We start from the raw sequence: 115,343 nt of genomic DNA, 5'->3' as shown, positions 1-115,343 counted from the left end.
TCGTGAGATCGCCCGCGTCGCGGCGCCGTGGCGGATTGCCTCAGACGCGCTGAAAAGCAGAGAGCGGGCGAGGTAGCCTGCCCCAATCGCCGCCACGACCTCGACGATGCGCCCCGGCGCGGAGGTGGCGCAGCGGTTGCTATCTCCAGAGGGCAGTGGCGCGCCGCAGAAAGGCTCTGCGGGCGTTCACCCTGAGGAGGGTACGATGAGCAACGAGAGCGATCGGAACGAAGGGGCCGCCGAGGAGATGGGCGGCAAGCTCAAGAAGGGCCTCGGCAAGCTGCTCGGCGACGAGCAGATGGAGGCGGAGGGCCGCGCGAAGGAGCTCAAAGGAAGGGTCCAGCAAGAGGACGCCAAGGCGGATGAGCGCGCGCGGGGCGCGCTCGAGGAGGCCGCCGGCGCCATCAAGAACCGGGTCGGGAAGCTCGTCGACAACGAGCAGATGGCGGCCGAAGGAAAGGCCAAGGAGCTCCGGGGAGAGAACCGGCAGAAGGCCAATCAGTAGGGTGCGCGCCCCGCTCGCCCGCGCGAGGAGGCGCGAAAGCGCCCGCTCGACGGGAGCCCGGCCCTCCCCGGCCGGGCTCCTGCGCGGCCTCGCGCCGTCACACCTCGTTCGCCGAGACGCCGTGCCGCTGGAGGAGCTCGCGCAGGTGGCTCCGGTCCATCCGCGCCGCGCGCGCGGCGCGCGAGAGGTTGCCGCCGTTCGCGCGCACCAGGGCCGCGAGGTACGTCCGCTCCCAGCGCGCCACGGCGCGCTCCTTCGCCTCGCGGAACGACAGGCTGAGATCGTCGTCCCGGAGCGCCTCCACCGCCGGGGCGCCGCCTTCCTTCTCCCCCGCCATCACCGCCTCACGGAACAGCGCCGGATCGATCATCAGCACCGCGCGCTCCACCGCGCCGCGCAGCTCGCGGACGTTGCCCGGCCAGTCCTGGCGCATGAACGCCTCCAGCAGCTCGCCCGGCGGGCTCTGGTCCGGCCCCTGCGCGAGCTGCCGGTAGAAGTGCGCCGTGAGCAGCGCGATGTCGTCCGGGCGCTCGCGCAGCGCCGGGACGCGGAGGCGGACGATGTTCAGCCGGTAATAGAGATCCGACCGGAAATTCCCGCGGTTCACCTCCTGGCGGAGGTCGCGGTTGGTCGTCGCGATGACCCGGATGTCGAGCTTGATCGGCTCGATCGTGCCGATGCGCCGGATCTGCCGCTCCTCGAGCACGCGCAGGAGCTTCGGCTGCATGTCGAGCGGGAGCTCGCCCATCTCGTCGAGCAGCACGGTGCCGCCCCGCGCCGCCTCGAAGGCGCCGGCGCGCGCCGCCTGCGCGCCCGTGAACGCGCCCTTCGCGTGGCCGAAGAGCTCCGCCTCGATCAGGGTCGGCGGGATGGATCCGCAGTCGATCACGACGAACGGCCCGCCCGCGCGCGGGCTGTTCTCGTGGATCGCCTCGGCGAGCAGGCCCTTGCCCGTGCCCGTCTCGCCCTCGATGAGCACCGTCGAGTCCGACGCGGCGATCCGCGGCAGCGCCGCGAAGATGCGGCGCATCCCGGTGCTCTGCCCGAGCACCCGGCCGTACCGGTCCTCGTCGCCGAGCGGCTCGCGGATCTCCTCGGCGAGCGGCTCGAAGCGGAGCGTCGACTGCCCGAGGCCGAGCGTGGCGCCCGGCTGGAGGTAGGCCGCCTCGACGCGGAAGCCGGAGAGCGTCGTGCCGTTCTTGCTGCCGAGATCGCGGAGCAAGAAGCCCCGCGGGGTGACGGTGATCACGCAATGGTGCCGCGAGACGGCCCGGTCGCTCAGGATGAGCTGATTGCCGGGCGCCGTGCCGATCACGAACTCCGTGGCGTCCGACACCTGGGACGACCCGGCGTCGGGGCCGTTCGTCACCTGCACGCGGAAGCGGCTGAACGCGATCTCTTTGGAGCGGACCTTGAGGAGCGCCGTCTCGGCGCTCGGGTGAACCTTCGGCTCGGAGCCCATCGCGCCAGCCTACCACGACGGTGCCGCGCATGGCCGGGGCTGGCCGGCTCTCTCCCCTATCTCCCCTATCGCCCCTCCATGCTCCCTCCGTCTTGCCCCCATTGCGCGGCGCCCTACACAGGTGCGGCGTGAGCCCGGCCAGCCCAGGCGCGCCGCGCGGCGCGGGCGCGGACGTCCTCGTCGTCGGCGCCGGCTTCGGCGGCCTCGGGGCGGCGCTCTCGCTCGCCGAGCGGGGGGCGAAGGTGGTCCTGTGCGAGGCGCTCCGGTACCCCGGCGGCTGCGCCAGCACCTTCGAGCGCGGCGGCTACCGCTTCGAGGCGGGGGCGACGCTGTTCTCCGGGCTCGCCCCGGAGCAGCTGTTCGGCCGGTGGATCGCGCGCCACGGCCTCGACGTCGCGGTCGACTGGATCGACCCGCTCGTCGAGCTGCGGACGCCCACGCTCCGCCTCCCGATCGGCCGCGACCGCGAGGCGCTCGTCGCCGCCCTCGCGGGCCTGCCGGGCGCCCCGGCGGCCGGCGTCCGCGCCTTCTTCGCCTACCAGGCGCGCATCGCCGACACGCTCTGGGCGCTGTTCGACGACCCCGCCCTGCTGCCGCCGCTCGGCGCGGGCGCGCTCGTGCGCCACGCGGCCAGCACCCCGCGCTACGCCGCGCTGCTGCCGGTGCTCGGCCGGCCGCTCGAGGGCGTGCTCGCGCGGTTCGGCGTCGCGGGCTTCGCCCCGCTCCGGCACTACCTCGACGGGCTCTGCCAGATCACGGTGCAGTGCGGGGTCGCCGAGGCCGAGGCGCCGTTCGCGATGGCGGCGATGGACTACTACTTTCGCGGCACGGGCCATGTCCGCGGCGGCATCGGCGCGCTCGCGTGGGCGCTCGTCCGGGCGGTCGAGCGGCTCGGCGGCGAGGTGCGCATGGCGACCCGGGTGCGCTCGCTCGAGCCGGGCCCCGAGGGGTTCCGCGCCGGGACGCGCTCGGGCGAGATCCGCGCGCGCCACGTCATCGCGAACCTGCTCCCGCAGGACCTCCGCGCGCTGCTCGGCGCCGCCCCGGGCGCGCTGCCGCGGCTCGATCGGCTGGCGCGCGACGTCGACGAGGGCGGCTGGGGCGCGGCGATGCTCTACCTCGTGGCGCGCGCGCCCGAGGGCGCCTCGCCCGCGGCGCACCACCTCGAGCTGGTGCAGGACCCGGGCGCGCCGTTCATCGAGGGCAACCACCTGTTCGTGTCCGCGAGCGGCGCCGCCGAGGAGGGCCGCGCGCCGCCGGGGCACCGCACGATCACGGTGTCGACGCACGTCCCGCTCGCGAAGCTCCGCGCGCTCCCGCCCGGGCGGCAGGGCGAGTACATCGGCGCGATCCAGGCGCGGATGCGCGAGGGGCTCGCGGCGCTCGCGCCCGAGTGGAGCGCGAACGTCGTGCACGCGCTGACGGCGTCGCCGCGGACGTTCGCGCGCTTCGCCGGGCGCGCGGGCGGCGCCGTCGGCGGCGTGCCGCGGCGCGCGGGGCTCGGGCACTACCTGTCGGTCTGGCCGCGCCCGGTGCAGGACGGGCTCTGGATGGTGGGCGACTCGGTGTTTCCCGGGCAGAGCACCCTGGCGGCGGCGATCGGCGGCGCGCGCACCGCGGAGAGCGTCGCGCGCCGCCTCGGGCGCGCGTGCGGGGGCTGAGCGGCGCCGGGCACACGAGGGCTCCGGCGCGCGCGCGGGGGACCGCGCCCTGGCTCGCTCAGCGCGAGGCCGCCAGGAGCTCCGCGTCGCGCGCCTCGGCGCCGGGTCCGAGCGGCTGGCCGTACGAGAACTCGACGTAGTTGCCGTCCGGGTCCTTGAGCGCGCAGAAATACGCCACCGGATACGGCAGCTCCTTGGGCGGCCAGACGAGGTGCTCCCGGCCGCGGCGCGCGATCTCGTCCACGGCGTCGCGGCTCTCGAGCGCAAACCCGAAATGGCTCATGTCCTCCGGCGCCTGCGGCGCGCGCCGGCCGCCCTCGATCATCACCAGGACGAACGCCCGCTCCTTCCCCGCCTCGGCGAGCCAGGCGACGCGCGTGCCGGCGTCGTTGCGCTCGTGAACCACCTTGAGCCCGCAGAACTCGCGATAAAAGGCGATCGTCGCGTCGAGATCGCTCACGTGGAGCGCGACGTGGGTCATCAGCGGTTTCATGGTAAACTCTCCTGCTTTTCTCTCCCGACAGACTACCAGGCGAGCGGACACGGCAGCAGCGGAGGCCGCTCCCCCGATCGCTCGATGAGGGGTCCCCGCCCTAGGCGGGCTCGAACGCCTTGCTCGCCGCGTACCCGCGCGCGGCGGACCGGATCTTCTCGATCTGCGCCGGGTCGAAGGAGACGGGCGCCCCGGTGCGCGTGTAGCTCATCACGTTGTCGTCGACGCCGCTGTGCCCGAGCCCGAAGAAGTGCCCGAGCTCGTGGGCGAGGACGGTGGGCCGCGCGTTCGCCGCGACGATGACGCAGCGGCGCTCCGGCGTCGCCCGGTTCCGCCAGTGCACGCCCATCCGGAAGCGCCGCGGATCGTCGACGTCGCGCAGCGACGCGACCACCATTACGTTGATCCGGCGCGCCTCGATGGCCGCGGCGAGCGCGTCCCGGTCGGCGCGCGTCTCGAGCCGCGAAAAGCGCGGGGCGAGCGCGCGCGAGCCCACCTTGCGCAGCGCCACGCCGGCGGGCTCGAACAGCCGGATCGCCTCGGCGATCTGCGCGTCGATCCAGGCGTCGTCGCGCACCGGCTGCCCCGCCGCCTCCTCCGCCACGGCGATCGACAGGGGAAATGCCGGGAGCGGCGCGGGCGCGCGCCCCGCGGCGCGGGCCAGGCCCGGGGCGAGCGCGCCGGCGAAGGATAGACCGGCTGCGGCGAGCGCGACGCGGCGGGAGATCATGGATAATACCCTATCTCATCGACCGCCCGACGATCGCGAAAACGCTTGTGAGCCACCGCGCTGCGCCGGCACGCGAGGCGATGGTGCGCGGCCCGCCGCGGCCGCTTGCTCCCCTTGTCGCTGCGGCGCGCGGCGGGTAAGAGGTTTCCCCATGATGCGAGGCGCGCTCAGCGATATCACGAGGGCCGTCGGCCACACGCCGATCGTCAAGCTGAACCGGGTGACCGAGGGGCTCCAGAGCGACATCTACGTCAAGTGCGAGTACCTGAACCCGGGCGGCAGCCACAAGGATCGGGTCGCGCTGAACATGATCCGCGACGCCGAGGCGAGCGGGCTCAAGCCGGGCGGGACGATCGTCGAGGCGACCAGCGGCAACACGGGCGCCGCCCTCGCCATGGTCGCCGCCATCCGCGGATACAAGTGCGTCTTCGTCATGCCAGACAAGATGTCGCAGGAGAAGATCGCGACCCTGCGCGCGTACGGCGCCCGCGTCGTGGTCTGTCCCACCGCCGTCGAGCCCGACGATCCGCGCAGCTATTACCAGGTCGCGAAGCGCATCGCCGACGAGACGCCGAACTGCTTTTACGCGAACCAGTACCACAACCCGTCGAACCCCGAGGCCCACGTCGGCTCCACCGGCCCCGAGATCTGGGAGCAGTGCGGGGACGAGCTCGACGTCTTCGTCGCCGGCATGGGGACGGGCGGCACCATCAGCGGCGTCGGCAAGGTCCTCAAGCAGCGGAGGCCGGACATCAAGATGGTCGGCGTCGATCCGGTCGGCTCGCTCTATTACGACTACGTGAAGACCCAGCGGATCACGAAGCCTTTCGCCTACAAGGTCGAGGGGATCGGCGAGGATTTCTTCCCGAGCACGATGAACCTCGAGATCATCGACGAGATCGTCCGGGTCGACGACAAGGAATGCTTCCTCATGACCCGGGATCTCGTGCGGCTCGAGGGCCTCTTCGTGGGCGGCTCCGCGGGCGCGGCGGTCGCCGGCGCGATCAAGTATGCGCGGCAGAGCGGGAAGAAGGAGAACATCCTCGTCCTCTTGCCCGACGGCGCGTCCAAGTACATCTCGAAGATCTTCAACGACGACTGGATGCGCGAGAACGGCTTCCTCGAGGAGGACAAGGGCCTCGGGACGGTGCGCGATCTGCTCGCCGTCAAGCCGAGCGGCGCGGTGGTCACCGCCGACGCGAACGCGCGGGTCCGCGAGGTCATCGACATGATGAAATCGCACGGGATAAGCCAGCTCCCGGTCACCGAGCGCGGCAAGCTGCGCGGGATGGTCCACGAGATCGACCTCTTGCGGCACCTCGTGGAGGGGAGCGGCACGCTCGACTCGAGCATCGGCGGGCTCGTCGAGAGCGACTATGCGACCGTGACGCCGGCGACGAAGGTCGAGCTCCTGAAGGGCGTCCTGAGCGACGCGAAGATCGCGCTCGTCGTCGGCGAGGAGACGGTGCTCGGCGTCGTGTCCAAGATCGACCTCATCGATTATCTTGCCCGCAAGGCGACGCCGGCGCTCGGCTGAGCGGCTTTACAGGACAGGAAAGGGACACCGCGGTGACACACGACCTCGAGACGGTGCGGCGCGCGCTGCACGACCATATCGTGAACGAGATCCTGCTGCGCAAGGCGCCGCTCGCCCTGGACGAGGATCTCTTCGAGGGCGGGTCGGGGTTCGACTCGATGTCGCTGACGCGGGTGCTCGTGTTCATCGAGCAGCGCTTCGGCGTGAAGATCCCGGACGAGGAGGTGGACCTCGACGCGGTGTCGACCGTGGACCGCATGGCGCGCTTCGTCGCCGGCCGCATCGCGGCCGCGCGGGGCTAGCGGGGCCGCGGTGGCCGCCCCCTACCGGCTGCGCGCCGAGGACCTTTTGGCGCGCGGCGGCGCCGTGGCGCTCGCGTCGCGCGGCGCCGCGGTGAGCTACGCCGAGCTCGCGGCGCGCGCGGCGGCCGTCGGCGCGGCGCTCGCCGGGGCGGGCGTGCGCCCGGGCGACCGGGTGGCGCTGCTCTCCTCGGGCCGCGCGCACGACGAGCCGGTGGCGCTCGTCGGGGTGCTCACGGCCGGCGCCGTGGCGGTCCCGCTCGACGCGACCGCGCCGCCCGCGCGGCTCGCGCGGATCGCGCGGGCCCGGGGGTGTCGGGCGCTCGTGCTCGACGCCGCGGCCGAGGGCCTCGCGGACGGGATCGACGCGGCGCTCGACGGCGGCCTCGCGCGGGTGGAGCTCGACGCCGAGGGCCGGGTGCTGCGCGGGGCGGCGCCCGCCCGTGCGGGCGGCGAAGGCGGCGCCGAGGCGCAGGAGCTCGCGTGCATCCTGCACACCTCCGGCAGCACGGGCGAGCCGAAGCCGGTGCCGATCACGTGGGCCGGGCTCGACGCGTTCACCGCCTTCTGCATCGATCTCGTCGGCCTCGCGCCGGCGGATCGGGTGCTCCGGGTGGCCGAGCTGGTCTTCGATCTCGCGTGGTTCGACCACCTCGCGACCTTCCGCGCCGGCGCGACGCTCGCGACCATGGCGCGGCGCGATCTCGCCTCGGGCCGCGCGCTGCGCGACGCGGTCGCCGCGCTCGCGCCGACGGTCATCTACGGCGTGCCGTCGATGTTCATGAAGCTCGTCGCGGCGCTCCCCGCGGCGGGCCCCGGCGCGCCGGCCGGGGCGCTCTCGCCGCCGGTGCGCGCCATCCTCTTCGCCGGCGAGGTGTTCCCGCCGCGCGAGCTCGCGGCGCTCGCGGCGCGCGCCCCCGGCGCGGCGCTCTACAACCTGTACGGCCCGACCGAGACGAACGTCTGCACGTTCCACCGCGTCGATCGCGCGGCGCTGGACGGGGTGAGCGAGGTCCCGATCGGCGTCGCGTGCCCCTACGCGGCCTGCGCCTTGCTGGCGCTGGACGCCGACGAGGAGGGCGGCCGCGCCATCGAGGGCCCCGGCACGGGCGAGCTCGTGGTCTCGGGGCCGACGACCGTGGGCGGCGGCCCGTACCGGACGCGCGACCGGGTGGAGCGCAAGGCCGACGGGCTCTTCTACTTCCGCGGCCGCATCGACCGGATGGTGAAGATCCGGGGCTACCGGGTCGAGCCGGGCGAGGTCGAGGCGGCGCTCGCGGCGCACCCCGCCGTGCGCCAGGCCGCCGTGATCGCCGTCGAGGACGCGCGGTTCGGCAAGACGCTCCGCGGCTTCGTCGCCCTCGCGAGCGACGCGGACGAGCGCGCGCTCCGGATGCACCTCGCGGAGCGGCTGCCTCCGTACATGGTCCCGGAGACGATCGTCACGATGGACGAGCTGCCGCGGACCCCGACGGGGAAGATCGATTATCGCGCGCTGCCCGGTTGAGCGCGCGCGGCGTTCCGTGGACAGGCACGCTCGCGCGGCCCCCATGGCGCGCCGCGCACACGGCCCTGAGCGTCGCGAGCCGCCCGGCCTCGCGCCGCTTCAGGCGTTCGACCGCGCCGGGCGCTCGTACGAGCCCGGCTCTTTCCGGAACGCGATCGCCATCCGGTTCCAGGCGTTGATCGTCGCCACGAGCCAGGTCAGATCCGTGAGCTCCCGCTCCGAGAAGTGCTGACGCGCCGCATTGTACGCGTGATCGGGCACGTGCTCCTGGGCCACGAGGGTCACCGCCTCCGTCCAGGCCAGCGCCGCCCGCTCGCGCTCGCTGTAGTAGGGGGCCTCATGCCACGCGCTGAGCCCGTAGAGCCGCTGCTCGCCCTCCCCGGCCGCACGCGCGTCCTTCCAGTGCATGTCGATGCAGAACGCGCAGCCGTTGATCTGCGAGGCGCGGAGGAGCACGAGGTGCTTGAGCGGCTCCTCCAGCGCGCTGCGCTTCACACAGGCGCTCAGCGCCAGCATCGCTCTGTAGGCCTCGGGGTTGACGCTCGCGTAATCGATGCGTGATTGCATGCTCGTCCTCGTGGGCATCCCTTCTGCGCCGGCCACGCCGCGCGCGACAGCCCACCTTCTAGTCGGCGCGCGGCGCCGCGACGAGGGCCACTTCGCCACGATCGATGGGATCCACCGCGCGCGGCGCGCTCGTGCGCGCGCCGGGGCTCACGCAAAGACGCAGATGCATCATCTTTGTTGTTTTGCGCCTTTGCGCCTTTGCACCTTTGCGTTGAGCTCTCCCTCCGGCTCCCTGGGCGGGTGGAGCTAGCGCAAAGCCACCCGGAGCCGGCGCGCGCCCTCATCGATCTCGTCCTCCCCCGCCGCGGCATACCCGAGCACCAGCGCCCCCGGCCCAGCCGAACGCACGCGGAGCTCGGACAGCGCGACGCACCGCACGCCGTTCGCGGCCGCCCGCTCGGCCGCCGCGCCGTCCGCGCGCCCTGCCGGCAGCCAGCCGAGCAGGTGCATGCCGGCGGGCGCCGCGCGCACCTCGAGCAGCCCCCGGAGCTCCCGCGCCGCCGCCGCCACCAGCGCGGCCTGGCGCCGCTCGTACAGCACGCGCATGCGGCGCACGTGGCGCGCGAAATGGCCCTCGGCCATGAAGTCCGAAAGGACCGCCTGCTCCAGCGAGGGCGACGACACGTCGGCCAGCGCCTTGGCCGCGACGAACGCGTCGACGAGCCCCTCCGGCACCACCAGGTATCCGAGCCGCAGCGACGGCGACAGCACCTTGCTGAACGTGCCCGCGTAGATCACCCGCGCGCCCCGCGATTGGCCCTGAAGGGCGGCGAGCGGCCGGCCCGCGTAGCGGAACTCGCTGTCGTAATCGTCCTCGAAGACCCAGCCGCCCGACGACCTCGCCCAGTCGAGCAGCGCGAGCCGGCGCCCGAGGCTCATCGTCACGCCCAGCGGGAACTGGTGCGACGGCGTCACCACGGCGAGCCGCGCCGGCGGCCCCCGCAGGGCGGCCGCCACGTCGAGCCCCTCGTCGTCCACCGGCACCGGGACCGGCGCCGCCCCGGCCGCCACGAGGGCGCTGCGCGCCGCGGTGTAGCCCGGATCCTCGACCCAGACCGGATCGCCCGGATCGAGCAGCACCTCGGCCGCGAGCGAGATCGCCTGCTGGGCGCCGCCGACAACGATGACCTGCTCCGGCGTGCACCGCACGCCCCGCGCGGTGACGAGGTAGTCGGCGATCGCCCGGCGCAGCGGCGCGTACCCCTGCGGCTCGCAGCGCGGCACGAGCGCCCGCCACGAGCGATCCCAGCGCCGGCTCATCAGCCGGCCCCAGACGGCGGCGGGGAAGGCGTCGAACGCGGGCACGCCCACCTGGAACGCCCAGCCGGCAGGCCCGAGCGGCGGGGCCGCGCGCCGGAACGGCGACGCGGCGCCCGCCACGAGGGCACCGCGCCTCGACAGGGCCCCGGCGCCCGGCGAGGGCGAAGGCCGCGGCTCGGACCTCGGCCGGGCGAGCAGCAGGCGCTCCGGCAAGGCGTCGGCGACGTACGTCCCGGAGCCGATCCGGCCGCGCAGGTACCCCTCCGAGAGGAGCTGCGCGTACGCGCCGAGCACCGTGTTGCGCGACAGGCCGAGGTGGGCCGCGAGCGCCCGCGTCGACGGCAGCTTGCTCCCGGATCGCAGCCGCCCGGCGAGGATCGCGCCGCGCACCGCTTCGTAGACCTGCCGGTGGAGCGGCGCGCTCGACGCCGGGTCGAGCGCCACGGCCGTCACGGCGCCGGCGGGCGGAGAGGCCCGCCGCGGCCGCTTCGTCGAGGTCGTCCGCGGCGTCGTCGAGGTCGTCCGCGTCAACGAGGCGAGCTCCGGCGCCGCCGAAGAAACCGATGGGAAGAACGGGAGGGAGCGCCCGCCGGGCGGCCCGCGCCGCGCGCCGCTCCCCCCGGGGCGCCCGTCAGCGCGTCCCCACCTTCGCGCCCGCGCTGGCGCGCGCCGACGCCGACGCTTTGAAGCTCGGCTTGGGGATCGAGATGCTGGGCGCCTTGATCTGCACGTTCACGCTCGGCGGCGTCACGCGGACGCTCGGCGCCTTGACGTTCACGTTCGCCTTCGCGTGGGCCTTCGCGCCGGCCCCGGTGTGCACGTGGACCTTCGGGTCGAGATCGGCCTTCGCCTTCAGGTCGGCGTGCGCATGCGCGTGCGCGTGCCAGTCGGTCTTCATGCGCACCTTCACGCGCGGGGCGTGCGCGTGGACGGCGAACGCCGCCCCGGCCCGGTAGCCGCAGAGGGCCACCGCCGAGCGGCCCGCGTTCCGCACGGCGACCGTCACCTTCAGCGGATCGGCCGCGAGCGCGAGCTTGCCGGTCAGGTACGCCCCCGCGGCGACCCCCGCGGTCGCGGCCACCGGGGCGAGGACGACCACCTGCGGCGCCTCGGCCACCACGCCGAGCGTGACCTTGCGCTCGCCGATGTCGATGGGCTTCAGATCGGCGTCGAGCACGTAGACGCGGACCTCGCCGGTCACCTCGTCGACCAGGAGCTCGAGGCGGTCGTCGCCGACGATCTCGATGCGCCCGCCGTGCGGGCCGAGCTTGCCCTCCGGCAGCCCGAGGTCCGCCGACCCCTTGGCGTTGGCGTAGAGCTCGGCGGTGCCGCCGGCGGGGACGTGCAGGGTGCCGTTCCACGGCTTGCCCGCGACGTTGAGCGTGTAGCCGATCTCCGTGAGATCCGCCTCGAGCTTGGGGCCGGCGGCGACCAGGAGCCCGGTCTTCGCGTCGAGCGTCAGGGGCAAGGTCTTCTCCCCGGACGCGTCCTTCCACAGCAGCGTGCCGCTCACGTCCTCGCGGATCGGCTTGCCGTCCGGACCGCTGACCACGGCCTTGACGTTCCCGTCCGCGGCGACGTTGAAGGCGGCCTTGCCGCTCTCGTGCTCCTCGACGTAGGCGCCTTCGCCGATCGCCGACTCGGCGGTGGCGGTCACCTCGACCGTCGCGTTCGCCTCGGCCGGCTGCTCTTCCTTGCCGCACCCGGGCGCGGCAAGGGCGATCAGCAGCAGGGCGAACACTCCGGAAAGCTTGGTGATCTTCATGAAATCCTCCTCGGTGCGAGCGAGCCCCCGGCGGTGAGCCGCGGCCTCGCTCGGGCCGGCGCGCCGGAGCCGAAAGCTCCCCGGACGCGCCGACGTCGGGACGCATCATACGACGAGATGCCCCGGAAGGCGCGGACGAGCGCGAATATCGGTGGGAATCAAAAGATCCACGAGAACGGAGGTGGGACAACGGGGCTCACGGCCGCTGAGCGGCCGTGTCGGGCCTACCCGCAATTCGTTCAGGCAGCGATCCGCGCGTCGACCGATTCCCGATCACGCGCGCTGCGGCGCCGCGATCAGGGGCCCTCGGAGCCCTGGCCGTCGGTCGCCTGCGTCGCGATGAGCTGCGGGCACTTGCGCTTCACCGCGTCACAATCCGCGGGAACGGTGTCCAGCGCGCTCAAGGAAGAGTCGCACGTGAGCGCCCGGACCTGCTGCGTCTGGGCGACCAAGCAGACCTCGTACTCGGCCACGGTGGCGGTGCAGCCCGCGCGCTGATCGGTCGGAGGCATGCAGTCCGGGTGGGGGCCCTCCCCCTCGGCCGGCTCCTCCGCGGAGACGCACTCGTCCCTCAGCGTGCCGCACGGCTTCCCGAGGGCGGAGGCCGCGAGGAGCCCCATATATTCACAGGCATCTTCCTTGGTGAGCTTCACCCTCGCCTCGAGCGAATCGCAGGTGGACTGGACGTCATCGGCCGTCAGGTCCTTGAGCTGCTTGCTGCTCATGGCGGTGTCCGTCGGGGCCGAATCTGCACCTTCGCCGCCGCACGCGGCGAGGGAGAGGACGGTCAGAAATGCCCCGAGATGAGTCGATCGCTTCATTCGCTATCTTCCTTTCTAAGTGCGGCCGCGGGCGCGACCGTGAGTCACCCCGAGAGCAAGCCATGTACCTCGTTCTCAGTTGTGCACGATTGAGCCGCTCGACGGGGCGGCGGCCCCGCAAAACAGGACATCGGCCGCGGAGATGCGGAATCCAGCGAGCGAGAAAAGAGAACCATTCTCGACAACCCGAGCGCCTCGAGGGCGCCGAGACGTCCTTGACCGAGCGCCGCGCCGGGAGGCGCTCCGCGGCGCCGGCGCCCGGGCGCGGGCGTGTAGTCGCCTGTCGGTGCGGTGACCTCACCGCGCGGCGCTCGTGCGGTGATCGGGGCCCGACACGGACTTGTTGTAGGATCGGCCGCCCCGTGACATCATCGCAGCCCCTCGGGTGGATGTACTCAGTCCCAGCGGCGATGTGGGGAGACCGCCTTTGGCCTACCACCTGGAGCGAATCCCAGCCCAGGCCCGGGGGGCCGCGGTCCCCAGATGATCACGACGCCAAGCTCGGGCCAGGCCAGGCACGCCCCGGATCTCCCCGTGTCCATCGGGCCGTGGCGGGTGCTCGCGCAGCTCGGCCGCGGCGGCATGGGGGTCGTCTACCGCGCCCAGCACAGCGGGACCGGCGCGCTCGCGGCGCTGAAGACCGTCTGCGTCGGCGACGCGAGCCTCGTCTCCAGCATCCGCCGCGAGATCCACGCGCTCCGGGGCGTCCAGCACCCGGGCGTCGTGCGGATCCTCGACGAGGGCGTCCAGGGCGGCATCCCGTGGTACGCGATGGAGCTGCTCGAGGGGCGCACGCTCCGGGACCACAACCAGGAGCGCTGGCGCCCCGGGACCTCGAACAGCGAGGTGACCGTGAGCGTGTCCGCGATCCTCGACGCGGAGACGAGCACCGCCACGGCCGAGATCGCGCCAGACTCGATCATCCCGCGCTCGTACCAGCCGTTCGCGCCGCGCCCGTTCCACCGCGCGGCGGGCGGCGCGCTCCGCCAGGCGCTGACGCTCCTCCGCGCCATCTGCCGGCCGCTCGCGTACGTGCACGGCCGGGGCGTCGTCCACCGCGATCTCAAGCCGGACAACGTCTTCATCCGCGACGACGGGGCGCCGGTGCTCTTCGACTTCGGCCTCGCCTTCCGGTTCGAGGGCCACAAGGGGCGCGACGAGCTCCAGGCCGGCGGCCGGCTCATGGGCAGCCCGGACTACATGTCCCCCGAGCAGATCCGCGGCGATCTCGTCGACGCGCGCGCGGACCTCTACGCGCTCGGCTGCATGCTCTACGAGGCCGTCACCGGGGCGGTCCCGTTCCTCGGCGACTCGAGCGCGGTCGTGCTGTCCATGCACCTCTACGCCGAGCCGCTCCCGGCCTCCGAGCTCGTCGCCGACGTGCCCCCCGAGCTCGACGCCCTCATCGCGCGGCTCCTCAAGAAGCGCCCCGAGGACCGGCTGGGCTACGCCGACGACGTCGCGAACGCGCTCGCCGCGCTCGGCGCCGACGACGCGCCGCCGCGCGACGAGGCGCCCGCGCCGCCGGCGCAGCCGTACCTGTACCGGCCGCGCCTCGCCGGGCGCGGGGAGGCGCTCGGGCGGATCAACGAGGCGATCGAGCGCGCGAACGAGCGCCGCCAGGGCAGCCTCGTCCTCGTCGGCGGCGAGAGCGGCGTCGGCAAGACGCGCCTCGCGGTCGAGGCGGTGCACCAGGCGGCGCTCGTCCACATGGCCGTGGTCACGGGCGCGTGCGCGGCCGTGTCCGCCGAGGGCGAGCGCGAGGGCGCGGTCAGGGCCGCGCCGCTGCACCCGTTCCGCCCCCTCCTGCTCGCGGTGGCCGACCGGTGCAACGAGCTCGGGCCCGGCGGCTACGACGCGCTGCTCGGCCCGCGCGGCCGGATCCTCGCGCCGTACGAGCCGTCGCTCGCCCAGCTCCGCGGCCACGAGCGCACCCCGGAGCCGCCCGAGCTCTCGCCGGACGCGGCCCGCTACCGGCTGCGGACCGCGCTCGCCGACACGCTCGCCGCGTTCGCGGCGACGAGGCCCGTCCTGCTCGTGCTCGACGACCTCCAGTGGGCCGACGAGAGCTCGCGCGACGTCCTCGAGCACCTCGACGCCGCCTACTTCGCCGCCCACCCCGTGGTCCTGCTCGGCGCCTACCGGACCGACGAGGCGGCGCCCGCGCTCGCCCCGCTGCTCGGCGCGCCCTGGGCGTCGCTCATCGAGCTCGGGCGGCTCGATCGCGCGTCGGTCGGGCGGATGGTGCGCGACATGCTCGCGCTGGACGAGCCGCCCGAGGCGCTCGTGCGCTACCTCTTCGAGCAGTCGGAGGGGAACCCGTTCTTCATCGCCGAGTACCTCCGGGCCGCGATCCAGGAGCGGATGATCTACCGGGACGAGGCCTACGTGTGGCGCATCCGCGCGAGCGCCGAGGGCGCCGCGGCGCAGGCGCTCGCCCGCGCCGCGCGCGCGAGCCAGCCGCCCCCGTCGCTGCCGCTGCCGGGCTCGCTGCGGGAGCTCGTGGCGCGCCGGCTGTCGGGCCTGAGCCCGGGGGCGCTCGCGCTCGCGCGGCTCGCCTCGGTGCTCGGCCGCGAGCTCGAGGAGCGCCTGCTCCTCGGCGCCGCCGGCCTCGCCGACGTCGAGGCGATGGACGCGCTCGCGGAGCTCGCCGGCCGCCACGTGCTCGAGGAGGCCGAGCCGGGGCGGCTCCGCTTCGTGCACGACAAGCTGCGCGAGGTCGTCTACGCCGGCATCCCCGAGCGGGGGCGGCGGGCCCTGCACGGCGCGGCGGCGCGCGCGATCGAGCAGCGGCACCGCGACGCGCCGGACCTCGCCCTGTCGTACCCGCTCCTCGCCCACCACTACGCGACCGCGGGCGTCGTCCAGAAGACGCTCGAGTACCTCGACAAGGCGGGCGCCCAGGCGCTCGCGACCGGCGCGTCCGGCGACGCCGTCGATTTTTACCGGAGGGCGCTCGATCTGGACGGCGCGCTCTCGCCGGAGGAGCGCGCGGCGCCGCTGCGGCGCGCGCGCTGGGAGCGGCGGCTCGGCCAGGCGCACTACAACATGGGCGACCTGATCGGCGCGGAGCGGCACTGCGCCGCGGCGCTGGAGCTGCTCTCGCAGGGCGGCGCGGGGTGGCTGCGCGCGTCGGGCGGCGCGCCGCTCGGGGAGCGCGGCGGCGCGCCGCTCGGGGCGCGGCTCCGCGCCGCGGCGGCCTCGATGAAGCAGCTCGGGCTGCAGCTCGCGCACGTCGCGGGCCTGCCGATCCCGGTCGCGAGCGAAGCGGCCGAGCGCGAGCGCTTCACGGAGGCGTCGCTCGCGGCAGAGAAGCTGTCGGAGACGTACCTGTTCCGCAACGAGCCGGCGCTCGCCTTCCTGGCCGCGCTGGCGGCGACGAACGCCGCGGCGCGGCTCGGGCCGTCGCTCGCGCTCGCGCGCGGCTACGCGACCCTGAGCGTCGCGTTCGGGTATGTCCCGTGGAAGGCCGTGGTGGACGCCTACGCCGCGCGCGCGGCCGAGGCCGCCGCGGCGCTCGACGACCCGCGGGGCGTCGCGTCGGTGTCGCTCCTGCGCGGGCTGACGGCGCTCGGCGAGGGCCGGTGCCGGGACGCGCGGGCCCTGCTGACCGAGGCGGAGCGGCTCGCGGAGGCGCTGCAGGACCGCCGCCGCAAGGAGGAGTGCCTCGCGCTGCTCGCCGGGGTGGCGCACACCGAGGGCCGCTGGGCGGAGGCGCTCGAGCGGTACGGGGCGCTCGCGGACGCGGCGCGCGCGAGCGACAACGCGCAGGGGCACCTCTGGGCGGAGAGCGGCCGCGCGCAGTGCCGGCTGCTGCTCGGCGACGGCGAGGGCGCGACGGCCATCTTCGACGCGCTGTCGGCCGAGGTGCAGCGGATCGGCGACCGCACGCAGCAGATCACGCACGGGCAGGTGGCGCTGGGGCACCTGCTCCGCGGCGCGCGCGACGACGCGCGCGCGGCCGCCGAGCGGACGCTCCCGATGATCCGCGACGGGCAGCCGGCCGGCTACCACTGCCTGTACGGCTACGCCGCGACGTGCGAGGTGCTGCTCGCGCTGCTCGAGGAGGCCCGCGCGCCGTCGGAGCGGCTCGAGCTCGGGCGGCTCTCGGCGGAGGCGTGCCGCGCGCTCGGCCGGTACGCGCGCGTCTTCCCGCTCGGGCGCTCGACCTCGCTCCGCCTGCGGGGGCTCGCCGCGTGGCTCGCGGGCGGCCGCGCGCGCGCGCGGCGGCTCTGGGTCGCGGCGATCGGCGAGGCGCTGCGGCGCGGCCTGCCCGTGGACGAGGCGCGCGCGCGGTTCGAGCTCGCGCGGCACCTCGAGCGCGGGGATCCGCGGCGCGAGCGGCAGATCGCGCGCGCGGTCGGGCTCTTCTCGGCGCTCGATCTGCAGTACTGGCGGGACCGGGCGGCGCGGCTGCGAGAGCGGTAATCGAGGAGGCCCGGCCGCCCGGGAGGGAGCAGGGCGCGCGGGGCGGCGCGGAGGCCCCGCCGAGCTCGCCTTGGACATCACCCCTCCGGCGCGGTGCGTCGGAGGGATGATGTCCTAGGCTCAAACATCGGCCCATCCCCCGCGCGGCCCCGCGCGCCCTGCTCCCTCCCGCGCGGCCTACGGTCTCCCTCCATGGCTTCTCGCTCGGACGTTGGGCCCATCCCCCGCGCCGCACGACCTGCTCCCTCGACGGGGATGTGTCGTCTTCCTATGTCTGGAGCGGATGACCGCGCAGACACGGACGATGGCATCGGGTCGTAACCACAACCACAGAGTCGCCGCGTTCACCGCAGCACGAGCTGTGTGGCGACAAACGCTGAATCATCCAGCTCACGAGTGCGTCTAGCACCGCGCCGGATCGCGCTCGGATCGAGCGGATCGCGCCGCGCGGCACAGCGGGCTGAGCGACGAGGAAAAGGGGGCTCGGCGCGCGACGCCCGCGTGCCGCCCCGCATGACGTCATGTAGGCAGAGCAGCCATCCACCCGGAACTCCGGAAAGGCCATCTGCCCTGGACGACTGAGAGACCGCCGCGACGGACAACCAAGAAGCGAAAACGTCGAGCCAATCCCGGTCTTATCCGTTGGACAACGTATGAGCCCAGGGTATACACCGACGATCATTGCCGGCGCGCTCCCAACACATGGGCAAAACACACAGGGAATCCGCGCATTATCTGCGGAGCCCGTGCCCTGGACGACGAATTTCCGCGTCGACTGGGAGACTATAAGGTCTCATAAAGGAAGGCGAGCACGCGTCACCCCGCATCCGGCGGAGGAGCGGAAAGTTCTACAAGACAGAGGGCAACAAGCATCATCAACACAGGTGATCCCAAGTAGCCAGATTGGGCCATGCCCATAATCACCGACGCTCACGCGCGAGCCCGGGGACACCGGAAACAGGCAACATCAACGTTCGGCACTCGACCTCGTGAAACCTATTCAACCCATCTCCCCCCGACCGCCTTGCTTGCCCCCCGCGGCGCCGGCGTCGGAGCGGACTGCCTACCAGACCATCTCCGCGGTCGTCGGCTCATCGCACTATCGCGCGCTGTCCGACGACGCCTTGAAGGATGAGGACAACGCCGCCTGGGTGCTCGGCCTCGAGCCGGACGTGAAGCAGGCGTGGCTCGACCGCATCCGCTGGATCCGCATCGTCGACCGCCTCGCCGAGAACGAGCGCATCGAGCCCCACGAACGGCGCTTCAGCCGGTTCATGGAGGCCTGGAGGCTGCTCCGTTCACGCGGCTTCGTCGATCCGAGCTGCCCCTTCGCGAGCGAGCTCTCGGCCATCCGCGCGCTGTGGCTCCGGGACGCGAGCGGCCCAGGGCACGACCACCCCGCGCGCGCGGGGCGCGACCAGGACGACATGCAAGCGCGCGCGCTCGCCGCCTGGGACGCCTACCTGCGCGCCCTCGCCGACTACCACGCTCCCGGGCTCCTCATCCGCACGATGAAGGAGCACGACACCATGCTGGCGCGGCTGTCAGGGCATATCTTCCAGCTGGTTCCGTTCCTGACGAAGGAGCACTGGGACGCAGCCGGGGAGTTCGGCCGGCTCGACCAGTTCTTCAATAACCTCCGGGACATGCAGGAAGACGCCGATCGCGGCCTCTGCTACCTGCCCGAGGAGGAGCTCGCGCGCCACGGCGTCACGCGCGCTCAGGTGATCTCCGGACGGTGCGTCGAGCTGCCCGGATACCAGCGCCTGATGCGGTCCTGGCTCGAGGAGGTCATGCCGTCGCTCTACGCGCGGGCAGCGCCGTTCATCGACGCGCGCGGCCTCCACCCTTCGCTCGAGCTCATGAGAGACTGGAGCCTGCGCCGTTATGCCCGCATTGCTCGGGTGTTCCGGGCGACCGGCTTCGATCACCGCCGGTTCCCCGCGCGGTACTGGGCCGAGGTGCGGCGCGACCTCGCCGAGCGGCGGCAGCTCCCCCGCGCTCACCCCGCGTAACGCCTCACCGTCGAGAGGAGCGCGTCCGGGTCGAACGGCTTGCCCAGCCACGCGTCCGCGCCGACCTCGGCCGCCCGCCGGTGCGCGTCGGCCGCGGCGGTGAGCACGATGATGGGCGCCTGCCGACCGTGACGGACCTCGAGCTCGCGCGCGAACTCCGGGCCGTTCATCACCGGCATCTTCATGTCGAGCAGGATGAGATCCGGGAGATCGTGCTCCAGCTTGGCCAGCGCCTCGCGGCCGTTGCAGGCGATCTTGACCCGGTAGCCGTCCTCCTGGAGCACGAGGGAGACGAGCGCCACGAGGTCCGCGTCGTCCTCCACCAAGAGCACCGTCTTTGCATGTCTTTCGCTCATCGTCGGTCCACCGCGGGGGCCTCGCTGCTGAGTGGGACGGTGAAATAGAACGTGCTGCCCTTGTCCTCCTCGCTCTCGAACCAGATGCGACCACCGTGACGGGTGATCATGTCCTTCGCAAGGAACAGCCCGATGCCCATCCCGCCGTAGTCGTGTCGGGTGTCCGTGTGGGCACGGAAGAAGCGCTCGAAGATCCGCTCCTGCTTGTGCGCCGGGATGCCGACGCCCCGGTCGCGCACCGACACGACCGCCTCCAGGCCGGGGATCGAGCCGTGGCGCTGCGAGAAGAGCGCGGCGTCGCAGCGCGGCGGCGAGGACGCCGGCGCGCGCTCGGCCACGACGACGCTGACGTCGATGTCGCCGCCGTCCGGCGAGTACTTCACCGCGTTGTCGAGCAGGCTCGCGAGCACCTGGCGCAGCCGCTCCGGATCGGCGCGCACGACGGGCGGCCGCTCGGCGCCGAGCGAGAGCCGCACGCGGTGGCGGCTCGCCGACTTGGCCACGCGGTCGACCGTCTCCTCCAGGAGCTCCTTCAGATCGACGTCCTCCTCCGAGACCTGGAGCACGTCGAGCGTGACCTGCGAGATCGCCAGGAGATCGTCGACGATGCGGTTGATCCTGTCCGCGCCGCGGTCGATGGCCTCGAGCATCTTGCGGCGGGGCGCCGGCAGGTCGCTCGTGTTGCGCAGGAGCGCGAGCGCGTAGCCCTTCATGATCGCGACCGGCGTCTTGAGCTCGTGCGCGCCGACCCGGATGAACTGGTCCTTGACGAGATCGAGCTCCATGAGCTCCGTCACGTCGCGGGCGACCGTGACCGCGCCGAGGATCGCCCCGCCCTCGCTGCGGATCGGCGCCGCGCTGGTGCGCAGGAAGACGTCCCGGCCCGCGCGGCCGTTCGCGAGCACCTGCTCCTCCTGCACGATGGTCTCGCCGGCGAGCGCCCGCACCATCGGCAGCTCGTCGCGCGTGAAGGCGCGGCCGTCGGGGTGGCGCATCCGGCTGAGGTCCATCACCTCCTCGACCGTCCGGCCGGCCTCCTCCGAGCGGCCCGAGAGGCCGAGCAGCCTGAGCCCCGAGGCGTTGATCATCGTCAGCCGGCCCTGGCGGTCGCACGCGAACACCCCCTCGACGAGGTTGTCCAGCACGGCCCCGAGCTGCGCCGCGCGCTGCGCCGCGTCCTGCAAGAGGCGCTCGCGCTCGGCCAGGTAGCTGCGCATGCGCCGGGACGACTCCTCCAGGCGATCGACCATGGCGTTGACGCCGCCCGCCAGGGCGCCGATCTCGTCCTTGAAGTAGACCGGGATCCGCTCCAGCCGGTCGACCTCGCCGCGCTGGACGATCTTCTGGATGACCGCGGCGACCTGCTGGAACGGGCCCGCCAGGGCGCCCGCGAGGAAGCCGGCGCAGACCGGCGCCCAGGTGACCGCGACCATCGAGAAGATGGCCAGCGTGAGCTTCAGGCCGGGCTTGGCGGGCCCCGCCGTCTCGCCGAGCACCATCGCCGCCATCCAGCTCGTCGGCGCGATGGCGAGGCAGGCGCCGAGGATCACGAGGCGGACGGCGAGCGAGTAGCCCTTGCCGGGCACGGACAGGCCGCGCTCGCGGGCGATGAGCGAGATGACGCCGGCGGCGGGCGAGAGCAGGCGGCCGAGGATGCTGTAGGCGAGCGGCAGCGCGGCCGCGAAGAGCGCCAGCGCGAATAGGGCCAGCGCGACGCCGCGCTGGACGTCGAGCGGGCGCTGGTCCGGCGCGATGTAGTAGAGCGCCACGGTGACCGGCAGGTACAGGAGCGCCCAGGAGACGGCCCAGACCGTCGCGAACGAAAGCGGCGTGTCGTAGGCGGCGTTCGCCGCGGCGAGGATGAGCTCCTCCGGAGGCGCCGCGCCGCCGCCCAGCTCCTCGACGCTCGCGCCGCTCCGGAGGGGGTGGCCCACGGCGTACCGCCGGAGGTGCTCGATCGGACGGAGCATGTGGACGAGCAGCGCGACGAGGCCCGCCGTCTTCACGAGATACATGAGCCCGATCATCCCGAGCATGCGCGCCTGGACCCCTGAATCCACGACGCCGAGGAGCCGCAAGTGAGCGACCGGGACGAGCAGGCTATACGGCAGCTCGATGCCGAACGCATAGGCCACGACCCGGGGTGTGAAGGATGGAGTCCGCGCCCTCCCCGGATTCCAGATTCTAGACCAGGCGGCTCGGCTGATCGCCACGTCCGTCACCCCCCATGTTGAAGCATGGCTGCGGCGTCCGCGCCTGTGGGGTCCGCCGCGCCAAGCCGATGAGTCAGGTCGCCAGGCCGCTTTGCTATGGAACCTATGCGCGGATTGTCGACCTATTTGAGCGACGGCTCATGTCGATTCGACGAACTCCGACTCACGCGTTCCGTCCTGGCTTGGGCGATCTTTCGGCTTCCCTGATGAGCTCAGGCGGTGCCTTATGGCGTTCCTGGCGATCAGGAGAAGGATGGTGATCACGTGGCGCGCGCGGAGGCCGCTCGCCTCGCCGCGGTAGACGGGGCGCACGCTGACCTCGCGGACGCGGAGGCGGCGCGCCGCGAGCGCGGCGAGCAGGTCGTTCGGGTAGCCGTAGCGCGGCCAGAGGCCGTCGAGGTCGAGCGCGTCGATCGCGCGGGACGAGATCGCGGTGTACCCGCACTGGCTGTCGGAGAGGGCGTCGAGGCCCGCCGCGCGGCGGGTGAGCGCGGCGAGCGCCGCCGTGGCCGCGAGCCGCGGGAGGGGCATGACGCGGAAGACGTCGGGGTGCCGCAGCCGATCGCCCTTCACATAATCGGCTTCTCCCGAGACGATCGGGGCGACGACGCGCGGGAGGTCGCGCGGGTCCATCTGCCCGTCGCCGGCCATGACGGCGACGGCGGCGGCCCCGAGGGCGCGAGCGCGCCGGTAGCCGGAGACGATCGCCGCGCCGACGCCGCGGCACTCGGCGTGCACGACCACCTCGAGGCGCTCGTCCCCGGCCCCGCGCGCGAGCTCGGCCGTGCTGTCTCGGCTGGCATCGTCCACGACGATCACGTGGTCGACGAAGGCGGGGACAGCCCCCACCGCCTCGGCGATCCACCGGGCCTCGTCCCGCGCGGGGATGACCACTGCGACGCGCGCACCGTGGAGCACGCGGGTTCCTAGCGGAAGGCGCGGCCCTCGGCAACGCCGCTCGGCGCCGCGCCGCGCGCGGCGAGCCCGTGCGCGCCCGGGCGTGGTAGAGGGAGCGCGCTCCGCTCCACGCCGCTCCTGCCATGCACCGTCGCACCGCCATCGCCCTGGGGATCGCCGCCGCCGCGTGCGGGCTCACGGGCTTCACCGTCATGCGCCACCCCGGCGACACCACCCCCGAGGGGGCGTATCTCCGCCTCGCGAGCGCGCTCGGCCGCGGCGACGTCCGCCCCGCCTTCAGCGCCCTCGACGATGAAGCGCAGCGCGCCTGCCACGCGATCCGCGACCATCGACAGAAGGCGAGCGATCGGGTTCAGGCCAGCTATCCGGAGCCGGAGCGCTCGAAGCTGCTCGCGCTGTACAGGGCGCACGCCGAGGCGCCCGACGGCGCGGACGTCTGGGTCGAGATGGCGACGCGGCTCGGCTGGATCGCCCGCCTCCGCCGGGATCTCTCCGGCGTCGCGCGGGTCGAGGTCGACGGCGATCGCGCCGTCGTCGAGACCGCGCGGGGGACGCGCTACGTGTTCCGGCGGCGCGAGGGCGGCCTCTGGGGGCTGTCGATGTTCACCGCGGAGCTGCTCGCCGAGGCGGAGCGGGCCGCCCTCGACTGGGACGTCGTGGAGCGCGCGGCGCTCGATTACGATGGTTTGCGGCGATGACGACCGCGCGCGGCCGTGATCGCCGCGCGCGCGGTCGTCATCGCCTGCGGCGGCCCGCTGGGGCCGTCACCGGCCGGCCTTCTGCCGGAGCTCGGCGTAGGACGCGCCGGGCGTGGTCGTCGCGACGGGCAGCCCGGCGGGCCCCCACCCCTTCTCGGTGAGCGCGCCGAACGCGTCGCGCGGCCCCTCGAAGCCGGCGCGCTGATCGATGACGGCCGTGTAGCCGGCCGACACCATGGCCTCGGCCGCGCGCAGCGAGCGCTGTCCGGACCGGCAGCCCACGATGATCTTCGCGTCCTTGGGATAGAGGGAGCAGACAACGTCGAGGAAGTCCGGGTTGGGCTTCATGCCGCCGGCGGCGGCGTGCATGAGCGGCACGTTGTGCGCGCCGCTCGGGTGCCCGGCCGCATATTCCGGCTCGCTCCGGACATCGAGGTAGAGATACCCCTCCTCGTCGATGAGCTTCTTTGCCTGTTCGGGTGATACGCGCTTGATGTCCGCCATGGGCGCAGTCTACCCCTCGGGCGGCGCTGTCGTCAGAACGTATGGATGAAGAGCCCGCTGCGGAGCTTCGGCTCGAACCACGTGCTCTTCGGCGGCATGAGCAGCCCCGCGTCGCTGACCGCGAACAGCTCGCCGATCTGCGTCGGATAGAGGCGGATCGCCATCGTGAACGCGCCCGAGTCGACGCGCCGCTCGAGCTCGGCGACGCCGCGGATGCCGCCGACGAAATCGACGTGCTTGTCCCGGCGGGGGTCGCTGACGCCGAAGATCGGGCCGAGGATCTGGTCCTGGCAGATGGAGCAATCGAGCGAGGCCACCGGGTCGTTCGCGTCGAACGACCCCGGGCGGACCTTCGCGGTGAACCAGCGGCCGCCGAGGTAGAGCCCGAAGGCCCGCGGGCCGGCGGGGGCCGCGGCCGCGCCGTCCTGCGCCGGCGCCACGTCGAGCCGCTCGCCGAGGGCGGCGAGGATCGCCTCCGCGCTGCGGCCGGCGAGGTCTCGCACGACGCGGTTGTACGGCATGATGTTCATCTGGTCGTGCGGGAAGACCACGGCGAGGAAGACGTCGTGCTCGCCGCCGTCGCCGCGCAGCTTCCTGTGGACGCGCGCCGCCGCGGCGCTGCGGTGGTGGCCGTCGGCGACGTAGAGCGTCGGGATCGCCTGGAAGCGCTCCTCGAGGTCGGCGGTGGCCTCGCGGCCGAGGACCCAGAGCTTGTGCTCGACCCCGTCGGCGGTCGTGAAATCGTAGATGGGCGGCGACTGCGTGGCCGCCGCGACGGCGCGGTCGATGCCCGCGTCGGCGCGGTACGTGAGGAACACCGGCTCGTCGTGGGCGCCGAGCTCCTCGATGTGGCGGGTGCGGTCGTCCTCCTTGTCGGGCCGCGTCTTCTCGTGCTTCTTGATGACGTCCTGCTCGTACTCCGCGACCGAGGCGCAGCCGACGACGCCGATCTGCCGGTGATCGCCCATCTTCTGGGCGTAGAGGTAGAGGTGCGGCTCCGGGTCCTGCGCGAGATCGCCGCTGGCGATGAGGTCGGCGAGGTTCTGCGCGCCGCGGGCGTAGACGGCGTCGTCGTGCTCGTCCGTCCCTTCGGGCAGGTCGATCTCGGGCCGGGAGACGCGGAGGAAGCTGTGCAGGCCCCCGGCCGCGAGCGCGCGCGCCTCGGCGGTGGAGATGACGTCGTACGGCGGGCTGGCGACGCGGGCCGCGTGCGCCTGGGGAGGTCGGTAAGCGCGGAAGGGTCGGACGGTGGACACGGCGAGCGACTAGCCCAACGGCCGGGGCGCGTCGAGACGGCTCACGCGTCGGACGCCGGCGCGGCGAACAGACGTGCGCGCCCGCAGAGGCCCCGGCGACGTCGGCGCTGATGGCGGCGCGCGGCGCGTGCTAGGAGGGACACGCGCGCCCCGCGAGCAGCCCGCAGCCGCCCGACATCGCCCCCGCACGCCGCACGAAGAGGAACCTTGTCCAGCTCCGGTGAGTCCTACCCTCCGTCGCGCTTCTCGACCCTCCCGCCCGGCTCGTCGGACGACGACCTCGCCCTGCCGGGCGAGCTCCCCTCGTTCTCCAGCTCGCGATCCCGCCGGGTGATCGCCGTCGGCGGCGGCCGCGGGGGCGTCGGGAAGGCGACGCTCGCGGTCAACCTGGGCGTGTACTTCGCGCAGCTCGGGCGCGACGTGATCATCATCGACACCGACGCCTACAGCCCGGGGTTGCACGCGGCGCTCGGGATCGAGGCGCCGCCGCTCGTGACGCGCGAGGACATCGAGGAGGGCAAGGCCGAGCCGATCGCGACCACGGTGCCCGGGCTCCGGCTCGTCCCGACCGCGTACGACCCGATGACGGCCACGCCGCTCCGGCCGAGCCGCGCCGCCTACTGGATGAAGATGATCCAGGAGCTCGACGTCGACTACGTCATCGTCAGCCTCGGCGCGGCGACCGGCTCCTCGACGCTCGACCTCTTCCTGCACGCCGACGTCGGCATCTGCGTCACCACGCCCGAGCCGCTCGCGGTCGAGCACTCCTACCGCTTCTGCCGCGCGCTCTACCAGCGCACCCTGCGCCGCGCGCTCATGAAGGAGCGCTTCAAGATCCGGCTCGTCGAGAAGGTGGCCTCGTCGCTCCCGGCGCTCGCGACGCCGCGCGACTTCATCATGGAGGTGAAGCGGTTCGACGAGGGGGTCGCGTCGCTCGCCGCCGCGCAGCTGCCGCGGGTGAAGCCGCACCTCGTCGTCAGCCAGACGCGGCACCGCTCGGACCTGGAGCTCGGCCCGGCGATGAGCGCCGTCTCGGATCGCTTCCTCGGCATCTCCCTCGATTACCTCGGGCACATCGAGCACGACGACGCGGTGTGGCTGACCGCGCGGCGCCGCCAGCCGCTGCTCATCGACAGCCCGACCTCGAAGAGCGCGCGCAACCTCGAGCGCGTGGCCCGGCGCATCCTCGCGCTGCTCGCCGCGCGCGACTCGCGCCCGGCCGAGGCGCACGCGCGCGCCCTGGCCGCCGCCTCGAAGAGCGCCGCGCCGGCCACCCTGTACGAGGCGCTCGGCCTGGCCCGGACGGCCGCCGACGACGAGATCCGGCGCGCCTACAAGCGGCAGCGCGACATCTACCGCGAGGGGAGCCTGCCGGTGGTCAGCGTGCTGAGCCCCGCGGTGCTCCAGAAGGAGCAGGCGCGCATCGAGGAGGCGCACGACACCCTGCTCGATCCCGTGCGCCGCCGCGCCTACGACCTCTCGACCTACCCGGACGACCCGCGCACGCCGCTCGGCCCGGCGCGCGCCGAGAACGCCGCCGCCGCGGCCGAGCTCGCGATGCTCCAGGCCGAGCTCGCGCGCGAGATCAACGCCGAGACGCAGTTCAGCGGCGCGCTCTTGCGCAAGGTGCGCGAGTCGCAGGGGGTCGAGCTCACCGACATCTCGCAGCGGACGAAGATCTCGCTCGCGCACCTCCAGGCGATCGAGAACGAGGCGATGGGCGACCTGCCGGCGCCCGTCTATGTCCATGGATTCGTTCAGGAAATCGCCAAGTTCCTGCGGCTCGATCCGGCCCAGGTGGCGAAGACCTACATGCGCCGCCTGCGCGAGATCTCCGCCGGAACACGCGCCAGGCAGCATGGCTGAGGCGGCGCGCGCCGGCGTCGAGGCCGCGCGCGCCGGCGCCGAGGCGGCGCGACCGGGCCGGGCGGCCTCGACGCCCCCGCGCGTGGGCGGGGAGGCGCCGGGCGCCGGCGGGGATCTCGCCTTCTCGGCGCTCGCGTTCGTGCTCGCGCTCCTGCCGCGGCTCTACGTGGCGATCGCGTGGGCGCGCGAGCCGGTGTGGGACGGCCATTATTACGACTTCGGCGCGCGCCGGATCGCCGCCGGCCTCGGCTACTCGGACGATCTCATCGTCGGCGGCCAGGCGGTGTGGCACCCGTGGTGCCACTACCCGGTCGGCTACAGCGGCTTCCTGGGCCTCATTTACAGGCTGTTCGGCGCCGGGCCGCACGTGGCGACCGTCGCGAACGCGGTGACCGGCGCGCTGCTCGTCGTCGTGGTCCATCGCCTCGCCCGGTACGCGACCACGCCGGCGCGCGCCCGCGCGGCGGCGCTCCTCGCGGCGCTCTCGCCGGGGCTCGTCCTCTACGCGGCGCTCGTGATGACCGAGCCGCTCGCGGCGCTCGGCCTGGTGACGGCGCCGTGGCTGCTCGCGCGCGACGCGGCCCGCGGGCGGCCGGTCCGCGGCGCGATCCTCGCGGGCGCGGCGCTCGGGCTGGCGACGCTGGTGCGGCCGCAGAGCCTGCTCTGCGCGCCGGCGTTCGCGCTGCTGGCGCGCGGCGGCGCCGGCGGGGCGCGGGCCGCGTGGCGGCGCGGCGCGCTCGCGGCGGCGCTCGCGACCGCGACGGCGCTCGCCGTGGTGGCGCCGTGGACGATCCGGAACTGCCGCGTGATGGACGGCTGCGCGCTCGTCTCCACGAACGGCGGCTGGAACCTCGCCATCGGCGCGTTCCCGCGCGCGACGGGCCGCTTCGAGACGCTGCGCGCCGGCGACGGCTGCCCGATCGCGCGCGGGCAGGTGGCGCAGGACCGCTGCTGGATGGCCGAGGGGCTACGGTGGATCAAGAACGATCCATCCCGCTGGCTGGGCCTGATTCCGAAGAAGCTGGGCTTCACGTTCGATCACGAGTCGTTCCCGGTCGGGTACCTGGGCGAGGCGAACCCGGCGGCGTGGCCCGAGGGGCGGCGCGCGGCGTGGCGCCGCGTGCTCACGACGTCGCACCTCGCCTTGCTCTCCGTCGCGGGGCTCGGGGTGGTGGCGCTGCCGCGCCCGAGGCCGTGGCGGGCGCTCGTCGCGCAGCTGCTTTCGCTCGCGGCGGTGCTGGGGCTGGTCGCGTGGGGGGTGGTCGGGGACGAGCACGCGTTCTGGCCGCTCGCGGTGGCGATCCCGCTCCTCGCGGCGCTGCCGCTGCCGGGCCGGCCCGCGAACGGGGGCGTCGTCGGCTACCTCGCGTTCGCGGTCGCCTCGGTGGCGCTGACGCACGCGGTGTTCTTCGGCGAGGATCGGTATCACATGGTCGTGACCCCGGCGCTGAGCATCCTGGCGGCGTGCGCGCTGCGGCGCGGGGAGACGACGCGCGAAGCAGGGCAGCCGGCGGCAGACCGCAAGATGGGTTGAGGCTTGCGGCAAGCCCGATGCATTGAATACGGGCTTCGCCGCGCGCTCGTTCTGTCCAGCTCAGGAAGGACGACAACAAGCCGTTTAGCTGGCCCGCCTATCTGACCGTCTCGCGCGATCAGCACCGCTGTCAGGCGGGCCTGCTCGTCGTCGCGCCCGACCCCCTCGTCGCGGACTGGTGCGCGCAGCCGATCGAGATCGGCGTGCCCGGCTTCGTCCTGCGTCCGCCCGTGCTCCGTCGCAGCAACGTTCCGGTCGTGACGGACCCGGCGGAAGCGGTCCGTCGACCGGAGCTGGGGGTGCTCTCCGCAATGGCCCACGGCGAGACGGAGCAAGGCGCAACGATCGCCAGCGCCGTGCTGCCCGCGATCGAGGGGCTCGATGACGAACGCGCCCGGCTCTACTACGATCTCCTGTACAATTCCCTGAACGAGGCGGCCCGCCGGGCGCTGGAGGCGATGATGAAGGGCTACGAATACCAGAGCGATTTCGCGAAGAAATACGTCGCCCAGGGTCGTGACGAGGGACGCATCGAGGGGCGCGTCGAAGAAGCGGTGCGCGCCCTGTTGAGCGTGCTCCGGGCTCGTGGCATCGCGGTGCCAGACGCCGCACGCGAGCGCATCGTCGCCCAGAAGGACCCGGAGCGCCTCGAGCGCTGGATCGAGAAGGCCGTCACCGCGGCCGCGCTCGCCGACGTGCTCGACGATCCGAGTTGAGGACGGCCAGGCACCGGCCTCACCCCGCCGCCGGCTCCGACGACGCGCACAGCCTCGACGCGGTGCGCGCCGGGACGCCGGTCACAGAGCGAGATTCTCGCGCCCCTCAGGGCGTCGCTGCCGCCCCCGCCTCGCCGGGCGCCTTCCCCGCCCCTTCCGGCTCGGCCTGCAGGACGATCTCGATGCGCCGGTTCTTCGCCCGCCCTTCCTCCGAGGCGTTCGGCGCCACCGGGGCGAACTCCCCGCCTCCGGCCGCGGACAGGCGCTGAGGCGACACCCCGCCCTCGATGAGCACCTCGACGACCGCCACCGCGCGCGCCGTCGAGACGTCCCAGCTCGACGCGCGCTTCGCGCCCCTCGCCTTCCGGTCGTCCGTGTGCCCCACGACCTGGAACCGGTGATCCGCCATCGTCCGGAGCGCCCCCGCGACCTCGGCCAGGAGCTTCCGCCCAGCCGGCTTGACCTCGGTCTTCGCGCCGTCGAACAGCGCGTCGCTCGAGATCTCGAGCAGCGGCAGCCCGCCGCGGATCCCGACGCGGACCTTCCCGCCGTCCACCGTCGCCTGGAGCCGGCTCGCGACGTCGCGCATCCGCGCCGCGCGCGCCTCGGCCGCCGCCTGGTGGCGGCGCAGATCGTCGACCCTGGCCCGCGCCTCGGCGAGCTCCGCCGACAGGCTGCCGCGCTCGTTCGCGAGCTGTCCCACGCTCTGCCCGGCGCTCCGGAGCCGCGCCGACAGCTCCTCGTTCATCGCGGCCAGCTCGTCCAGCCGCCGCGCGAGACCGGCCTCGGTCGTCGTCACCTCGGACAGCCGGAGATCGCGCGCCCGGAGATCGTCCGCGAGCCGCGAGAGCTCCGCCTCGATCGCGGCGGCCTGCGCCGACCGCTGCGCCGCCTCGGCGCGGGCGAGCTCGGCCTCGGCGCGCGCCCGCTCTCCCGCCTCGCGCTCTTTCTGGATCTCCGCGCGCGCCTGGTCGTACAGGTCCTGCCGGACGAGGCAGCCCGGCGTCGCCAGACCGATCAGGGCGGCCGTGAGGAGCCTCGCCGCGGCGGGCAAGCGCCGCGACATCCACGCCGGGATTCTACCGGCCGTCGTCGTGGTGTTCATGCGTCGCGCGCACTCTGGCACGAAACCGCCGGCGCGACGAAATCGCGGCGAACGTCCCGCGGCCGCCCCCGAACGAGCCGTCCCACCCCGGGCGATCCCCTGGTACCCTCGCCGGCGTGAGCTCTCGGCGAACTTGGTTATCCGCGGGCGCCCTGGCCGCGACGACGCTGGTAGCCAGCGCCGCGGCGGCGTTCCCGCACGTCGTCCGCGAGGGAGAGACCCTCGCGCAGATCGCGGAGCGCACCTACGGGCGCGTGCAGATGGAGCAGGTGCTCGTCGCCGCCAACGCGCTCGACGCCGGCGCCGGCGTGCCGATCATGCCCGGCCTGCGGCTGGAGGTGCCCGCGCTCGGCCACCACCGCGTCACCGCCGGCGAGACCTGGACGATCCTCGCGGAGCGCCTGCTCGGCGCCGCCGACCGCAGCGACGTCCTCGCCCTCTCGAACGACACGATGCCCTGGATCGAGCCGACCGACGGGCAGGAGATCATCGTGCCGTACAACCTCCGGTACGTCGTCGGACAGCACGACACGCTGCTCACCATCGCCTATCGCTTCCTCGGCAAGCGGGACAAGGCGTGGATGCTCCACAAGTACAACCACTTCAAGAAGGACACGCTGCACCGCGGCATGGTGATCCTCGTGCCGCTCACGGATCTGCCGCTCACGACCCAGGGCAAGGCCGAGGCCGCGAGCGCCGGCGCGCTCGTGCGCTCCGAGGGGGCGGGCCGCGCGCGCGAGGCCCAGCGACGGGTCGACGCCGAGTTGCCGCAGCTCGCGAGCGACGTGCGGAGCGGCCGCTACATCGACGCGGTGGCGCGGGCGAGCCGGCTGCTCGGCTACGGCGATCTCGCCCGGATGCAGATCGCCACGCTGCACCGCCACCTGCTCGAGGCCTACGTCGCGCTCGACGCGACCGGGCTCGCCGAGACCGCCTGCGCCGCGTGGCGCGAGCACGATCCGACCGCGCGGCTCGACCCGATCGAGCTCAGCCCGAAGATCGTGCGCGCCTGCACCTCGTTCACCGAGCAGCACCTCCGGCTGCCTCCGCCGGACCCGGCGCCCGCGGACGCCGTGGACGCGGGTGGTGCGCGGTGACCTCGCCGCTGCCGGCGCCCGATCGCCTGGCCCCCGGGCACCGAATCGCGTCGCGGTACACCGTGGAGTCGGTCGTCGGCGAGGGCTCCTCCGGCGTCGTCTACCGCGCCGCCCGCGACGAGGACGGCCAGCGCGTCGCGCTCAAGGTGATCCACCGGCACCTCTCCGGCGCGCCGCAGATCTTCCGGCGCTACCACCGGGAAGCCGCCATCCTGAAGCGCCTCGAGGGCCCGCACGTCGTCCGGATGCTCGACTTCGTCGAGGAGGGCGGGCTGCTCATGATCGCGCTGGAGCACATCGACGGCAGCTCGCTGGAGGAGCTCCTGCGGGAGCACGTGCCGATCGAGGTCGACCGGGCGATCGAGATCGCCCTCCAGATCTGCGCCGCGCTGGAGACCGCGCACGCGGCGGGCGTGGTGCATCGCGATCTGAAGCCGGCCAACGTGCTCATCGAGCGCCCGGGCGCGCCGCCGTCGTCCGCGCCCGGCGGCGGCGCGCCGTCGCCGCTCGGGGGCCGCGTCCGCGTTGTCGACTTCGGGCTCGCGAAGGTGGTGCACGGCGACCTGATGACGACCGGGCTCACCGAGCAGGGCATGATCTTCGGGACGCCGGAGTACATGGCGCCGGAGCAGGTGCGCGGCGAGGACGTCGATCCGCGCTGCGACATCTACGCGCTCGGCTGCATCCTCTACGAGATGGTGGTCGGCGCCGTGCCGTTCAGCAAACGGACGCCCATCGCCGTCATGACGGCGCATATCACCGAGCAGCCGCCCCCGCCGCGCTCCGGCAAGCGCGACGGGCTCATCTCGGCCGGCCTGGAGGCCGTCATCCTGAGGGCCCTCGCCAAGGACCCGGCCGCGCGGCACCCGAGCGCCCGGGCCTTCGCCGACGCCCTGCGCGCCTGCCGCGAGCGGCGCGTCGTGGGCCACACCCCCACGAGCCTCGCGGACGCCATCTCGATCACCGAGCTCGGGCTCGAGCGCACCGGCCTGGACTACGCCGCGAAGCCCCAGAACGACGCTTCCACCGCGGACGTCGCTCCCGCGGTTCCGCCCCGGGAGCGCCAGGGGATCGGCGCGCTGCCCCCGGGCCGAGCCGCGGCGCGCGGCGACGCGCTCGGCGGCCGCGCGGCGGCCGCGGCGACGCCGGAGCGCGCCTCGCGCGAGCGACTCCTCTGGACCGTGGTGGCCATTCTCTGCGCGGCCGCTGGCATCGTGGTCGGCACGCTGTTCGGGGCACGTTAGCGGCGCTGTACCCCTGGAATGCCGCTATGGCGTGGAGCGCGCGGATCGTGGTAATCGCTATCATGCGTTCTCTGCTGTCCGGCGACGCTGCTCTCGAGGCCTCCCGCCCCGCCCGGCCCCGGCGCGCGCTCCCCTGCGCCGCCGCCGCGCTCACCCTCCTCGCCCCCGCGGCCGCGTCGGCCTACGACTCGCTGGCTGCGCCGTGCGCCGACGACCCGTTCTATTGCGAGCGGGGCGCGGTCACCTTCCAGCGCAGAGACGGAATCCCGCTCGAGCTCGACTTCGATACGGGCTGGGTCCCTCCGGGCTCGCCGTTGCAGGTGAACCTCCGGGCCGCGGTGTACGCGAACACGCAGGTCTCGCTGAGCGGGGCGCTCGAGGCGTCGTGGCCAGAGGCGCTCGCGCTCGCGGCCCCCGGCGACCAGGGCGGAGGCACGTTCAGCTGCGACTACGGGCTCGACGTCAGCGCGGAGGGGCGCGTCAGCATCTCCGTCCTCGGCCAGGACTTCGAGTGGACGGGCGATATCCCTTATGTGCCCCAGATCGACTTCCAGGTGCACGAGAGCGAATCGTTCGACGCCTGGGGCTGGGAGCCGGGCGTCGCGATGGCCAGCTCGACCGCGCCGCAGCGGCTCGCGGCCGTCTCCCTCGGCGACCTCATCGGCGGCTCGATCCCCGGCATCGACGGGAGGTTCGAGCTCGACGTCGCCATGGATGTCGACGCTCGCTACGTGACCCACCGCGTGGCCGTCGAGACGCTCGATCAGGCGACGGTGAGCGGGGGCGACATCACGAAGGAGCGCAGCGCCTCGTTCACGGAGTACCTGGGCGGCCCGTCGGTCGAGCTCAACGTGCGCCCCGAGGGCTCGGTGCGCTACGAGGGCACGCTCCACCTCATCCCCGCGTTCAGCGTCAGCCTGCTCGGCCGCGAGTGGTCGATCCCGATCGCCGACATCCCGCTCGACTTCCCGCTCACCGAGCGGGCGTGGATCTTCGAGAGCGAGCGCGTCCACGTGCCGCTCCCGGATCTCGCGCTGGACACGCGGGAGATCGACTTCGGCCCGGTCGAGGTCGGGCAGGCCAACGTGGAGATCGTCCAGCTGTCGAACGCAGGCGAGGCGCTGCTCGACGTCGCCGTGGAGACCGACGATCCGGAGAGCTTCGAGCTCGCCGACGAGGCGCTCGAGATCGACCCCGAGACGGCGGTCGACTTCGCGATCCGCTTCGCGCCGAAGGCGGGCGGCGCGTTCGCGGCGACCGTCCGCGTCGCGTCGAACGACCCGAGCGATCCGGTGCAGGAGATCACGGTGCGCGGGATCGGCGTCGCGCCGCCGGACGACGGTCCGGACGGCGGCGAGCTCGCGGAAGAGGACGGCGGCTGCGGCTGCCGCGCCGCCGGGGGCGCGGGCGACCGGGCGTGGGCGGCCGCCGGGCTGTCGCTCGCCGCGCTCGCGGGCGGCCTCAGGCGACGGCGCCGCGCGGCCTGAGGCACGGGCCCAGCGCCGCGGGGCGCGCGCCTCAGGCCGCGCTCGGCGACCCCACGGAGATCTTCCGGCGCGTCGACACGGTCGCGATCTGCTCCAGCTCCTCGCCGCGCAGCGTCTCCTTGAGCACGAGCGCCTCCGCGGCGGCCTCGAGGCCCTCGCGGCGATCGACGAGCAGCTGCTTGGCCTTCAGGTACATCTCGCCGAGCCGCTCCCTCACCTCCTCGTCGACCTCGCGCGCGGTCTCCTCGCTGCACGTGCGCTCCTCCTGGATCACGCCGAGCATGGGCGCGCCGACGTTGCGCGACAGCGCGGGCAGCCCGAGGCGCCGGCTCATCCCGAGGCGGGTCACCATCTCGCGGACGAGCGCCGTGGCCCGCCCGAGATCGTCGTGCGCGCCGCTCGAGACCTGGCCCAGCGCGATCTCCTCCGCCGCCCTGCCGCCGAGCATCACCGTGACGCGCGACTCGAGCTCCTGCTCGGTGACCAGCTGGCGCTCGCCGCGCGGCACCTGGATCGTGACGCCGAGCGCGCCGATCGTGCGCGCCACGATCGACACCCGCTCCACCGGATCGGCGGCCGGCAGCGCGAGCGCGACGAGCGCGTGCCCGGCCTCGTGGTAGGCCACGCGCCGCCGCTCCTCCGCGGTCATGATCTGCCCGCGGCGCCGGAGGCCGAGCTGCGACCGGTCGAGCGCCTCGTCGACGTCGGCCTGGCCGATCTCGCTCGCGCCGCGCCGCGCCCCGGCGAGCGCCGCCTCGTTGACGATCTTGGCGAGGTCGGCCCCGACCATGCCCGGCGTGCGGCGCGCCACGAGCCCGAGGTCGACGTCCTTCGCGAGCGGCACCCGCCGCGCGTGCACGGCGAGGATCGCCTCGCGCCCCTGCAGATCGGGGCGATCCACGATGACCTGGCGGTCGAAGCGCCCGGGCCGCAAGAGGGCCGGATCGAGCACCTCGGGCCGGTTGGTGGCGGCCATCAGGATCACGGTGGTGCGCGCGTCGAAGCCGTCCAGCTCGGCGAGGAGCTGGTGGAGCGTCTGCTCGCGCTCGTCGTGGGTCGACAGGGCGCTGAGGCCGCCCCGGGTCCTGCCCACGGCGTCGATCTCGTCGATGAACACGATGCTGGGCGCGCTCTTGCGCGCCTCCTCGAAGAGCTCGCGCACGCGCGCGGCCCCGAGCCCGACGAACATCTCGACGAACTCGCTCGCGTTCAGCGAGAAGAACGGCACGTCCGCCTCGCCCGCCACGGCGCGCGCGAGCAGCGTCTTGCCGGTGCCGGGCGGCCCGACGAGCAACAGGCCGCGCGGGATCCGGCCGCCGAGCGACCGGTACCGCGACGGCTCCTTCAGGAAGTCGACGACCTCGACGAGCTCGTCCTTGGCCTCGTCGACCCCCGCGACGTCGGAGAAGCGCACCGGCTCCTGCTTGGAGCGGTCGTAGACCTTCGCCTTGCTGCGCAGGAACCCGAGCGGCCCGCCGGCCCCCTGCCCCGCCCGGCGCAGCATCATGAAGAACGCCGCGTTGAGGAGCAGGAGCGGCAGGAGCCAGATCGCCGCCTGCGCCCACGCCCCGGACCGGGCGCTCTGCGCCTGGATGCGGACCTGCTGATCGAGCAGCGCCCGCACGAGCGGCTCGTCCTCGACGCCGGGCAGCCGCGTCGCGCGGACGTGCTCCTCGGTCCGCTGCGCGCCGGCGTGGCGGACGAGCTCGATCTCGTCGGGCTTCACGACCGCCGCGCCGACCTCCCCGCGCCGCACCGCGGCGACCGCCTCGTCGTAGGGCACGAGCGGGGGCCCCGGCGGCTTGACGATCCCGGAAAAGACCAGGATCGCGGCGGCGATCAGCAGGTACCCGAGCCACGTGCGCGACACCGGCCTTTTCTCGTCAGCCATTCCATGGAGCTGATGTGTGGCGGGCGTCGCCACGGCAAGCCCCGGGCCCCGGAAGAACCGGAAATCACACGGTAAAGCGGCGCGGGACGGGCGCCCGGCCGGGAGCCGCCTGGCCGCGCCTCACGGCGCCTCCACCGCCCGGCTCCGCGCCTCCACCGCGCTTCTGCCGCCGGTCTCACCGCTCGGCCACCGCTCGCCGCCGCTCGCCACCGTACGATTGCCGCCGGGTGATCGCCCCCGGGATCCAGGCTAAGAAGCGCCCTTGTGCCGCTCGCTTCCGACCGCGCCTCGCTCGCCGCGTTCCCCATCGACTGGGGCGGGCTCGCCCCGCTCCGCCTCAAGTCGCGCGCCGTCGCCGAGGGCGTCTACGCCGGCATGCACCGGAGCATCCGCAAGGGCGCCGGCGTCGAGTTCGGCGGGCAGCGGCCCTACGTGCCCGGCGACGATCTCCGCTTCTTCGATCGGCGCGCCCTGCTCCGCCACGATCGCCTCATGGTGCGCGAGTTCGAGACCGAGACCGACCGCGCCCTCTGGCTGTGCGTCGACGCGACCGCCTCGATGTCCTACCGCGGCCGGCGCGCGCCCGGCGCCAAGCTCGCCTACGCGGCGCTCATCGCCGCGGCCATGGCCCGCGTCGCGCTCGCCACCGGCGACCCGGTGGGGCTCGCGTGGCTCGGCGGCGCCGGCACGCACGGCCTGCCCGCCATGGCGGGGCGCGAGGCGTTCGAGCGGATCGTGGGCGCCCTCGAGGCCACCTCCGCCGCCCAGGACTGGAGCGGCGACGCGGGCGCCATCGAGCGCGCGCTCGCGCCCGTCGCGAAGAAGGCCCGCCGCGGCGCCGTCGTCCTGCTCATCTCGGATCTGCTCGATCTCGCTCATGAATCGGGCGCGGAGCGCGCCCTCTCCGCGTTCACGCCGCTCAGCACCGGCGGCCGCACGCTGATCGCCCTCCAGGTCCTCGACCCGAGCGAGGCCGAGCTCGACTTCGAGGGCAACGTGCGCCTCCGCGCGCTCGAGGGCGGCGCCGTCGTGGAGGCCGACGCGGGCGCGGTCCGCGCGCAGTACAAGGCGCGCCTCGCCGCCCTCGCCGACGGCTGGGCGCGCGCGCTCGCGTCGCGCGGCGGCCGCCTGCTCCGCGCGACCAGCGCCGATCCCCCGACCGACGTCGTCCGCGCCCTGGTGCAGGCGATCGCCGAGGTGCGGCGATGAGCTTCGTCACGCTCGGCGCGCTGCTCGTCGCGCTCCTCGTCGGCGCGCCGATCGCCGCGCACCTCCTGCGCCGCCGCCGCGCCGAGGAGCGGCCGTTCCCGCCCGCGCGCCTGGTCCCGCCCACGCCGCCGACGGCGCGGCGACGGAGCCTCCTCGAGGACCGCGCCCTCTTCGCCACCCGGGCCGTGTCGGTGCTCGCGCTCGCGGTGCTCGGCGCCACGCCGCTCCTGCGCTGCACGCACCTGTCGCTGAGCCGCAGGGCCGGCGCGTCGGTCGCGCTCGCCATCGTCGTCGACGACTCGCTCAGCATGCGCGCGCGTCCGGGCGGCGACGGCGCGGAGCGCGCCGGCCCCTCGCGCTTCGAGCGCGCGCTCACGGCCGCGCGCGAGCTCGCCGGCGGGCTCGCGCCCGGCGACGCCGCGGCGCTCGTCCTCGCGGGCGCCCCGGCCCGCGTCGCCCTCGCGTCGACGACCAACCTCGCCGCCGTCGCCGACGCGCTCGACGCGGTGACGCCGTCGGACCGCGCCACCGACCTCGACGGCGCCCTCGATCTCGCGCGCGATCTGCTCCGGGGGCTGCCCCAGAGCGACAAGCGCATCGTGCTCCTCAGCGATCTCGCGGACGGCGCGCCCGGCGCGCCGCCCATCGCGGGCACCCCCGACATCGCCACGTGGGTGCCGCTCGAGGAGCTGGAGGCGGCGGGGCAGGACTGCGGGATCGTGCGCGCGGATCGATCCAGCCAGAAGGCGCGCATCCGCGTCGTCTGCACCGCCGCGCAGGCCGCCGCGCCCGGGCCCGACCTGCCCGCCGCGGAGCGCGACGGCGGCGCGGCGTCGCCGGCCGCCTCCGCCGCTCCTCCCGCCCCGACCGCGGGCGCGTCCGCCGCCGCGGGGCGGTCTCTCGAGGTGCGCGCCGGCGACGCGGTGATCGGCAAGGTCGCGCTCGATCCGGCGCTGCGCGCCGAGGAGCTCACGATCGACCTGCCCTCCGGGACGCCCGAGTTCTTGATCGCCGCGCTCACCGGCGGCGACGCGATCGCCGAGGACGACCGCGCGCCGATCATCTCTGCGGGCGGCCCGCTGTCGATCGCCGTCGTGGTCGACCCCGCGACCACGCACGTCGAGACGGGCGGCCCGCCGCCGCTGGAGCAGGCGCTCTCGGCGCTCGATCTCGACGCGCAGATCAGGCCGCTGCCCTCGGTCCCGGAGCACGCGGACGAGCTGGCCGCGCACGCGGGGCTCATCGTCGACGACGCGCCCGGCTTCACGCCCGAGGTGCGCCGCTCGCTCGCCGCGTGGGTCGAGCGCGGCGGCGTCGCGCTCCTCACGCTCGGCCAGCGCGCCGCCGCGGCGCCGCTCGGCGCCGGGTTCGAGCCGCTGGTGCCCGGCGTCGTCCGCTGGTCGGCGTCCCCGGCGCGCGGGGTGGATCCGGCCACGGCGGGCTGGCTCGGCCCGTCCGCGGCCAGCCTCGCCGACGTGGCCCCGCGCGGCCGGGCCACGCTTGGCGCCGAGGCGTCGGAGGGCGCCGAGGTGCTCGCGCGGTGGTCGGACGGCGCCCCGTTCCTCGTACGGCGCCCGCTCGGGCGCGGCGTCGTGCTGTTCATGACGCTGCCGCTCAGCACGGAGGAGAGCGACGTCGCGCTGCGGCCGGCGTTCCTCTCGCTGCTCGACGGGTTCGTCGGCGCCGCGCGCGCCCGCGGCGGCGCGCGGCGGCTCGCCGCGGGCGAGACGTGGACGTTCGACGGCTACCGCGACGTCAAGGTCGAGCGCGTGAAGGTCGACCGCGCCGAGGGGCCCGCGGGGCGCGAGGCGCTCTCCGTCGTGGAGGTCGAGCGGCGGCTGCGCGTCTCGCCCCCGCTCGCCGGGCTCTACGAGCTCACCCTCGACGACGAGCGCTCGACGCGCGTCGTCTCGGTCCCGGAGCGCGAGATCGATCTCCGCCCGCGGCGCGTCGCCGAGAGCGCCCGCGCGGCCGAGCTGGGCGGCATGTCGGCCTCGATCGACGGATCGCCGTATGTCGCGCTGCTGCTGCTCGCGCTGCTCGCGGCCGAGCTCCTGCTGCGCGCCCTCGGCGGGCGACGGGAGGCGGCGGAGCTCCGGGCGGGCTGAGGCCGGCGGCCTGCCCGCGGCGCGGCCGGCGCGCGTCAAACGCCGCACCGCCGCACCGCCGCACCGCCGCGCTCAGTGCGTCTGCCAGTGCGGGGGGATCTCGTCCGCCGGCGCGAACTCGGGCTTGGCCGGCGCGGCGGGCACGACGGCCGCTCGGCGGGGCCCGTTCGGCTTGAAGCTGTGCTCCGCGGCCGGGAACGTGCGCGACTGCACCTCGTCCACGTAGGCGCGCGTCGCCTCCACGATCTGATCGCCGACCTCGGCGAAGCGCTTCGCGAACTTCGGCGTCAGCTCGCGGAACATCCCGAGCAGGTCGTAGCAGACGAGCACCTGCCCGTCGCAGCCCGCCCCGGCGCCGATGCCGATCGTCGGCACGGAGACCGCCGCCGTCACCTCCTGCGCGAGATCCGGCGGGATGGCCTCGAGCACGATCGCGTAGGCGCCCGCCTCGTCGAGGATGCGCGCGTCGGCGATGAGGCGCTCGGCCGCCTCGTCGCCCTTGCCTTGCACCTTGAAGCCGCCCATCGCGTGCACCGACTGCGGCGTGAGCCCGAGGTGGCCCATCACCGGGATGCCCGCGGCGACGATCCGGCGCACGTGCTCCGCGATCTCGGCGCCCCCCTCGAGCTTGATGCTCTCGAAGCTGCCCTCCTTCATCATCCGCCCGGCGTTCTCGAGCGCGTGCATCGGAGAGAGCTGGAAGCTCATGAACGGCATGTCGCCCACGACGTGGGCGCGCCGCGCGCCCCGGGCCACCGCGCGCCCGTGATAACAGATCTCCTCGACCGTCACGGGGAGGGTCGTCGCGTGCCCTTGCACGACCATCCCGAGCGAGTCGCCGACGAGCAGCAGATCGGCGCCGCCCTCGTCGAGCAGCCGCGCCATCGTGAAGTCGTAGGCCGTCACCATCGCGATCGGCGAGACCCCTTTGCGGGCGCGGATCTCGGGGACCGTGACCTTCGTCGAGCGCTGCGCGGGCCTGCGCGCGCCGCCCCCACCATTGCCTTGCGGACCGTACATGTTCCTCCGGGTCGCGGCCGCACCTGCGGTCCACGCCTCCGGAGAGGCTAGGGCCGCGCCCGTTCCCGGGCAAGACGCGGCGCGCGCCGGCCGCGGCCTACCTGGTCACAATCCCCAAGCATCCTGGACACTTATCCACGACAGCAGCCGCGGCGGACGCAGGCGCGGCACGCCCGCTCTTGCGCCGGCCGCTCACCCGCGGCGGTGCCCGGCGCCGCCGGAGGGGAGCGCCGCTGCCGGCGCCCGCGACGCGCCCGGCGGCGCGGACCTCGGGTTCGTCAGCGCGGTCAGGACGTGGTCGCGCCAGGCGCCGTCGATGAACAGGTAATCGCGGGCGTACCCCTCGACGACGAAGCCGAGGCGCCGGAGCAGCCGGCCGCTGCGCTCGTTGTGCGGCAGGTAGTTCGCCATCACCCGGTGGAAGCCGAGCGCGTCGAACATGTACGCGATCGCCGCCTCGAGCGCCTCGAACATCACGCCCGCGCCCACGGCGCGCTGGTCGAGCGAGTAGCCGAGCGTCGCGGCCTGGAAGGCGCCGCGCACGAACTGGGTGAAGTTGCAGACCCCGATCACCTCGCCGTCGGGGGCGCCGCGCCACTGCAGCGCGAGCCGGAGCGCCCGATCGGCGGCGAAGTCGTCGTGATCGCGGAGGAGGCGCTCGCGCCAGAACGCCTCGGTGTAGAAGCCCTCGGGGCGGGGCGGATCCCACCGGGCGAGGTGCTCGCGGTTGCGCTCGAAATAGGCGAGGTAGCGGCCGGCGAAGTCGAGGGGCGGGAGGAGGAGGCGCAGCCGCGGGGTCTCGATGCAGACGGAGCTCTTCAACCCGGCCTCCCGCGCGGCGCGCCTACGACAGGGTCCCCTCGTCGAGGCGGCGCATCCCTTCGAGGAGCAGCGCCTCGGGCGAGGCGGTGATGCTGCGCGTGCTGGGCGAGAAGGTCGGGTCGAGGCGGAAGTCGCCCTCGCGCAGCGTGAGCATCCTGTAGAACGCGTCCTCGCCCTGCGCGCCGGCCCAGAGCGCGTGGACGACCTGCCCGTCGGCGAAGTGGATCTCGCCGGCCATGGAGTTCGCCTGGATCTTGAGCGCGCACGTCTTCCGGCCGTGCCAGAGGATCTGGATCATGTCCGGCAGGCCCATCTCGGCGAGCGAGCCGGACACGCCGCGCGGGGCGGCGGTCGAGGAGCGCCGCTCGATGAGCTGGCGGAGCTTGGCGGCCATGACGTCGGTCGACGCCGGCTTCGAGACGAAGTCGTCGACGCCGAGATCGAAGGCGCGCTGGGCGGTCTGCCGGTCGGTCTTCGCGGTGAGGATGACCCACGTCTTGTCGCGGCCGAAGCCGAGCTTCAGCGCGTCGGCGCGGAGCGCGAGGCCGGCGTCGGGCTCCTCGAGATCGATCTCGCTGACGACCACCTCGATGTCCTTCGTCTCGAGCTCGCGCCGCGCCTGCGCCACGTTGCGCGCGATCGAGACCTCGAACCCCTGCTCGAGGAGCCGCAGCTCGAGCACCGTCGTCTCCTCGGGATCCGGGTCGACGATGAGCGCCTGGTGCCGGTCGGAGAGGAGCTTCGCGCGCATGTCGTCGCCGGTCATGACCTGGCGGAAGAGGTCGACGATGTTCGGATCGAAGATGGTGCCGCGGTACTGGGCGAGCACGTCGCACGCCTCGGGCGGGCGGAGCGCCTTGCGGTAGGGGTTGCGCGGGTTCTGGGTGAGGTCGGCGTAGGTGTCCGCGACCGCGAGGATGCGCGCGCCGAGCGGGATCTCCTTGCCGGACAGGCCGTCGGGGAAGCCGCTGCCGTCGTAGCGCTCGTACATGAGGCTGATCGCGGAGACGACCTCCTGCGGCAGCCCCACCGACTCCATGAGGTGCGCGGGGAGGTCGACGCTCTTCGTCGCGGCGAGGCGGTGCCCCTCGTACTCGGCCACGTTGAGCGCGGTGAGGTGGTACGGGCCGTTCTTGCCGAGGTCGTGCAGGTACGCCGAGGCCACATAGCTCGCGACCGTCGTCGGCGGCAGGCCGATGCGCTCGCAGAGCTTGCGGACGATGCGCGCGACCGTGGAGGAGTGGCCCCGGAGGTCCTGGCGCGCGTTCTCGAGCAGGCTCACGAGGACGTTCAGCGTCTCGACGTACGCGTGGCTCGTGGTCGGGTGCGGCGGCGGCGGGGGCGCCGCGACCGGCACGGAGACCGGGGCGACCTGCGGCTGAGGGGGCGGCGAGGGCGGCACCGGCGTGGGCGGGGGGCCAGCCGGGGCCGCGCGCGGCGGCGCGGCGGGCCCCCGCATCACCGCCGGAGGCTGCGGCGTCGCGGCGAGCGGCGCAGGGATGGAGGCGAGCGCCGGCGGGCCGTGCATCGGCTGCGCGTGCGCCGGCTGCCCGTGCATCGTCGCCTGCCCGTGCATCGGCTGCGCGTGCATCGGCTGCCCGTGCATCGGCTGCCCGTGCATCGTCGCCTGCCCGTGCATCGTCGCCTGCGGATGCGCGGGCGTCGCGTGCGCCGGCTGGCCGTGCATCGTCGCCTGCGGGTGCATCGGCTGCGCAGCCGGCACGTGTGTCATCGACGTGCGATCGGGGATCGACGCGCGCTCGTACGTCATCGACGTACGCTCGAACGGATTGCTGTTGTTGTTGTAGAGGATCTCGTCGAACGAGCTGACCGGCCGCAGCAGCGAATTGAAGGCGGTCGTGTCGCCCCGGTAATGGTAGGCGATGGCCGCGCGCACCGCCGCCGGCCGGGCGACGATGGCGCGTACGTCCCGCACGCCCGCGGCCAGCCGGATCTCGTGCAGCGCGGCGTCGTTGTCGGGATCCGCGGTCGCGACCGACAGCGTCGTGTTCCGTTCGTCGAGCAGGACCGGAAAGACGCCGTGCAGCGTCGCGGTGATCGCCGAGACCTTGGCGAGCACGCGGGGCTCGATGATCGCCTTCGAGAGCTTCTCGGTCGAGACGAAGCGGGTGTTGTGGACGGTCGCGATGAACTTCAGGAGCTCGGCCTCGTTGACGATATCGAGCTCGATGATGGCGTCCTCGATGCGGCCGCGGGTCCGCATCGCGTACTCCACCGCGCGACGATGGTCGTCCGGGGTGATGCGCCCCTCGAGGACGAGGCGATCGGCAATCCGCTGGTTCAATCCTTGAACGGAAGCCATCGAAACCCTGATTCTACTCAGAAATTGGAGGTAGGCGCGCGCCCAAGAACCCTCGCGGAACGAAAGCACGCGGGGAAAGCTGGCCAGCCGCTCGCGGCGTATCCGCCATGGGGTGCGCTCGATGAATGAGAGCAGAGCTCGGAGCGGTGCGCGAGCCCCGTGAACATCCCGGCCAGCGCCGGTTGGCCCCCGAGGTCCCGCTCGACCCGACGCGCTGCTACGTGGCGATGAAGACTGACCCCGGGTAGGCGCTCACGCCACGTCCGGCGCGTTCCGCCAGGCCGGCAAGCTCAGGGCTGGGAGAGGAAAGCGGCCCCGGGGCGGCACGCCCGGTGGCTGGGGTGCCGGGCGGCACGCTCGGGAACTGGGGTGCCGGGCGGCACGCCCGGGAACTGGGTGCCGGGCGGCGCGCCCGGAGGCGGGGGTAGGCCCCGCCCGGGCGCGCCGGCGGTCGTCACTCCTCGTTCACCGCCGTGAGCGGCGCCGTCTCCTCGGGGCGCGGCCGCGGGGCGACGTACGGCGCCTGCACCACCGGCTCGCCCTCGACCACGACCTGGAGGCGCTTGTAGGCGGGCAGACCCGTCCCTGCCGGGATCAGGCGACCCATGATGACGTTCTCCTTCAGACCGCGGAGATCGTCCGTCTTGCCGTTGATCGCGGCCTCGGTGAGCACCTTGGTCGTCTCCTGGAACGACGAGGCGCTGATGAACGACTCGGTCGACAGGCTGGCCTTGGTGATGCCGAGGAGGAGCGCCTCGGCGATGGCGGGCTTGCCGCCGCGCTCGATGACGTTCTCGTTCTCCTTCTCGAAGATGTGCTTCTCCACCTGCTCGTCGACCAGGAAGTTCGTATCGCCGACCTCGCGCACGCGGACGCGCCGCAGCATCTGCCGGACGATGACCTCGATGTGCTTGTCGTTGATGCCGACGCCCTGGAGCCGGTAGACCTGCTGGATCTCGTTCACGAGCCAGGCCGACAGCTCCTTCTCGCCCTTCACCCGGAGGATGTCGTGCGGGTTCGGCGGGCCGTCCTGGAGCGGATCACCCGCGCGCACCCGGTCGCCCGGCTGCACCTGGATGTGCTTGCCCTTGGGGATCAGGTACTCGCGCGCCTGATCGCCGAGCGCATGCCCGTCCGGCGAGTACGGCGTGATGATGACCTTCCGCTTGCCCTTCGTGTCCTTGCCGAACGTGACCTCGCCGTCGATCTCGCTGATGATGGCGTGATCCTTGGGCTTCCGGGCCTCGAACAGCTCGGCGACGCGGGGCAGACCGCCGGTGATGTCCTGCACCTTCGTCGTGTCGCGCGGGATCTTCGCGATGACCTCGCCGGCCTCGATGAGATCCCCCTCCTGCGCGACGATGTGCGCGCCGACGGGGAGCAGGTAGCGCGCCTCGAGCTCGCTGTTCGGGAGCTTCAGCGTCCTGCCGGACTCGGGGTCCTTCAGCGAGATGCGCGGGCGGACGTCGGCCGCCTTCGACTCGATGACGACCTTTCGCGAGAGGCCCGTCACCTCGTCGAGGCGATCCTGCACGCTGACGCCCTCGATGAGGTCGCCGAACTTCACCACGCCGGAGACCTCGGTGAGGATCGGCGTCGCGAACTGGTCCCACTCGGCGAGCAGCTCGCCGGGCTTGGTGCGCTCGCCGTCGGCCTTCTTGAGGATGGCGCCGTAGACGAGGCGGTTGTGCTCGCGCTCGCGCCCCGTCTCGTCGACGACCACGATCTCGCCGTGGCGGTTCATCACCACCATGGTGCCGTCCTTCTTCTTCTGGACGACCGCGCGGCGGAGGCGGACGGTGCCCTCGGTGCGGGCCTCGAGGTAGCTCGCCTCGATCTTGCCGCGCGCCGCGGTGCCGCCGATGTGGAAGGTGCGCATCGTGAGCTGCGTGCCCGGCTCGCCGATCGACTGGGCGGCGATGATGCCCACCGCCTCGCCGATGTTGACCCGGTAGCCGCGCGCGAGGTCGCGGCCGTAGCACAGCGCGCACACCCCGCGGCGGAGCTGGCACGTGAGCACCGAGCGGATGACGACCTCCTCGATGCCGGCGTCCTCGATGGACCGCACCGCCTGCTCGTCGAGCTCGGTGTTCGCCGTGATGAGCACCTCGCCGGTGAGCGGGTCGACCACGTCCTCCAGCGCGACGCGGCCGAGGATGCGGTCGCCGAGCGGCTGGATGACCTCGCCGGCCTCCTCGAGCTTCGCCACGCGGATGCCGTCGAGCGTGCCGCAGTCGAACTCGGAGATGACCGCGTCCTGCGCCACGTCGACGAGCCGGCGGGTGAGGTAACCCGAGTTCGCCGTCTTGAGCGCGGTGTCGGCGAGGCCCTTACGCGCGCCGTGCGTCGAGATGAAGTACTGGAGCACGCTGAGACCCTCGCGGAAGTTCGCGGTGATCGGCGTCTCGATGATCTCGCCGGACGGCTTGGCCATGAGGCCGCGCATCGCGGCCAGCTGCCGGATCTGCTGCGTGGAGCCGCGCGCGCCGGAGTCGGCCATGATGTAGATCGGGTTGAAGCTCGGCTCGACCGACTCCTTGCCCGTCTCGTGGTCGACGACCGTCTCCTTGCCGATGCCGGCCATCATCTCGGTCGTGACCTGGTCGGCGATGCTCGCCCAGATGTCGACGATCTTGTTGTACCGCTCGCCGTCGGTGATGAGCCCCTCCTGGTACTGCTCGACGACGCGCTCGACCTCCTTCTGCGCCTCGCCGAGGAGGACCTTCTTGGCCGGCGGGATCACCATGTGATCCATGCAGATGGAGATGCCAGCCCGCATCGCGTGGTCGAAGCCGAGCGTGCGGAGCCGGTCCGCGAGGAGGACGGTCTCCTTGTTGCGGTGGATGCGGTAGCAGACGTCGATGAGCGCCGAGAGCGCCTTCTTGTCGAGGGTCTTGTTCGCGTACTCGAACGCGACCCCCTTCGGGAGGACCTCGGAGATAATGACGCGGCCCACCGTGGTCTCGACGATGCGGCGCTTCACATGGCCGAACTCGTCGAGCTGCGGGTTGCCGTCGTCGTCGATGATCGGCACGCGGACGCGGATGCCGGCGTGCAGGGCGACCTCGCCGTTGTCGTACGCCATCCGCACCTCCTCGGGGGAGGCGTAGATGCCCCGCAGGTAGCCCTGCGCCACGCCGTCCTCGCCGAAGGAGAGGGTGTCGGCGCGGTACGACCCCTTCTCGAACTTGCGCTCGCGGGTCGCGTAGTAGAGCCCGAGCACGATGTCCTGCGTCGGGTTGATGATCGGCTTGCCGCTCGCGGGCGAGAGGATGTTGTTCGTGCTCATCATGAGCACGCGCGCTTCCATCTGCGCCTCGACCGACAGCGGCACGTGGACCGCCATCTGGTCGCCGTCGAAGTCGGCGTTGAACGCCGCGCAGACGAGCGGGTGCAGCTGGATCGCCTTGCCCTCGATGAGCACCGGCTCGAACGCCTGGATGCCGAGGCGGTGGAGCGTCGGGGCGCGGTTCAGGAGCACCGGGTGCTCGCTGATGACCTCCTCGAGGATGTCCCAGACCTCCGGCCGCTCCTTCTCCACCATCTTCTTCGCGCTCTTGATGGTGTTGACGTAGCCGCGCTCTTCCAGCTTGTTGTAGATGAACGGCTTGAAGAGCTCGAGCGCCATCTTCTTGGGCAGGCCGCACTGGTGCAGGCGCAGCGTCGGGCCCACGACGATGACCGAGCGGCCCGAGTAGTCGACGCGCTTGCCGAGCAGGTTCTGGCGGAACCGGCCCTGCTTGCCCTTCAGCATGTCGGAGAGCGACTTGAGCGGGCGCTTGTTCGGGCCGGTGATCGTCTTGCCGCGGCGGCCGTTGTCGAACAGCGCGTCGACGGCCTCCTGCAGCATCCGGCGCTCGTTCCGGATGATGATCTCCGGCGCGTTCAGCTCGAGGAGCCGCTTCAGGCGGTTGTTGCGGTTGATGACGCGGCGGTAGAGGTCGTTGAGATCGCTGGTCGCGAAGCGGCCGCCGTCCAGGGGGACGAGCGGGCGCAGATCCGGCGGCAGCACCGGGATCACGGTCAGCATCATCCACTCCGGCCGATTGCCGCTCTCGCGGAAGGCCTCGACGACCTTGAGCCGCTTCGCGAGCTTCTTCCGCTTGGCCTCGCTGGTCGCGGCGCGCATCTCCGTCCTGAGCAGCTCGGCCAGGCCGTGCACGTCGACCTGCTTGAGCATCTCGAGGATCGCCTCGCCGCCCATGCCGGCGCTGAACTTGTCGTCACCGTACTCGTCGAGCAGCTGCAGGTAGCGCTCCTCGCTCAGGAGATCGCCCCTCATGAGGCCGGTCTCCTTCGGATCGATGACGATGTAGGCCTCGCAATAGAGCACCTTCTCCAGGTCCTTGAGCGTGATGTCGAGCATGTTGCCGATGCGCGACGGCAGGCTCTTCAGGAACCAGATGTGGGCGACCGGCGTGGCCAGCGAGATGTGCCCGAGCCGCTCGCGGCGGACCTTCGACTGGATGACCTCGACGCCGCACTTCTCGCACACGATGCCACGGTGCTTCATGCGCTTGTACTTGCCGCAGTTGCACTCGTAGTCCTTCACCGGCCCGAAGATCTTGGCGCAGAACAGACCATCGCGCTCCGGCTTGAACGTCCGGTAGTTGATGGTCTCCGGCTTCTTCACCTCGCCGTGCGACCACTCGCGGATCTTCTCCGGGCTCGCGAGCGAGATGCGGATGGCGCTGAACGAGAGCGGGTCTTTGGGCTTCTCGAAGAAGCTGAAGATGTCACGCATGGAGACCTCCGGAGACGGAAACGATACCGATGAACCTGCCAGCGCCCACCGAGTCGGACGTCGGGGGCGCGCCGCCCGCGCGGCGCGCCTCCCCCCCCATCACCGACCGGGCGCGCGGCGCTCGCGACGTGACGAACTGCATCACTCCTCTTCCTCCGCGGCCGAGGCCTCCACGCCTCCGCTCGTCTCGACCAGCTCCACGTTCAGGCACAGCGACTGGAGCTCCTTGATGAGCACGTTGAAGCTCTCCGGCAGCCCCGCCTCCAGGGTGTAATCCCCCTTCACGATGGCCTCGTACATCCGGGTGCGGCCCATCACGTCGTCGCTCTTCACGGTGAGGAACTCCTGCAGCGCGTAGGCCGCGCCGTAGGCTTCCATCGCCCAGACCTCCATCTCGCCGAGCCGCTGCCCGCCGAACTGCGCCTTGCCGCCGAGGGGCTGCTGCGTGACGAGCGAGTAAGGCCCGATCGAGCGCGCGTGGATCTTGTCGTCCACGAGGTGGTGGAGCTTCAGCATGTACATGATGCCCACCGTGACGTTCTGATCGAACGCATCGCCCGTGCGCCCGTCGAAGAGGATCGCCTGGCCCGAGGTCGGGAGACCCGCGAGCTCGAGAGCGCCCTTGATATCCGACTCATGAGCGCCGTCGAACACCGGCGATCCCATGAAGACACCCTCGTCGACCGTCTTGACGAAGCGCTTGACGTCGCCGTCGTCGAGGTCGTCGAAGAAGCCGGCCATCGACTCGTCGCCCGCGTAGATGGCCTTCAGGTGCTCCTTGATCTCGGCGGTCGCCCGCTGCTGCTCGAGCATGCTCTGCAGCTGGTTGCCGAGCTCGAAGGCGCCCCACCCGAGGTGGATCTCGAGGATCTGACCGACGTTCATGCGGCTCGGCACGCCGAGCGGGTTGAGCACGAGATCGACCGGCCTGCCGTCCTGCAGATACGGCATGTCCTCCTCGGGGAGGATGCGGCTGATGACGCCCTTGTTGCCGTGGCGGCCCGCCATCTTGTCGCCGACCTGGAGCTTGCGCTTGATGGCGATATAGACCTTCACCATCTTGATGACGCCCGGCGGCAGCTCGTCGCCCTTGGACAGGCGATCGATCTTGTCCCGGAAGTGCTCCTCGCGCGTGCGGACGAGCTCCTCGAGGTCCCGCAGGATCTGCTGGACCCGCTCGGCGTCGTCGACGGGGATCTCGCCCCAGTACTTGCGGGGGATCTCGGCGAGGGAGGCCTCGTCGATGATGGCGCCCTTCTGGAAGAGCACCTTGCCCTTGTCGTCGACGAGCTTGCCCGTCGCCTCCTTGCCGAGGAGGAGCTCGCGGATGCGGCGGAAGAACGAGTCGCGGAGGATCTTGATCTCCTCGTCGCGCGTCCGCTCGATCCGGGCCCGCTCCTGGTCCTCGATGTCCCGCGCGCGGTCGTCCTTCTCGGTCCCCTTGCGCGAGAACACGCGGGCGTTGATGACGATCCCGCCGACGCCGGGCGGCACCTTGAGCGAGCTGTCGCGCACATCGCCGGCCTTCTCGCCGAAGATCGCTCGGAGCAGCTTCTCCTCGGGCGAGAGCTGGGTCTCGCCCTTCGGGGTGATCTTGCCGACCAGGATGTCGCCCGGGCGCACCTCGGCCCCGATGCGGACGATGCCGGAGTCGTCGAGGTCCTTGAGCGCCTCCTCGCCGACGTTCGGGATGTCGCGGGTGATCTCCTCCTTGCCGAGCTTCGTGTCGCGGGCGACGCACTCGAACTCCTCGATGTGAATCGAGGTGAACACGTCGTCCTTGGCGATGCGCTCGGACACGAGGATGGAGTCCTCGAAGTTGTAGCCCTGCCACGGCATGAACGCGACGAGCACGTTCTGGCCGAGCGCGAGCTCGCCCATGTCCGTCGACGGGCCGTCGGCGAGCACGTCGCCCTTCTTCACCACCTCGCCCGTCCGGACGACCGGCTTCTGCGTGTAGCAGGTCGACTGGTTCGAGCGCTGGAACTTCATGAGGTGGTAGATGTCCGGCACCTCGGCGCCCTCGCCCTCGGCCCGGACGACGATGCGCGTCGCGTCGACGCTCTCGACGACGCCGGGGCGCCGCGCGATCACGCAGACGCCGGAGTCGCGGGCGAGCCGCTCCTCCATGCCGGTGCCCACGAGCGGCGCGTGCGACTGGACGAGCGGCACGGCCTGGCGCTGCATGTTGGCGCCCATGAGCGCGCGGTTCGCGTCGTCGTGCTCGAGGAAGGGCACGAGCGCGGCGGCGACCGACACCATCTGGTTCGGCGCGACGTCCATGAGCTCCACCATCTCGGGCGTGACGATCTTGAACTCGCCGTTGTAGCGAGCCGAGACGAGCGACTCCTTGAAGCGCCCGCTCTCGTCGAGGTTCACCGTCGCCTGCGCGATGTACTTGCCCTCTTCCTCGAGCGCGGAGAGCCAGATCACGTCCTCGGTCACGCGGCCGTTCTCGACCTTGCGGTACGGCGTCTCGACGAAGCCGAACTCGTTCACGCGGGCGAACGTCGACAGCGAGGCGATGAGGCCGATGTTCGGGCCTTCCGGCGTCTCGATCGGGCAGATGCGCCCGTAGTGGGTCGCGTGGACGTCGCGCACCTCGAACCCGGCCCGCTCGCGGGTGAGGCCGCCCGGCCCAAGCGCCGAGAGCCGGCGCTTGTGGGTGACCTCGGAGAGCGGGTTGGTCTGGTCCATGAACTGCGAGAGCTGCGAGCTCCCGAAGTACTCCTTCACGACCGCGCTGACCGGCTTCGCGTTGATCAGGTCGTGGGGCATGAGCGTGTCGATCTCCTGCGACATGCTCATGCGCTCCTTGATCGCGCGCTCCATGCGGACGAGGCCGATGCGATATTGATTCTCCATCAGCTCGCCGACCGCGCGGACGCGGCGGTTGCCGAGGTGGTCGATGTCGTCGACCGAGCCGCGCCCGTTCTTCAGCTCGATCAGGTGGCGCACCGTCTCCAGGATGTCCTGCGGCGTGAGCACGGTGAGATCGAGCCCCGGCCGCTCGTCCTCGGGGACGTCCCGGTAGAACTTGTAGTTCAGCTTCAGCCGGCCGACCTTCGAGAGGTCGTAGCGCTCGGCGTTGAAGAACAGGTTGTGGAACAGGGTCTTCGCGGTCTCGAGCGTCGGCGGATCGCCCGGCCGCAGCCGGCGGTAGATCTCGAGGATCGAGTCCTCCATCGTCTTCACCTTGTCGGTGAGGAGCGTGTCGCGGAGGTACGAGCCCACGTTCAGGCCGTCGATGAAGAGGATGCGGAACTGCTCGATGTTCGCGTCGCGCAGCCGCTCGAGCTTCGCCTCGGTGAGCTCCTCGTTGACCTCGACCACGACCTCGCCCGTCTCCGGGTCGACGATGTCGTGCGCGGCGACCTTCCCGACGAGCTCCTCCGGCTCGAGGCTGAGCCGCTCGAGCTTCGCCTCCTTCATCTTCCGGATGGCGGCGCGGGTGAACTTCGTGTTCTTCTTGACGATGACGTCGTTGCCAATCTTGATGTCGCGCGTCGTCCGCTGACCGGCGAGGAGATCGTACTCGATGCTCTTCGAGTACTTGCCCCCCTTCTCCAGGTACACGGTCTCGGTCGAATAGAAGTAGTTGAGCAGGTCCTGCGTCGAGTACCCGAGCGCGCGCAGCAGCACGGTCGCGTGCATCTTCCGCCGCCGATCGATGCGCACGTAGATGATGTCCTTCGGGTCGAACTCGAAGTCGAGCCACGAGCCGCGGTACGGGATGACGCGCGCGGAGTAGAGCAGCTTGCCGCTCGAGTGCGTCTTGCCCTTGTCGTGGTCGAAGAAGACGCCGGGGCTGCGGTGCAGCTGGCTGACGACGACGCGCTCGGTCCCGTTGATGATGAACGTGCCCGTCTCGGTCATCAGCGGGAGCTCGCCGAAGTAGACCTCCTGCTCCTTGATGTCGCGCACGATCCGCTCCCCGCCGTCGCGGGTGTCGTAGATCATCAGCTGGTTCGTGACCTTGATCGGGGCCGAGTAGGTCATGCCGCGCTGGCGACACTCGTCGACGTCGTACTTCGGCGGCTCGAGGTTGTACGAGACGAAGACGAGCTCGCTCGTGCCGTTGAAGTCCTTGATCGGGAAGACCGAGCGGAACACCGCCTGAAGCCCGACCTCCTCCCGCTCGTTCGGCGGAACGGACATCTGGAGGAATTTGTCGTAGCTCGACTTCTGGATGTCGATCAGGTTGGGGACGTCGATGATGCGACGAACGCGACCCAGGTTCTTACGGACGCGGAAGTTGGATTGGACGACCGACGGCATCGATTTCCTCCGGCTCACACGAGCCGCGCGGGGCGGGCGCACGGCTCGAACCGAGCAACGAACACGAAGCTACGCACCAATGGCGAGCGAGCGTCCCCAGCATGTGGGGACCCAAAACATCTTGGTTGTGGGGGCAGAGCGGACCGCGTGGCGACCCATTGAGCTCCGGCATTGGTCGAGGACCCGCACCCGCGGTCCTCTTCAGAATTGACCGAGGACCCGTATTCGCGGCCCTCTTCAGCGTTGCGCGAGGGCCCGCACGCGCGGCCCCTTTCTTCAGACAAAAGCGGGACGTGCGGCAGGGACGACCGCCCTGCCGCCGTCCTCCGGCGGATCCCGATTTCCCCTGGCAGGGAGCGGTGATCGTTACTTGAGCTCGACGGTAGCACCTGCCTCGACGAGCTTCTTCTTCATCTCCTCCGCGTCCGCCTTGGAAACCTGCTCCTTGACGGTCTTCGGCGCGGCCTCGACCAGGTCCTTCGCCTCCTTCAGGCCCAGACCGGTGATCTCGCGGATCGCCTTGATCACGCCGATCTTGTTGCTGCCGGCGTTCGCGAGGATGACGTCGAACTCGGTCTGCTCCGGCGGCTTCTCGGCCGGAGCAGCACCGGGGGCAGCGCCGCCGGCCGCGACGGCGACCGCCGCCGGGGCGGCCTTGACGCCCCACTTGTTCTCGAGGTCCTTGATGAGCTCGGCGATCTGGATGACAGGGAGGTTGGAGAGGTAATCGACGACCTGCTCGCGCGTGATCTCAGCCATTGCAAGACTCCTTCAAACTCTTCTGCGCGCCCCGGGGAGGGGGCCATGTAAACCAAAACCAGACGGGCGCAAGGCCCATTTTTACGAAAGGGGCCGCCTCAGCCCGATGTGCCCGCCGCGTCTTCCTTCGCCTTCAGGAGATAGGCGAAATTCTGGAGAGGCGCGTTGAGCTGCTGCACGAACTGCTGGAGCGGCGCCTGGAGCGTCGCGAGCAGCGTGGCGCGGAGCTCATCCTTGCCGGGCATCGTCGCGAGCTGCGTCTCGACGGCGTCGCCGGAGAGGATCTGCCCCTCGATGAGCCCGGCCTTGATCTGGAGCTTCTGGTTGTCCTTGCGGAACGCCTTGACGACCTTGGCTGCCGCGCTCGGATCCTCGTAGCTCCAGGCCACGCCGGTCATGCCGGTCAGGCTCTTCGCCAGCGTGTTCGCCCAGGGGTGCTCCTTGATGGCGTGGCGGACGAGCGTGTTCTTCACGACCCGGTACTCCACGCCGGACTTCCGGAACTCATCGCGAAGCTTGGTGACCGCCTCGACGTTCATCCCCTTGAAGTCCAGGAAGACCGCGGAAGACATCCGCTCGAACTTCTGCCGGACGGAGCCGACGACCTCTTCCTTTTGGGACCGTTCCATGGGCTACGCCTCCTCTGCCTTGCCGATGAAGTGGACCGGGTCGATGCGAACCCCCGGGCCCATCGTCGAGGACATCGTGATGCTCCGGAGGTAGATGCCCTTGGCCGTCGCCGGCTTGGCCCGGACGAGCGCCTGGATCAGCGCGTCCGCGTTGACCTGGAGCGCGCCCTCCGCGAAGGAGACCTTGCCGATCCGGGCGTGCACGATGCCCGCCTTCTCGACGCGGTACTCGACCTTGCCGGCCTTGGCCTCGGTGATGGCCGTCTTCACGTCGAACGTGACCGTCCCGACCTTGGGGTTCGGCATCAGGCCGCGCGGACCGAGGATACGGCCGAGCTTGCCCACCAGGCCCATCATGTCGGGCGTCGCGATCACGCGGTCAAAGTCCATGAAGCCTTCCTGGACCTTGTTCACGAGATCCGCCTCGCCGACGAAATCGGCCCCGGCAGCCTCGGCCTCCCTGGCCTTCTCGCCCTTGGCGAACACCAGCACCCGGAGCGACTGCCCCGTACCATGCGGGAGCACCACGGCGCCGCGGACCATCTGGTCTGCGTGCCGCGGGTTGACCCCCAGCCGGACCGCGAGGTCCACCGTCTCGTCGAACTTGGCAGGCGCGGCTTGCTTCACGAGCGCGCAGGCCTCCTGCAACGTGTACTTTCGAGCGCGGTCGACGACTGCCCGCGCTGCGAGTTTCTTCTTGGCGACTTTCGGCACATGCCCTCCTTCTTAACGGCTCTCGCCTCCCACGGTGCGCCTTAAACTACCGTGGTAAGTCTTCTATCCCGTCCGCCGGGGCGCCCTCCTCGGAGCGCCGCCAGGCGGCGCGCATCCCCGACCGCGGGGAGCGCTGCGACGCACCTCAGTCGACGATGTCGATGCCCATCGAGCGGGCGGTGCCCGCCATGCTGCGCATCGCGGACTCGAGGTTCGTCGTGTTCATGTCCTGCATCTTGAGCTGGGCGAGCTCCTGCAGCTGCTTCTGCGTGACCTTGCCCACCTTGACCTTGTTGGGCTCCTTGGAGCCCGCGCCCGGCTTCTTCTTGGTCTCGAGCCCCGCCGCCTTCTTGAGGAGGACGGAGGCCGGCGGCGTCTTCAGGATGAACGTGAACGAGCGATCCGAGTAGACCGTGATCACCACCGGGATGATCATGTCTCCCTGCGCTGCCGTCCGCGAGTTGAAGTCCTTGCAGAACGCCATGATGTTGACGCCGTGCTGGCCGAGCGCCGGACCGACGGGGGGCGACGGGTTGGCCTTGCCCGCCGGAAGCTGCAGCTTCACGTACCCAGTGACTTTCTTCGCCATGATGAATCTCGCACCCTATCGAACCGCCGCCCGACGGGCGGTCTACTTTTCAGAGAAACAGCGGAGCGCCGCGGAGGCGCGGCGCTCGCCCGCAGGTTTGCAGCCGTTCGCCCCCGGCTAGCGCTTCTCCACGGCTGAGAAGTCGAGCTCCACGCTGGTGGGTCGGCCGAAAATGCTGACCTTCACCTTGAGCTTCTGCTTGTCCATCTTCACGTCGTCGACCGTGCCGGTGAAGTTCGCGAACGCCCCGTCCAGGACCCGCACCTCCTCACCCACCTCGAACGTGAGCCGCGGCTTCGGCTTGACCGACCCCTCGACGATGCCCCGCCGGAGGTTGTCGATCTGCACCAGCGGGACTTCCTGCGGCGTCTGGTTACCGATGAAGCCGGTCACCTTGGGCGTGTCCTTGACCAGGTGCCAGACCTGCTCGTTCATCTCCATCTCGACGAAGATGTAGCCGGGCAAGCTGAGCTTCTGACGGACGCGCGTCTTGCCGCCGGGGCGGTTCTCCGTGACCGTCTCGCTCGGGATGAGGATCTCGCCGAACCGATCTTCCAGTCCGTACTGCTTCACGCGCTGCTGGAGCGCGTCGCGCACCTTCGCCTCGTATCCCGAGTAGGTATGGATGACGTACCACTTCTTGGCCATGGCGCTTGATTCCCTCAGGATCTCCCTGCTTCAGCTTCCATCGCCATAAACGATGTTGGTCACGAACGCCCAGAAGCGGTCGAGCAGCGCCAGGTAGAGGGTCGCCACGGTGGTCGTCGCGATGACGACGAACGTCGCGTTCGTGACCTCTTTCTTGGTCGGCCACTTCACCTTCGCCAGCTCGGCGGCGACCTCGTCGCTCCAGGTGCGGAGCTCCGCGTTGCGGAACGCACGCAGCACGACGATGATCGCGATGACGCCGCCGACGACCATGCCGTAGGTCGTCTTGTCGTCGTCACCCACCGCGGAGACCGCCGGCAGCGTTCGGCTGAACCAGTCCTTGTTGGAGAGGGTCGCCCAGACGCCGTGGATGACCTTGCCGAGCAGGTAAGCGAGCAGCATCCCGGAGGCGAAGAAGCCGGCGAGCACATAGCGCTCGGTCCCGAGCTGCGTGGCCGCGACCTCTTCCTCGGCTTCCTCGGCGTCCTCGCGCTGCGCCTCGGCGTCAGCGGCCCCCGGCTCCTCGCCTTGCGTCACGAGGGACGACGCTTCAGCGGGCGCGGGCGCTCCAGATTCTTCCGGCTCCCCATCCTCCGCGACCTTCGGCGTTTGCTTGTCTTCTTGACTCTTCGCCATAACCACACCAAACGCGCCGGCCCGCGGCAGACAGAAGCCTGCTCGATGGGGCTCCGAGGGCGCCCCCTGGGCGCCCACATTCCCCGGCAGGGGCAGAGAGGCTCGAACTCCCGACCTGCGGATTTGGAATCCGCTGCTCTACCAACTGAGCTATACCCCTAGAATCGCTGCGCCTTCCTGAGCACCCGTTCACTTCGTCTCGTTGTGAACCGTGTGCTTCTTGCACTGCTTGCAGAACTTCTTGAGCGAAACCACCTGGTCGGGCGCCTTCGTGGTCTTGTAGTTCCGCGACTTGCACTCGCAGCAGGCCAGTGAGACGGCGATGCGCGCCGCACGCCACCCACCGGCCTGCTCGCCCACGTCGGCCTCCTACGCGAGGATCTTCGTGACGACGCCGGCGCCCACCGTCTTGCCGCCCTCGCGGATGGCGAAGCGCATCTGCTCCTCCAGCGCGACCGGGGCGATGAGCTCGATCGTCATCGTGATGTTGTCGCCCGGCATCACCATCTTCACCCCCTCGGGGAGGTTCACCGTGCCGGTCACGTCCGTCGTCCGGATGTAGAACTGCGGCCGGTAGTTGGTGAAGAACGGCGTGTGGCGCCCGCCCTCCTCCTTCTTGAGGACGTACACCTCACCGGTGAACTTCGTGTGCGGCGTGATCGACCCGGGCTTCGCGAGCACCTGGCCGCGCTCGATCTCTTCCTTCTCCACGCCGCGGAGCAGACACCCGACGTTGTCGCCCGCCTGCCCCTGATCGAGCAGCTTCCGGAACATCTCGACGCCGGTCACGACCGACTTCTTCGTGTCCTTGAAGCCGATGATCTGCACCTCGTCGCCGACCTTGATCACGCCGCGCTCGATGCGGCCCGTGGCCACCGTGCCGCGGCCCTTGATCGAGAACACGTCCTCGATCGCCATCAGGAACGGCTTGTCGATGTCGCGCACCGGCTCGGGGATGTAGCTGTCGAGCGCGTTGAGCAGTTGCTGGATCGTCTCCTCCCACTTCGGGTCGCCCTGCAGCGCCGGCAGCGACGCGCCCCGGACGACCGGCGCGTTGTCGCCGTCGAACTTGTACTTCGAGAGGAGCTCGCGGACCTCCATCTCGACCAGGTCCAGCATCTCCGGGTCGTCCACGGCGTCGCACTTGTTCAGGAACACGACGATGTGGTTCAGGCCGACCTGCCGGGCGAGCAGCACGTGCTCGCGCGTCTGCGGCATCACGCTGTCGAGCGACGACACGACGAGGATCGCCCCGTCCATCTGCGCCGCGCCCGTGATCATGTTCTTGATGTAGTCGGCGTGCCCGGGGCAGTCGACGTGCGCGTAGTGGCGCTTCTCGGACTCGTACTCGACGTGCGCCGCCGCGATGGTCACCGTCTTGGTCTCGTCACGGACCGTCCCGCCCTTCGCGATGTCGGCGTACGAGATCGCCTTCGCCAGCTGGCGCTTCGACTGCACCTTGACGAGCGCGGCCGTGAGCGTGGTCTTGCCGTGGTCGATGTGGCCGATGGTGCCCACGTTCACGTGCGGCTTCGTACGAGTGAATTTCTCCTTGGCCATCGAGATGTCTCCTGCCGAAATGAAGTTCGCGACTGCGTTGCGCTGTCCTCGCTGGAGCCCACCATCGGGATTGAACCGACGACCTCGTCCTTACCAAGGACGTGCTCTGCCAACTGAGCTAGGTGGGCAAACGACCGACCACGGAGCGGGCGACCGGGTTCGAACCGGCGACGTTCAGCTTGGAAGGCTGACGCTCTACCAACTGAGCTACGCCCGCGGGGCTCCGCCGGGAGTCATCCCAGCGGATCTACATCTTGGTCGGACCGCTGTCGGAGCGAACGACCGCTCCGGTGGAGGGTGATGGATTCGAACCATCGTAGGCATTGCCGGCAGATTTACAGTCTGCTCCCTTTGGCCGCTCGGGCAACCCTCCAGATTTTCTATCTTTTCTCTACCGTACCGTGTTCGTCCGTCCCGTGGCCTCCCGAACCGTCGACCTGCTGCCTTGCATCGGAGCTGGCGAGGGGACTTGAACCCCTAACCCCCTGCTTACAAGGCAGGTGCTCTACCGATTGAGCTACGCCAGCGACATCGACCCGCTGCTCGCCCCCGGGGCTCCGGGAGGCGTGCGTGCTGACCTAGCGACATGTCCCAAGATCGATCACTTCTATACGAGCAATCAACTCCCGGCCCTGCTGGACCGTCTGCCTGCGCGGCTCGGGGCATCCCGAGCCGGCCTGGACCGCAGCGAGGTGAAGCGGCTGGTGCTGCTCACGTCGCTCCGAAGGTAGACGAGTCCCGCGAAGGGAGGAGGCTCTTAGCCCCCTGCAAGAGACGTGTCAAGCGGTGTGCATCGTTTTCGTCCCGTTTTCGTCCGTTTCGCTGGAATCGGCTGCGAAAGCGCGGGTCGAGCGCGCCGTCGAGCTGCGGCGGGCAGGAGCTCCCGCCTCGTCCGGCAGCGCCGATCTCGCTCGAGTGACGACCGTTTTCAAGGCGGACGTCGCGCCCAGCGCGCGAAGCGGCGCGGCGCGGGCTCGAGCCGCACCGTCCGCCGGGGCACGGCGGCGGGCCCACGCCGCACGATGGCGCCGCGCAGGCACGGCGGCGAGCCCGCATCGCGCCGTTCGTCGCACGGGACGCTCCGCAGCACGACGGCGTCGCGACGCGCTCCGCACGACGGCGGCGCGCCCCGCACCACGACGCCGTCGCGACGCGCGGCGCCCCCCGCAGCACGACGCCATCGCGACGCGCGCGCTCGCGGGGAGCCACGGGAGGCGAGCGAAGTCACGGGAAGCGACGGGAGACTCGCCGTGGCCGCGCCTCGGGCGAGCAAGAGCTCCCTTGCGCTCGGCGCGCGGCTGCTGCGATCCTGCCCGGCGCACGTTCGCTCGGGCGCGCAGCGGAGCAGCGCCGAGCGTCGTCGCGGTTCATCACGCTTCGGGGGTAGAGGTTCGATCGCATGGACTGTCCCGCTTGCCATCAGCCAAACATCGATGGGGCGCGCTTCTGCGCCACGTGCGGCGCGCTCCTCCCTGTCGCGCCGGTGGAGGCAGACCCGCTCATCGGCACGATCGTGGGGGGCCGGTTCCGGATCGTCGGGGTGCTCGGCGAGGGCGGGATGGGCCGCGTCTACAACGGCGAGCAGCCGATGGGGACCTCGGTGCGGAAGGTCGCCATCAAGACGCTCCTCTCGCAGCACGCGAAGGACCCGCAGGTGGTCGCGCGGTTCATGCGGGAGTGCGGCACGGTCAGCGAGCTCGAGCACCCGAACACGATCAAGGTCTACGACTTCGGGCAGACGAACACCGGGGAGCTCTACATCGCGATGGAGCTGCTCACCGGGCAGTCGCTGGAGACGGCGCTCGAGCGAGGCGGCGCGCTCGCGCCCGAGCGGGTCGATCGCATCCTCGCGCAGGTGTGCGGGTCGCTCCAGGAGGCCCACGAGAAGGGGATCGTCCACCGCGACCTGAAGCCCGCCAACATCTTCCTGACCAGGCGCGCCGGCGAAGAGGACTACGTCAAGGTCCTCGACTTCGGCATCGCGAAGCGCGACGAGCGCAGCGCCAAGGCCGAGCAGAAGCTGACGCAGCAGGGGACGGTGCTCGGGACGCCGCCGTACATGAGCCCCGAGCAGTTCACGGGCAAGGAGCTCGACGCGCGGAGCGACATCTACTCGCTCGGCGTGCTGACCTACGAGATGCTCACCGGGCGCCTGCCGTTCGAGGCCGACACCCCGTGGGCGTGGGCGACGCAGCACATGACGGCGCAGCCGTTCCCGTTCGAGGCCGTGCCGATGGGCGCCGCGGCCCCGCCGAAGATGAAGGCGGCCGTCATGAGGGCCCTCAGCAAGAACCGCGAGGAGCGCCAGCAGTCGGCGCGGGAGTTCTACGAGGAGCTCACCATCGGCGCCGGGCCCCGCCTCTCGGTGCTCGGGACGCCGCCCCGCACCCAGGTCGGGCTCGAGGCCCCGACCAGCGGGACGGCGCTGATGCCGTCGCGCTCAGGTCAGACGCAGATCGGCGAGCCGCTGTTCGTCGCGGGGCCGCCCACGGGACCGGGCAAGACCGTCGTCCCCCACCACGCCGCCACCGTCATGGACCAGGCGGCGATGCCCGGGGGCGCCGTGGCGGCCCACCCGCCCGTGAACACGGGCAGCGGTCAGGTCTTCCCCGCGCCGCCGCCGCCGCCGGTGCAGAAAAACAAGACAGCCCCGATCCTCGCCGCGGTCGCGGCCGTCGCTGTGCTCGGCGTCGTGGGCGTCGTCATGATGACGAAGGGGGGCAGCGGGGGCGCGACCGAGGAGAGCACGTCGACCGCGATCCCCCTGCCCTCGGGCGCGTCGTCCGTCGCGCCGCCCGTCTCCGTCGCGTCGGACCCGACCGTGCCCCCGCCGACGAGCGAGCCCTCCACCCCGGAGCCCCCGCCCGAGCAGGCGGGTCAGGTCAAGACGCCCGCCGACCCCGCGAAGACCACGCCGACCCCGACCGCCGGGCCCAAGGCCCCACCCCCCGGCAACGAGAAGGCCGAGCAGGAGTGCAGGGCCGCGATCAACCTGGCGAACGGCGGCAACACGGATCTCGCGGTGAAGCGCTTCGCGGCCTGCGACGGCCCCAGGAAGGCCGAGGCGAGGGCCGCGATCAGCGCGAGCGCCAAGCGAGCCGTCGCCTCCAAGGGGTGCGCGGCCAAGTCCCACGCCATGGCCGCCGCGCGTATCGGGGCCGGCGAGGCGATGTCCCAGCTGCCGGCGAAGTGTCAGTGACCATGCCGCGCGGACGTGGCCAACGTGACGAACGCGACGAGGCGGACGGAGCAGCGCGGTTGCGACGGCTGTGGACGATCGGGCTCAACGCCGGGCGGGCCCGGTCTGTTCCAGGCTTGCCTTGACGCGCGATTTTGACCGATGCTAGATCCTGCCTCGACGGGTTCTGAAAGTTCAGTGAACGCCATGACCTGGCTTGGTAGGTCGGCGCTTGACTTTGGAACATGGGGGAGAAGGTCGCTCACGGGAAATGGGCAGTAAGATTCGTTTGGCCGCGCCTCGAATGACCTGGCGCGACATATGTCGATCCGAAGAGTTTGCTGGGCGATGGATCGCCCTTGACAACGTCCGATACGTTACGGGCGGCTGTCAGCCGGCCGAGGCCGACGTCGTGGACGCCGACGACGACCTGGCCGACTTATGCGCGCGGATGCGCGAAGCCGACCGTACGGCCTGTGCGATCCTCTTCGTCGAGGAGGAGGCCGGGGTTCCGGCGCAGGTCCAGCGACTGCCGCAGCTGTGGCGCCGCGTCGCGCACCACTGATCGGTCACAACCACCTCATCCACCCCGCCACCTGATGTAGCGAGCGCTTCCGGAGCGACACGGCGCGCCGGGCACGGCCCGGCGCGCTCAAGGTCGAGGGGCCGCCGCGGTGGCATTTCGCGCGCGCCAGCGCCCGGTCTTGGCGGCCCGCGCCCCCGGGGCCGCCTGGACCCGCGCCGGCGGAGCCCGGCTGGGCGACGGCGACCGGCTACTTCAGGATCGGCTTCAGCAGCGTCTTGCCGTCCTTGACGACGACGTCGTAGTCCACCGACTTGGCCGGGTTCGTCGCGCGCAGCTTCGCCGCCTGCGCGCGGAGGCTCTCGGCGAGGCGTTCGTAGGTGACGCCGGCCGTCGACTCCCGCGCGGCGCGCTTGGTCTCGACGTACTTCGCGTAGATCTGGCGCAGCCGTTGCTCCGGGAGCTCGTCGTCGCGCGCGACCGACCGCTGCGGGGGAGGCCCGGGCCGAGGGCGCGTCGCGGCGTCCAGGCCGGCGCGCGCGGCTTCCGGCGGGCGCGAGGAGGCGCGCGGCGCCGCGTGCCGCGTTCCGCCGCTCGCCGTACCCGTGTCCGCCGCGGGCGGCGCGGTGGAGCGGCGGCGCCGGCTCGGCGGCGGTCGCTCCGAGTGCACGCGGTCCTGCCGCCTCGCTCCAGCGCCCTTTGCCTCGCCAGCCGCCGCCGCGGTGGCCGCCGGCGCTGCGGCTGGCGGCGCTGCGGCGGCCGGCGCCTTCGCGGCGCCCGGAGCCGATGCGGCCGGCGGCGCTGCGGCTGCCGGCGCGACCGCGGCGCTCGGCGGAGATCGGACGGGGAGCGGAGGCGGCGGTCGCTTCGGCGGAGCAGGCGGCGGCTCGGGCGCGACGTCCGTCAGGGCCCCGGGAGACCCGGCCGCGGCCGCCGCCGCGTCGCCGGTCTTGGCGCTCTGCGCGCGCTGAGCGCGCATCTCCGCCGCGAGCTCGGCCAGCCGCTGGCGGTTGGCGGTACCCCCCGCGGCCGGGGCCCGGTCGGCGGCAGGGCGCGCGGAGGTCCTCACCCCCGCTGGAGCTGCCTCGGTCGGCTTTGCTTCGGCCGGCTTCGCCTCGGCCGGCTTGATCTCCGGCGGCTTCTGCTGGGGCCTGGTCAGGCCGAGCCCCCGGGGCAAGCCGCCCAGCGGGGCCGGCTTCACGGCCGCCGCCGCCTGCGGCGTGGCGGGCGGCACCAGGGCGGGGCGCACCTGCGGGCCGGCGGGCGCCGCGGCCTCCGGCGGCGCGGCGGGCTCGCGCGGCGAGGCCTCCTCGGCGGCCAGCTCGACCGGCGGCTGCTTGCGCGACGGCGCCGCGGCGGGCAGCGGCGGGGGCGCCAGCGTGACCGCCTCGTCGTCGACGTCGATCTCCTCGTGGTCGCCGGTGTCGTCGCGGCGGGCTGTCTCGCGCGCCGCCTGCTGCTCGGCGAGCTCCGCGTAGCGCTCCGCCCGCTTCCGGCCGACGATCGTGAGCGCCTCCTTCGTTCCGACCCGCTTCGCTGCGCGGATGACGTCGCGACGGTACGTCCCGTTCTCGATCTCGCGCGCGATCCGGCCCCAGTACTGCTGGAACGTGTTGTAGCGCTGGAACAGCATCTGGAACTTGAACCGGAGCCCGGTGTTCCTGATCTGCTCCCGCCGCATCACCCAGATGCGGCGCTCCACGTCCTTGCGCGGGATGAGCGGCTCGAGCCGCTCGATCCCCATGAAGTACTGCTCGTACAGCGCGCGCAGCCGCTCGATGCGCGTCTCCAGCTCCTCAAGCTCCCGTTCGACCTCGCTCGATTCCATCGCGGCTAGAGGGGCGTGATGCGCAGGTTGTCGAAGCAGACTGGCGCATCCCAGTCGTTGAAGCCTAGGTGCTCGTGCCCAGGGCCGGCGAGCGGCGCGGGATCGCTGAGCTCCAAGTAGTCGACGCCGTCGACCGACCAGGAGAGCGTCCTGCCGTCGCGGCGCTCGATCCGGAAGCGGTACGGCTGCCCCGGCGCGACCGGGCGCGCGCGCTCGTCGTCGCTGTCCGGATCCACGTCGATCTCGAGGCGATCTGCGCCGTGCTCGTCGAGCCGGGCGAGCACGTGCTTCGTGTTCTTCCATCCGCCGAGGATCACGAGGTAGCTCGTCGCGTTCGTGTAGCTCGCCGCCGTCGCTCCGCTCCGTCCATCGCCCCAGAGCTCCACCTTGAGATCGCCGTCGGGGGCCTCGGCGATGGCGTCGAACTCGATCCGGGCGTTCTCGGGCAGCGGCCGTCTCAACCACGCGCCGCGGTTCCTCGCGCCGCGGACGCACAGCCGCCCCTCCTCGATCTTCCACTTGGGGCTGAGGGCGTTCCAGTCGGGGCCGAGCGCCGCCCGATCGAAATCGTCCTCGAACACCCCCGCGCGCTGCGCTCCCTGAACGCCGCCCGCGGCGGCCGACGCGGAGGCCGAGGCCGCGACCGTCCCGGCTGGCCGCGCGCTCGTGTCGCCGGTGGCCGGCCCCTCGGGCACGCACGACGCGCTCACGAGCAGCGAAGGCACGGCGAACACGCTGACGGTGGCACGGCCAGAGAGCACGGAATCGATGCTAGCAGCGGTGCGCGCGGACTTCGAGGCCGCTGGCGGACGCCATCGCCGGAAGGGAGTCGAGCCTCCGCCGCGCTGCCAGCCCGGGCGCATGGCGAGCGCCCGACGCGGCCGGACCAGCAACGGAAAGCGCCTTGGCTCGCCGCGTCATACCCGAGAGACGGCGCTTGATGGGCTCCAATCCCGGGCGTAAGGAGAGGCGCCATGCATCCCATCCTGTTCCGCGTCCCGCTGCCCGTCTGGACCGTGCCCCTGCTCTGGGTCTTCCTGATCGCTGCGGGCATCGCCTTCGCGGGCGCGATCGGGCTGCTCATCGGCAAGAACAAGCCAGGCGCCGCTGCGGCGGGCGTCGCGGGCGTCGTGCTCGCCGTGCTCGCGTCCCAGTTCAAGGAGCAGACCTACACGCTGGGTCCGATCCCCATCTACAGCTACGGGGTCATGCTCGGCCTCTCGCTCGTCGTCGGCTGGTACCTGACGCTCGGGCTCGCGGAGCGCGACGGCCTGCCGAAGGAGACGATGGCGAACTGCTACGTCGTCACCGCGCTCGCCGCGGTCCTCGGCTCGCGCGTGCTCTACATCCTCACGAACCTCGACGAGTTCGACTCGTTCGGCGCGATGTTCGACATCCGCCGCGGCGGGCTCGTGGCGTACGGCGGGTTCCTGGGCGGCTTCCTGGGCTCGTACCTGTTCCTGCGGTCCCACCGGCTCCCGCTGCTCCCCTGGGCCGACGTCGCCGTCCCGAGCCTCGCCTCGGGCCTCATGATCACGCGCATCGGCTGCTACCTCTTCGGCTGCGACTTCGGCCGGCCGCTCAGCGAGACGGCGCCCGCCTGGCTGAAGAAGCTCGGCACCTTCCCCCACTGGGCCGAGGGCACGCTGGACCACGGCAGCGGGTCCCCGGCGTGGGTGCAGCACGTCAAGGAGCGCGGGCTGGATCCGACCTCCGAGGCGTCGCTCGCCGTGCACCCGACGCAGATCTACGAGTCCCTCGTCGGCGCGGGGCTGCTCGCGCTCCTGCTCCTCGCGCGACGACGGCAGAGGTTCCGCGGCGAGATCTTCCTGCTCTTCACGTTCTCCTACGGCGTCTGCCGCTACCTGCTCGAGCTCCTGCGGGACGACGCGGAGCGCGGCTCGATCCCGCCGACGCTCCCGGAGCACGTGCTGCTCCCCGCCGGCCTGCTCGTCTTCGCCGTGGGGTACGCGATCGGGTTCTCCCGCGTCGTCCGCAACGACGTGGCGCGCAAGGTGACGCAGGCGCTCGCCTTCGTCCCCGCGGTCGCCCTGTACCTCGCCCTCAAGCCCGAGACGTTCGGCGCGTCCACGGCGCTCCAGTACTCGACCTCCCAGGCGGTCGCGCTGGCGACCGGGCTCGCCGCGTCGATCGCGTTCGCGATCTACTACAAGGCCGCCCTCGACCACCCGGAGCAGGCGATGGCGCTCAACCTCCCGCAGAGCCAGCCGGCCGCCGACGACGAGGGCGAAGACGACGATGAAGACGAGGACGAGGAGGACGCGCCGGGCGACGGAGACGACGAGGAGGGCGCGCCGAGCGAGAAGCGCGGCGCGAAGGCGAAGGCCGGCGACGATCCGTCGCGGGGAAAGCGCGGCAGCGCGAAGGACGGAGGCCGGGCGACGGCCCGCGAACGCGGCGCCGCTGCCGAGGCGCCCGACACCACCGGAGAGGCATAGGCTGTGAAGATCGCATTCGGAGAGGGCAAGCTCATTCCGGCCGTCGTGCAGGATCGGCTGACTGGACAGGTCCGGATGCTCGCGTACATGACGCGCGAGTCGCTCGCCCGGACGCTGGAGACGGGGCGCGCCACCTTCTTCAGCCGATCGCGCGGCGAGCTCTGGGAGAAGGGGGCGACGAGCGGCAACACGCTCGCGGTCACGAGCATTCACGCCGATTGCGACGGGGATGCGCTCCTCGTGCTCGCGGAGCCGCGCGGCCCGACGTGCCACACGGGCAGCGCGAGCTGCTTCTTCCGGCAGGTCGAGGCCCGCGGCGACGAAGAGCCGGAGGCCGCCGACGAGGGGCAGGACGCGTCCGCGGTGCTCGAGTCGATCGAGCGGGAGATCGAGGCGCGCAAGGCGTCGTCGGCGACGAAGAGCTACACCCGCAAGCTGCTCGACGGCGGCGCGCCGCTCATCGGCGCGAAGCTGCGCGAGGAGGCCGGCGAGCTCGCGCAGGCGATCGCCGGGGAGAGCGACGATCGCGTCGCGTCGGAGGCGGCAGACGTCATCTACCACCTGCTGGTCGGCGTCGCGTCGCGCGGCGTCCCGCTGCGCGCGGTCCTCGCCGCGCTCGCGGCGCGCATGGGCACGAGCGGCCTCGTCGAGAAGGCGCAGCGGGCGCAGAAGGACCGGGCGGGAGCGCCGTGACGGGCCGCCGCCTCAGGGCGGCGGCGGCGGCGAGGCTGCAGGCGGCGATGCTCTTCGCGCGCCGAGCGTATAGACCGTGACAAGCGGGCGCAATCCGCCGTCGCCGCTGCGCCGCGGCGCGCCCTCCGCGTCGGCGAGGGATGGGCTATCCTGGAGGCGTGAGCCCGTTCCGTGAGCCGCCCGGCGTCGAGCTCGGCCCGCTGGAGGTCGGCCTCGGGCGCGCGGCGCGGCGAGCGATGGTGGGCCTCATCCCGAGCGGCGGGAGGCTCATCGCGCCGGACGGCTACGCGCGGCTGATCCAGGGCGAGGGCGGCTCCTTCCGCTGGCGGTCGCACGCGGCAGGCGCGCTGGGCTCGCTGGGGCTCTCGCTGGTGGCCGCCTGCGCCTTCGTCGCGGCGACCGGCGGCTTCAGGTTGAGCGGCGTCGGTGCGACCGCCGCGACGGTGGCGCTCGTGATCGCGGGAGGTCTCTCGCTGGCCGCGGTGCTGCGCGCCCTCGATGCGCCGCGCGAGCGGCTCACCGTGCGCGGCGCCGTGGTCGGCAGGGCGGCGAGGCGCGCGCTCCGCAGCGCATTGCGCCTCGCGCGCCAGGCGGCGCGCGCGCCGGAGCGGTTCGGCCCTCGCCGCGTCGCCGCGCTGCGCAGGACGCTCTCCATGCTCGCCGATCCGCTCATCGCCGACTGGATCCCCGCGGACGTGCGCGGCCGCGCGGAGCTCCTCCTGGCCCGCGCCATCGCCGCGAGCGCCGGCGCGCGCTGGACGCGCGACGCCAGCGTCCGGGACGAGGTCCGGTCGCTGCTGCGCTCCGCGGCCGATCACCTGATCGAGCCGACGCCGGCCCGGCTGGATCTGCTCACGCTGGCGGAGCGCACCGAGGCCGCCCCGATCTCGCGCGAGCCGCGGCGGCAGCAGCGCGCGCCCGCCGCGGCGCGGAGCCGCCGCGGGGCGCCGTCGCCGGAGGCCCCTCCCGGCGACGACGCCGCGGACGCCGCGTCGCTCGCCGAGCTCGACGCGGCCGATCCCGCCGGCGGAGCAGGAGGCCGTGCTATGGTGCGCCGTTGAACGGTGCCCCGCTGAGCGATGCGTCGTCGAAGGGTGCGTCGCTGACGTCGCAGCTGGCTCCGGCGGTGTCGCAGCGCTCCTGTGAACCCTCCTCGATTCCGGGGCACGTCACGCTCCCCGGCCATCCCCCTGCCCCCTGTGCTCCGCCGCGCGCTCCTCGCGCTCTGTAGCGCGCTGCTCGTGGCGTCGCGCTCGGGCCCTGCGCTCGGCCAGGGCGCGGAGGCGGCCGCCGGCGCGCGGCCCGCGGCGCCCGAGCCGGCGCCTCGCGCGGCGCGCCACCGCGCGGCAGGGCTGTCCGCCGGCGCGACGCCGCAGGAGCGGCACCGGGTCCGGTACACCCTCGACGGCATCGAGATCCGGGGCAACGTGCGGACCGCCGCGCGCGTGATCCTCCGCTACGTCAGGTTTCGCGCGGGCGGCGTGCTCGACGTCGAGGATCCGGAGATCGAGCTCACGCGCTACCGCCTCCTCGGGACCGGGTTCTTCGCCTCGGTCGGGCTGTCGCTCCGCAAAGGGGCCGAGCGCGGGAGCGCGACGCTCGTGATCGACGTTGTCGAGCGCAACACGTTCGTCGTGCAGGACCTCTGGCTCGGCATCGCGGCCGACGAGGACACGGCGGGCAACGCGCGGCCGCTCTCCGCGTTCACCGGCGTGCAGGCCGCCGAGACCAACCTCGCGGGGACCGGGATCACGCTCGGCGCCGGCGTCGGCCTCGCGGCGGACCAGCTCGCCCTGAGGACCCGCTTCGTCGATCCCGCGTTCGTCGGGACCCGCTGGTCGGCCGCGGTGACGGTGCTCTACAACGACGCGCGCGACTTCTTTGGTAACCGGGACGTCTCGTTCGAGTCCCCGCTGCTCGAGCAGCGGGAGGTCACGGGCTACGCGGTCGTCGCCTACAAGCGGTTCGGCGCGACGCTCGGCACGGGCCACGACGTCTCCTCCTCCTTGCAGCTGTCGCTCGACTACCACCTCGAGCAGATCGACGCGACGGTGCCCACGGTCGCCTCGCACATGCGCGGAGACCGCCGCGAGCCCATCGATTTCGACATCCTGGGCGGCAGGACGGTGCTCTCGTCGCTGCGCGCCGCGATCGACTACGACACGCGCGACGCGCCGTTCCTGACGACGCAGGGCACGCTCGCCTCCGTCGCGGTCACGGTGGGCGTCCCGCCGTTCGGCAGCGACTACGGCTACCAGAAGTTCGAGTTCGCCGCGCAACGCTGGTTCCGCCTCCCGATGCGGCACGTGCTCCGCGTCGAGGCGTTCGCCGGCGCCGTCGCCGGGGACGCCCCCTTCTTCGAGAAATTCTACGTGGGCGACCTCACCGACCTCCTGCCGGATCGGCTGCTCGACCTCGCCCCCGATCGCAGGCAGCCGCCGAACTTCCTCAGCACGGACATCATCGAGGTCCGGTACGGGGACTTCGCCGCGAAGCTCGAGGCGGAGTACCGGATCCCGGTCTACGCCGGCCGCGGCTCGATCTACGGCGTCGACTTCTTCGGCGCCGCAGGCCTGTACGGGCTCGCGACCCGCCGCGAGTTCACCGACCCGCCGACCGGGTACGAGGGCCTCGCCCGCGTGCCCGTGGACATCACGTACAACCTCGGTCTGCGGGTCGACACGGCGGTCGGCGGCGTGACGCTCGCCTTCTCGAACCTGCTCGGGCTGATCCCGGCGCGGCGCGGTGAGCGGAAATGACCTGCCCGGGCGCAGGCCGCGGCGCGGCGCGCTGGCGCTCGATCGCGCTGCTCGCCGCGCTCTCCCTGGGCGCGGGTCGGGCGGCGGCCCAGGAGCGGCCCGGCGGCGCGGGCGACCGGCAGGAGACGAAGGAGATCGACGACGCGGACGCGCAGCAGGCGCTCGGCACGCCGGCCGCGCTGCCCACGCGCGTGGCGAGCCTCTCGCTCGATAAGACGATCGTGCAGCTCACCGTCGGCTTCCGCGACGTGGTCGACGGCGAGATCTCGAAGAAGCTGCTCAGCGGGCTGCCGACCGTCATCACGATGCGCGGCTATCTCTTCCACGAGAGCGGGGGCAACCCGGTCGCGCTCGCCGCCAAGAGCTGCCGGATCGTCTACGACCTCTGGGACGAGGTGTTCCGGATCCAGCTGATCCAGGCCGGAGGTCAGTCGAGCACGGTCGCGGTCAACGTGGAGGGCGTGCTCCGCAACTGCGCCGAGGCCCGGAGGCTGCCGCTCGTGGAGCGGTCGCTCGTCCGCGACGGCAACCGCTATTTCGTGGCCGTGCTCGTCGAGGTGAACCCCATGAGCGCCGAGATGCTCGATCGCATCAAGCGGTGGGTCACGCGCCCGCCCGGCTCCACCGCGATCGGGCCCGGCGACTCGCTGTTCGGCTCCTTCGTCGGCCTGTTCGTGACGCGCATCGGCAACGCCGACCGGAGGCTCGCGTTCCGCACGCAGGCCTTCCTCCCGCCGGCTCCGCCGCCGAGCCCGCCCCCGCCGCCCCAGAGCCCCCCGAGCCGCTGAGGCGCGGCGAGCTCGCCCGCCGCCGCGGCGTCCGGCGCTCGACAATCGCTGCGCGGCCGCCCCCGGTTCGTGTCTACTCCACCCCATGCGCCTCTTCCCCATCGCGCTCGACCTCAACGGCCGGCGGGCCCTCGTCATCGGCGCCGACGGCGAGGTCCCCTACACCGTGGAGCGGCTCCTCTCGGCGGGCGCCCGCGTCTCCGTCGTGGCGCCGGGGCAGGTCGACGCGTCGATCGAACGCGCCGGCCAGGAAGGGCGGCTCGAGCTGCACCGGCGGCCGTTCGCGGACGGCGACCTCGCCGGCGCGGCGATCGTGTTCCTCGCGCCGGGCGACGACGCGCTCTCGCGGCGACTCCATCGCGAGCTCGCGGACGCCGGGCGACTCGTCTGCACGCTGGATCGCCCGGAGGTGTCGAACTTCGTCAACCCTTCGGTGGTCTCCGCCTCCGGACTGACCATGAGCTTCAGCAGCCACGGCGTCAGCCCGGGGACGATACGGCGCATCCGGGAGGATCTCGGCGCGCTCTTCTCGGATCCCCGGTTCACGCGCTACATCGAGGCGCTGCGGCGGCTCCGCGAGAGCCTCCCGCGGGGCGCCGAACGGGCCGCGCGCATGCGGAAGGCCACCTCGGGCTTCGGCCTGGAGGCGAAGCTGCGGTTCCCTGCGTGGCTGGAGCGAGGCGACGAGCCTTGATGTCCGGAGATGCCGCAGGCAGAGCGGGGGGCGCCGCGAACGAGGGGGCGCGCGCGACCCCGACGGACGCGAAAACCCTTGTGTAGAGCGGCCTTCAAGGCTTAAGTGGGCGCCCACGCGACACTATCCGCGGAGGAGGGCTTACGGTATGCGTTCACGATCGGGCCGGCTGACGATGTTGACCTCGGCGGCGATGGTCTCTGGGCTCCTGACGCTGACGAACGTCAGTCCGGTATCTGCGCAGACGGCGCCGCCTCCGGCGGGCAAGCCGGCCGCGCAGGCGCCCGCCGGGGCCGCGCAGGCGCCGGCCGCGGCCGCGCCGACGCCGGGTCCTGCGAAGCCCGCCGCCGCGGCGCAGGCGCCTGCCAGCGCCACGCCGCCCGCCGCTGGCGCCACGCCGCCCGCCGCTGGCGCCACGCCGCCCGCCGCTGGCGCCACGCCGCCCGCCGCCGGTACGCCCGCGACGGCAGCGCCCGGAAAGACCGCCGAGCCCGCGGCGAAGGTGACCACCACCAAGCCGAAGAAGCCGCTGACGGAGAAGCAGAAGAAGGACGAGGCGAAGAAGCTCTACAAGGAAGCCGAGGCCAGGTTCGAGAAGGGCGAGTACGCCGTCGCGGCCGACCTGTACCGCCAGGCGGACGAGCACGTGCCCGGCGCCGCGCCGAAGTACAAGCTCGCCCTCTCGCTCGACAAGCAGGGGCTCGCGACCGAAGCGGTCGCCGCGTGGCAGGCGTTCCTCGACTCGAAGCCGGACGCGGAGAAGTTCAAGGACAAGATCACCGAGGCGCAGGGGCGCGTCGAGGCCCTGAAGAAGACGCCGGCCAAGGTGAAGGTCGCGACCGCTCCGGAGGCGCCGCCGGGCCTCAAGATCGCGATCGACGGCGTGGCCCAGACGGGCACCGAGCTCTCGGTCCCGCCCGGCAAGCACACCCTCACCGTCTCGGCCGAGGGGTTCATCGACTCGAGCCAGGAGCTCGAGGTCACCTTCGCCGAGGCGCGCGAGGTCAGCGTGACGCTGACGCCCAAGCCGCAGGAGCCGGTCGCCGCGACGCCGGCGCAGCCCCCGGCCCCGCCGCCGGCCGCCGAGGTGCCCCCGGCGCAGCCGCCGCCGCCCGCGCCGGCGACCGAGCCGCGCTCCCCGGTGCCGGCCTACGTGACGCTCGGGCTCGCCGGCGCCGGCGTCGTGGTCGGGACGATCTTCGGCATCCAGGCGCTCGGCGCGAAGGGCGACTTCGACGACCAGCCGACGACGAAGAACGCGGATCGCGTCGACCGCTTCGCGCTCATCTCGGACATGTCCTTCGCGGTTGCGCTCACGTTCGGCGTCACCGGCGCGGTCCTGCTCCTCACCGATGACGCGCCGGCCGAGCCGAAGGCCGCTGCTTCGAGCTCGAAGAAGAGGGCGTTCGTCACTCCGTACGTCAGCCCGACAGGCGGCGGCGCCGCCGCGCGGTTTACCTTCTAAGGGGACTACACCATGTGGAAGAACCAGTACCTTTTCGCGATCGCGCTCTGCGCCGGCGCGCTCTCGACGCTCGGGATGGGCTGTGAGCTCATCGCCACGGTCGACCGCTCGCGCATTCCCGGGGACGACGGCGTCACCGACGGGTGTGCTGACGGCACGAAGAACGGCGACGAGACCGACATCGACTGCGGCGGCTCCACCTGCCCGCAGTGCGAGCTCGCCAAGGCGTGCACGGCGAAAGAGGACTGCGCGAGCGGCTTCTGCGCCGACGGCGTCTGCTGCAACACCGCGTGCGACGCGGAGTGCGATGCCTGCACGGCCGATCTCAAGGAGTCGGGTGAAGAGGACGGCTCGTGCGGCGCCTCGAAGGCCGAGTCCGAGTGCGGCGAGGCGACGTGCTCCGAGGGCGTCCAGACGGCCCGCGGCACCTGCGACGGGACGAGCGTGGACTGCGCGCCCGGCGAGGAGACGTCGTGCGAGACGTTCGCCTGCGATCCGGACGAGAACGCGTGCTTCGCCGAGTGCTCGGAGGACACGCAGTGCGCCAAGTGCCACGTCTGCGACGCGGGCGAGGGGACCTGCTCGCTGGCTCCGGCGGGCGCGACGGGCCTCGGCTGCGAGGACGACCAGGCGTGCGACGCCGCGGGCGAGTGCAAGGCCGCGAACGGTCAGGAATGCACGGACGCGACCGACTGCGGCAGCGGGAGCTGCGTCGACGGCGTCTGCTGCGACACCGCCTGCGACTCGCCCTGCCAGGCCTGCAACATCGAGGGATCGGCGGGCAAGTGCTCGAACGTCCCGCTCGGCGCCGAGGACGGGATGGACTGCAGCGACGTCAACGTGTGCGACGGCGAGGGCGCTTGCAAGCTGGTGGAGGGCGAGAGGTGCACCACGGACGAGCAGTGCGCGAGCGGCAACTGCATCACCGTCGTCAGCGACGTCAAGGCCTGCGACGAGATCGAGACCCCGGATCCCTGAGCTCTCCCCGGCTCCCGCCGGGCTCCCCGCGGAGCCCGGCGGAGCTCACGCCCCGAACGTCCCTCGCGCGCGCGCGCTGATCGCCTCGGCCTCGGCGCCGGAGGGCGGGCCGAGCACCGTCATCGACTCGGCTTCCCCGTCGAACAGGCCGCCGTCCTCCTCCAGCTCGCCGCGCTCGGCCTCCACGCCGTAGGCGGGCACCGTCGCGGCCTCCTCCCAGCGGCTCTTGAGCCGATCCGCCAGCTTCGCGAGCAGCTCCCGCGTCGTCTCCCGGTCCGTGGCGGACAGGAGCACCGCGTCCGGATGCCCGAGCAGCAGCCGCCGCCCCTCCTCCGGGGCGATCAGGTCCGCCTTGTTGAACACCACGATGCGGGGGATGCCGATGAGGTCGAGCTCGGTCAAGAGCGCCTCGGTCGTCTCGATGTGCTGATCGCGCGCGGGATCGCTCGCGTCGACGACGTGGAGCAGGAGATCGGCGTCGGCGGCCTCCTCGAACGTCGCCCGGAAGGCGGCGAACAGGTCCTTCGGGAGCTCCCGGATGAAGCCGACCGTGTCGGTGATCACCACCTCGCGCTCCTCGGGGAAGCGCAGCCGCCTCGAGCGGGTGTCGAGCGTCGCGAACAGCTTGTTCTCGGCGAGCACGTCGGCGCCGGTCAGCGTGTTCAGCAGCGTGCTCTTGCCGGCGTTCGTGTAGCCCACGATCGAGACCACCGGCACGCCGAGCCGGGCGCGGCGCCGGCGGCGCTGCTCGCGCTGCCGGGAGAGCCGCTTCAGCTGCGCCTCCAGGAAGCTGACGCGCTCCTTCGCGCGGCGGCGCCCGATCTCGAGCTTCGTCTCGCCGGGACCGCGCCCCCCGATGCCGCCGGTCAAGCGGGACAGGGAGTCGTCCTTCTGCCCGAGGCGCGGGAGCGTGTACTTCAGCTGGGCGAGCTCGACCTGGAGCTTGCCGTCCGACGACTCCGCGCGCTGGGCGAAGATGTCGAGGATGAGCTGCGTCCGGTCGAGCACCTTGAGGTCCGTGTGCTTCGCGATCGCCGACGCCTGCGACGGGGTGAGATCCCGGTCGAAGACCAGCGTCTCCGCGTCGAGCTCCGAGGCGCGCAGCACGACCTCGTCGAGCTTCCCCTTGCCGAGCACGAGCCGCGGATCGATGCGGTCGCGCAGCTGGAGGACCGTGTCCGCGACGTCGACGCCGGCGGTCCCGGCGAGGTCGGTCAGCTCGCGCAGGCTCTCCTCGGCCCGCGCGAGCGCGCCCGTCTTGGCCTTCTCGGCGACGTGCACGAGGATCGCCCGGCCGTCCTTGGCCGCGACCGATCGCGTGCGCGATCGCTTCGCGAACTCGTCCTCGAGCGCCTGGATGAGCGCGCCGAAATCGACGTCGAGGCGGCCGACCGCGACGGGGCCCACGGTCCGGTACGGCAGCTCCGCCTTCCCGCGATCGTCGCCGCCCTCGTCGTCCACGGTCACCGTGACCGCTTCCTTCCCGTGGACCGGCACGTTGTACGCGTACTGGAGGGTCCGCGGCTCTCCCTGCGGGGAGAGCTGCACGGCCGCGACCAGATCGAGCCGGAGGCGGACCAGGTCGACGAGGTCGTCCCGCGTGAGCGGCTCGTTGAAGAGGTGCGTGTGGACGAGCCGGAGCGCCCTGAAGCGCCCCTGCGCGGCGCGGAGGCGTCCGATGTCGGGCAGCATCAGCCGGGTCGCGTCGCCGACGACGACATAGTCGATCTCGCCCGAGCGGTGGACCAGGGCGCCGACCTGGCGCCCCGTCTCGTGCGACGCCTCGGCGAGCGCCTTGATGAGCTCGGGCGTGGCGATGCTGCCGAGCGGGACCTTGCGGCGGTAGATGCGCTCTAAGGTCTTGGTGGCGAGGGGGCTGAGTCCGGTGGTGTTTCCGTAGAGGGTGGGCATTCGATAGCTGAAGGGAGTGTTGCTCCCGCTCATTCATAACGCACGCAGGGCCGGTCCGCACCGGGGCCACCGCGGATCTCACGCAGGTCGAGCAATTTCTTTTCTTCTCATCGCTCGTCGCCGTCAGGTCCTCTTCCCCCGCCTCCCCCTCGCTCTTCCGCTCCCCGCGCGTTCCCTGCGTTGCCCCTTCTTCCCCTTCGTCGCTGCCTCGATCTCCCCTTCCAGCGTCCCGTTCCGGCGCTTTGCGTCTCCCGCCTGCGCGCGGCTCCACGTTCCTGTAGAGGCCGCGGCCGAGCCGTGGCAACGCTGCCCACGATGGCCATCCTGACCCCCCTCTCGCTCGCAGATGCCCGCCGCATCGGCGCGCTCTACGGCCTCGAGGTCGCCGACGTGCGCGGCCTCCTCGCCGGGAGCGTGAACTCGAACTTCGCGCTGACGCTCGCCGACGGTCGCGGGCAGGTCTTCCTGCGCATCTACGAGGAGCAGCAGCGCGGCGCGGCCTCGCGCGAGGCGCGCATGCTGGCGCACCTCGCGGCCGGCGGCGTGGCCACGCCGCAGCCGCTCCGCCGTCAGGATGGAATGTCCGGGTCGGAGGACACCGCGTTCATTGCCGAGCACGCCGGCAAGCCGGTCGCGCTGTTCCCGTGGGTCGCGGGCGACTCGCTCTGCCAGGCGCGCGTCACGCCGGACGCGGCCCGACGCGTCGGCGCGGCCCTGGCGCGGGTCCACCTCGTCGGCGCGTCGTTCGAGGGGGCGAGCGTGAGCCGGTTCGACCTCGACAGCCTCGACCAGCGGCTCCAGGGCCTCCGCGCGCCCGCGCGCCCCACCGGCGAGGCCGCCGCGGCCCTCCCGCCCGACGTGGCCGCCGCGGTGGACGAGCTCACCGGCCGGCTCCAGCGGATCCGCGCCGCGGCGCCGCGGGCGCCCGGGCCCGAGACGCTGATCCACGGCGATCTCTTCCGCGACAACGTGCTCTGGCAGGGCGGCGAGATCTCGGCGCTGCTCGACTTCGAGAGCGCCTCGCGCGGCAGCGCCGCCTTCGATCTCGCCGTCACGATGCTGGCGTGGTGCTACGGCGACGACCTCGACCCCGACCTCGCGGCCGCGCTCGCCGCCGGCTACACGTCGGTGCGGCCGCTCTCAACCGAGGAGCGCGGCCGTCTATTCCACGAGAGCCTGGTCGCGGCGCTGCGGTTCTCCATCACGCGGATCACCGACTTCGAGCTCCGCCCGAAGGGCAGCGGCGTCTACAAGGATTTCCGGCGCTTCCTCGCGCGGCAGCGGACGCTCGAGCGCCTCGGCCCGGAGGGGCTCCTCGCGCTGCTCCGCGTCTGATCGCGCACGCCGTCGCCCGCGTTGCGTCCGCTCGCGTCCGCTCTCGTCCGATTCGAGTGTGCGCGAAGGTCGCCTCGTGATTTTGCGTGAAGTTCGCGGCGCCGGGCGAGGGCGGCGTTGCGCGCCCGCGGCCCGACCGTTACCTTCGCCGGATGGCACAGGTCGGAACGCTCGATTTCAAGGGCTTCATCGAGAGACGGAAGGGCCAGCGCGCGGGCGGCGGGGACGGCGCTGGCAACGCGTACGCCTACGTGTCCGATAAGAACACGCGGCTCGCGTTCGAGAAGATGCGTCCGGTCGAGCTCGCCGTGACCGCCGCGGTTCGGCTGTTCAAGACGGTCGGCAAGAACGAGCTCCTCGGCCACGCCGTGAAGGTCGGCCCCACGCAGTTCCCGCGCGTCCACAAGCTCGCGGTCCACTGCGCCGAGACGCTCGGGATCGCGACCCCGACGCTCTACATCGTCAACAGCCCCACCCTCAACGCGGCCACCTACGGCACGAACGACGACTCGTTCATCATGGTGCACTCGGCGCTCGTCGACCATTTCACCGACGACGAGCTGCTCAGCGTCATCGGCCACGAGTGCGGCCACATCCACAACAGCCACGTCGTCTATCTGACCGCGATGCACTACCTGACGCGGATGGCGTCGGTCTTCGTGAAGTGGATCGTCGGCCCGGCGATGCTCGCGCTCTCCGGCTGGTCGCGCCGGGCCGAGGTCACCTGCGACCGCGCCGGGCTGCTCTGCGCGAAGAGCCTCGACGTCTCGACGCGCGCGCTCACCAAGCTCGCGCTCGGCTCGACCAAGCTCTACGAGGAGCTGAACCTCGAGGCGTTCATCGCCCAGCACGACGAGGGCAAGGGCGGCATCGGCCGGTTCGCCGAGTTCACGGCCAGCCACCCGTGGCTGCCGAAGCGCGTCCTGGCGCTCCGGGCCTTCGCCGAGAGCGAGCTTTACCAGCGCCACGCCGGGCTCGGCTCGGGCGGCCTCTCCATGGAGGAGGTCGACGAGAAGGTGCACGAAGTCATCAAGATCTGGGGCTGAGGGGCTCGCTCCTCCTGGCTACCGACCCAAGGCCGAGGTCAACGCACATGCTCGAATCCTTCCACAGCCGCAAAGACGACGTGACCGGGGCGCTCCGGGAGCTCTCGGAGTTCGCCGAGAGCCTCGGCGCGAAGAGCGTCGCGACGCGCATCACGAACGATCTCGTGAAGAAGCTCGAGGCCGATCGGTTCCACCTCGTCGTGGTCGGCGAGTTCAACCACGGCAAGACGACCTTCGTGAACGCCCTGCTCGGCGCCTCGATCCTGCCCGTCGGCGTGACGCCCACGACGGCGGTGATCCACCACCTCGAGTATGCGGCCGATCCGCGCGCCGAGGTGGTCTACGCGTCGGGAGAGCGCGCGGGCCTGCCGTTCGAGGACGTGCGGGCCTTCACCGTCGGCGGGGAGCGCTCGTCGAGCGCCGGCGAGGTGAAGTTCCTCGAGGTGGGGTACCCGGCCGAGCTCCTGCGCGAGCGCGTCGTCCTCGTCGACACCCCCGGGGTGAACGACCTCTCGCTGCAGCGCGCGGACATCACCTACAGCTACATCCCGCGGTCGGACGCCGTGCTGTTCCTCATCGACGCCGGCCAGCCGCTCAAGGAGAGCGAGCGCGTCTTCCTCCAGGACAAGCTGCTCGGGCAGTCCCGCGACAAGATCCTCTTCGTCGTGACGAAGCGCGACATCTGGAGCCAGGACGAGGAGTCCGAGGCGCTCGCCTACATCCGGGGCGAGCTCGGCAAGCTCGTGAAATCGCCGGTGGTGTTCCCGATCTCCAGCGAGCGGGCGCTGGAGGGCGACCGGGCCGGCAGCGGCATGCCGGAGCTGCTCGATCACCTGACCCGGTTCCTCGCCGAGGAGCGCGGGCGCATCCTCCTCGACAACGCGCTCGGCGAGGGCCTGGAGTCCGCGCGGCTGCTCGGCAAGGGCGTGGACGCGCGGCGGCGGGCGACCGCGATGTCGCGCGACGAGCTCAGCCGCCGCATCGAGATGATCGAGAAGGACCTGGCCGGCCAGTCGCGCACCATCGAGGAGCGGCGCGCCGGCATCCGCGAGGAGGTGAGCGCCATCCGGGCGTGGGTGCGCCGCGACCTGGACCGCTTCGTCGACGACGTGCTCCGGCAGCTGCCGGCGATCATCGACGAGGCCCACACCGACGAGATCAAGGTCTACCTCGGCGCGTTCCTGGAGCGCACCTTCGCCGAGTGGGCGCAGGCCGAGACGAAGGAGATCGCCACGGCGCTGGAGGCGCTCGCCGAGAAGACGATCGCGCTCGTCCGCGAGGACGCGCACGACGTGGCCAAGCGGGTCAGCGAGGCGCTCGGGGGCGACGTGAAGACGCCGAACGTCGAGGTCGACACGTTCGGCTACGACGTCGGGGTCTTCGCGCTCTTCACGATCGGCCTCGGCGTCATGTTCACGAACGCCCTGCTCGGCGGGATCCTGGCGCTCGCGGCGCCGGTCCTGGCCGTGTACGTGAAGGACAAGGTCGAGGCCGAGACCCGCAAGAAGGCGAAGGAGATGGCGCCGATCGCCCTGCGCGAGGCCGCCACCCGGATCGGGCCGAAGCTCGACGAGATGATCCAGGAGTTCGCGAGCCGCCTCGACGCGTGGGTGGTCACGGCCGGCCAGGAGCTCCACCGGGAGGTCATCGAGGTGCTCAAGGCGGCCCGCGAGGAGCGGGTCCGCGCCGAGCCGAGCAGCGAGAGCCAGCTCAAGGCGTGCGACGACCAGGCGGAGGCGCTCAAGGCGCTGACGGCCCGCCTCGAGGGGCTGCGCAGCGCGCTCTGGACCGTCGAGAACGGCGAGAGCAAGCCGATCCCCCCGCCCGTGTCCAGCGTGCCCAACGCGCCCGGCGGCTCGGCCTGAACTCGGCTTGAGCGAGCGCACGCCTCCTGACACGGGGGGAGGCGCTGCCCTGCCCGGCCTCCTCGGCCGGGCGCCGTGGCCATGCCGGGCGCCGTGGCCATATCCAATCGTCGGGCGCTCATGCGAGAATGCGGCCGTGCAGCTCGACTTCGCAGCCCGTGAAGTGACGATCAAGCTCGTCTATTACGGCCCGGCGCTCAGCGGCAAGACGACGAACCTCGTCTCGCTGCACGGGCTCGCCGGGTCGGACGCTCGCGGACGCCTGATGACGCTCGAAACGCAGGACGATCGCACGCTGTTCTTCGATCTCCTGCCGCTCACCTTCCGCGCGAAGGACGGCGACGTCTCGCTCCGCATCAAGCTGTTCACCGTGCCCGGCCAGCCGATGCACGCCGCCACGCGGCGGCTCGTGCTCCAGGGCGCGGACGGGGTCGCGCTGATCGCCGACTCGCAGATCACGGAGACGCAGCGCAACGCCGAGGCGTTCTTCGACCTCCGCCAGAACCTGCGGGAGAACGGCCTGGATCTCGCGCGGATGCCGCTCGTCATCCAGTTCAACAAGCGCGACCTCCCCGACATCCGGAGCGACGAGGAGCTGGCGCGGCTCGCCGCGCGGGGCAAGGAGCCGGTGTACCGGGCCATCGCGACCCGCGGCATGGGCACGGTGGAGACGTTCATGGGCCTGCTCCACCTCACGTGGGAGACGCTCGATCAGACGCACCAGCTCTCGAAGCGGCTGTCGATCAGCGGCGAGGAGCTCCTGAACAGCGCGGCGCGCCAGCTCGGGGTGACGAGCTCGGTGGGCGAACTCCTGGCGAGGCGTATGGGCGGCAGCTTCGAGAAGAGCTCCCGGATCGTTCCATGAGGCCCGACGCCCACAAGGGGACGCCGGCTGACTTCGGCCTCGACGACGAGGACCTCCTCCATGTGCCGAGCTCCGCGCCGATGCCGTCGGCGCGCGTCGCGGACGCGCCCAGCTCCTCGAAGCGCGACGGCGCGGCGAGCGCGCCCGAGCCCTCGACGCTGCCGCCCCCCGCGGCCGCGCCGGTCGTCGATCTGGTCGGCATCGGCCCGCTCTCGCTCGAGGATCTCGTCGATCGCCAGGCCCTCGGCGAGATGGCGGCGTCGTTCCACGAGCTGTTCGGGCTGCCCATCCGCATCCAGTCGATCGGCGGCGCGACGCTCGCGGAGGCCGGCGCGCTCGCGCCGCTCGCGTCTCCGCGCGACGCTGCCGGCGACGCGCAGGAGACCCAGCGGACCGGCGCGGCGCCTCCCGATCGGGCGCAGGGGCGCGGCCCAGCGGCCGGCGGCGAGCTCGCGGATCCCCGCTCCCCCGGCGCGCTCTACCAGGTGTTCCCGATCGAGTACGACGGTCGCGCGATCGGCCGGTCGATCCTCGGCCCGTACCTGCCCGAGGGCCTCGACGAGCCCCCCGCTGCCGAGCTCGCGGCGGCGGCGCAGCTCGAGCAGGCGCGCGCGGCGGAGGGGCTGCCGCCGCTGCCGCGGCTCCGGCCGGAGCGGCTCGGCCAGATCGCGGATCACCTCCGCGCCGTCCTCGATCTCATCCTGTTCAGCGGGCACAAGTCGCTCCTCACGTCGACGATGCACGTCGCCTCCATCCGCGAGAGCTTCCGAGAGCTCTCGCAGAAGAACGCCGAGCTGGAGCAGGCGTACGAGCGGCTGAAGGAGCTCGACCGGCTCAAGTCGAACTTCCTCGCCACGGTGTCGCACGAGCTCCGGACCCCGCTCACGTCGATCATGGGCTACAGCGAGATGCTCGCCGAGGGCATCGGCGGGCCGCTGACGGGCGAGCAGCGCGAGTTCATCGACACGATCCGGTCGAAGAGCGAGCAGCTGCTCGGGCTCATCATGAGCCTCCTGGATCTCTCGAAGCTGGAGAGCGGCACGCTGATCGTGCACCGCACCGAGGTGGCGGTCGGCCCGGTGCTCGTGGAGGCGGCGTCGACGATGGCGCCGGCCGCCTCGAAGAAGGGCGTCGAGCTCCGGATCCACGCCGAGAGCGATCTCCCGCCGGTGCTCGGGGACAGCGACCGGCTGCGCCAGGTCTTCGTCAACCTCGTCGAGAACGCGGTGAAGTTCACGGAGCCGGGGGGCGAGGTGCAGCTCGTCGCCCGCGCCGTGAGCGAGGACACGGACGATCTCCCCGGGCTGGTGCTGGTCGCGCCGCTCCAGCAGGCGGTCGAGATCCGCGTCGTGGACACGGGCATCGGCATTCCTCCTGGCGAGCGGCTGAAGGTGTTCGATCCGTTCTACCAGATCGATCAGAGCTCGACCCGGGAGCACGGCGGCACGGGCCTCGGCCTCTCGATCGTCAAGCGGCTGGTCGAGGCGCACAGCGGCACGGTCCGCATCGAGCCGAACGAGCCGCGCGGGACCGTGTTCGTGGTCAAGCTGCCCACGGTCGCCGGCTCGTCGTCGAACAGCCTCGTGCCGCCCATCTTCCAATGAGCGGGCCTCGATGAGCGGGCGCTCCGAGTGGACGCGCATCGCGCTGCTGCGCGCCGTGCTCGGCGGCGCGGCCGGCGAGCACGTGCTCTGCGGCATCGGCGACGACGCCGCGATCCTCGCGCCCGTGGCTCCGCAGGGCGGGGCGCTCCCTGGCGGCGCGGCGCCGCTCGTCTGGACGGTCGACAGCGCCGTCGAGGGCGTGCATTTCCGGCGCGATCTCCTGAGCTTCGAGGACCTCGGCTACCGGGCGACGATGGCCGCGGCGAGCGATCTCGCCGCGATGGGGGCGCGCCCGCTCGGCCTGCTCGCCGCGCTGGTGTTGCCTCCGGACGTGAGCGACGACGATCTCGGCGCCATCGCCGCGGGCCAGCGCGCCGCGTGCGACGAGATCGGCGCGGCGGTCGTCGGCGGCAACCTCTCGCGGGGCGGGGAGATCTCGATCACCACGACGGCGCTCGGCGTCGCGGCCGCGCCGCTCCGGCGCGACGGCGCGCGCCCCGGCGACGCGCTCGCGCTGGCGGGTCCGGTCGGCCTCGCCGCGGCTGGGTTCGCGCTGCTCGATCGGCGCGCCTCGCTGGCCGGCGCGGCGGCCGCCCCGGCGATCCGGGCGTTCCGCCGGCCGGTGGCGCGCATCGAGGCGGGCCTCCGCGCGGCCGCGGCCGCCCGCGCGGCGATCGACATCTCCGACGGCCTCGCCGCGGATCTCGCGCACCTCGCGGCCGCGAGCGGCGTGCGCGTGCTGCTCGACCCCGGGGCGCTCGTGAGCGCCGAGCTCCGCGACGCCGCCGCGCTGCTCGGCGCCGATGCGCTGGAGCTCGCGCTCTACGGCGGCGAAGACTACGCGGTGGCGGTCGCGGGCCCGGACGTCGGGGCGCTCCCCGGCTTCGTGGTGATCGGCCGCTGCGCGACGCGGGAGGAGGGCGCGAGCGACGTGGCGCTGCTCGGCCCGGACGGGCAGCTCACGAGCCTCGTGGCGCGGGGGTACGACCACTTCGCCTGAGCCCGCGGCGGAGGCTCCGGGGCACGGCTGATCCGGGCTGGTGGACTGTTCCGAGCGGCTCGCGGCGCTCGCGAGCGCGCCTCGGGCTCTCCACATCGCGTCCGCGGCGCTCGCGAGCGCGCTGACCGCCCTGGCTCAGTTGCACTCGGCGGGCGGCGTGGTTCCGCCGAGGCTCGCTCGGATCTGGGTGAGCGCCTTGGCGCGCGGGGTCTTCCCGCTCTTCACGAGCTTCTCGATCCCGGCGCAGAGATGGGATGCCGTCGCCGCCTTCGACTTGGCTTCCGACGACTTGCCCGACTTGGTGGCGACGGCGTGGAGCGCCGTGCAGCACGCCTGGATGGAGGCGCCTCCCCCGCGGGATGCCCCCGCCGCCGGCTCGGCCGTCGCCGCCCCCGCGTCTGCATCTGCGGCCGCGGGCTCGGCGGAGGCCGCTGCGGAGGGCTCCTGGGTTGCAGCGGGCGTCGGCGTCGGATCCGGCGTCGCAGCGGGCACCGGATCGGCGGCCACCGGCGCGACCGTTTGCGCGGGCGCGGGGATGGTCTCCGGCGCTGCTTCTTCTTTCTGGCAGGCGCTGGACAGGATGCCGCAGGCGAGGACGACGAAGGCCATGGACGAACGCGACCGGATCATGCGTCGTCTTCTACAAAGCTTCGCGGAGCACAGCCATCGGGCTGACAGAGTAGAACCGCGTCCGGACGCCCCCGCAGACCTCCCGCGCAGCACGACCTCCGCCACGGCTCGGCGCTCATCGTGAGCCGTCAACGAGCGCCGCCGGTGATCATCGTCACCGTCAGCGGTCAACGGGCACCATCACCGTCCACGAATCAGCGATCCCCCAGCGGTCCATGTTGACCGCCCACCGTCAGCGATCGTCCCGGCGATCGCTCCTCGCCCCCCTTCCCCCCTCGGGTCGGCGGGGGTGGGGGTGATGCGGGAGGGGCTGGCGCGGGTAGGGCCCCACGAATCCGAGCGCCGGCCTTCAGCGCAGCGGGGCCTTCCAGCCCCACCTCACCGGTCTACGAAGCACTAGCCGCCAAGAGGCGCGAGTTCGTGGGAGGGGCCCCCCGCCAGCCCCTCCCGCATCACCCCCACCCCCGCCCGTCGCTCTTCAGCTGCAACCCATGCTGTTGCCGCAGTTGAGGCACTTGTAGCAGGCCCCGTTGCGCACGGTGATGTGCCCGCAGCCGTCGCAGACCGGCGCGTCGCCCATCATGTCCTCGAGCTGCGCGTCGAGCGCGCTCGCCGCCCGTCCCCCGCCGTCGAGCACCGCCGACGCCGAGGCGCCCTGCGTGAACGACGCCACGCCGCTCTCCTGGGCCCGCGACTCGACCGGATCCTCCATGGCCGAGGTGACCGGCTGCACGTGGGCGAGATCGTAGCGGTTCAGGTACTCGACCCCGAGCACGCGGAAGAGGTAGTCCACGATCGAGGTCGAGAACTTCACGTAGTCGTGCCCCTCGACCACGCCCTGCGGCTCGAACCGGGTGAAGGTGTACTGCTCGACGAACGTCTCGAGCGGCACGCCGTACTGGAGCCCGATCGACACCGCCATCGCGAAGCAGTTCATCATCGAGCGGAACGCGGCCCCCTCCTTGTGGAGGTCGATGAAGATCTCGCCGAGCGTCCCGTCGTCGTACTCGCCGGTGCGGAGGTAGATCTTGTGCCCGCCGACGCGCGCCTCCTGCGTGAAGCCCTTGCGCTTCCTGGGCAGGCGGAACCGCTCGGGCGCCGCCGCCGAGGGCGAGCGCGGGCGCGCCAGCGCCGTCGCCGCCTGGAGCACGGGCCCGGCGATCTCGGCCTTGTCCGCCTTGCCCTTGGCGTCCGCCTTGCTGTCGCTCGAGCTCGAGGTCGACGAGAGCGGCTGCGACGCCTTGCAGCCGTCGCGGTAGAGCGCGACCGCCTTGAGCCCGAGGCGCCACCCCTCCTCGTAGATCCGCTGCACGTCCTCGATCGTCGCGTCGTTCGGCAGGTTCACCGTCTTCGAGATCGCGCCGGACAGGAACGGCTGCGCCGCGGCCATCATCCGAACGTGCGCCATCGGCGCGAGGTAGCGCCGGCCCTTCTTGCCGCAGCGGTTGGCGCAGTCGAACACCGCGTAGTGCTCCTCGCGCAGGTGCGGCGCCCCCTCCACCGTCATGCGGCCGATGATCGTCTCGTTCGCCTCCTCGATCTCCGCGGGCGAGAAGCCGAGGTGCTGGAGCAGCGAGAAGCCGAAGCGCGCCCGCGACTCCTTGGAGACGCCGAGCCGGTCGTAGGTCTCCTCGCCGAGGATCCACGGGCCGAAGGCGAGATCCAGATCGAACACGCCGGGGATGGCGGCCTCGACCTTCGCGAGGTCGTCGTTCGTGAGCCCCCGCGCCTTGAGCGAGGCCCGGTTCACGTGCGGCGCCGCCAGGAGGGTGTTCGTGCCGGAGACGTAGGCGACGATCTCCTGCACCTCGGCCTCGGGATAGCCGAGCCGCCGGAGCGCCTCGGGCACGGACTGGTTCACGATCTTGAAGTAGCCGCCGCCGGCGAGCTTCTTGAACTTCACGAGCGAGAAGTCGGGCTCGATGCCCGTCGTGTCGCAGTCCATCAGCAGGCCGATCGTGCCGGTCGGGGCGAGCACGGTCGCCTGGGCGTTGCGGTAGCCGTGCTCCTGCCCGAGCCGCACCGCCTCGTCCCAGTCGGCGCACGCCGCCCGCCAGAGCGACTCCGGGCAGCGGTCGCGATCGATCGCGTAGGCGGCGTCGCGGTGCATGCCCATCACCCGGAGCATCGGCTCGCGGTTCCTCGCGAACCCGGCGAACGGCCCCTTCGCCGCGGCCATCTCGGCCGAGACCCGGTACGCGTGGCCGCACAGGATCGCGGTGAGCGCGCCCGCGACCGCGCGGCCCTGGTCGGAGTCGTACGGGATGCCCTGCAGCATGAGCAGCGTGCCGAGGTTCGCGTAACCGAGCCCGAGCGGGCGGTAGTCGTGCGAGTTCTTCGCGATGCTCCGGGTGGGGTACGCCGAGAAGTCGACGAGGATCTCCTGCGCGACGAAGAACACCCGCACCGCGTGGCGGTAGCCCTCGATGTCGAACGAGCCGTCCTCGCGGAGGAACCGGGTGAGGTTGAGGCTCGACAGGTTGCAGGCCGAGTCGTCGAGGAACATGTACTCGGAGCACGGGTTCGAGGCGTTGATGCGCGCCGTGTTCGGGCACGTGTGCCAGCGGTTGATGGTCGTGTCGTACTGCACCCCCGGGTCGGCGCAGCCCCACGCCGCCTCGGCGATCTGGCGCCAGAGGTCCTTGGCGCTCAGGGTGTCGACGACCTCGCCGGTCGTCCGGGACCGCGTCTCCCAAGGCGCGCCCGACGCCGCCGCGCGCATGAAGTCGTCGCTCACGCGCACGGAGTTGTTCGAGTTCTGCCCGCTCACCGTGTGGTACGCCTCGCCGTTGAAGTCGGAGGGGTACCCCGAGGCGATGAGGGCCATCGCCTTCTTCTCCTCGCGGACCTTCCACTGGATGAAATCGACGATCTCCGGGTGGTCCATGTCGAGGCAGACCATCTTGGCGGCGCGCCGCGTCGTGCCGCCGCTCTTGGTGGCGCCGGCGGCGCGGTCGAACACCTCGAGGAAGCTCATGAGCCCCGAGCTCGTCCCGCCGCCCGAGAGCTTCTCCTGCTTCCCGCGGATCGCGCTGAAGTTCGTCCCCGTCCCCGACCCGTACTTGAACAGCCGGGCCTCGGCCTTGACGAGGTCGTAGATGCTCATCAGGTCGTCCTGGACCGCCTGGATGAAGCACGCGGAGCACTGCGGCCGCTCGTACGCGTTCCGGGTCTCGACGATCTCGTCGACCGCGCCCGCCCCGTTCGCCCGGCTCGTGGACGCGCCCTTCGCGACGGCGCCCCCGTTCCCCGCGTCGGCCGAGGCCTCGTTCCAGGCGTAGTTGCCGCCCGACCCCTCGATGCCGTAGCGGTGGAAGAGCCCGCAGTTGAACCACACGGGCGAGTTGAACGCGCCGTACTGGTGGACGAGCAGGTACGCGAGCTCGGCCTCGAAGGTGTCCGCGTCCTTCGTGGAGGAGAAGTAGCCGCCGAAGTGCTCGCCCGCCTCGCGGATGGTGCGCGCGAGCCGGTGGACGACCTGGCGGACGCTCGTCTCGCCGAGCTCCTTCTTGCCGTGGATCCCCGCCTTGCGGAAGTACTTGGAGACGACGATGTCGGTCGCGAGCTGCGACCAGCCGGCGGGGATCTCGGCCCCTTCCATCTTGAAGACGACCGAGCCGTCGGGGTTGGTGATGACGCTCGAGCGGCGCTCCCAGGTGACCTCGTCGAGCGGGTCGACGCCGCGGTGCGTGAACCGCCGCTCGAACCCGAGCCCGCGCGGGCGCGAGGCCCCCTTCTTCGCGGCCTTCGTCGCAGCCGCGCCGTTGACCTGCGCCCTGGCAGCCCCGCCGGTCACCGGACGGGCCCCCGCATCTTCCTTCGTCCGCGCCGTCATCTTGCCGTTCCCGGCGGGTAGCTTACCGCCGTCACCCACAACTGCCGACTGGGCCATCTCCAAGTCCTCCTGTAAGCCACCGCACCGGTCGGTGACTCGGATCGTACCGAAAGCACAAATAGTTCCCGGGAGAACACCGGAGGCTCGTTCGCCTCGGATCTCCACAGGTCCGGTTTGCTTCTCCCCTGCTACCTGCTCAAACGTTCCGTCTTCCGGCCAGTGAGCATAGGTCCAGGTGCCATGCCTGAAAGGCGTGCGCCGACATTCGGGAGCGCCTGACCGCCAGCTAGTCAAACCCGCGAAGGGCCCGTGCGTCAAGGAGAACCGCTACATCTTGGGATCCCGGGCCGAACAGGGCCCACATATAGCGTCTCGTCCGTTCGGCGCGGGATTCGTCGCGATCTCTGAGCAGTTCTGAACAGGTGCTACCCACCGGGCGCACAGATTACGCACAGCTTTCCCCCGCAAAAATCCGACCCCGTCCGGAAGGGGATTCAATGAATCCGGAGAGCCGGGCGAGGTGTGGGAGCGCGGGCGCGCCCACACCTCCCGCAGCCGCTGCCGCTCTAGTCGAGCTCCGTCGCTTCCGCGCAGTACGCGAGCACCCGCTCCCCCTGGCAGTGGATCGCGAGCGTCACCTCTGCGGCGACCCCGTGCAGCCCGACGAGCTCGAGCAGCGTCGGCACCGGCGCCGGCAGCAGCGGCGGCGGCGGGATGTACCGCGACGCGCGCACGATCGCCGGCTCGATGGCCGCCGCCTTCGGCCCGATCATCTGGCGCAGCTCGTGGAGCGCCCGCTCGAACCCGCCGAGCATGTCGACGAGCCCGCGCGCCTGCGCCTCGGCGCCGCTGTAGACGCGCCCCTGCGCGAGCGGCTCGATCTCCTCGACCGGGCGCCGCCGCCCGCGCGCGACCACCCGGAGGAACGTCGCGTAGATCGCGTCGAGCTCGCGCTCCATCACCGCCCGCTCCCCCGCGTCGAGCTTGCGCGACGGGGAGAACAGGTCGGCCCGCGCGCCGCGCTTCACGACGTCGGTCGAGACGCCGAGCCGCTCGAGCAGCGGGCCGAGCGCGAAGCGCGCCGACACCACGCCGATGCTCCCCGTGATCGTCTGCGGCTGCGCGACGATCGCGTGCGCCGCCGCCGCCACGTAGTAGCCGCCGCTCGCCGCCACGTTCGACATGCACGCCACGACCGGCTTGACCTCGGCGAGCCGCGTGACCTCGTGGTGGATCCGGTCGGACGCGAGCGCGGACCCGCCCGGCGAGTCGATGTGGAGGATGACCCCCCGGATGCGCGGGTTCTGCCGCGCCGCGCGCAGGCTCGCGACGAGCCGCTCCTCGCTGGCGAGCGAGGCGCCCCGGAAGTGGGCGCGGCTGACGATCGCGCCGTGCACCTCGACGACGCCGATGATGGGCCGCGGCAGCATCGGCCGCAGCGAGAGCGCGCGCCGCGCGCGCAGGTAACGGCCCGCCGCCACGAGGCGGGCCCTCCCGTGCCGGCCGGACGCGAGGGCCCCCTCGCCCGCGGAGCCCGAGGCGCCGACCTGGGCGCGGCGCGGCGCGGTCGTGCCCGGGAGCAGCCCCGTCGCGAGCATGTGCTCGAGCTCGTCCTCGTACGCGACCGCGTCGATGATGCCCCGCGCCACGGCCTGCTCCGCGCCGTAGGGCGCCTCGTCGATCCACCGCGCGGCCGTCTCACGATCGACGCGGCGCCCCTGGGCGAGCGCCGCGACGAGGTCGCCGAGGCGCGCGTCGAGCAGGGCGCCGACCTGCTCGCGCTGCGCGGCGCTCATCGTGTCGCGCACGAGCACCTCGCCGGCGTTCTTGTACATGCCCTTCGCGAACACCTCGGGCTCGACGCCGGCCTGCTCCAGCGCGCGGCGCACGTAGCGGCCCTCCACCGCGAACCCGAGCGGCGACACCAGCGTCTCGGGCCCGACGACGACGGCGCGCGCCGCCGAGGCGAGCAGGAGCGTCGCGTTGTCGGCGCCCATCGGCAGGTACGCCACGATGTCCTTGCCCCCCGCGCGGATCTCGAGGAGCGCGTCCCGCAGCGAGGCGAGCACCGCGGGCCCCGCGTGGACCGATCGCATCCGGAGCAGCAGCCCCGCCGGGCGCGGGTCCTTCATCAGGTGCTTGCCGAGCTCCCGGACGCGCTCCACCGAGAGCGGGGCCCTCTTCCGAGGACGCCACCAGAGGGCGAGGCGGACCCGGGGCGGCTGGAGATCGACCACGCGGCCGTCGATTTCGAGGACGACATACCCGCCCCGTGGTGCAGCAAACGCCCAGCGAAGCGCGCTCGCCGGGAGCAGCAGCAGGCGGAGGAGATTGACGAGCAGGGCAGCGATCACCGGTGGCTCCTCGGAACGTTCAGGGGAAAGGCGGCTCGGGGTCCGGCATCGGGCGGCGGTGAGACGGCGGAGAAGGCAAGGTGCGCTGGGACCGGGCCGCGCGGCGCGAGCCCGGCGAGGCGGGCGGCCCCGGGCCTCGCGCCGCCACTGGAAAGAGAGAGCGTGACGCAAGGGGCCACCCTGTGGCTACACTGTCGCTCGAAGTTTCGAAGGGGACGGCGAGCCGATGTCGGTTAGGTCTTGAAGAAGTCGTCCTCTCTCTTACAGACCAGCTCAGCAAGCCGTGGGCCGTAGGCCTCCGGCGCCCTGGGTGGCAGACCCCCCCTTCACCGAACGTGCATCCCGAGCAGAGCGCCCCCGCCCCGAGCCAGCTCCCCCCGCCAGCCCCGTCCACCCTGCGGCTCGTGCCTCTCGGAGGGCTCGGCGAGGTCGGCATGAACTGTCTCGCGCTCGAGCAGGCCGACGGCATTCTGCTCATCGACTGCGGGGTGACGTTCCCGAGCTCGGACCTCGGCGTCGACGTGTACCACCCGCGCTTCGATCACGTGCTCGCGCTGCGCGAGCGGGTGCGCGGCGTCGTGCTGACGCACGGCCACGAGGACCACATCGGCGGGCTGCCCTTCCTCCTGCGCCACCTCGACGTCCCCGTCTGGGGCCCGCCGCACGCGCTGGAGCTCGTGCGCTACCGGCTCGCCGAGCACGCGCTCGAAGACAAGGTGCGGCTCCTGCCGACGCAGGTCGGGCGAGAGGTCGCGATCGGCGGCTTCGTCGTGGAGCCGCTCCGGGTGACGCACTCCATCGTCGACGCCACGGCGCTCGCGATCCACACGGCCGCGGGGCTCGTCGTCCACACCGGGGACTTCAAGCTGGACCCGACGCCGCTCGACAACGAGCCGACCGACGAGGCCCGCTTCCGCGCGCTCGGCGACGCCGGGGTCCGGCTGCTCCTGTCCGACAGCACGAACGTGGACTCGCCCGGCGAGGCGGGGAGCGAGCGCGACGTCGCCCACGCGCTCGCGGAGCTCGTCGAGACCGCGCCGGCGCGCGTCGTGGTCGGCGTCTTCGCCTCCAACGTCCAGCGCCTGCTCGCCCTCGGTCAGGCCGCGGTCCGCGCGCGCCGCAAGATCTGTCTCCTCGGCCGCAGCGTGCAGACGCACGTGCGCGCCGCGCAGGCCGTGGGGCGGCTCCCGTGGCCGAGCGACCTGCTCGTCCCGCCCGAGGTCGCCTCCTCCATGCCGCGCGAGCGGCTCCTCGTGGTCGCGAGCGGCACCCAGGCCGAGCGGGCCTCCACCCTGACGCGCTTTGCGTCGGGGACGCACCCGCTGCTGCGCCTCGAAGAGGGCGATCGGGTCGTGCTCTCGAGCCGCGTCATCCCTGGCAACGATCGACCGGTGGTCGATATGATGGCCGGGCTGCTCCGCCTCGGCGTCGAGCTCGTGACGTGGTCGACGGATCGGCGCGTGCACGCGAGCGGGCACGCGCACCGGACAGAGCAGGAGCGCATGATCGATCTCACCCAGCCGCGCAGCTTCCTCCCCGTGCACGGCGCGCTGCACCACCTGACGCGGCACGCGGCGCTCGCGCGGGAGCGCGGCGTGGCCGAGGTGCTCGTCGCCGAGAACGGCCACGTCGTGGAGATCGGCAAGACGCAGCCGCTCGGCCGGAGCGGCCGGGCCGTGACCGGTCGGGTGGCGACGGCGGGGGGCGAGGAGCTCGGCGAGGAGATCCTCCGGGAGCGCGCGAACCTCGGTCGCTCCGGGGTGGCGTTCGTGTCGCTGGTCGTCGACGTGCACGGCGCCCTCGCGGCGCCGCCGCAGGTCGTCGCCCGCGGGGTCACCGGGGAGCTCGAGGGCAGCGCGCTGAGGGCCGCGGCGCGCGCGGTCGCGCAGGCGGTGAACGACTGCGATCCGCGCGCGCGGCGCCGGGACAACGACATCATCGAGGTCGCCCGGCTCGCGGCGCGCCGGACGATCGAGGCGAAGCTCGGGAGGCGACCGCTGGTGACGGTGGCGCTCACGCGGCTGTGACGCCGCTCGAGGGGAGCGCGCCGCCGGAAGGCGGCGGCGAGGGGAGCGCGCCTCCGGCGGGCGGCGGCGCCGGGGCGAAGCTCTCGGCGCGGGGCTTCCTCGGTCCGGTGCTGCTCACCCACATCGAGAGCGTGCGCGCCGATGCGCGGCGCGTCGTCGCCACGAGCGCGCACGGCGCCGAGCCGGACGAGGAAGCCGTGCACGACTTCCGGGTGTCGCTCCGCCGGCTCCGGACGCTGCTCAAGCCGGCGCGACGCATCTACGGCAAGAAGCGGATCCGCCCCATCGCCGACGGGCTGCGGGAGTTCGCGCGGGCGACCGGGACGCTGCGCGACGAGGAGGTGCTGCGCGAGACGCTCACCGCGCTCGAGCTGGGCGAGGCGCCGCGTGCGGCCGTCGCCGCCTGGGTCGCGCAGCGCTCGCGCCGCGAGCACGAGGCGAGGGCCCACATCGTCGAGCTGCTCCGGCGGGATCATCCGGGCGACAAAGGCGCGCCGCGGGCCGATGGGCCGGCGGGCGACGCGGATGAGCCGCGGGCCGACGCGCCGCCGGCGGGCGAGGCGGACGAGCCGCGGGCCGGCACGCCCGTGGCGGTGGGCGAGGCGGACGAGCCGCGGGCGGGCGCGCCCGTGGTGGGCGAGCGGCTCCGGCTGGAGCCGTACCTCGCGCGCCTCGAGCGGCGCATCTCGCGCAAGAAGGCGAAGAAGCGCGGCGCCGAGGCGCTCGCGCGGCGGGCCATCCGCGATGCCTTACAGGACGTGCGCGCGCTCGCGGCGAGCGATCCGAGCGACGGCGCGGCCATGCACGCGCTCCGGATCCGCTTCAAGCGGCTGCGCTACTCCGCGGAGACGTTCTCGCCGCTCTTCGGAGAGCGCGCCGAGCGCACCGCCAAATCGGCGTCACGCCTGCAGCGCCGCCTCGGCCAGCTGCACGACGTCGACGAGGCGCTCGCGCAGATGACGAGGGCCGAGGAGCTGTCCCCCGACGATCGCGCCGCCGTTGTCGAGGCGCTCGGCGCCGAGCGGGCGCGGCTCGCAGGCAAGGCGACGGAAGAGCTCGCGCAGGAGATCGAGACGCTCGCGTCGCTCTGGTCCGACGCGCCGCCGGCGCCCCCGCCGGGGTGACGCGGCGCGCGGGCGCGGTGCAGCAAGGAGCGCCGCAGCAAGACAGCCGCAGACGGGGCCGAGCCTCGCCGACCGCGGAGCTCGCCATGGCGGCAGGCGGTCGTGATACGGTCGCCGTGGCTGCATTCATCGAGGCGAAGCTCGCCGATCCAGGAGGTCGTGTTGCGCCGCTCTGCCGTCCAAAGCGTCACCGCGATCGTCGCTCTCCTCGCGGCGAGCGCCTGCACCCAGGACTTCGATCAGTTCGAGCCCGAGCTCTTCCCGCAGTCGTCCGGGAGCGGCTCCGGCGGCAGCGGCGGCGGCCAGACGACCACCGCGAGCACCACCAGCGGCGGAGGCGGCGGCGAGCAGTGCTCGAACGGCGACGACGACGACGGCGACGGCGCGGTCGACTGCGCCGACGACGACTGCGGCGGGTTCGCCTGCGTCGCCGTGCCCGCGGACTGGCAGGGGCCCGGCCTGCTGTACGAGGGCCCCGAGGCCGCGGACGTCGCCTGTCCCGAGGGCTTCTCCACGCGGGTGGACGTGGGCGGCCGCGATCCCGTCGACACGCCCGCGACCTGCAGCCCGTGCTCGTGCGGCGCGCCGGACGTGGAGTGCGAGCTTCCGGCGGTCACCGTTTATGGGGACGAGGGGTGTGCCGGGGCGAGGGTAACGCTGCCGGTCGCGTCGGAGAACTGCATCAACCTCGGCGACAGCTTCCAGCCCGGCAGCTACAGCGCCGACGCGCCCGACGTGGATTCGGCGACGTGCGCCGCGTCGGGCGGCGAGGCGACGTTGCCGCCGCCGCGCTTCGGCATCGAGGGGCTCGTGTGCGCCCCCGGGCCGGACGCCGGCGGATGTGACGCGGGCGAGGCCTGCGCCCCGCGAGAGGTCGACACGCCGTTCGAGCCGGGCGTCTGCGTCTGGCGCGAGGGGGAGCGGCGCTGCCCCGAGGGGTTCGGCGAGCGACACGTGTTCGCGAGCTCAATGGTCGACAACCGCGGTTGCACGCGGTGCACGTGCGACGCGGACGGCGTGCGCTGCACGGCGACGCTGGCGCTCTTCGGTGCGACCCGCTGTCGGGAGCCCATCGAGACCGTGCCGTTCAACGGGGCCTGCGTCGACGATCCGCCCCCCGCCGCCTCGGTGTCGATCCAGGTGACCGGAGCCGGCAGCTGCCAGCCGCGCGGCGGCGACCCCCGAGGCGAGGTCGAGGAAGGCGACGACAAGATCACCGTCTGCTGCGCCCGCTGAACGAGCGCGGCGCTGGCCGCGACGCGCGACGTTGGGCGCGATCGCGCGTCGCTGGGCGCGGCTACTGCCGGAAGATCTCGACGCGCTCGAGGACGACGTCCTGGTTCGGTCGGTCGCGCGTGGTCGCCACGTTGGCGATGCGGTTCACGACGTCCAGCCCGCTCACGACCTTGCCGAACACCGAGTGCCGGTTGTCGAGGTGCGGCGTCGGCCCCTCGGTGATGAACCACTGCGCGCCGTTCGTGTTCTTGCCGGAGTTCGCCATCGAGAGCACGCCGGGGCCGTCGTGCCGCAGCTCGGGGTTGAACTCGTCGGCGAACTTGTAGCCCGGGCCGCCCGTGCCCCAGAGCGGCGCCTTCTCCGGATAGCGCGAGAGCGGATCGCCGCACTGGATCATGAACCCCGAGATGACGCGGTGAAAGCGGACGCCGTCGTAACAGGGCGTCCCCTGCATCCCCTTGCCCGTCGTCGGATCGATCCAGTTGATCGCGCCCGTGGCGAGGCCGACGAAGTTCTTGACGGTGTTCGGGGCGCGCTGCTCCTCGAGGCGGATGGTGATCTCACCGAGCGAGGTCTTCAGTCGGGCGTGAAGCTGGCCGCTGCCGGGCACATTGATCGGGGGGAACTCCATCGGGCCTTCTCCTGTTCTTTGCCGCCGAGGCGGCGCCGTCAGCCGAGGGAGGAGAGCCGCGAGCCCCCCTCCTGCGTCCTGGTACGGCGGTCTTATCGCATCTGGCGCCGCGGACGAGCGGCGAAATCGCCTCAGGCGCGCTCGAACAGCGTCGCGATGCCCTGGCCCACGCCGATGCACAGCGAAGCGACCCCGACCTTGGCGCCGCGCGCGCGCATGGCATGCACGAGCGTGCACGCGATGCGCGCGCCCGAGCAGCCAATCGGGTGACCGAGCGCGATCGCGCCGCCCCGGACATTGACGCGCGCCGGATCGAGCTCCAGCGCGCGCGAGCACGCGAGCGCCTGCGCCGCGAACGCCTCGTTGAGCTCGAAGACGTCCACGTTGGGCACGCGCAGCCCGGTCCGCTGGAGCAGCTTCTTCACGGCGGGGATCGGCCCCTCGCCCATGAGGTTGGGATCGACCCCCGCGGTCGCGGTCGCGACGACGCGCGCGAGCGGCGCCGCCCCGGCGGACTGCACGGCGTCGCCCGAGGCGAGCAGGAGCGCGGCGGCGCCGTCGTTGAGGGGCGAGGCGTTGCCCGCCGTCACCGTCCCGCCCTCGCGGAAGGCGGGCTTCAGCTTCGACAGCGCCTCGAGCGAGGCGTCGGCGCGCACGGACTCGTCGCGCTCGAACAGGACGGGCGCGCCCTTCTTCTGGGGGACGGGGACCGGGACGACCTCGGCGGCGAACCCGCCCGACTCCCACGCGAGCGTGGCGCGCTCGTGGGACAAGAGCGCGAACCGATCCTGATCCTCGCGGCTGACGCCGTGCTTCTTGGCCACGTTCTCGGCGGTCTCGCCCATCGACTGGAGCTCGAACCGCGCGGCCATCCTCGGGTTCGGGTAGCGCCAGCCGAGCGTCGTGTCGTAGACCGTCGGCGCGCTCCGATCGAAGCGCTCGGCCTGCTTGGGCATCGTGAACGGCGCGCGCGTCATGCTCTCGACGCCGCCGGCGATCACGCAGTCGGCCTCGCCGGTTGCGATCATGCGCGCGGCGTCGGCCACCGCTTCGAGCCCCGAGCCGCAGAGGCGGTTCACCGTGACGCCCGGGACCTCGTAGGGGAGGCCGGCGAGCAGGGCGGCCATGCGCGCGACGTTGCGGTTGTCCTCTCCGGCCTGGTTCGTCGCGCCGAGGACGACCTGGTCGAGGCGCGGCGCGAGCGAGGGCTGGCGGCGCACGAGCGCCTCGAGGACGTGCGCCGCGAGGTCGTCCGGGCGGACCGTCGCCAGCGCGCCGGCGTAACGTGCGATCGGGGTGCGGACGGCGTCGACGACGAAGACAGGGCGCAGAGCAGCAGCCATCAGGAGAGCGTAGCTTCGCCCGGTCGCGGCGCCGCTCCGAGATCGCGCGCGCTCGACCCCTCGTCCGCGCCGGGCGGCGGCGGGGTCGCGCCCGCCCGCCGGGTCACGGCCAGTGCAGCACAGCGCCGCGGGCCGACGTCGCGACGGACGAGCGACCCGATCCGTTTCCCGACGGAGCGCTGGTGCGCCGCAAGCGCGCTGGCGCGGCGCGGCATGGCGCTGGCGCGCCGCAGCGGCTCAGTAGCTGTCGCTGGATCCGCCGCCGCCGGAGCGACCGCCGCCGCCGCCGCCGAACCCGGATCCACCGCCGCCGCGACCGCCGCCGCCGCCGCGGAAGAGGAGCGCTTGCAGGACGATCCACAGGAACCAGCGGAAGGAAGGCGAGATGACCGCGAGCAGCAGCGCCGCCACGATCGCGACGAGCGTGACGCCGATCTTGATGGGCGAGACCGGGGTGGGCGCCGGCCCTGGCGCCGGGCGCCGCTCCTGCTCGGGCGTCCCGGCGATGAGCGCCCGGGCGATCTCGGTCGTCCCCTGATCGATGGCGTCGCGGAACCGATCCTGCCGGAGCAGCGGGTTGATCGTCTGCCGGATGATGTCGTTCGACTGGAGATCCGTGAGCGCCCCGCCCACGCCCTTGCCCGTCTCGATGCGGACGCGCCGCTCGGACGGGGCGATCACCAGCAGGACGCCGTTGTCGGCCCCCCGCTGGCCGAGCTGCCACGCGTTGAAGGCCTCGTACGCGACGTCCTCGATCGTCTCGCCCTCGAGCGATCCCGCCACGAAGGCGACGATCTCGAAGCCGGTCTGGCGGCGGAGGCGATCGAGCTTCTGGTCGAGATAGAGGAGGTCGGACGGGCCGAGCCGCCCGGCGGTGTCGACGACGTGCCCCGTGAGCTTCGGCGGCGTGAACTCGGCGAGGGCGGGCCGAGCGACGAGCGCGCAGACCAGCGCGATCGCGGCGGCGACCGCCCTGGCCACGGCCCGCAGCCGCGCTCCGCCCGAGACTGCCTGGCGCATCGCCGCCCCCTCCTCAGAACGCGACCTTGGGCGCCGACTGGACCTCGGGGGAGGCGGTGAAGTACACGCGCGGCTTGAACGGCTGGCCCGTCGCCTTGTTCACCACCTGGCCCCGGATCTTCAGGAGCTCCGCGTTGTACTCGCGCGCCGCCTGGTTGTACTCCTCGCGCGCTCGCAGGATGCGGTTCTCGATGCCCTCCAGCTGGACCTGCAGGCTGTGGAAGCTCTGGTTGGCCTTGAGATCGGGGTACTGCTCCTGCACCACGAGGAGCCGCGAGAGCGAGCCGCTGAGCTGCTCCTGCGCCTTCTGGAAGGCCTGCACCTTCTCGGGGTCGGTCAGGTCCTCGGCCTTCAGCTGGACGCTGGTGGCGCGGGCGCGCGCCTCGGCGACGCTCGCGAGCGTCTGCTCTTCGTGCTTCGCCGACGCCTTCACCACCGCCACGAGGTTCGGGACGAGGTCGTAACGCCGCTGGAGGTTCGCCTCGAGATCCGACCACTTCTGGGCCGCGATCTGATCCTTCTCGACGAGCACGTCGTAGCGCTGGCAGCCGACGACAGACGTCATGAGGGCGAGCACCGCCAAGAAAATGGAAAACACCGCGAGGCGCTTCCGAAATGTCGATTTGTGAACAATCCGCATGACTGACTCCAGGGTCGCTCGCGTTACCCGACGGGTAAGGCGTCGCGCCGTGTCATGCAAAACCTCGGCCCCGTGGCGCTCTCGGGGTGTCCCGCCGGCCGCCCCGGCGGCGTGGTACCCTTCGCTTGCGCGATCGCGCCCGCGGCCTGGGCGCTCGCCGCAGGAGGGCCACACGCGTGGCGCACCGCCACAGCCGCCCGTTCCGATGAGCCACCGCCCGCGCATCGCAGCCCATTCGCTCAGCCCTGCAGCCTATGCGCCGTACGGCGACATCCTCATGGCCTCGCCGCACGGCCAGCCCGGCAGGCCGGCCAACCAGGGGACCGCCCGCCGCTTCGATCACCTCGCCGCGATCGAGAACCTCCGCCCCGGGCAGGCGGCGCTGAACGTCTCGGTCTTCCGCTGCGCTCCGCGCTCGAGCTTCCCGCTGCCGCTCGCGCTCCTCGAGAAGCACCCCGGCTCGACGCAGGCGTTCGTGCCGATGAACGCGCGGCGCTACCTCGTCGTCGTCGCCCTGGGCGGCGACCGGCCCGACCTCACGACGCTCGCCGCCTTCATCGCCCACGGCGCCCAGGGCATCACCTATCGCCCCGGCGTGTGGCACCACCCCATGATCGCGCTCGACGCCGAGGCCGACTTCGTCTGTCTGGTCTGGGAAGACGGCTCCCCCGGCGACTGCGCCGTCGTCGAGTACGCCGAGGGCGAGCGGGTCGCGATCGCGATCGAGCCCTGACCGCCGCTCCGCCCCGCCGCCCGCGCCGGCCCGGCGAGGCGCCACGGCCCGCGCCGGCGCAGGCGGGGCCGCGGCGGAGGCGGTCCCTCCGGGCCGCGATGGGCCGCAGCCTCCGGGGGCGCGCCGCGCTATAGAGGCGCCCCCGACCCAGCCATGCGCCGCTCGACCCCCAATTGCTCGTTCGTCGCGCAGGAGCAGCGAAGGCTGCTCGCCGCGCTCGATTCCCTCGACGTCGCCGCCGTCGCCCGCATCCTCGAGGAGTTCGTCACCGACGAGCGCAGGGCCCGGCTGCGCGGCGTCATCGCGGCGCGGCTCGACGCCGTCACCGTCGCCATGGACGCGCCGCACGACCCGCACAACGGGGCCGCCGTGCTCCGGTCGTGCGACGCGTTCGGCCTGCAGCGGCTGCACATCATCGAGCGCGCCGAGCAGTTCCTCGTGTCGAACACCGTCTCGCGCGGCTCCGAGCGCTGGGTCGACGTGCGCACGCACGCGACCACCGAGGCCGCGGTCGCGGCGCTCCGCGCCTCGGGGCACGAGCTCGTCGCGACCCGCCCGGACGGCGAGCTGACCCCGCGCGATCTCGCGGGCATCCCCCGCCTCGCGCTGGTGCTGGGCAACGAGCGCGACGGGATCCGCCCCGACCTCGCCGCCGCCTGCGCCCGCGCCGTGCGCGTCCCGATGCGGGGCTTCGCGGAGAGCCTCAACGTGAGCGTCACCGCGGCGATCCTGCTCGAGCAGGCGACCAGCGGCCGGCCCGGCGATCTGCCCGAGCCCTACCAGACGAGCCTCTACGCCCGCGCGCTGGTGCTCACCGTCCCCCACGCGGCGGAGATCCTGGCCGCGCGGGGCATGCGCCTGCCGCCGCCGCTCGGAGGAACGCCGCCCCCTCCGCCGCAGCCGCGCGGCCCCAAGCCGCGGAGGCCGGCGGCGGCCCCCGCGCGGGAAGAGCGCGGCGCCGGCGCCCCGCAGGAGCCGGAAGGCGGCTAGCATGCAGCCCCCCATGCGAAGCCCCGGTCCCCCGCGGCGCGAGCGCCGAGCCCGCGGCGCCATCTTGAAAGCGACCCCCGGCCCCGGCGCGCGCCTCGCCGGCGTGCGCGGGGCGCGCGCTGGGGCGAGGCGCGCGCTCGGCGCGGCGCTCGCGGCCCTGCTCCTCGCCGGCTGCATCGAGGTGCCGCCGCCCCCGCCCAGGCCGCCCCTCGAGCCGAAGGACCTCAAGGTCCCCGAGGGCGTCGGGCTCGAGATGGCGTGCACGCCGACGGGGGTCGAGCTCTGCTTCGACGCGCGCGACAACAACTGCAACGGCGTCATCGACGAGGGGTGCGGGCTCCACACCGGGATCCTCCAGTTCACGATCGCCTGGGAAGAGGCCGAGGCCGACGTCGACCTCAACGTCTACGATCCGGCGGGAGAGCTCGCCCGCGTCGGGGAGCCGACGGCGAGCGGCCTCATGAAGGATCGCGACTGCCCGCGCGTGAGCGGCGAGTGCCAGGAGCAGAACGTGGAGAACGTCTTCCTCACCGAGGGCGAGCCGGCCCGGGGCCGCTACCGCGTCGTCGTGCGGCTCGACAAGCTGAACGACGCGACGGCGCCCGTCCGCGTCCGCCTGAGCGCGCGGGTCGGCCAGCGCTCGTACAGCATGGCGCTCGACCTGTCTCCCTCGCCCGCGAGCGAGGAGAAGAGCGTCGAGTTCACGCTCTGAGCCCCGGCGGGCGCGCCTCCGGCCCGAGCGCGATCCGCGAGCGCGCGCACCAGCGACTCCGCCCTTGCAGGAACGGGATCCAGCGACAGCGATCCGCGCGCTTCACCGCCGCCGCGCGGTTGACGTCCGCCATCCCCCCACCTTAAAAGATGTGGCCATTTTGCACCCGGAGACGTCCCGCGAATGAATCCCATTTGGATGCTCACATTGCTCGTCGGCCTCTTCGCCGCCTTCGCGTGGAGCGCCAACCGGCGTTGGCAGCTCCTCAAGGTCGGGCGCGGGGAAAACCGGCTCGACCGGCTCGCCGAGCGCCTCAAAGGCACCTGGGAGTACGCCTTCCGCCAGCGAAAGATGGGTTACTACCCGCTCGCCGGGCTGGCGCATAAGCTCATCTTCTTCGGATTCCTGGTTCTCCTGCTCCGCACGCTGATCCTGTGGGGGCGCGGCTTCGACCCGGCGTTCGACCTGTGGATCCTGGGGCACGACCCGGTGCGGCTGCCGGGCATCGGCGCGGTGCCGCTCGGCGGCATCTACGAGTTCGTGAAGGACGTCATGGCCTCGCTGGTCGTCGCCGGCGCGCTCGTGTTCATCTACTACCGGGCGATCAAGCGCGAGCGGCGCATGACCCTGTCCGGCGAGGGGCTGCTCATCCTCGGCATCATCGTCACGATGATGCTGAGCGACATGCTCTATGACGGCGCCTCGCTGGTGCTGCACCACCGCTGGTCGACCGCGGCGTGCGCCTCCGGCGACGCGGCGCTCTGCGAGCGCGTCGCCACCGTGACCGCCCCGTTCGCGGGCGTCCCCGCGGACCCGGCGGCGCTCCGGTGGCACCTGTTCCCCGCCCCGGCGGGCTCGCTGTTCGCCGTGCTGCTGAGCGGCGCGAGCCCCGGGGCCCTCGTCGTCCTCGCGCACGTCGGGTTCTGGACGCACGTCACGCTGGTGCTCGTGTTCCTGAACCTGCTCCCGTACTCGAAGCACTTCCACATCATCACGTCGATCCCGAACGTCTTCGCGCGCAACCTCGACCCGCGCGGCCGGCTGCCGCTCGTCGCGGGCAGCGCCGAGGCGATCGGCGAGATGGTCATGAAGGCCGCCGAGGAGCCCGAGAAGGCCGAGCCGGTCGGCATCGGGCGCATCGAGGACTTCACCTGGAAGGCGATCCTCGACTTCTACACGTGCACCGAGTGCGGCCGCTGCAGCGACAACTGTCCGGCCCACAAGACGGGCAAGATCCTGAGCCCCAAGCAGCTCACGCTCGACCTGCGCGACCACCTGTACGGCCGCGACGTCGAGTTCCTCAACCGGCCCGGCGGTCCGCGGGGCGAGAGCAACGGCCACGCGGCGCAGGCGAACGGCCACGCCGGCGACGGGGCGGCGGCGCAGGACGGCCAGGGCGCGGAGGCGCAGGAGGGCGCCGGCCACGCGGAGCAGGCGGCGCCGGAGAACCCGGTCCCGACCCCGGAGGCCGGGTACAAGCCGATCGACCTCGTGGCGAACGTCGTCCACCCGGACGTGCTCTGGGCCTGCACCACGTGCCGGGCCTGCGAGGAGCAGTGCCCGGTGATGATCAGCTACGTCGACAAGATCGTCTCGATGCGCCGCCACCTGGTCATGGTGAAGGGCGAGTTCCCGGCCGAGCTCGGCAATCCGTTCAACGCGATCGAGGTCAACGGCAACCCGTGGAACCTCGCGCGCCTCGATCGCGCAAACTGGGCCGAGGGGCTCGAGATCCCGACGATGGCCGACAAGCCGCAGGCGCCGGTGCTCTACTGGGTCGGCTGCGCGGCGAGCTACGACGACCGCGCGAAGAAGATCGCGCGCGCGACCGCGCGGCTCCTGAAGGCGGCCGGCGTCGACTTCGCGATCCTCGGCCAGGAGGAGACCTGCACCGGCGATCCGGCGCGCCGCGCGGGCAACGAGTACCTCTTCGCGATGCTGGCTGAGCAGAACGCCGCGACCCTGAACGGCTACAAGGAGCAGGGCGGCATCCGGAAGATCGTCACGACCTGCCCCCACTGCTTCAACACGCTCGCCAACGAGTACCCGGACTTCGGCGCGAAGTTCGAGGTCGTGCACCACACGGACTTCCTGCTCGGCCTGGTCGCCGAGAAGAAGCTCGTCCCCAAGAAGCCGGTCGAGGGGAAGGTGGTCTTCCACGACTCCTGCTACCTCGGCCGCTACAACGACGTGTACGAGCAGCCGCGCGACATCCTGAAGCGCATCCCCGGCGTGCAGCTCGTCGAGGCCGAGGGGTGGAACCGGCAGAAGGGGCTCTGCTGCGGCGCCGGCGGCGCGCAGATGTGGATGGAGGAGCAGAACAAGGATCGCGTGAACGTCAAGCGGACGCTGCAGCTGCTCCAGACCGAGGCGAAGACGATCGCGACCGCCTGCCCGTTCTGCCAGACGATGATCACCGACGGGCTCAAGGATCAGTCCAAGGAGGACTCGATCCGCCAGCTCGACGTCGTCGAGCTGCTCGAAGAGAGCTGCGCCCTCGACCGCCCGGCCAGCAGCCGCGCCGCCCAGGAGGCCGCCGGCTCCGAGACGGCCGCCAGCGCCTAGCTTCCCCTACATTTCCGTTGTGAACGCACGCGGGACCGCCGCGCCGTGGAGCCCATGGCGTACGATCCCGCGCGTTTACCCACATTTGCGCCCTGGAGCAGGCCTGACGAGGATCAGGCGCAGCCTTCTCGTGCGTCCCGTCTCGGCCTGAGCTAGATTCGGCCGTGCCGCCGGAGGTGGATGTGATTGAAGGCGCTCTGAAGGGGACCGCGAACCTGGACCCCCGCCCTACGCTGGAGGGAGCCGCGAATGCGGAGCACCGGCTGAGGGGGACATTGACTCACCCGATCTGCATCTCGGTCGACGCGGTCGCCGACAGCGCGCTGCGCGCGCGTCAAGCAGCCTCGGGCGTGACCGAGCTCCGCTGCGATGTGTGCGACGCGGCCATCGAGGGCGAGCCCGCCGGGCGCGGCCTCTACGTGTGGTCGCGCGGCGATGAGCTCCGGATCGAGGAGCCCGCCCTGTGCGGCGGCTGCGCCGTCGCCATCGGACTGACCGCGCTGTCCGCCTGGAACGTCGAGGAAGAAGAGGGCTGAGCCCGCCTCCCCCACCGCGCCGAGGGGCGACGCGCGCGGGCCGCGCCGCCGCCCGGCGGCTCGCTCCCCCTCAGCATCCCCTCAGAACGCCTCGCCGATCGCCAGGTTCACGGCGATGGGCAGCACGCCGAACAGCGCGTCCGGCGTCCGCTCGTCCGGGGGCCAGCCATCCTCCCCGGGCGTGCACTCGCCGAACACCTGCATGCACGGGACGCGGTAGCCGACGTCGAAGCGCAGCGGGCCGACCGGCGTGGTGTAGCGCAGCCCAACGCCGGCCGAGAGGTGCGGCCGCTGCGCCCCCGAGCGGAACAGGCTGAGCTCCCGGGTGACGTCGCCCGCGTCGGCGAAGATCACGGTGCCGAAGCTCTCGCCGAGCGGGATCCGGAGCTCCAGGCTCGCCTCCCAGAGCAACCGGCCGCCGATGGGGACCAGCGGGGCCTCATCGCCCTGGGTATCCCCCTGGCCGGTCAGGCTCGGCACGCGGGCGTGGGGGCCGACCTCGTTGAACCCGTAGCCGCGGTTGCTCGTCGCGCCGCCGCTGAAGAACCCGCGGAACTGCATGAGCTGGACGTCGGCCCCCACGTCCGCCCGGCAGCCCGCCCGGGCCGGATCGCCCTCCGCGAGGGTGTCGCACCGGGTCAGATCCGCCGACGACGAGTCGCCGTAGCCGCTCGGGAACAGCCACCCGGTCGTCATGCGAAAGCCGAGGGTCCATTTCCGCGAGACGGGGAGGTAGGCGCGAAACTCGGGCTGGAGGCGGAGGTCGCGCGCGGCGCGGACCTCGTGCCCGACGATGGCGTTCGCCAGCGCGGTGTCGAACCGCAAGTACCCGGCGAGCTGCGCGTCCAGCGCGACGTAGTAGCCATGGTGAGGGGTCAGCCGGTCCGGCTTGCCCGCCCGGTTCAGGCGGCGATCGTAGGACACGAGCGCTTGCAAATAAGGGATGAAGATGGACTGGAACCCCAGCGGCAGCGGCACGTCGTTGTAGGTGAACGGGCTGTTGAGCTGAACGTTGTAGAGGAGGGCCGCGTTCAGGTCCGATTTCAGGAACGGCCGCTCCAGGCCGATGGAACCGACGTACTCGCGGTAGCCGACGATCGCGTGTTCCGGCGGCTCCTGAGGAGGGTTTGCTGCACTTCCTGGCTCCCCCTCTTCTGGTTTCTTTGCCGTATCGGGCTTGGTGCAGAACTCACCGGTCCGCGGGCAATAGAGCTTGAACGAGCCGCGCAGCACCGCGGCCGTGCGCCGCTCGAACGCCCCCGGCTGGCGGAGCTCGGACCGCAGCTGGATCTCCGGCAGGAGGCGGAAGGTGTCCCCGAGGTCCTCGCCGAACAGGGTCGAGAACTCGACCGGATAGAAGACCAGCCCAGGCCGGGCCTCGATGTTGAAGCGGCGCAGGCCGCCGAGGAAGTTGCGATCTTCCCACCCGGCGACGAGGTGCGCCTCGACGCGCGAGCCGACCTCGGCGCCGCCGCCGAGCTTCACGGCGCGCAGCGCGGCCGGCTCCACGGAGAACGTCACGGGGACGACCGGGCTCCTCGGCTGCCCGGCCGGCGCGAGCTCGGGCTTCACGGCGACGGCGCCGAACACGCCGAAATCGGCCAGCGCCTGCTCCGCCTCCGCGAGCGCCGCGGTCGAGAAGCGCTCGCCCTCCTCGATGCCGATCGCCGTCCTGACCGGCCCCTCCGGCAGCTCGCCGAGCCCCTCCAGCTTCACCTTGCCGAACGTGCACTCGGGGCCGAGCTCGATCGTGTAGCGGACCCGCGCCTCGTTCTTCACGAGGTCGACGTCGACATGCCCCTCGACCGTCGCGTAGGCAAAGCCGCGATCGGTGAGCACCCGGAGCAGCGCCTTCTTCAGCTCCTCGTACTGCTCCTCGTCCAGGCGCTCGCCGACCCGGAGCCGGGCCTTCGCGTCGGTCACCGGCCGGACGACGTCCTTGCCCTTCTCCAGGGTCCAGTCCCGCCACTGCAGATCCACCGAGGCGATCTTCACCGGCTGCCCCTCGGAGACGACGATGCGCACCCGCACGCGCCCCTCCTTGCCGGGACCGCCGGTCCGCTGCACCCGCGCCGCGCGCGCCCGCGCGTTGTAGAACCCGCGCGCCCGGTAATACCGCTCGATGCGGGCCATGTCCCGCTCGAGGACGAACCGGTCGAACCGCTCGTACTCGACCGTGAGCGCGTCCCAGATGCTCAGGATCGGCACGGGCTCGAGCGCGCCGCCGAGCAGATGCGAGCTCTCCGCCGTCGCGATCCGATCGGCGAGCTCGTCGCCGCTGATCACCTCGTCGCCGTCGAACGAGACCTCCTCGATGGCGCACCCGCTGAGGTCCGGGCGCGTGCACGCCGGCGGTTGACGCGAGGCGGCACAGGCGGAGACCCCCAGCGCTGCGAGCGCCGTGAGCGCTGCGGCGACGGCTCGCGACGGCCGGACCTGAACACCTGAAAGAGAACTTTCGGTTGAGCCGGCGACGATGCGATCGCCCCGGCGTGCGCGATGGCGAGGATTCAACGTTAGGCCCGTGTTTTCGATATGCTGCCGTCCACTTCGGCCGCCGGAGGCCCGCTCCGAGTCTGAGCGGGCCCTCGGAGCGGCGCGAGCGAGGGAGAGCCTACGAGATGGCAGAGCCGACGCAAAAGGAACCTGGTGCCGGTGGGTACCCGGGATATGGATTGCCGCATGAACCTGGTGCCCCCGGGGTGCCCGCGAGCGCAGGCGCGCCGTTCGGAGCCCCGCCCCCCGAGGAGCGGCGCGGCGCCCTGAAGGCGCTCGTGGCGCTCGGCGGCCTGGCCTACGCCGGCGCGATCGCCGTGCCGGCGGCGACCTTCATCGCCGGTCCTGCCGGCAACGCCGGCGCGTCAAGCGGGCGTGAGCGCTGGGTGCGGGTCGGGCGGCTCGCGGATCTGCCGCCGGGAGAGCCCCGACGCCTCAAGGTGATCGGCGAGGAGCGCGACGCCTTCACGGTCGCGAAGGATCAGATGCTCGGCGCCATCTGGGTCATCCGCGAGGGCGAGAAGCTCCGCGCGATGAGCGCCACGTGCCCGCACCTCGGCTGCGGCATCGAGCTCAACGACGACAAGAAGAGCTTCAACTGCCCGTGCCACGCGTCGCGCTTCGCCCTGTCGGGCGTGCCGGAGACGGGGCCGTCCCCGCGCCCGATGGATGCGCTCGCGACGCGCGTCGTGGACGGCTGGGTCGAGGTGGACTTCCGGCGCTACCGTGACGGGACCGCCGAGCTCCAGGAGATCGCAGGATGAGCTTCGGCGACTGGCTGAACGAGCGCGTCGGCTACCGCGAGCCCCTCCGCCGCCTGCTCGACGAGCCCATCCCCGGCGGCGCACGCATCGGCTACGTCTGGGGCGGCGCGCTCGCGCTGCTGCTGCTCGTCGAGGCCGTCACGGGCGCGCTGCTCATGTCGGCGTACGCGCCGAGCGCGACCACGGCGTGGGCGAGCGTCGCGCACATCAATTTCACCCTGCGCGCCGGGTGGCTCATCCGGGGCCTCCACTACTTCGGAGCGCAGGCGCTCGTCATCCTGATCGGGATCCACGTGGCGCAGCTCGCGATCCACGGCGCGTACCGCGCGCCGCGCGAGGTCGGCTGGTTCCTCAAGCTCGGCCTGCTGCTGATGGTCCTCGGCTTCGCCTTCACCGGCAACCCGCTCCCGTGGGACCAGGACGGCTACTGGGGCACGCGCGTCGAGACGGGCATCATGGGCGCGGTCCCCGTCGTCGGGCCGCTCACGCAAGAGCTCGTGGTCGGCGGCAGCTCGCTCGGCCACCTGACGCTGACGCGGCTCTACGCGCTGCACGTGTTCGTGCTGCCGGCGGCCACGGCCCTGCTGCTCGCCGGGAGCTTCGCGCAATTCCGCAAGCACGGCTTCGGCGCGCCGCACGGCGCGAACCTCTCGAAGTCCGACCGGTTCTTCCCGAAGCAGCTCGGCATGATCCTCCTCGCCGGCGCGGTCGCGCTCGTCGTGCTCTTCGACCTCGCGGCCATCGAGCACGGCGCGCCCCTCGAGGCGCCCGCGGACCCGGTCAGCGACTACACCGCCCGTCCGGCGTGGTACTTCCGCCCGCTCTTCGAGCTGCGCAAGTTCTTCCCCGGCTCGCTGGAGCTCATCGCGACCGTCGGCTTGCCGGGCGTGATCGGGCTGTACCTCGCCCTGCTCCCGTTCATCGACCGGAAGCCCGGCCCGCTCCGCGCGCGCCTGCCGGCGCTCGCGCCGCTGTTCCTGGTCGGCCTCGGGGCCGCCGGCCTCCTGGCGAAATCGTTCGCGTCCGACGCGAAGGACGAGGGCTACCAGCGCTCGCAGGCGCAGAACGCCCAGCGCACCGCGCGCGCGATCGCGCTGTTCAAGCAGGGCGTCCCGCCCGAGGGCGCGCTCGCGATGCTGCGCAACGATCCGGAGACGCGCGGCGAGGACCTCTACAAGAAGGAGTGCGCGAGCTGCCACCGGCTGAACGATCTCGGCCCGCCCAAGGACAAGCAGACGGCGCCGGACCTCACCGGGTTCGGGACGAAGGCCTGGGCGCTCGAGGTGCTGAGGGATCCCGACGCCGACCACCTCTTCGGCAAGACGCCGTTCAAGGAGATGATGCCGTCGGTGGTCAAGCCGCCCGCGGATCCCGAGGCGGCGAAGGTGTTCACGCCGATGAGCGCGGCCGACCAGGAGACGATCGCCGCGTTCCTCGAGGCGCAGGCGCGCGGGGAGCCGAGCGCCGGGACCCAGGGAGAGAAGCTGGTCCGGCAGCGGTGCACGAGCTGCCACCGGCTCGACGGCAAGACCGACGACGAGGAGTCGGCCGCGCCCGAACTCCGCGGCTGGGCCTCGGTCGCGTGGATCGAGGCGCAGATCGCGAACCCCGGCAGCGGCAAGGCCTACCCGCCGGCGGCCATGGCGAAGGATCTCGAGGGCCACATGCCGGCGTTCGAGGAGAAGATCTCCGCGAACGACCGGAAGATCCTCGCCGCCTGGGTGTACCGCCGCGGCCGCGGCGAGGCCGCGGCCGGCGCCCAGGCGCCCGAGAAGAAGCCCTGAGCGCGCCGCGCTCGGGCCCCCGCCGTCCCAGACCTCCCTCCGCTCGCTCCTCCTCTCGATGAACGCCGGCGCGCGCTGATCCGTTCGGGTCGCGGCGCGCTGGCCGGCGCTCGCGCGCGCCCCGGCGCGCACGCCGGCATGCGCGGTGCTGTGCGTCCCCGAGGGCGGGGGCCGGTGGCGACATCGTGCACGGTCGCCTCCCACGCCGGCGTGCGCGCGGCGCTCGCATCGACGGCGGCGGCGCGCGCGCGCCCAGAAAGAGCAGGATCCGTGGACCTGGATGCGGCCGTGAAGCATCACTTCCCGTGGATCGCGGGCACGCTGATCGCGTCCGCCGCCTATTTCCAGGCAGCGGGGGTCTCGCACCTGCTCGGGAGGACGATCATCCCGGACAGAGCCGCGGCGGTCGCGTCCCTGCCGCGCGCCTCCGGCCGCACGCAGCGGAACGACCTGCACGCGACGAACGCCGACGCGATCCTGCAGCGCAACCCGTTCGACGCGGCGACGGGGCCGCTCCTGCCGGCGCCGGGCGGAGCCCCCGAGGCGCGCGCGGCAGCGGCCGGCGGCGATCCGTGGCGCGATCCGATCTGCGACGCCGGGCGCGTGGTGCTCATCGCGGCCTCGCAGGACGACGCGTGGTCGTTCGCGGCCATCGAGGGCCCCGACGGACGGACGCAGCTCCGGCGGCTCGGCGGCGACGCGCCGGGGGGCACGCTCGCGCGCATCGCCTGGGACCGCGTCTGGATCGCCGCGGGCGGCGCGCGCTGCCAGCTGATGCTCGGGAAGAGCGCGCGCGCGGCCGCGCCGGAGCCGCCGCCGCCGCCGCGGCCCCAGGCGAGGCCGGTCGGCGGCGAGGGCGGCATGAGCTCGATCCCGCCGGAGATCGCCGCCCGCATCCGGCGGGTGAGCGCCACGGAGTTCAACGTCGACCGGTCGGCGGTCGACCAGATCCTCGAGCAGCAGGCGCTCCTCATGCGCTCCGCTCGGGTGATCCCGGAGCGGCAAGGGGGCCGCGTCGTCGGGCTGAAGCTCAGGATCAAGCGGGGCTCGCTGCTCGAGTCGCTCGGGCTGGAGAGCGGCGACTCGCTGCGGTCGATCAACGGCTTCGACGTCACCGATCCGCAGAAGGCGCTGGAGGCCTACGCGCGGCTCCGGACCGCGAACCACCTGTCCGTGGCGATCGAGCGCGGCGGCCAGCTGATGACCGTCGACTTCAACATCCGCTGAAGGCGTCGGCGCCTCGGAGCCCCGCGCGGCTCAGCCGAGGGCGTCGAGCGTCGCCTTGGCCGCCCGGCCCGTCAGCGACGGCGGCGCGACCGACTCCCACCACGCCGTCGCGTGCTGCTCGGTCCACTCGGCGTCCAGGCGGAGCGCGGCGAGCCGCTCGGACAGCTCGCGCGCGGACTGCGGCCGCTTCGCCGGGTCCTTCTCCAGGCAGTCGAGCACGAGGCGATCGAGCGCCGGCGGGATCGGGCGCCCCGCGCGCTTCGACGGCGCGACGGGCGCCTCGGTGGCGTGGAGCAGCACCATCTTCATCGCGGTCTCGGCCTCGAACACGAGCGCGCCCGTGAGCAGCCAGTAGGCGACGCACCCGAGCGCGTAGATGTCCGTCCGGCCGTCGATGGGGCGGTCGCCGACCACCACCTCCGGCGCCATGAACGCGGGCGTCCCGGTGATCGCGTTGTCCGCCGTCAGCGTGGAGGGGGCCGCGTCCTTCTTGCGCACGGCGACCAGCCCGAAATCGAGCACCTTCAAGAAATCGAGATCCGCGCCGTAGCGGCACAGGAACAGGTTGGCCGGCTTGATGTCGCGGTGCACCAGGAAGGCCCTGTGCGCCTCGTGCAGCGAGTGGCAGGCCTGCCGCAGCAGGTGGACCACCCGCGCGGGCGGCTGCGGGCCGTCCAGCTTCACGAGCGTGTCGAGGTCCATGCCGTCGAGCAGCTCCATCACGTAGTAGAACGACCCGTCGCGGGCGACGCCGAAGTCGAAGATTCCGATCGTGTGCGGCGACCTCAGCGCCGCGGTCGCCTGCGCCTCGCGCTCGAACCGCGCCTTCGCGTTGCCGCCGCTCGCCGCCTCGCCCTGGAACGCCTCCGGGCGGATCAGCTTCACGGCCGCGGGGCGCGCGAGCATGCGGTGCCTCGCCCGCCACACCTCGCCCATGCCGCCGCCGCCGAGCCGCTCGACGAGGCGGTAGCTGCCGAGCTCCCGCGCCGCGTCGAGCTTGCGCCCGAGGCCGAAGACCACGCGCGACACGAACACGGAGAGCGCGAGCGCGATGACGCTCGGGAAGAAGCGGCGGAACATCGCCTCGCGCGCGGGCATCTCCATGAAGCCCCACCGGACGAGCACCCAGAGGCACGCCGGGTCGGTGAGGATCGCCAGCGTCGAGGTGAGCAGGGTGCGAACGCTCGGGGCGGGGATGATGATGGGGAACACCAGCACCCAGACGGCCACCGGCGGCCAGCCCGGCAGCATCGGCCCCTCGGGCCACGGCTGCGCGTTGGTGATGACGGAGATCGAGGCGGCGCCCAGGACCTTGTAGGCGAACGAGAGGTCGACGATCCGCGGCGGCGAGAGCAGCCGCCGCCGCGCGACGATGAAGAGCGCGGCCGAGACGAGCACGAACGGCAGGAAGACCGCGAAGCGGATCGGGCGGGGGCCGAGCGCGACGCCCGGGAAGAGCTCCGACACGATGAAGCCGGCGGCGCCCGCGACGATCGTGAAGAGCGCCACCCACGCGATGCGCCGCACCGCCTCCTCCTCGAGGTCCGGGGGGAGCCGCGGCGACAGCCACTCCCAGCGCGTCCTCGCGCAGGGGTTGCTGGCGTCGGGGCCGAGGAAGACGGTCTCGCTCATGCGTCGCGCGCGGCGCACGGCCGCGCCCGCCAGCCTCTAGGGGAGCACGCAGGCGGGGGGAATAGAAGAGGAGCGCGGCGCCCCCCGCCGCGCGCTCCGGCGGCGTTACTTGGAGAAGACCTGCGCGGCCGCGAGCCCGGTGCCCTTCGTCGCCTTGAGGATCACCTTGCCCGGGCCGCCGACCGGCAGCGGGTTCTTCCAGCAGCCGGAGGCCTTGCCGCCGAGCGTCGCCGCGGCGCCGGTCGTGCTGTCCTGCGCGAGGACGACGGGCGGCAGCCCGGGCGCCGGCTGCGACACGAGCTGGATGTCGAGCTCCTGGACGCCGATGCCGATGCCGACGACCGTGTAGCACTTGCCGGCCGAGATGGTGATGTCCTGCTCGAGCGTCTGGCCCTCCTGGAACTGCCCCGCGAACGGCCCGCCGTCCGCCTTCATGCCCGGCGCCTCCGTCGTGCCCATCCCCTGCAGGACGGGCGTCGCGGCCACCGCGGCGACCGGCGGGATCGGCGTGGCGGCCGTGCCCGCGGGCGCGACCGTGGCCGTCGTCGTGGGCACCGTGGTCGCGGTCGTCGGCACGGCCGACGCGCACCACTGGCCCGGCGGGCACGGGTTGCTCGGGTCGATCGTCGGCTCAGGCGTCGACGAGCACGCGAGCGCTCCGAGCGCGGCCAGGGAGAGCGGGAGTACGTGGAAGACACGCATCATGAGAATGCTCCTTCGATGGGCATGAGCTCGCCCGATCACTGAACGAGGTGCCGGGGCTTCTTACACCGGCTGCGGTTCGACGTGTGGGCCGAGCGCGCGACGCAGCGGCCTCGACAGCGCGGGGGCGACGAACGGCAACGAACGCCAACGGACGGCGCCCGCCGCCGCCGCGCCGCTTTGCGCCCAGCGCGCGGCGTGCTATCCGAGGTTGGCCTGCGCGGTCTTGCAATTCCAAGTAGTTAAACTATACACGTGATTCGCGTCACCTGCGTGGGACGGCAGTGCGCGCCCAGTGGTGGACCTCCCCAGCGTGCCTTGCCTCCTGGCCTCCTCCGGCCCAGGCGGCGTGCTCACGCCGCGGGGGGCCGTCCCGCTGTGTCCTGAGCGCCCGGCGTCGTCGCGCGGATAACGCGCATCCGTCGGAGCAGCCATGAGCCAGGATCAAAAGCCCCCTCCCGCCGAAGGCAGCGCCCTCTGGTACAAGGACGCGATCATTTACGAGCTCCATGTCCGCGCGTTCAGCGACTCGAACGCCGACGGCATCGGTGACTTCGAGGGGCTCGTCGACAAGCTCGACTACCTCCAGGATCTCGGCGTCACTGCGATCTGGCTCCTGCCGTTTTACCCGTCGCCGCTGCGCGACGGCGGATACGACATCGCGGACTACGCGAACATCAACCCGTCTTACGGGACGCGGCGCGAGTTCGCCCGCCTCCTGCGCGAGGCGCACCGCCGCGACATCCGCGTCATCACCGAGCTCGTCCTGAACCACACCTCGAACGAGCATGAGTGGTTCCAGCGGGCGCGGACCTCGCCCAAGGGCTCGCGCTGGCGCGACTTCTACGTCTGGAGCGACACGCCCCACCGCTACAAGGACGCCCGGATCATCTTCAAGGACTTCGAGACGTCGAACTGGGCGTGGGATCCGGTGGCCAACGCCTATTACTGGCACCGCTTCTACTCCCACCAGCCCGACCTCAACTTCGAGAACCCGGAGGTGCACGCCGCCGTGTTCAAGGTGGTCGACTTCTGGCTCGAGATGGGCGTCGACGGGCTGCGGCTCGACGCCGTGCCGTACCTCTACGAGCGCGACGGCACGAACTGCGAGAACCTGCCGGAGACGCACGAGTTCTTGCGGAAGCTCCGGCGGCACATCGACGCGAACTTCTCCGATCGCATGCTCCTCGCCGAGGCCAACCAGTGGCCCGCCGACGCCGCGGCGTACTTCGGCAACGGCGACGAGTGCCACATGAACTTCCACTTCCCGCTCATGCCCAGGATGTTCATGGCGGTGGAGCTCGAGGACAGCTTCCCGATCGTCAACATCCTGAAGCAGACGCCCGTGGTCCACGAGACCTGCCAGTGGGCGACGTTCCTCCGGAACCACGACGAGCTCACGCTCGAGATGGTGACCGACGAGGACCGGGACTACATGTACCGCGTCTACGCGCAGGAGCACACCGCGCGGATCAACCTGGGCATCCGGCGGCGGCTCGCCCCGCTGATGAAGACGCGGCGCCGGATCGAGCTGATGAACGCGCTGCTCTTCTCGCTGCCGGGGACGCCCGTCCTCTATTACGGCGACGAGATCGGGATGGGCGACAACATCTATCTCGGCGACCGCGACGGCGTGCGCACGCCGATGCAGTGGAGCGCCGACCGGAACGCCGGCTTCTCCCGGGCGAACCCGCAGAAGCTCTACCTGCCGATCATCATCGACCCCGAGTACCACTACGAGGCGATCAACGTCGAGGCGCAGCAGCAGAACCCCGCCTCGCTCCTCTGGTGGATGAAGCGGCTCATCACCCTGCGCAAGCAGAACAAGGTGCTTGGCCGCGGCACGATCGAGTTCCTGCACCCGGACAACAGCAAGGTGCTCGCGTTCATCCGCGCGTACGGGGACGAGCGGCTGCTCATCGTGGCGAACCTGTCGCGGTACGCGCAGCACGTCGAGCTCGACCTCGCGCGCTTCGAGGGCATGGTGCCCGTCGAGCTGTTCGGCAGGAGCCGCTTCCCGGAGATCACGAGCCGCTGCTACCCGCTGTCGCTCGGGCCGCACGACTTCTTCTGGTTCGCGCTGGAGCCGGCGACGCCGACGGCGTCCGCGGGCGAGGCCCAGGCGGTGCCCGCGATCTCGACGAAGGGCTCGTGGCGGGCGCTCCTCTCGCCCGAGGGGCGCAGGGCGCTCGAGCCGGCGCTCGGGAAGTTCATCGCGGCGCGGCGCTGGTTCCGCGGCAAGGCGCGCACGCGGCGCGCGACGACGCTCGCGGACGTCATCCCGATCCTGCGCAGCGAGCAGACGGTGGCGGAGCACTACCTCCTGCTCGTGCGCATCGAGTACACGGACGGCTCGCCGGAGACGTACGTCGTGCCGATCGGCTTCGCCACGGGCGATTACGCGCGGACGCTCGCCACGCGGACGCGCCACGCGGTGATCGCCGACGTCACGGTGCGCGATCCGGAGCCGGAGGCCGCGGCGGCGCCGGAGGGCGTCCTGTACGACGCGCTGACGACCCCGGAGTTCGCCGCGCTCGTCCTCGCCGCGATCCGCGCGCAGGGCGTCGCGACCGGCGCCGCGGGCGAGCTCCAGGCGCTGCCGTTCGGCGCGACGCTCGAGGCGCTCGGCGTGGAGGGAGAGCTCCCGGCGCGCGTCGCCGAGAGCGAGCAGAGCAACACCACCATCATTTACGGCGACAAGCTGCTCCTCAAGATCTTCCGGCAGGTCGAGGAGGGCATCAACCCGGAGCTCGAGATCGGCAGGTTCCTGACCGACCATCAGTTCCCCGCGACGCCGCGGCTCGCCGGGGCGATCGAGTACAAGGGCCGCGGTCGCGAGCCGACCACGGTGGCGATGCTCCAGGAGTACGTGCAGAGCCAGAGCGACGCGTGGACGAGCACGCTCGAGTCGCTGAACCGCTTCTTCGAGCGGGTGCTCGCCGACGAGGGGTCGGTGAAGGGGAGCGTGCCGCCGATGCCGACCGGCACGCTCGTCGACGCGTCGCGCGCGGCGCCGCCTCCGGTCGTGAACCAGCTCATGGGCACCGAGCTCGTGAGGATGCGGCTGCTCGGCGAGCGCACCGCGCAGCTCCACCTCACGCTCGGCAGGGAGAGCAAGGACCCTGCGTTCGGGCAGCAGCCGTTCACGACGCTGCACCAGCAGTCGATCTTCCAGTCGGCGCACGGCATGCTCTCGCGCACCTTCACGCTGCTCCGGAAGCGCGAGCGCTCGCTCCCCGAGAACGTGCGCGAGCAGGTGTCGGCGATGCTGCAGCGCGAGGCCGAGATCAACGCCAAGCTCCAGCAGATCGTGTCGAGGAAGTTCGACGTCGCCCGCATCCGGACGCACGGCGACTTCCACCTCGGCCAGGTGCTCTCGACGGGCGACGACTTCATC

84 protein-coding genes and 5 tRNA genes (1 of these 89 only partly in view) are annotated in these 115,343 nt (G+C 72.3%); 44 read left to right on the top strand and 45 right to left on the bottom strand.

The genetic code is table 11. From position 1 onward, the window contains the following. The first annotated feature begins 205 nt into the window (after window positions 1-205). On the top strand, window positions 206-505 hold the full coding sequence (locus WMF26_RS03340) for a CsbD family protein (protein WP_061629791.1): 300 nt from the start codon (window positions 206-208) through the stop codon (window positions 503-505). A gap of 97 nt (window positions 506-602) precedes the next feature. Here WMF26_RS03340 and WMF26_RS03335 read toward each other — a convergent pair whose 3' ends face one another. Next, window positions 603-1,967, bottom strand: a complete 1,365-nt coding sequence (locus WMF26_RS03335; protein ID WP_020732652.1) for a sigma 54-interacting transcriptional regulator — start codon at window positions 1,965-1,967, stop codon at window positions 603-605. Between the two features lie 128 nt (window positions 1,968-2,095). Here WMF26_RS03335 and WMF26_RS03330 point away from each other — a divergent pair, with 128 nt between their 5' ends. Then, window positions 2,096-3,628, top strand: a complete 1,533-nt coding sequence (locus tag WMF26_RS03330; RefSeq protein ID WP_437999111.1) for a phytoene desaturase family protein — start codon at window positions 2,096-2,098, stop codon at window positions 3,626-3,628. Window positions 3,629-3,686: 58 nt separating this feature from the next. Here the strand turns inward: WMF26_RS03330 and WMF26_RS03325 are convergent, their stop codons facing one another. Both WMF26_RS03325 and WMF26_RS03320 read right to left on the bottom strand, forming a co-directional pair. Then, window positions 3,687-4,121, bottom strand: a complete 435-nt coding sequence (locus WMF26_RS03325; RefSeq protein ID WP_437953928.1) for a VOC family protein — start codon at window positions 4,119-4,121, stop codon at window positions 3,687-3,689. A 100-nt stretch (window positions 4,122-4,221) separates the two neighbouring features. Continuing rightward, complete coding sequence (locus tag WMF26_RS03320) at window positions 4,222-4,851, bottom strand: hypothetical protein (protein WP_437999110.1); 630 nt, start codon at window positions 4,849-4,851, stop codon at window positions 4,222-4,224. A gap of 151 nt (window positions 4,852-5,002) precedes the next feature. Between WMF26_RS03320 and WMF26_RS03315 the strand changes: the two genes are divergently transcribed. The 3 genes from WMF26_RS03315 to WMF26_RS03305 are packed head-to-tail and all read left to right on the top strand — an operon-like array spanning window position 5,003 to window position 8,194. Further along, window positions 5,003-6,388 (top strand): cystathionine beta-synthase, encoded by a 1,386-nt coding sequence (locus WMF26_RS03315; RefSeq protein ID WP_437335762.1) that lies wholly within the window; start codon window positions 5,003-5,005, stop codon window positions 6,386-6,388. Window positions 6,389-6,420: 32 nt separating this feature from the next. Beyond that, window positions 6,421-6,690 carry an acyl carrier protein gene (locus WMF26_RS03310; RefSeq protein WP_020732644.1) on the top strand — a complete coding sequence of 90 codons (270 nt, stop codon included), beginning with the start codon at window positions 6,421-6,423 and terminating at the stop codon, window positions 6,688-6,690. 10 nt (window positions 6,691-6,700) lie between these two features. Then, window positions 6,701-8,194, top strand: coding sequence for an AMP-binding protein (locus WMF26_RS03305; protein ID WP_437999109.1), 1,494 nt, complete (start codon window positions 6,701-6,703; stop codon window positions 8,192-8,194). 99 nt (window positions 8,195-8,293) lie between these two features. On the opposite strand, the gene WMF26_RS03300 is transcribed toward WMF26_RS03305, so the two are convergent. From WMF26_RS03300 to WMF26_RS03285, 4 genes are all read right to left on the bottom strand, one after another. Beyond that, window positions 8,294-8,761: a carboxymuconolactone decarboxylase family protein gene (locus WMF26_RS03300; protein WP_061623676.1), complete on the bottom strand. Its 468-nt coding sequence runs from the start codon at window positions 8,759-8,761 to the stop codon at window positions 8,294-8,296. 246 nt (window positions 8,762-9,007) lie between these two features. Further along, the gene (locus WMF26_RS03295; RefSeq protein WP_437999108.1) at window positions 9,008-10,552 is read right to left on the bottom strand and encodes a PLP-dependent aminotransferase family protein; all 1,545 of its coding nucleotides are present in this window, start codon (window positions 10,550-10,552) and stop codon (window positions 9,008-9,010) included. A gap of 100 nt (window positions 10,553-10,652) precedes the next feature. Beyond that, the gene (locus WMF26_RS03290; protein ID WP_061623675.1) at window positions 10,653-11,786 is read right to left on the bottom strand and encodes a hypothetical protein; all 1,134 of its coding nucleotides are present in this window, start codon (window positions 11,784-11,786) and stop codon (window positions 10,653-10,655) included. Between the two features lie 296 nt (window positions 11,787-12,082). Continuing rightward, a complete protein-coding gene (locus WMF26_RS03285) occupies window positions 12,083-12,607 on the bottom strand; it encodes a hypothetical protein (RefSeq protein ID WP_061623674.1) in 525 nt (174 codons plus the stop codon). A 483-nt stretch (window positions 12,608-13,090) separates the two neighbouring features. Here WMF26_RS03285 and WMF26_RS03280 point away from each other — a divergent pair, with 483 nt between their 5' ends. Next, entirely contained in the window at window positions 13,091-17,035 is a 3,945-nt protein-coding gene (locus WMF26_RS03280; RefSeq protein WP_437999107.1) for a serine/threonine-protein kinase, read from the top strand. 989 nt (window positions 17,036-18,024) lie between these two features. Continuing rightward, a complete protein-coding gene (locus tag WMF26_RS03275) occupies window positions 18,025-19,050 on the top strand; it encodes a squalene/phytoene synthase family protein (RefSeq protein WP_437999106.1) in 1,026 nt (341 codons plus the stop codon). Here WMF26_RS03275 and WMF26_RS03270 read toward each other — a convergent pair. From WMF26_RS03270 to WMF26_RS03260, 3 genes are all read right to left on the bottom strand, one after another. Further along, complete coding sequence (locus tag WMF26_RS03270; RefSeq protein WP_044985472.1) at window positions 19,038-19,406, bottom strand: response regulator; 369 nt, start codon at window positions 19,404-19,406, stop codon at window positions 19,038-19,040. The two genes, WMF26_RS03275 and WMF26_RS03270, sit on opposite strands and share 13 nt — an antisense overlap. Further along, the gene (locus tag WMF26_RS03265) at window positions 19,403-21,541 is read right to left on the bottom strand and encodes a HAMP domain-containing sensor histidine kinase (RefSeq protein WP_437999105.1); all 2,139 of its coding nucleotides are present in this window, start codon (window positions 21,539-21,541) and stop codon (window positions 19,403-19,405) included. Before WMF26_RS03265 ends, WMF26_RS03270 begins: the two co-directional genes overlap by 4 nt. Window positions 21,542-21,757: 216 nt before the next feature. Further along, a complete protein-coding gene (locus WMF26_RS03260) occupies window positions 21,758-22,537 on the bottom strand; it encodes a glycosyltransferase (protein ID WP_437999104.1) in 780 nt (259 codons plus the stop codon). A gap of 122 nt (window positions 22,538-22,659) precedes the next feature. Between WMF26_RS03260 and WMF26_RS03255 the strand changes: the two genes are divergently transcribed. Further along, complete coding sequence (locus WMF26_RS03255) at window positions 22,660-23,235, top strand: hypothetical protein (protein ID WP_061628621.1); 576 nt, start codon at window positions 22,660-22,662, stop codon at window positions 23,233-23,235. A 66-nt stretch (window positions 23,236-23,301) separates the two neighbouring features. On the opposite strand, the gene WMF26_RS03250 is transcribed toward WMF26_RS03255, so the two are convergent. Together WMF26_RS03250 and WMF26_RS03245 are read right to left on the bottom strand one after the other, a co-directional pair. Next, a complete protein-coding gene (locus WMF26_RS03250) occupies window positions 23,302-23,739 on the bottom strand; it encodes a rhodanese-like domain-containing protein (RefSeq protein WP_061628622.1) in 438 nt (145 codons plus the stop codon). Window positions 23,740-23,771: 32 nt separating this feature from the next. Further along, window positions 23,772-24,995: a DUF1015 domain-containing protein gene (locus WMF26_RS03245; RefSeq protein WP_437335749.1), complete on the bottom strand. Its 1,224-nt coding sequence runs from the start codon at window positions 24,993-24,995 to the stop codon at window positions 23,772-23,774. 207 nt (window positions 24,996-25,202) lie between these two features. Between WMF26_RS03245 and WMF26_RS03240 the strand changes: the two genes are divergently transcribed. The 3 genes from WMF26_RS03240 to WMF26_RS03230 all read left to right on the top strand — a co-directional run bounded on the left by WMF26_RS03240 (window position 25,203) and on the right by WMF26_RS03230 (window position 29,111). After that, a complete protein-coding gene (locus WMF26_RS03240; protein ID WP_437999103.1) occupies window positions 25,203-26,861 on the top strand; it encodes a helix-turn-helix domain-containing protein in 1,659 nt (552 codons plus the stop codon). Then, on the top strand, window positions 26,854-28,395 hold the full coding sequence (locus WMF26_RS03235) for a glycosyltransferase family 39 protein (protein WP_437999102.1): 1,542 nt from the start codon (window positions 26,854-26,856) through the stop codon (window positions 28,393-28,395). Before WMF26_RS03240 ends, WMF26_RS03235 begins: the two co-directional genes overlap by 8 nt. A 203-nt stretch (window positions 28,396-28,598) precedes the next feature. Beyond that, on the top strand, window positions 28,599-29,111 hold the full coding sequence (locus WMF26_RS03230; protein ID WP_437999101.1) for a hypothetical protein: 513 nt from the start codon (window positions 28,599-28,601) through the stop codon (window positions 29,109-29,111). 106 nt (window positions 29,112-29,217) lie between these two features. Here the strand turns inward: WMF26_RS03230 and WMF26_RS03225 are convergent, their stop codons facing one another. Next, window positions 29,218-30,216, bottom strand: a complete 999-nt coding sequence (locus WMF26_RS03225) for an OmpA family protein (RefSeq protein WP_437999100.1) — start codon at window positions 30,214-30,216, stop codon at window positions 29,218-29,220. A 116-nt stretch (window positions 30,217-30,332) separates the two neighbouring features. Here WMF26_RS03225 and WMF26_RS03220 point away from each other — a divergent pair, with 116 nt between their 5' ends. The 3 genes from WMF26_RS03220 (at window position 30,333) to WMF26_RS03210 (ending at window position 34,044) form a co-directional block, all read left to right on the top strand. Next, window positions 30,333-31,313: a LysM peptidoglycan-binding domain-containing protein gene (locus WMF26_RS03220; RefSeq protein ID WP_437999099.1), complete on the top strand. Its 981-nt coding sequence runs from the start codon at window positions 30,333-30,335 to the stop codon at window positions 31,311-31,313. Beyond that, window positions 31,310-32,557, top strand: a complete 1,248-nt coding sequence (locus WMF26_RS03215) for a serine/threonine-protein kinase (RefSeq protein WP_437999098.1) — start codon at window positions 31,310-31,312, stop codon at window positions 32,555-32,557. The genes WMF26_RS03220 and WMF26_RS03215 overlap by 4 nt, the downstream gene beginning before the upstream one ends. Before the next feature lie 62 nt (window positions 32,558-32,619). After that, window positions 32,620-34,044, top strand: a complete 1,425-nt coding sequence (locus tag WMF26_RS03210; RefSeq protein ID WP_437999097.1) for a choice-of-anchor D domain-containing protein — start codon at window positions 32,620-32,622, stop codon at window positions 34,042-34,044. Window positions 34,045-34,075: 31 nt separating this feature from the next. Here WMF26_RS03210 and ftsH read toward each other — a convergent pair whose 3' ends face one another. Beyond that, window positions 34,076-35,935: an ATP-dependent zinc metalloprotease FtsH gene (gene ftsH, locus WMF26_RS03205; protein ID WP_437999096.1), complete on the bottom strand. Its 1,860-nt coding sequence runs from the start codon at window positions 35,933-35,935 to the stop codon at window positions 34,076-34,078. A 264-nt stretch (window positions 35,936-36,199) separates the two neighbouring features. Here ftsH and WMF26_RS03200 point away from each other — a divergent pair, with 264 nt between their 5' ends. Both WMF26_RS03200 and WMF26_RS03195 read left to right on the top strand, forming a co-directional pair. Beyond that, the gene (locus tag WMF26_RS03200; RefSeq protein WP_061621654.1) at window positions 36,200-37,144 is read left to right on the top strand and encodes a DUF58 domain-containing protein; all 945 of its coding nucleotides are present in this window, start codon (window positions 36,200-36,202) and stop codon (window positions 37,142-37,144) included. Continuing rightward, window positions 37,141-39,252: a VWA domain-containing protein gene (locus WMF26_RS03195; RefSeq protein ID WP_437999095.1), complete on the top strand. Its 2,112-nt coding sequence runs from the start codon at window positions 37,141-37,143 to the stop codon at window positions 39,250-39,252. The genes WMF26_RS03200 and WMF26_RS03195 overlap by 4 nt, the downstream gene beginning before the upstream one ends. A 72-nt stretch (window positions 39,253-39,324) precedes the next feature. Here WMF26_RS03195 and panB read toward each other — a convergent pair whose 3' ends face one another. From panB to WMF26_RS03105, 18 genes are all read right to left on the bottom strand, one after another. After that, complete coding sequence (gene panB / locus WMF26_RS03190; RefSeq protein WP_061621593.1) at window positions 39,325-40,272, bottom strand: 3-methyl-2-oxobutanoate hydroxymethyltransferase; 948 nt, start codon at window positions 40,270-40,272, stop codon at window positions 39,325-39,327. Window positions 40,273-40,464: 192 nt separating this feature from the next. Then, window positions 40,465-41,094, bottom strand: coding sequence for a GNAT family N-acetyltransferase (locus WMF26_RS03185; protein ID WP_437335739.1), 630 nt, complete (start codon window positions 41,092-41,094; stop codon window positions 40,465-40,467). Between the two features lie 22 nt (window positions 41,095-41,116). After that, window positions 41,117-43,417 carry an HD domain-containing phosphohydrolase gene (locus WMF26_RS03180; protein ID WP_437999094.1) on the bottom strand — a complete coding sequence of 767 codons (2,301 nt, stop codon included), beginning with the start codon at window positions 43,415-43,417 and terminating at the stop codon, window positions 41,117-41,119. 454 nt (window positions 43,418-43,871) lie between these two features. Next, on the bottom strand, window positions 43,872-48,161 hold the full coding sequence (gene rpoC, locus WMF26_RS03175) for a DNA-directed RNA polymerase subunit beta' (protein ID WP_437999093.1): 4,290 nt from the start codon (window positions 48,159-48,161) through the stop codon (window positions 43,872-43,874). 141 nt (window positions 48,162-48,302) lie between these two features. Then, window positions 48,303-52,439, bottom strand: a complete 4,137-nt coding sequence (rpoB, locus tag WMF26_RS03170) for a DNA-directed RNA polymerase subunit beta (protein WP_437999092.1) — start codon at window positions 52,437-52,439, stop codon at window positions 48,303-48,305. 366 nt (window positions 52,440-52,805) lie between these two features. Then, the gene (gene rplL / locus WMF26_RS03165; protein WP_061628733.1) at window positions 52,806-53,198 is read right to left on the bottom strand and encodes a 50S ribosomal protein L7/L12; all 393 of its coding nucleotides are present in this window, start codon (window positions 53,196-53,198) and stop codon (window positions 52,806-52,808) included. Window positions 53,199-53,296: 98 nt separating this feature from the next. Continuing rightward, the gene (rplJ, locus tag WMF26_RS03160) at window positions 53,297-53,827 is read right to left on the bottom strand and encodes a 50S ribosomal protein L10 (RefSeq protein WP_061628734.1); all 531 of its coding nucleotides are present in this window, start codon (window positions 53,825-53,827) and stop codon (window positions 53,297-53,299) included. Between the two features lie 3 nt (window positions 53,828-53,830). Beyond that, complete coding sequence (gene rplA / locus WMF26_RS03155; protein WP_020732611.1) at window positions 53,831-54,541, bottom strand: 50S ribosomal protein L1; 711 nt, start codon at window positions 54,539-54,541, stop codon at window positions 53,831-53,833. A 145-nt stretch (window positions 54,542-54,686) separates the two neighbouring features. Further along, on the bottom strand, window positions 54,687-55,130 hold the full coding sequence (rplK, locus tag WMF26_RS03150) for a 50S ribosomal protein L11 (protein ID WP_061618350.1): 444 nt from the start codon (window positions 55,128-55,130) through the stop codon (window positions 54,687-54,689). A 117-nt stretch (window positions 55,131-55,247) separates the two neighbouring features. Beyond that, window positions 55,248-55,778 carry a transcription termination/antitermination protein NusG gene (gene nusG / locus WMF26_RS03145; protein WP_020732609.1) on the bottom strand — a complete coding sequence of 177 codons (531 nt, stop codon included), beginning with the start codon at window positions 55,776-55,778 and terminating at the stop codon, window positions 55,248-55,250. A 30-nt stretch (window positions 55,779-55,808) separates the two neighbouring features. Next, on the bottom strand, window positions 55,809-56,315 hold the full coding sequence (gene secE, locus WMF26_RS03140) for a preprotein translocase subunit SecE (RefSeq protein WP_061628735.1): 507 nt from the start codon (window positions 56,313-56,315) through the stop codon (window positions 55,809-55,811). A gap of 186 nt (window positions 56,316-56,501) precedes the next feature. Continuing rightward, window positions 56,502-56,574, bottom strand: a tRNA-Trp gene (locus tag WMF26_RS03135). A gap of 29 nt (window positions 56,575-56,603) precedes the next feature. Further along, window positions 56,604-56,774 (bottom strand): 50S ribosomal protein L33, encoded by a 171-nt coding sequence (gene rpmG / locus WMF26_RS03130; RefSeq protein ID WP_020732607.1) that lies wholly within the window; start codon window positions 56,772-56,774, stop codon window positions 56,604-56,606. 9 nt (window positions 56,775-56,783) lie between these two features. Next, entirely contained in the window at window positions 56,784-57,974 is a 1,191-nt protein-coding gene (tuf, locus tag WMF26_RS03125; RefSeq protein ID WP_020733175.1) for an elongation factor Tu, read from the bottom strand. A 52-nt stretch (window positions 57,975-58,026) separates the two neighbouring features. Then, window positions 58,027-58,102 (bottom strand) — tRNA-Thr (locus tag WMF26_RS03120). A gap of 16 nt (window positions 58,103-58,118) precedes the next feature. Continuing rightward, window positions 58,119-58,191: transfer RNA gene (locus WMF26_RS03115), tRNA-Gly, on the bottom strand. 74 nt (window positions 58,192-58,265) lie between these two features. After that, window positions 58,266-58,347 (bottom strand) — tRNA-Tyr (locus tag WMF26_RS03110). Window positions 58,348-58,428: 81 nt separating this feature from the next. Continuing rightward, window positions 58,429-58,501: transfer RNA gene (locus WMF26_RS03105), tRNA-Thr, on the bottom strand. An 872-nt stretch (window positions 58,502-59,373) separates the two neighbouring features. Between WMF26_RS03105 and WMF26_RS03100 the strand changes: the two genes are divergently transcribed. Together WMF26_RS03100 and WMF26_RS03095 are read left to right on the top strand one after the other, a co-directional pair. Then, window positions 59,374-61,173, top strand: a complete 1,800-nt coding sequence (locus WMF26_RS03100) for a serine/threonine-protein kinase (RefSeq protein ID WP_437335734.1) — start codon at window positions 59,374-59,376, stop codon at window positions 61,171-61,173. A gap of 391 nt (window positions 61,174-61,564) precedes the next feature. Then, window positions 61,565-61,717, top strand: a complete 153-nt coding sequence (locus WMF26_RS03095) for a hypothetical protein (RefSeq protein ID WP_187345854.1) — start codon at window positions 61,565-61,567, stop codon at window positions 61,715-61,717. A gap of 208 nt (window positions 61,718-61,925) precedes the next feature. On the opposite strand, the gene WMF26_RS03090 is transcribed toward WMF26_RS03095, so the two are convergent. Continuing rightward, the gene (locus tag WMF26_RS03090) at window positions 61,926-63,503 is read right to left on the bottom strand and encodes an MXAN_5187 C-terminal domain-containing protein (protein WP_437999091.1); all 1,578 of its coding nucleotides are present in this window, start codon (window positions 63,501-63,503) and stop codon (window positions 61,926-61,928) included. A gap of 5 nt (window positions 63,504-63,508) precedes the next feature. Beyond that, window positions 63,509-64,264 carry a hypothetical protein gene (locus WMF26_RS03085; RefSeq protein ID WP_437999090.1) on the bottom strand — a complete coding sequence of 252 codons (756 nt, stop codon included), beginning with the start codon at window positions 64,262-64,264 and terminating at the stop codon, window positions 63,509-63,511. Between the two features lie 213 nt (window positions 64,265-64,477). On the opposite strand from WMF26_RS03085, the gene WMF26_RS03080 reads away from it, so the two are divergent. The 8 genes from WMF26_RS03080 to WMF26_RS03045 all read left to right on the top strand — a co-directional run bounded on the left by WMF26_RS03080 (window position 64,478) and on the right by WMF26_RS03045 (window position 73,339). Beyond that, on the top strand, window positions 64,478-65,962 hold the full coding sequence (locus WMF26_RS03080; protein ID WP_437999089.1) for a prolipoprotein diacylglyceryl transferase: 1,485 nt from the start codon (window positions 64,478-64,480) through the stop codon (window positions 65,960-65,962). A gap of 3 nt (window positions 65,963-65,965) precedes the next feature. Next, window positions 65,966-66,655, top strand: a complete 690-nt coding sequence (hisIE, locus tag WMF26_RS03075) for a bifunctional phosphoribosyl-AMP cyclohydrolase/phosphoribosyl-ATP diphosphatase HisIE (RefSeq protein ID WP_061628545.1) — start codon at window positions 65,966-65,968, stop codon at window positions 66,653-66,655. 158 nt (window positions 66,656-66,813) lie between these two features. Next, window positions 66,814-67,716: a hypothetical protein gene (locus WMF26_RS03070; protein WP_437999088.1), complete on the top strand. Its 903-nt coding sequence runs from the start codon at window positions 66,814-66,816 to the stop codon at window positions 67,714-67,716. An 81-nt stretch (window positions 67,717-67,797) separates the two neighbouring features. Next, window positions 67,798-69,414 carry a BamA/TamA family outer membrane protein gene (locus tag WMF26_RS03065; protein ID WP_437999087.1) on the top strand — a complete coding sequence of 539 codons (1,617 nt, stop codon included), beginning with the start codon at window positions 67,798-67,800 and terminating at the stop codon, window positions 69,412-69,414. Continuing rightward, window positions 69,411-70,202, top strand: coding sequence for a hypothetical protein (locus tag WMF26_RS03060; RefSeq protein ID WP_061621578.1), 792 nt, complete (start codon window positions 69,411-69,413; stop codon window positions 70,200-70,202). Before WMF26_RS03065 ends, WMF26_RS03060 begins: the two co-directional genes overlap by 4 nt. Before the next feature lie 85 nt (window positions 70,203-70,287). Continuing rightward, the gene (locus WMF26_RS03055; protein ID WP_437999086.1) at window positions 70,288-70,896 is read left to right on the top strand and encodes a precorrin-2 dehydrogenase/sirohydrochlorin ferrochelatase family protein; all 609 of its coding nucleotides are present in this window, start codon (window positions 70,288-70,290) and stop codon (window positions 70,894-70,896) included. 148 nt (window positions 70,897-71,044) lie between these two features. Beyond that, window positions 71,045-72,361, top strand: a complete 1,317-nt coding sequence (locus tag WMF26_RS03050; protein ID WP_437999085.1) for a PEGA domain-containing protein — start codon at window positions 71,045-71,047, stop codon at window positions 72,359-72,361. A 12-nt stretch (window positions 72,362-72,373) separates the two neighbouring features. Beyond that, entirely contained in the window at window positions 72,374-73,339 is a 966-nt protein-coding gene (locus tag WMF26_RS03045) for a hypothetical protein (RefSeq protein ID WP_437999084.1), read from the top strand. Window positions 73,340-73,384: 45 nt separating this feature from the next. Here WMF26_RS03045 and hflX read toward each other — a convergent pair whose 3' ends face one another. Further along, window positions 73,385-75,250 (bottom strand): GTPase HflX, encoded by a 1,866-nt coding sequence (hflX, locus tag WMF26_RS03040; RefSeq protein WP_437999083.1) that lies wholly within the window; start codon window positions 75,248-75,250, stop codon window positions 73,385-73,387. 315 nt (window positions 75,251-75,565) lie between these two features. On the opposite strand from hflX, the gene WMF26_RS03035 reads away from it, so the two are divergent. The 6 genes from WMF26_RS03035 (at window position 75,566) to thiL (ending at window position 82,965) form a co-directional block, all read left to right on the top strand. Continuing rightward, complete coding sequence (locus WMF26_RS03035; RefSeq protein WP_437999082.1) at window positions 75,566-76,585, top strand: homoserine kinase; 1,020 nt, start codon at window positions 75,566-75,568, stop codon at window positions 76,583-76,585. A gap of 152 nt (window positions 76,586-76,737) precedes the next feature. Continuing rightward, the gene (locus tag WMF26_RS03030) at window positions 76,738-77,631 is read left to right on the top strand and encodes a M48 family metallopeptidase (protein WP_437335721.1); all 894 of its coding nucleotides are present in this window, start codon (window positions 76,738-76,740) and stop codon (window positions 77,629-77,631) included. A 47-nt stretch (window positions 77,632-77,678) separates the two neighbouring features. Beyond that, window positions 77,679-79,496 (top strand): dynamin family protein, encoded by a 1,818-nt coding sequence (locus WMF26_RS03025; RefSeq protein ID WP_437999081.1) that lies wholly within the window; start codon window positions 77,679-77,681, stop codon window positions 79,494-79,496. 136 nt (window positions 79,497-79,632) lie between these two features. Continuing rightward, on the top strand, window positions 79,633-80,361 hold the full coding sequence (locus WMF26_RS03020) for a GTP-binding protein (RefSeq protein ID WP_020732588.1): 729 nt from the start codon (window positions 79,633-79,635) through the stop codon (window positions 80,359-80,361). Next, window positions 80,358-81,965, top strand: coding sequence for an ATP-binding protein (locus tag WMF26_RS03015; protein ID WP_437999080.1), 1,608 nt, complete (start codon window positions 80,358-80,360; stop codon window positions 81,963-81,965). Before WMF26_RS03020 ends, WMF26_RS03015 begins: the two co-directional genes overlap by 4 nt. A 10-nt stretch (window positions 81,966-81,975) precedes the next feature. Beyond that, window positions 81,976-82,965, top strand: a complete 990-nt coding sequence (gene thiL / locus WMF26_RS03010; protein WP_437999079.1) for a thiamine-phosphate kinase — start codon at window positions 81,976-81,978, stop codon at window positions 82,963-82,965. A gap of 135 nt (window positions 82,966-83,100) precedes the next feature. Here the strand turns inward: thiL and WMF26_RS03005 are convergent, their stop codons facing one another. The 3 genes from WMF26_RS03005 to sppA form a co-directional block, all read right to left on the bottom strand. Beyond that, on the bottom strand, window positions 83,101-83,595 hold the full coding sequence (locus tag WMF26_RS03005) for a hypothetical protein (protein WP_437999078.1): 495 nt from the start codon (window positions 83,593-83,595) through the stop codon (window positions 83,101-83,103). Window positions 83,596-84,073: 478 nt separating this feature from the next. After that, window positions 84,074-87,487: a vitamin B12-dependent ribonucleotide reductase gene (locus WMF26_RS03000; protein ID WP_437999077.1), complete on the bottom strand. Its 3,414-nt coding sequence runs from the start codon at window positions 87,485-87,487 to the stop codon at window positions 84,074-84,076. 509 nt (window positions 87,488-87,996) lie between these two features. After that, on the bottom strand, window positions 87,997-89,784 hold the full coding sequence (gene sppA, locus WMF26_RS02995) for a signal peptide peptidase SppA (RefSeq protein WP_437999076.1): 1,788 nt from the start codon (window positions 89,782-89,784) through the stop codon (window positions 87,997-87,999). A gap of 434 nt (window positions 89,785-90,218) precedes the next feature. On the opposite strand from sppA, the gene WMF26_RS02990 reads away from it, so the two are divergent. The 3 genes from WMF26_RS02990 to WMF26_RS02980 all read left to right on the top strand — a co-directional run bounded on the left by WMF26_RS02990 (window position 90,219) and on the right by WMF26_RS02980 (window position 94,171). After that, window positions 90,219-91,811: a ribonuclease J gene (locus WMF26_RS02990; protein WP_437953881.1), complete on the top strand. Its 1,593-nt coding sequence runs from the start codon at window positions 90,219-90,221 to the stop codon at window positions 91,809-91,811. Next, complete coding sequence (locus tag WMF26_RS02985) at window positions 91,808-92,935, top strand: CHAD domain-containing protein (RefSeq protein WP_437335713.1); 1,128 nt, start codon at window positions 91,808-91,810, stop codon at window positions 92,933-92,935. The genes WMF26_RS02990 and WMF26_RS02985 overlap by 4 nt, the downstream gene beginning before the upstream one ends. 162 nt (window positions 92,936-93,097) lie before the next feature. Continuing rightward, window positions 93,098-94,171 (top strand): hypothetical protein, encoded by a 1,074-nt coding sequence (locus WMF26_RS02980; RefSeq protein WP_437999075.1) that lies wholly within the window; start codon window positions 93,098-93,100, stop codon window positions 94,169-94,171. A 61-nt stretch (window positions 94,172-94,232) separates the two neighbouring features. On the opposite strand, the gene WMF26_RS02975 is transcribed toward WMF26_RS02980, so the two are convergent. From WMF26_RS02975 to WMF26_RS02960, 4 genes are all read right to left on the bottom strand, one after another. Further along, window positions 94,233-94,802 (bottom strand): peptidylprolyl isomerase, encoded by a 570-nt coding sequence (locus WMF26_RS02975; protein WP_437335711.1) that lies wholly within the window; start codon window positions 94,800-94,802, stop codon window positions 94,233-94,235. 131 nt (window positions 94,803-94,933) lie between these two features. Then, window positions 94,934-96,145: a thiolase family protein gene (locus tag WMF26_RS02970; protein ID WP_437999074.1), complete on the bottom strand. Its 1,212-nt coding sequence runs from the start codon at window positions 96,143-96,145 to the stop codon at window positions 94,934-94,936. 237 nt (window positions 96,146-96,382) lie between these two features. Continuing rightward, a complete protein-coding gene (locus tag WMF26_RS02965; protein WP_437953876.1) occupies window positions 96,383-97,165 on the bottom strand; it encodes a TPM domain-containing protein in 783 nt (260 codons plus the stop codon). Window positions 97,166-97,178: 13 nt separating this feature from the next. Next, window positions 97,179-97,730 carry a LemA family protein gene (locus WMF26_RS02960; RefSeq protein WP_237244973.1) on the bottom strand — a complete coding sequence of 184 codons (552 nt, stop codon included), beginning with the start codon at window positions 97,728-97,730 and terminating at the stop codon, window positions 97,179-97,181. 280 nt (window positions 97,731-98,010) lie between these two features. On the opposite strand from WMF26_RS02960, the gene WMF26_RS02955 reads away from it, so the two are divergent. The 5 genes from WMF26_RS02955 to WMF26_RS02935 all read left to right on the top strand — a co-directional run bounded on the left by WMF26_RS02955 (window position 98,011) and on the right by WMF26_RS02935 (window position 103,341). Then, window positions 98,011-98,538 (top strand): ureidoglycolate lyase, encoded by a 528-nt coding sequence (locus tag WMF26_RS02955; protein ID WP_063823896.1) that lies wholly within the window; start codon window positions 98,011-98,013, stop codon window positions 98,536-98,538. A 153-nt stretch (window positions 98,539-98,691) separates the two neighbouring features. Then, window positions 98,692-99,528 (top strand): TrmH family RNA methyltransferase, encoded by an 837-nt coding sequence (locus WMF26_RS02950; RefSeq protein ID WP_437999073.1) that lies wholly within the window; start codon window positions 98,692-98,694, stop codon window positions 99,526-99,528. Window positions 99,529-99,592: 64 nt separating this feature from the next. Beyond that, on the top strand, window positions 99,593-100,240 hold the full coding sequence (locus tag WMF26_RS02945; protein ID WP_437999072.1) for a hypothetical protein: 648 nt from the start codon (window positions 99,593-99,595) through the stop codon (window positions 100,238-100,240). 198 nt (window positions 100,241-100,438) lie between these two features. Continuing rightward, window positions 100,439-102,805, top strand: a complete 2,367-nt coding sequence (locus tag WMF26_RS02940; protein ID WP_437999071.1) for a (Fe-S)-binding protein — start codon at window positions 100,439-100,441, stop codon at window positions 102,803-102,805. Window positions 102,806-103,080: 275 nt separating this feature from the next. Continuing rightward, window positions 103,081-103,341, top strand: a complete 261-nt coding sequence (locus WMF26_RS02935; RefSeq protein WP_437999070.1) for a hypothetical protein — start codon at window positions 103,081-103,083, stop codon at window positions 103,339-103,341. A gap of 81 nt (window positions 103,342-103,422) precedes the next feature. Here WMF26_RS02935 and WMF26_RS02930 read toward each other — a convergent pair whose 3' ends face one another. Beyond that, complete coding sequence (locus WMF26_RS02930) at window positions 103,423-105,729, bottom strand: autotransporter assembly complex protein TamA (protein ID WP_438002371.1); 2,307 nt, start codon at window positions 105,727-105,729, stop codon at window positions 103,423-103,425. Window positions 105,730-106,043: 314 nt separating this feature from the next. Between WMF26_RS02930 and WMF26_RS02925 the strand changes: the two genes are divergently transcribed. From WMF26_RS02925 to gspC, 3 genes are all read left to right on the top strand, one after another. After that, the gene (locus tag WMF26_RS02925; protein WP_437999069.1) at window positions 106,044-106,601 is read left to right on the top strand and encodes a ubiquinol-cytochrome c reductase iron-sulfur subunit; all 558 of its coding nucleotides are present in this window, start codon (window positions 106,044-106,046) and stop codon (window positions 106,599-106,601) included. Continuing rightward, window positions 106,598-108,385, top strand: coding sequence for a cytochrome b N-terminal domain-containing protein (locus tag WMF26_RS02920; protein WP_061628105.1), 1,788 nt, complete (start codon window positions 106,598-106,600; stop codon window positions 108,383-108,385). Before WMF26_RS02925 ends, WMF26_RS02920 begins: the two co-directional genes overlap by 4 nt. A 270-nt stretch (window positions 108,386-108,655) precedes the next feature. Then, window positions 108,656-109,612: a type II secretion system protein GspC gene (gene gspC / locus WMF26_RS02915; protein WP_437999068.1), complete on the top strand. Its 957-nt coding sequence runs from the start codon at window positions 108,656-108,658 to the stop codon at window positions 109,610-109,612. A gap of 30 nt (window positions 109,613-109,642) precedes the next feature. Here gspC and WMF26_RS02910 read toward each other — a convergent pair whose 3' ends face one another. Together WMF26_RS02910 and WMF26_RS02905 are read right to left on the bottom strand one after the other, a co-directional pair. Next, a complete protein-coding gene (locus tag WMF26_RS02910) occupies window positions 109,643-111,244 on the bottom strand; it encodes a protein kinase domain-containing protein (RefSeq protein ID WP_437999067.1) in 1,602 nt (533 codons plus the stop codon). 105 nt (window positions 111,245-111,349) lie between these two features. Continuing rightward, window positions 111,350-111,949 (bottom strand): hypothetical protein, encoded by a 600-nt coding sequence (locus WMF26_RS02905; protein ID WP_437999066.1) that lies wholly within the window; start codon window positions 111,947-111,949, stop codon window positions 111,350-111,352. 430 nt (window positions 111,950-112,379) lie between these two features. Here WMF26_RS02905 and treS point away from each other — a divergent pair, with 430 nt between their 5' ends. Next, on the top strand, window positions 112,380-115,343 hold the 5' portion of the coding sequence (gene treS, locus WMF26_RS02900) for a maltose alpha-D-glucosyltransferase (protein ID WP_437999065.1). It continues 432 nt past the right edge of the window; 2,964 of the gene's 3,396 nt are visible here — the first part of the coding sequence; the start codon lies at window positions 112,380-112,382; its stop codon lies off the right edge, out of view.

The sequence above is a fragment of the Sorangium sp. So ce185 genome (genome assembly GCF_051526825.1).
GTDB lineage: Bacteria > Myxococcota_A > Polyangia > Polyangiales > Polyangiaceae > Sorangium > Sorangium cellulosum_D.
The sequence above is the reverse complement of the archived record's forward strand: the minus strand, read 5'-3'. Positions and strand labels throughout refer to the sequence as shown.

Excerpts from the sequence above, each read along its gene's own strand:
- rplJ (WP_061628734.1), bottom strand. The coding sequence starts at position 53,827 with ATGGAACGGTCCCAAAAGGAAGAGGTCGTCGGCTCCGTCCGGCAGAAG.
- rplL (WP_061628733.1), bottom strand. The coding sequence starts at position 53,198 with ATGGCTGAGATCACGCGCGAGCAGGTCGTCGATTACCTCTCCAACCTC.
- rpoC (WP_437999093.1), bottom strand. The coding sequence starts at position 48,161 with ATGCGTGACATCTTCAGCTTCTTCGAGAAGCCCAAAGACCCGCTCTCG.
- WMF26_RS03090 (WP_437999091.1), bottom strand. The coding sequence starts at position 63,503 with ATGGAATCGAGCGAGGTCGAACGGGAGCTTGAGGAGCTGGAGACGCGC.
- WMF26_RS03290 (WP_061623675.1), bottom strand. The coding sequence starts at position 11,786 with ATGAAGATCACCAAGCTTTCCGGAGTGTTCGCCCTGCTGCTGATCGCC.
- panB (WP_061621593.1), bottom strand. The coding sequence starts at position 40,272 with ATGTACGGTCCGCAAGGCAATGGTGGGGGCGGCGCGCGCAGGCCCGCG.
- WMF26_RS02920 (WP_061628105.1), top strand. The coding sequence starts at position 106,598 with ATGAGCTTCGGCGACTGGCTGAACGAGCGCGTCGGCTACCGCGAGCCC.
- WMF26_RS03250 (WP_061628622.1), bottom strand. The coding sequence starts at position 23,739 with ATGGCGGACATCAAGCGCGTATCACCCGAACAGGCAAAGAAGCTCATC.
- WMF26_RS02905 (WP_437999066.1), bottom strand. The coding sequence starts at position 111,949 with ATGATGCGTGTCTTCCACGTACTCCCGCTCTCCCTGGCCGCGCTCGGA.
- WMF26_RS03080 (WP_437999089.1), top strand. The coding sequence starts at position 64,478 with ATGCATCCCATCCTGTTCCGCGTCCCGCTGCCCGTCTGGACCGTGCCC.
- WMF26_RS03225 (WP_437999100.1), bottom strand. The coding sequence starts at position 30,216 with ATGAACACCACGACGACGGCCGGTAGAATCCCGGCGTGGATGTCGCGG.
- WMF26_RS03045 (WP_437999084.1), top strand. The coding sequence starts at position 72,374 with ATGTGGAAGAACCAGTACCTTTTCGCGATCGCGCTCTGCGCCGGCGCG.
- WMF26_RS03340 (WP_061629791.1), top strand. The coding sequence starts at position 206 with ATGAGCAACGAGAGCGATCGGAACGAAGGGGCCGCCGAGGAGATGGGC.
- WMF26_RS03060 (WP_061621578.1), top strand. The coding sequence starts at position 69,411 with ATGACCTGCCCGGGCGCAGGCCGCGGCGCGGCGCGCTGGCGCTCGATC.
- WMF26_RS02975 (WP_437335711.1), bottom strand. The coding sequence starts at position 94,802 with ATGGAGTTCCCCCCGATCAATGTGCCCGGCAGCGGCCAGCTTCACGCC.
- WMF26_RS03015 (WP_437999080.1), top strand. The coding sequence starts at position 80,358 with ATGAGGCCCGACGCCCACAAGGGGACGCCGGCTGACTTCGGCCTCGAC.
- WMF26_RS03335 (WP_020732652.1), bottom strand. The coding sequence starts at position 1,967 with ATGGGCTCCGAGCCGAAGGTTCACCCGAGCGCCGAGACGGCGCTCCTC.
- nusG (WP_020732609.1), bottom strand. The coding sequence starts at position 55,778 with ATGGCCAAGAAGTGGTACGTCATCCATACCTACTCGGGATACGAGGCG.
- ftsH (WP_437999096.1), bottom strand. The coding sequence starts at position 35,935 with ATGGCTGACGAGAAAAGGCCGGTGTCGCGCACGTGGCTCGGGTACCTG.
- WMF26_RS03180 (WP_437999094.1), bottom strand. The coding sequence starts at position 43,417 with ATGGCTTCCGTTCAAGGATTGAACCAGCGGATTGCCGATCGCCTCGTC.
- WMF26_RS03000 (WP_437999077.1), bottom strand. The coding sequence starts at position 87,487 with ATGGCCCAGTCGGCAGTTGTGGGTGACGGCGGTAAGCTACCCGCCGGG.
- WMF26_RS03270 (WP_044985472.1), bottom strand. The coding sequence starts at position 19,406 with ATGAGCGAAAGACATGCAAAGACGGTGCTCTTGGTGGAGGACGACGCG.
- WMF26_RS02910 (WP_437999067.1), bottom strand. The coding sequence starts at position 111,244 with ATGAGCGAGACCGTCTTCCTCGGCCCCGACGCCAGCAACCCCTGCGCG.
- rplK (WP_061618350.1), bottom strand. The coding sequence starts at position 55,130 with ATGGCGAAGAAAGTCACTGGGTACGTGAAGCTGCAGCTTCCGGCGGGC.
- WMF26_RS02950 (WP_437999073.1), top strand. The coding sequence starts at position 98,692 with ATGCGCCGCTCGACCCCCAATTGCTCGTTCGTCGCGCAGGAGCAGCGA.
- WMF26_RS03315 (WP_437335762.1), top strand. The coding sequence starts at position 5,003 with ATGATGCGAGGCGCGCTCAGCGATATCACGAGGGCCGTCGGCCACACG.
- WMF26_RS02955 (WP_063823896.1), top strand. The coding sequence starts at position 98,011 with ATGAGCCACCGCCCGCGCATCGCAGCCCATTCGCTCAGCCCTGCAGCC.
- WMF26_RS03300 (WP_061623676.1), bottom strand. The coding sequence starts at position 8,761 with ATGCAATCACGCATCGATTACGCGAGCGTCAACCCCGAGGCCTACAGA.
- WMF26_RS03030 (WP_437335721.1), top strand. The coding sequence starts at position 76,738 with ATGGCACAGGTCGGAACGCTCGATTTCAAGGGCTTCATCGAGAGACGG.
- WMF26_RS03055 (WP_437999086.1), top strand. The coding sequence starts at position 70,288 with ATGCGCCTCTTCCCCATCGCGCTCGACCTCAACGGCCGGCGGGCCCTC.
- WMF26_RS03005 (WP_437999078.1), bottom strand. The coding sequence starts at position 83,595 with ATGATCCGGTCGCGTTCGTCCATGGCCTTCGTCGTCCTCGCCTGCGGC.
- hflX (WP_437999083.1), bottom strand. The coding sequence starts at position 75,250 with ATGCCCACCCTCTACGGAAACACCACCGGACTCAGCCCCCTCGCCACC.
- WMF26_RS03195 (WP_437999095.1), top strand. The coding sequence starts at position 37,141 with ATGAGCTTCGTCACGCTCGGCGCGCTGCTCGTCGCGCTCCTCGTCGGC.
- WMF26_RS02990 (WP_437953881.1), top strand. The coding sequence starts at position 90,219 with ATGAACTGTCTCGCGCTCGAGCAGGCCGACGGCATTCTGCTCATCGAC.
- tuf (WP_020733175.1), bottom strand. The coding sequence starts at position 57,974 with ATGGCCAAGGAGAAATTCACTCGTACGAAGCCGCACGTGAACGTGGGC.
- WMF26_RS03325 (WP_437953928.1), bottom strand. The coding sequence starts at position 4,121 with ATGAAACCGCTGATGACCCACGTCGCGCTCCACGTGAGCGATCTCGAC.
- WMF26_RS02960 (WP_237244973.1), bottom strand. The coding sequence starts at position 97,730 with ATGACGTCTGTCGTCGGCTGCCAGCGCTACGACGTGCTCGTCGAGAAG.
- WMF26_RS03320 (WP_437999110.1), bottom strand. The coding sequence starts at position 4,851 with ATGATCTCCCGCCGCGTCGCGCTCGCCGCAGCCGGTCTATCCTTCGCC.
- WMF26_RS03280 (WP_437999107.1), top strand. The coding sequence starts at position 13,091 with ATGATCACGACGCCAAGCTCGGGCCAGGCCAGGCACGCCCCGGATCTC.
- WMF26_RS03210 (WP_437999097.1), top strand. The coding sequence starts at position 32,620 with ATGCGTTCTCTGCTGTCCGGCGACGCTGCTCTCGAGGCCTCCCGCCCC.
- WMF26_RS03100 (WP_437335734.1), top strand. The coding sequence starts at position 59,374 with ATGGACTGTCCCGCTTGCCATCAGCCAAACATCGATGGGGCGCGCTTC.
- WMF26_RS02965 (WP_437953876.1), bottom strand. The coding sequence starts at position 97,165 with ATGCGCCAGGCAGTCTCGGGCGGAGCGCGGCTGCGGGCCGTGGCCAGG.
- WMF26_RS03035 (WP_437999082.1), top strand. The coding sequence starts at position 75,566 with ATGGCCATCCTGACCCCCCTCTCGCTCGCAGATGCCCGCCGCATCGGC.
- WMF26_RS03285 (WP_061623674.1), bottom strand. The coding sequence starts at position 12,607 with ATGAAGCGATCGACTCATCTCGGGGCATTTCTGACCGTCCTCTCCCTC.
- WMF26_RS03235 (WP_437999102.1), top strand. The coding sequence starts at position 26,854 with ATGGCTGAGGCGGCGCGCGCCGGCGTCGAGGCCGCGCGCGCCGGCGCC.
- WMF26_RS03025 (WP_437999081.1), top strand. The coding sequence starts at position 77,679 with ATGCTCGAATCCTTCCACAGCCGCAAAGACGACGTGACCGGGGCGCTC.
- WMF26_RS02940 (WP_437999071.1), top strand. The coding sequence starts at position 100,439 with ATGCTCACATTGCTCGTCGGCCTCTTCGCCGCCTTCGCGTGGAGCGCC.
- rpoB (WP_437999092.1), bottom strand. The coding sequence starts at position 52,439 with ATGCCGTCGGTCGTCCAATCCAACTTCCGCGTCCGTAAGAACCTGGGT.
- thiL (WP_437999079.1), top strand. The coding sequence starts at position 81,976 with ATGAGCGGGCGCTCCGAGTGGACGCGCATCGCGCTGCTGCGCGCCGTG.
- WMF26_RS03255 (WP_061628621.1), top strand. The coding sequence starts at position 22,660 with ATGCACCGTCGCACCGCCATCGCCCTGGGGATCGCCGCCGCCGCGTGC.
- WMF26_RS02970 (WP_437999074.1), bottom strand. The coding sequence starts at position 96,145 with ATGGCTGCTGCTCTGCGCCCTGTCTTCGTCGTCGACGCCGTCCGCACC.
- WMF26_RS03050 (WP_437999085.1), top strand. The coding sequence starts at position 71,045 with ATGCGTTCACGATCGGGCCGGCTGACGATGTTGACCTCGGCGGCGATG.